The sequence below is a fragment of the Micromonospora sp. A3M-1-15 genome, assembly GCF_024213425.1.
Lineage (GTDB): Bacteria > Actinomycetota > Actinomycetes > Mycobacteriales > Micromonosporaceae > Micromonospora > Micromonospora chersina.
On sequence record NZ_JANAVK010000001.1, the window covers coordinates 968,448 to 1,071,841 of the forward strand.

The 103,394-nt window shown below is 74.2% G+C and carries 99 protein-coding genes and 4 pseudogenes (1 of these 103 only partly in view); 32 read left to right on the top strand and 71 right to left on the bottom strand.

The genetic code is table 11. From position 1 onward, the window contains the following. From ispG to NLX85_RS04370, 5 genes are all read right to left on the bottom strand, one after another. Positions 1-878: the 5' portion of a flavodoxin-dependent (E)-4-hydroxy-3-methylbut-2-enyl-diphosphate synthase gene (gene ispG, locus NLX85_RS04350; protein ID WP_254331742.1), read on the bottom strand. Its footprint begins 295 nt before the window's first position; only the first 878 of its 1,173 coding nucleotides appear in the window; its start codon is at positions 876-878; its stop codon lies off the left edge, out of view. A 9-nt stretch (positions 879-887) separates the two neighbouring features. Next, positions 888-2,135, bottom strand: a complete 1,248-nt coding sequence (locus NLX85_RS04355) for an RIP metalloprotease (RefSeq protein ID WP_254331743.1) — start codon at positions 2,133-2,135, stop codon at positions 888-890. Next, positions 2,135-3,346 (bottom strand): 1-deoxy-D-xylulose-5-phosphate reductoisomerase, encoded by a 1,212-nt coding sequence (gene dxr, locus NLX85_RS04360; protein ID WP_254331744.1) that lies wholly within the window; start codon positions 3,344-3,346, stop codon positions 2,135-2,137. Before dxr ends, NLX85_RS04355 begins: the two co-directional genes overlap by 1 nt. 144 nt (positions 3,347-3,490) lie before the next feature. Then, a complete protein-coding gene (locus tag NLX85_RS04365) occupies positions 3,491-3,961 on the bottom strand; it encodes a YcxB family protein (RefSeq protein ID WP_254331745.1) in 471 nt (156 codons plus the stop codon). Positions 3,962-4,013: 52 nt separating this feature from the next. Further along, positions 4,014-4,556 (bottom strand): GNAT family N-acetyltransferase, encoded by a 543-nt coding sequence (locus NLX85_RS04370; RefSeq protein WP_254331746.1) that lies wholly within the window; start codon positions 4,554-4,556, stop codon positions 4,014-4,016. A gap of 50 nt (positions 4,557-4,606) precedes the next feature. Here NLX85_RS04370 and NLX85_RS04375 point away from each other — a divergent pair, with 50 nt between their 5' ends. Both NLX85_RS04375 and NLX85_RS04380 read left to right on the top strand, forming a co-directional pair. After that, positions 4,607-5,449 carry a YhjD/YihY/BrkB family envelope integrity protein gene (locus tag NLX85_RS04375; RefSeq protein ID WP_254333629.1) on the top strand — a complete coding sequence of 281 codons (843 nt, stop codon included), beginning with the start codon at positions 4,607-4,609 and terminating at the stop codon, positions 5,447-5,449. A gap of 82 nt (positions 5,450-5,531) precedes the next feature. Next, on the top strand, positions 5,532-7,133 hold the full coding sequence (locus NLX85_RS04380) for an NAD(P)/FAD-dependent oxidoreductase (RefSeq protein ID WP_254331747.1): 1,602 nt from the start codon (positions 5,532-5,534) through the stop codon (positions 7,131-7,133). Here NLX85_RS04380 and NLX85_RS04385 read toward each other — a convergent pair. The 3 genes from NLX85_RS04385 to NLX85_RS04395 form a co-directional block, all read right to left on the bottom strand. Then, the gene (locus NLX85_RS04385; protein ID WP_254333631.1) at positions 7,114-7,767 is read right to left on the bottom strand and encodes a TMEM175 family protein; all 654 of its coding nucleotides are present in this window, start codon (positions 7,765-7,767) and stop codon (positions 7,114-7,116) included. The two genes, NLX85_RS04380 and NLX85_RS04385, sit on opposite strands and share 20 nt — an antisense overlap. A 107-nt stretch (positions 7,768-7,874) precedes the next feature. Further along, a complete protein-coding gene (locus NLX85_RS04390; protein WP_254331748.1) occupies positions 7,875-9,455 on the bottom strand; it encodes a Rieske 2Fe-2S domain-containing protein in 1,581 nt (526 codons plus the stop codon). Positions 9,456-9,582: 127 nt separating this feature from the next. After that, a complete protein-coding gene (locus tag NLX85_RS04395) occupies positions 9,583-10,440 on the bottom strand; it encodes a hypothetical protein (RefSeq protein WP_254331749.1) in 858 nt (285 codons plus the stop codon). An 89-nt stretch (positions 10,441-10,529) separates the two neighbouring features. Between NLX85_RS04395 and NLX85_RS04400 the strand changes: the two genes are divergently transcribed. Continuing rightward, positions 10,530-10,754 (top strand): DUF2631 domain-containing protein, encoded by a 225-nt coding sequence (locus NLX85_RS04400; protein WP_107074543.1) that lies wholly within the window; start codon positions 10,530-10,532, stop codon positions 10,752-10,754. Between the two features lie 75 nt (positions 10,755-10,829). Here the strand turns inward: NLX85_RS04400 and NLX85_RS04405 are convergent, their stop codons facing one another. From NLX85_RS04405 to NLX85_RS04440, 8 genes are all read right to left on the bottom strand, one after another. Then, positions 10,830-11,954, bottom strand: coding sequence for a DivIVA domain-containing protein (locus NLX85_RS04405; protein ID WP_254331750.1), 1,125 nt, complete (start codon positions 11,952-11,954; stop codon positions 10,830-10,832). A 21-nt stretch (positions 11,955-11,975) separates the two neighbouring features. Continuing rightward, positions 11,976-13,121 carry a 23S rRNA (adenine(2503)-C(2))-methyltransferase RlmN gene (gene rlmN / locus NLX85_RS04410; RefSeq protein WP_254331751.1) on the bottom strand — a complete coding sequence of 382 codons (1,146 nt, stop codon included), beginning with the start codon at positions 13,119-13,121 and terminating at the stop codon, positions 11,976-11,978. Positions 13,122-13,225: 104 nt separating this feature from the next. Continuing rightward, complete coding sequence (locus NLX85_RS04415; RefSeq protein ID WP_254331752.1) at positions 13,226-14,623, bottom strand: phosphatidate cytidylyltransferase; 1,398 nt, start codon at positions 14,621-14,623, stop codon at positions 13,226-13,228. A 257-nt stretch (positions 14,624-14,880) separates the two neighbouring features. After that, positions 14,881-15,438 carry a ribosome recycling factor gene (gene frr / locus NLX85_RS04420; RefSeq protein ID WP_091268662.1) on the bottom strand — a complete coding sequence of 186 codons (558 nt, stop codon included), beginning with the start codon at positions 15,436-15,438 and terminating at the stop codon, positions 14,881-14,883. 86 nt (positions 15,439-15,524) lie between these two features. Further along, positions 15,525-16,292: a UMP kinase gene (pyrH, locus tag NLX85_RS04425; RefSeq protein WP_130332947.1), complete on the bottom strand. Its 768-nt coding sequence runs from the start codon at positions 16,290-16,292 to the stop codon at positions 15,525-15,527. 164 nt (positions 16,293-16,456) lie between these two features. Further along, entirely contained in the window at positions 16,457-17,284 is an 828-nt protein-coding gene (tsf, locus tag NLX85_RS04430) for a translation elongation factor Ts (protein WP_254331753.1), read from the bottom strand. A gap of 134 nt (positions 17,285-17,418) precedes the next feature. After that, complete coding sequence (rpsB, locus tag NLX85_RS04435) at positions 17,419-18,306, bottom strand: 30S ribosomal protein S2 (RefSeq protein WP_254331754.1); 888 nt, start codon at positions 18,304-18,306, stop codon at positions 17,419-17,421. A gap of 463 nt (positions 18,307-18,769) precedes the next feature. Next, positions 18,770-19,828: a hypothetical protein gene (locus NLX85_RS04440; RefSeq protein WP_374628054.1), complete on the bottom strand. Its 1,059-nt coding sequence runs from the start codon at positions 19,826-19,828 to the stop codon at positions 18,770-18,772. 222 nt (positions 19,829-20,050) lie between these two features. Here NLX85_RS04440 and NLX85_RS04445 point away from each other — a divergent pair, with 222 nt between their 5' ends. Genes NLX85_RS04445 through NLX85_RS04455 form a run of 3 tightly spaced genes read left to right on the top strand, consistent with a single transcriptional unit; the run spans position 20,051 to position 23,168 of the window. After that, positions 20,051-20,410, top strand: a complete 360-nt coding sequence (locus NLX85_RS04445) for a YraN family protein (protein ID WP_254331756.1) — start codon at positions 20,051-20,053, stop codon at positions 20,408-20,410. A gap of 2 nt (positions 20,411-20,412) precedes the next feature. Beyond that, a complete protein-coding gene (locus tag NLX85_RS04450; RefSeq protein ID WP_254331757.1) occupies positions 20,413-21,933 on the top strand; it encodes a YifB family Mg chelatase-like AAA ATPase in 1,521 nt (506 codons plus the stop codon). Next, on the top strand, positions 21,930-23,168 hold the full coding sequence (locus NLX85_RS04455; RefSeq protein WP_254331758.1) for a DNA-processing protein DprA: 1,239 nt from the start codon (positions 21,930-21,932) through the stop codon (positions 23,166-23,168). The genes NLX85_RS04450 and NLX85_RS04455 overlap by 4 nt, the downstream gene beginning before the upstream one ends. A gap of 44 nt (positions 23,169-23,212) precedes the next feature. On the opposite strand, the gene NLX85_RS04460 is transcribed toward NLX85_RS04455, so the two are convergent. Further along, a complete protein-coding gene (locus NLX85_RS04460; protein WP_254331759.1) occupies positions 23,213-23,554 on the bottom strand; it encodes a hypothetical protein in 342 nt (113 codons plus the stop codon). A gap of 575 nt (positions 23,555-24,129) precedes the next feature. Between NLX85_RS04460 and NLX85_RS04465 the strand changes: the two genes are divergently transcribed. Continuing rightward, positions 24,130-25,131 carry a tyrosine-type recombinase/integrase gene (locus NLX85_RS04465; protein WP_254333634.1) on the top strand — a complete coding sequence of 334 codons (1,002 nt, stop codon included), beginning with the start codon at positions 24,130-24,132 and terminating at the stop codon, positions 25,129-25,131. 64 nt (positions 25,132-25,195) lie between these two features. Beyond that, positions 25,196-26,377, top strand: a complete 1,182-nt coding sequence (locus tag NLX85_RS04470) for an aminotransferase class V-fold PLP-dependent enzyme (RefSeq protein WP_254331760.1) — start codon at positions 25,196-25,198, stop codon at positions 26,375-26,377. A gap of 8 nt (positions 26,378-26,385) precedes the next feature. Here NLX85_RS04470 and NLX85_RS04475 read toward each other — a convergent pair whose 3' ends face one another. Next, positions 26,386-27,066, bottom strand: coding sequence for a peptidoglycan DD-metalloendopeptidase family protein (locus tag NLX85_RS04475; protein ID WP_254331761.1), 681 nt, complete (start codon positions 27,064-27,066; stop codon positions 26,386-26,388). 133 nt (positions 27,067-27,199) lie between these two features. On the opposite strand from NLX85_RS04475, the gene NLX85_RS04480 reads away from it, so the two are divergent. From NLX85_RS04480 to NLX85_RS04490, 3 genes and pseudogenes are all read left to right on the top strand, one after another. Next, complete coding sequence (locus NLX85_RS04480) at positions 27,200-27,850, top strand: methyltransferase domain-containing protein (RefSeq protein WP_254331762.1); 651 nt, start codon at positions 27,200-27,202, stop codon at positions 27,848-27,850. Between the two features lie 20 nt (positions 27,851-27,870). Beyond that, a pseudogene (locus NLX85_RS04485) lies at positions 27,871-28,533 on the top strand (molybdopterin-dependent oxidoreductase); the annotation flags it as partial. 120 nt (positions 28,534-28,653) lie between these two features. Next, the gene (locus tag NLX85_RS04490; protein ID WP_254333636.1) at positions 28,654-28,977 is read left to right on the top strand and encodes a hypothetical protein; all 324 of its coding nucleotides are present in this window, start codon (positions 28,654-28,656) and stop codon (positions 28,975-28,977) included. 40 nt (positions 28,978-29,017) lie between these two features. Here NLX85_RS04490 and NLX85_RS04495 read toward each other — a convergent pair whose 3' ends face one another. The 12 genes and pseudogenes from NLX85_RS04495 to proS all read right to left on the bottom strand — a co-directional run bounded on the left by NLX85_RS04495 (position 29,018) and on the right by proS (position 37,305). Further along, the gene (locus NLX85_RS04495; protein WP_007075222.1) at positions 29,018-29,341 is read right to left on the bottom strand and encodes a DUF2469 domain-containing protein; all 324 of its coding nucleotides are present in this window, start codon (positions 29,339-29,341) and stop codon (positions 29,018-29,020) included. Beyond that, positions 29,338-30,198, bottom strand: coding sequence for a ribonuclease HII (locus tag NLX85_RS04500; protein WP_254331763.1), 861 nt, complete (start codon positions 30,196-30,198; stop codon positions 29,338-29,340). The genes NLX85_RS04495 and NLX85_RS04500 overlap by 4 nt, the downstream gene beginning before the upstream one ends. Then, the gene (locus tag NLX85_RS04505) at positions 30,192-30,659 is read right to left on the bottom strand and encodes an NUDIX hydrolase (protein ID WP_254331764.1); all 468 of its coding nucleotides are present in this window, start codon (positions 30,657-30,659) and stop codon (positions 30,192-30,194) included. Before NLX85_RS04505 ends, NLX85_RS04500 begins: the two co-directional genes overlap by 7 nt. Positions 30,660-30,746: 87 nt before the next feature. Continuing rightward, a complete protein-coding gene (gene lepB / locus NLX85_RS04510) occupies positions 30,747-31,379 on the bottom strand; it encodes a signal peptidase I (protein ID WP_254331765.1) in 633 nt (210 codons plus the stop codon). A gap of 9 nt (positions 31,380-31,388) precedes the next feature. Then, positions 31,389-32,257, bottom strand: a pseudogene (lepB, locus tag NLX85_RS04515) (signal peptidase I). Positions 32,258-32,426: 169 nt separating this feature from the next. Continuing rightward, complete coding sequence (gene rplS / locus NLX85_RS04520) at positions 32,427-32,786, bottom strand: 50S ribosomal protein L19 (RefSeq protein ID WP_107077631.1); 360 nt, start codon at positions 32,784-32,786, stop codon at positions 32,427-32,429. A 143-nt stretch (positions 32,787-32,929) separates the two neighbouring features. After that, positions 32,930-33,718, bottom strand: a complete 789-nt coding sequence (gene trmD, locus NLX85_RS04525) for a tRNA (guanosine(37)-N1)-methyltransferase TrmD (RefSeq protein WP_254331767.1) — start codon at positions 33,716-33,718, stop codon at positions 32,930-32,932. A 17-nt stretch (positions 33,719-33,735) separates the two neighbouring features. Continuing rightward, a pseudogene (gene rimM, locus NLX85_RS04530) lies at positions 33,736-34,291 on the bottom strand (ribosome maturation factor RimM). Beyond that, complete coding sequence (locus NLX85_RS04535; RefSeq protein ID WP_030500803.1) at positions 34,291-34,551, bottom strand: RNA-binding protein; 261 nt, start codon at positions 34,549-34,551, stop codon at positions 34,291-34,293. Before NLX85_RS04535 ends, rimM begins: the two are co-directional and overlap by 1 nt. Continuing rightward, a complete protein-coding gene (gene rpsP / locus NLX85_RS04540) occupies positions 34,526-34,984 on the bottom strand; it encodes a 30S ribosomal protein S16 (protein ID WP_091312409.1) in 459 nt (152 codons plus the stop codon). Before rpsP ends, NLX85_RS04535 begins: the two co-directional genes overlap by 26 nt. Before the next feature lie 244 nt (positions 34,985-35,228). Next, the gene (locus NLX85_RS04545) at positions 35,229-35,849 is read right to left on the bottom strand and encodes a DUF402 domain-containing protein (RefSeq protein ID WP_254331768.1); all 621 of its coding nucleotides are present in this window, start codon (positions 35,847-35,849) and stop codon (positions 35,229-35,231) included. A gap of 49 nt (positions 35,850-35,898) precedes the next feature. Beyond that, positions 35,899-37,305 (bottom strand): proline--tRNA ligase, encoded by a 1,407-nt coding sequence (proS, locus tag NLX85_RS04550; protein WP_254331769.1) that lies wholly within the window; start codon positions 37,303-37,305, stop codon positions 35,899-35,901. Positions 37,306-37,397: 92 nt separating this feature from the next. Between proS and NLX85_RS04555 the strand changes: the two genes are divergently transcribed. Next, the gene (locus NLX85_RS04555; protein ID WP_254331770.1) at positions 37,398-38,033 is read left to right on the top strand and encodes a TetR family transcriptional regulator; all 636 of its coding nucleotides are present in this window, start codon (positions 37,398-37,400) and stop codon (positions 38,031-38,033) included. A gap of 73 nt (positions 38,034-38,106) precedes the next feature. Here NLX85_RS04555 and NLX85_RS04560 read toward each other — a convergent pair whose 3' ends face one another. The 11 genes from NLX85_RS04560 to ftsY form a co-directional block, all read right to left on the bottom strand. Further along, the gene (locus NLX85_RS04560) at positions 38,107-39,186 is read right to left on the bottom strand and encodes an amidohydrolase family protein (RefSeq protein ID WP_254331771.1); all 1,080 of its coding nucleotides are present in this window, start codon (positions 39,184-39,186) and stop codon (positions 38,107-38,109) included. Between the two features lie 104 nt (positions 39,187-39,290). Next, a complete protein-coding gene (gene ffh / locus NLX85_RS04565; protein ID WP_254331772.1) occupies positions 39,291-40,844 on the bottom strand; it encodes a signal recognition particle protein in 1,554 nt (517 codons plus the stop codon). 149 nt (positions 40,845-40,993) lie between these two features. Continuing rightward, on the bottom strand, positions 40,994-41,650 hold the full coding sequence (locus tag NLX85_RS04570; RefSeq protein WP_254331773.1) for a response regulator transcription factor: 657 nt from the start codon (positions 41,648-41,650) through the stop codon (positions 40,994-40,996). Next, on the bottom strand, positions 41,647-42,774 hold the full coding sequence (locus NLX85_RS04575; protein ID WP_254331774.1) for a sensor histidine kinase: 1,128 nt from the start codon (positions 42,772-42,774) through the stop codon (positions 41,647-41,649). The genes NLX85_RS04570 and NLX85_RS04575 overlap by 4 nt, the downstream gene beginning before the upstream one ends. 20 nt (positions 42,775-42,794) lie before the next feature. After that, positions 42,795-43,616, bottom strand: coding sequence for an ABC transporter permease subunit (locus NLX85_RS04580; RefSeq protein ID WP_254331775.1), 822 nt, complete (start codon positions 43,614-43,616; stop codon positions 42,795-42,797). Beyond that, positions 43,606-44,508, bottom strand: coding sequence for an ABC transporter ATP-binding protein (locus NLX85_RS04585; RefSeq protein ID WP_254331776.1), 903 nt, complete (start codon positions 44,506-44,508; stop codon positions 43,606-43,608). The genes NLX85_RS04580 and NLX85_RS04585 overlap by 11 nt, the downstream gene beginning before the upstream one ends. Before the next feature lie 76 nt (positions 44,509-44,584). Further along, a complete protein-coding gene (locus NLX85_RS04590) occupies positions 44,585-46,894 on the bottom strand; it encodes a [protein-PII] uridylyltransferase (protein WP_254331777.1) in 2,310 nt (769 codons plus the stop codon). A 16-nt stretch (positions 46,895-46,910) separates the two neighbouring features. Beyond that, positions 46,911-47,249 (bottom strand): P-II family nitrogen regulator, encoded by a 339-nt coding sequence (locus NLX85_RS04595; protein WP_013284578.1) that lies wholly within the window; start codon positions 47,247-47,249, stop codon positions 46,911-46,913. 25 nt (positions 47,250-47,274) lie between these two features. Further along, on the bottom strand, positions 47,275-48,633 hold the full coding sequence (locus NLX85_RS04600) for an ammonium transporter (RefSeq protein WP_308210663.1): 1,359 nt from the start codon (positions 48,631-48,633) through the stop codon (positions 47,275-47,277). A 251-nt stretch (positions 48,634-48,884) separates the two neighbouring features. After that, entirely contained in the window at positions 48,885-49,781 is an 897-nt protein-coding gene (locus tag NLX85_RS04605; protein ID WP_187399608.1) for an aminoglycoside phosphotransferase family protein, read from the bottom strand. Then, entirely contained in the window at positions 49,756-50,949 is a 1,194-nt protein-coding gene (gene ftsY, locus NLX85_RS04610) for a signal recognition particle-docking protein FtsY (protein WP_254331778.1), read from the bottom strand. Before ftsY ends, NLX85_RS04605 begins: the two co-directional genes overlap by 26 nt. Before the next feature lie 146 nt (positions 50,950-51,095). On the opposite strand from ftsY, the gene NLX85_RS04615 reads away from it, so the two are divergent. From NLX85_RS04615 to NLX85_RS04635, 5 genes are all read left to right on the top strand, one after another. Continuing rightward, a complete protein-coding gene (locus NLX85_RS04615) occupies positions 51,096-52,808 on the top strand; it encodes an alkaline phosphatase D family protein (protein ID WP_254331779.1) in 1,713 nt (570 codons plus the stop codon). Positions 52,809-52,821: 13 nt separating this feature from the next. Next, positions 52,822-53,247 carry a MarR family winged helix-turn-helix transcriptional regulator gene (locus tag NLX85_RS04620; protein ID WP_091312461.1) on the top strand — a complete coding sequence of 142 codons (426 nt, stop codon included), beginning with the start codon at positions 52,822-52,824 and terminating at the stop codon, positions 53,245-53,247. A 112-nt stretch (positions 53,248-53,359) separates the two neighbouring features. After that, positions 53,360-54,979 (top strand): MDR family MFS transporter, encoded by a 1,620-nt coding sequence (locus NLX85_RS04625; RefSeq protein WP_254331780.1) that lies wholly within the window; start codon positions 53,360-53,362, stop codon positions 54,977-54,979. A 4-nt stretch (positions 54,980-54,983) separates the two neighbouring features. Continuing rightward, positions 54,984-55,472, top strand: a complete 489-nt coding sequence (locus NLX85_RS04630) for a universal stress protein (RefSeq protein WP_254331781.1) — start codon at positions 54,984-54,986, stop codon at positions 55,470-55,472. A gap of 42 nt (positions 55,473-55,514) precedes the next feature. Further along, positions 55,515-56,051, top strand: a complete 537-nt coding sequence (locus NLX85_RS04635; RefSeq protein WP_254331782.1) for a DinB family protein — start codon at positions 55,515-55,517, stop codon at positions 56,049-56,051. A 61-nt stretch (positions 56,052-56,112) separates the two neighbouring features. Here the strand turns inward: NLX85_RS04635 and NLX85_RS04640 are convergent, their stop codons facing one another. From NLX85_RS04640 to NLX85_RS04650, 3 genes are all read right to left on the bottom strand, one after another. Then, positions 56,113-56,733, bottom strand: a complete 621-nt coding sequence (locus NLX85_RS04640) for an HAD-IA family hydrolase (RefSeq protein WP_254331783.1) — start codon at positions 56,731-56,733, stop codon at positions 56,113-56,115. Further along, positions 56,730-60,329, bottom strand: coding sequence for a chromosome segregation protein SMC (smc, locus tag NLX85_RS04645; protein ID WP_254331784.1), 3,600 nt, complete (start codon positions 60,327-60,329; stop codon positions 56,730-56,732). The genes NLX85_RS04640 and smc overlap by 4 nt, the downstream gene beginning before the upstream one ends. A gap of 301 nt (positions 60,330-60,630) precedes the next feature. Next, positions 60,631-60,825, bottom strand: a complete 195-nt coding sequence (locus tag NLX85_RS04650; protein ID WP_007456482.1) for a hypothetical protein — start codon at positions 60,823-60,825, stop codon at positions 60,631-60,633. A 373-nt stretch (positions 60,826-61,198) separates the two neighbouring features. On the opposite strand from NLX85_RS04650, the gene NLX85_RS04655 reads away from it, so the two are divergent. Then, a complete protein-coding gene (locus tag NLX85_RS04655; RefSeq protein WP_254331785.1) occupies positions 61,199-62,554 on the top strand; it encodes a CAP domain-containing protein in 1,356 nt (451 codons plus the stop codon). Positions 62,555-62,677: 123 nt separating this feature from the next. Further along, entirely contained in the window at positions 62,678-63,571 is an 894-nt protein-coding gene (locus NLX85_RS04660; protein WP_254331786.1) for an endo alpha-1,4 polygalactosaminidase, read from the top strand. Positions 63,572-63,588: 17 nt separating this feature from the next. Here NLX85_RS04660 and NLX85_RS04665 read toward each other — a convergent pair whose 3' ends face one another. The 11 genes from NLX85_RS04665 to rsmD all read right to left on the bottom strand — a co-directional run bounded on the left by NLX85_RS04665 (position 63,589) and on the right by rsmD (position 73,716). Further along, entirely contained in the window at positions 63,589-64,131 is a 543-nt protein-coding gene (locus NLX85_RS04665) for a GNAT family N-acetyltransferase (RefSeq protein WP_254331787.1), read from the bottom strand. 146 nt (positions 64,132-64,277) lie between these two features. Beyond that, entirely contained in the window at positions 64,278-65,783 is a 1,506-nt protein-coding gene (locus NLX85_RS04670; protein ID WP_254331788.1) for an MFS transporter, read from the bottom strand. Between the two features lie 168 nt (positions 65,784-65,951). Then, positions 65,952-68,171, bottom strand: a complete 2,220-nt coding sequence (locus tag NLX85_RS04675; protein WP_254331789.1) for an MMPL family transporter — start codon at positions 68,169-68,171, stop codon at positions 65,952-65,954. Positions 68,172-68,407: 236 nt separating this feature from the next. Beyond that, the gene (gene mutM, locus NLX85_RS04680; RefSeq protein WP_254331790.1) at positions 68,408-69,265 is read right to left on the bottom strand and encodes a bifunctional DNA-formamidopyrimidine glycosylase/DNA-(apurinic or apyrimidinic site) lyase; all 858 of its coding nucleotides are present in this window, start codon (positions 69,263-69,265) and stop codon (positions 68,408-68,410) included. Next, entirely contained in the window at positions 69,258-70,052 is a 795-nt protein-coding gene (gene rnc / locus NLX85_RS04685) for a ribonuclease III (protein WP_091312497.1), read from the bottom strand. Before rnc ends, mutM begins: the two co-directional genes overlap by 8 nt. Then, positions 70,049-71,008 carry a phosphate acyltransferase PlsX gene (locus NLX85_RS04690; protein ID WP_254333640.1) on the bottom strand — a complete coding sequence of 320 codons (960 nt, stop codon included), beginning with the start codon at positions 71,006-71,008 and terminating at the stop codon, positions 70,049-70,051. Before NLX85_RS04690 ends, rnc begins: the two co-directional genes overlap by 4 nt. Positions 71,009-71,138: 130 nt before the next feature. After that, positions 71,139-71,312, bottom strand: coding sequence for a 50S ribosomal protein L32 (gene rpmF / locus NLX85_RS04695; RefSeq protein WP_091312500.1), 174 nt, complete (start codon positions 71,310-71,312; stop codon positions 71,139-71,141). Positions 71,313-71,317: 5 nt separating this feature from the next. Further along, positions 71,318-71,881 carry a DUF177 domain-containing protein gene (locus tag NLX85_RS04700; RefSeq protein ID WP_254331791.1) on the bottom strand — a complete coding sequence of 188 codons (564 nt, stop codon included), beginning with the start codon at positions 71,879-71,881 and terminating at the stop codon, positions 71,318-71,320. 164 nt (positions 71,882-72,045) lie between these two features. Further along, the gene (locus NLX85_RS04705) at positions 72,046-72,543 is read right to left on the bottom strand and encodes a hypothetical protein (protein WP_091312510.1); all 498 of its coding nucleotides are present in this window, start codon (positions 72,541-72,543) and stop codon (positions 72,046-72,048) included. A gap of 136 nt (positions 72,544-72,679) precedes the next feature. Continuing rightward, positions 72,680-73,156 carry a pantetheine-phosphate adenylyltransferase gene (gene coaD / locus NLX85_RS04710; RefSeq protein WP_091312514.1) on the bottom strand — a complete coding sequence of 159 codons (477 nt, stop codon included), beginning with the start codon at positions 73,154-73,156 and terminating at the stop codon, positions 72,680-72,682. After that, a complete protein-coding gene (gene rsmD, locus NLX85_RS04715) occupies positions 73,153-73,716 on the bottom strand; it encodes a 16S rRNA (guanine(966)-N(2))-methyltransferase RsmD (protein WP_254331792.1) in 564 nt (187 codons plus the stop codon). The genes coaD and rsmD overlap by 4 nt, the downstream gene beginning before the upstream one ends. A 300-nt stretch (positions 73,717-74,016) precedes the next feature. Here rsmD and NLX85_RS04720 point away from each other — a divergent pair, with 300 nt between their 5' ends. Beyond that, on the top strand, positions 74,017-75,525 hold the full coding sequence (locus tag NLX85_RS04720; protein ID WP_254331793.1) for an LPXTG cell wall anchor domain-containing protein: 1,509 nt from the start codon (positions 74,017-74,019) through the stop codon (positions 75,523-75,525). A 51-nt stretch (positions 75,526-75,576) separates the two neighbouring features. Here the strand turns inward: NLX85_RS04720 and NLX85_RS04725 are convergent, their stop codons facing one another. The 3 genes from NLX85_RS04725 to NLX85_RS04735 are packed head-to-tail and all read right to left on the bottom strand — an operon-like array spanning position 75,577 to position 80,350. After that, positions 75,577-76,497 (bottom strand): serine hydrolase, encoded by a 921-nt coding sequence (locus tag NLX85_RS04725; RefSeq protein ID WP_254331794.1) that lies wholly within the window; start codon positions 76,495-76,497, stop codon positions 75,577-75,579. Positions 76,498-76,541: 44 nt separating this feature from the next. Continuing rightward, positions 76,542-78,743, bottom strand: a complete 2,202-nt coding sequence (gene recG, locus NLX85_RS04730) for an ATP-dependent DNA helicase RecG (RefSeq protein ID WP_254331795.1) — start codon at positions 78,741-78,743, stop codon at positions 76,542-76,544. Then, positions 78,740-80,350, bottom strand: coding sequence for a DAK2 domain-containing protein (locus NLX85_RS04735; protein ID WP_254331796.1), 1,611 nt, complete (start codon positions 80,348-80,350; stop codon positions 78,740-78,742). Before NLX85_RS04735 ends, recG begins: the two co-directional genes overlap by 4 nt. A 226-nt stretch (positions 80,351-80,576) precedes the next feature. Between NLX85_RS04735 and rpmB the strand changes: the two genes are divergently transcribed. Further along, positions 80,577-80,768, top strand: coding sequence for a 50S ribosomal protein L28 (rpmB, locus tag NLX85_RS04740; RefSeq protein WP_046569512.1), 192 nt, complete (start codon positions 80,577-80,579; stop codon positions 80,766-80,768). Between the two features lie 186 nt (positions 80,769-80,954). Beyond that, on the top strand, positions 80,955-82,211 hold the full coding sequence (locus NLX85_RS04745; protein ID WP_254331797.1) for an ATP-grasp domain-containing protein: 1,257 nt from the start codon (positions 80,955-80,957) through the stop codon (positions 82,209-82,211). A gap of 6 nt (positions 82,212-82,217) precedes the next feature. On the opposite strand, the gene NLX85_RS04750 is transcribed toward NLX85_RS04745, so the two are convergent. Beyond that, positions 82,218-82,685 carry a GNAT family N-acetyltransferase gene (locus NLX85_RS04750; protein WP_254331798.1) on the bottom strand — a complete coding sequence of 156 codons (468 nt, stop codon included), beginning with the start codon at positions 82,683-82,685 and terminating at the stop codon, positions 82,218-82,220. Between the two features lie 63 nt (positions 82,686-82,748). After that, entirely contained in the window at positions 82,749-83,696 is a 948-nt protein-coding gene (locus NLX85_RS04755; RefSeq protein WP_254331799.1) for a thiamine-phosphate kinase, read from the bottom strand. 164 nt (positions 83,697-83,860) lie between these two features. On the opposite strand from NLX85_RS04755, the gene NLX85_RS04760 reads away from it, so the two are divergent. Beyond that, positions 83,861-84,094 (top strand): Lrp/AsnC ligand binding domain-containing protein, encoded by a 234-nt coding sequence (locus tag NLX85_RS04760; RefSeq protein WP_013284547.1) that lies wholly within the window; start codon positions 83,861-83,863, stop codon positions 84,092-84,094. Then, the gene (locus tag NLX85_RS04765; protein WP_254331800.1) at positions 84,095-84,709 is read left to right on the top strand and encodes a DUF3515 family protein; all 615 of its coding nucleotides are present in this window, start codon (positions 84,095-84,097) and stop codon (positions 84,707-84,709) included. Between the two features lie 30 nt (positions 84,710-84,739). Here the strand turns inward: NLX85_RS04765 and NLX85_RS04770 are convergent, their stop codons facing one another. Further along, entirely contained in the window at positions 84,740-85,834 is a 1,095-nt protein-coding gene (locus NLX85_RS04770; RefSeq protein WP_254331801.1) for a D-alanine--D-alanine ligase family protein, read from the bottom strand. 290 nt (positions 85,835-86,124) lie between these two features. Further along, positions 86,125-86,355, bottom strand: coding sequence for a hypothetical protein (locus NLX85_RS04775; RefSeq protein ID WP_107078967.1), 231 nt, complete (start codon positions 86,353-86,355; stop codon positions 86,125-86,127). Between the two features lie 266 nt (positions 86,356-86,621). Here NLX85_RS04775 and NLX85_RS04780 point away from each other — a divergent pair, with 266 nt between their 5' ends. Continuing rightward, entirely contained in the window at positions 86,622-87,467 is an 846-nt protein-coding gene (locus NLX85_RS04780) for a helix-turn-helix transcriptional regulator (RefSeq protein WP_254331802.1), read from the top strand. A gap of 5 nt (positions 87,468-87,472) precedes the next feature. Continuing rightward, on the top strand, positions 87,473-87,670 hold the full coding sequence (locus NLX85_RS04785) for a DUF397 domain-containing protein (RefSeq protein WP_254331803.1): 198 nt from the start codon (positions 87,473-87,475) through the stop codon (positions 87,668-87,670). 25 nt (positions 87,671-87,695) lie between these two features. On the opposite strand, the gene NLX85_RS04790 is transcribed toward NLX85_RS04785, so the two are convergent. From NLX85_RS04790 to NLX85_RS04810, 5 genes are all read right to left on the bottom strand, one after another. Further along, complete coding sequence (locus tag NLX85_RS04790; RefSeq protein WP_254331804.1) at positions 87,696-88,748, bottom strand: ROK family protein; 1,053 nt, start codon at positions 88,746-88,748, stop codon at positions 87,696-87,698. Positions 88,749-88,859: 111 nt separating this feature from the next. Beyond that, a complete protein-coding gene (locus NLX85_RS04795) occupies positions 88,860-89,651 on the bottom strand; it encodes a putative protein N(5)-glutamine methyltransferase (RefSeq protein WP_254331805.1) in 792 nt (263 codons plus the stop codon). A gap of 170 nt (positions 89,652-89,821) precedes the next feature. Then, entirely contained in the window at positions 89,822-90,934 is a 1,113-nt protein-coding gene (locus NLX85_RS04800; RefSeq protein ID WP_254331806.1) for a cystathionine gamma-lyase, read from the bottom strand. A 7-nt stretch (positions 90,935-90,941) separates the two neighbouring features. Next, the gene (locus NLX85_RS04805; protein WP_091312560.1) at positions 90,942-91,949 is read right to left on the bottom strand and encodes an NAD(P)H-dependent glycerol-3-phosphate dehydrogenase; all 1,008 of its coding nucleotides are present in this window, start codon (positions 91,947-91,949) and stop codon (positions 90,942-90,944) included. Positions 91,950-92,025: 76 nt separating this feature from the next. Next, entirely contained in the window at positions 92,026-92,751 is a 726-nt protein-coding gene (locus tag NLX85_RS04810) for a 1-acyl-sn-glycerol-3-phosphate acyltransferase (RefSeq protein WP_254331807.1), read from the bottom strand. 109 nt (positions 92,752-92,860) lie between these two features. On the opposite strand from NLX85_RS04810, the pseudogene cofC reads away from it, so the two are divergent. The 4 genes and pseudogenes from cofC to NLX85_RS04830 form a co-directional block, all read left to right on the top strand. Beyond that, positions 92,861-93,493 (top strand): annotated as a pseudogene (gene cofC, locus NLX85_RS04815) (2-phospho-L-lactate guanylyltransferase); the annotation flags it as partial. Between the two features lie 12 nt (positions 93,494-93,505). Then, positions 93,506-93,703 (top strand): cold-shock protein, encoded by a 198-nt coding sequence (locus NLX85_RS04820; protein WP_212838810.1) that lies wholly within the window; start codon positions 93,506-93,508, stop codon positions 93,701-93,703. 54 nt (positions 93,704-93,757) lie between these two features. Continuing rightward, positions 93,758-96,046, top strand: coding sequence for an RNA degradosome polyphosphate kinase (locus NLX85_RS04825; RefSeq protein WP_254331808.1), 2,289 nt, complete (start codon positions 93,758-93,760; stop codon positions 96,044-96,046). Between the two features lie 40 nt (positions 96,047-96,086). Then, positions 96,087-96,968, top strand: a complete 882-nt coding sequence (locus tag NLX85_RS04830; RefSeq protein WP_254331809.1) for an NUDIX hydrolase — start codon at positions 96,087-96,089, stop codon at positions 96,966-96,968. 62 nt (positions 96,969-97,030) lie between these two features. Here NLX85_RS04830 and NLX85_RS04835 read toward each other — a convergent pair whose 3' ends face one another. The 4 genes from NLX85_RS04835 to leuC all read right to left on the bottom strand — a co-directional run bounded on the left by NLX85_RS04835 (position 97,031) and on the right by leuC (position 102,137). Then, positions 97,031-99,172 carry an endonuclease/exonuclease/phosphatase family protein gene (locus NLX85_RS04835; protein WP_254331810.1) on the bottom strand — a complete coding sequence of 714 codons (2,142 nt, stop codon included), beginning with the start codon at positions 99,170-99,172 and terminating at the stop codon, positions 97,031-97,033. A gap of 132 nt (positions 99,173-99,304) precedes the next feature. Beyond that, positions 99,305-99,931, bottom strand: a complete 627-nt coding sequence (locus NLX85_RS04840) for an HU family DNA-binding protein (RefSeq protein ID WP_254331811.1) — start codon at positions 99,929-99,931, stop codon at positions 99,305-99,307. 160 nt (positions 99,932-100,091) lie between these two features. Next, the gene (gene leuD, locus NLX85_RS04845) at positions 100,092-100,679 is read right to left on the bottom strand and encodes a 3-isopropylmalate dehydratase small subunit (protein WP_254331812.1); all 588 of its coding nucleotides are present in this window, start codon (positions 100,677-100,679) and stop codon (positions 100,092-100,094) included. 15 nt (positions 100,680-100,694) lie between these two features. Further along, positions 100,695-102,137, bottom strand: a complete 1,443-nt coding sequence (gene leuC / locus NLX85_RS04850) for a 3-isopropylmalate dehydratase large subunit (protein ID WP_254331813.1) — start codon at positions 102,135-102,137, stop codon at positions 100,695-100,697. Between the two features lie 49 nt (positions 102,138-102,186). On the opposite strand from leuC, the gene NLX85_RS04855 reads away from it, so the two are divergent. Further along, positions 102,187-102,873 (top strand): IclR family transcriptional regulator, encoded by a 687-nt coding sequence (locus tag NLX85_RS04855; protein WP_013284529.1) that lies wholly within the window; start codon positions 102,187-102,189, stop codon positions 102,871-102,873. Positions 102,874-103,006: 133 nt separating this feature from the next. Then, positions 103,007-103,336, top strand: coding sequence for a nucleoside triphosphate pyrophosphohydrolase family protein (locus NLX85_RS04860; protein ID WP_254331814.1), 330 nt, complete (start codon positions 103,007-103,009; stop codon positions 103,334-103,336). The last annotated feature ends 58 nt before the right edge of the window (positions 103,337-103,394 follow it).

Here is a 103,394-nt window from a genome sequence, read left to right on the forward strand (position 1 = left end):
TTGTAGACGTCGACCTGGGCGCGGCCGCACGACGGGCAGGAGACGATCTCCAGGCCCCGCTCACGCAGGCCCAGCGACTCCAGGATCGCGGCGCCGACCTTGATCTCCTCGACCGGCGGGGCGGACAGCGAGACCCGGATGGTGTCGCCGATCCCCTCGGCCAGCAGCGCGCCGAACGCCACCGCGGACTTGATGGTGCCCTGGAAGGCCGGGCCGGCCTCGGTCACGCCCAGGTGCAGCGGGTAGTCGCACTTCTCGGCGAGCTGCCGGTAGGCCCGGATCATCACCACCGGGTCGTTGTGCTTCACCGAGATCTTGATGTCCCGGAAGCCGTGCTCCTCGAACAGCGAGCACTCCCAGAGCGCCGACTCGACAAGCGCCTCGGCGGTGGCCTTGCCGTACTTGGCCAGCAGGCGCTTGTCGAGCGAACCGGCGTTCACGCCGATCCGGATCGGCACGCCCGCGTCGCCGGCCGCCTTGGCGATCTCCTTGACCTTGTCGTCGAACTGCCGGATGTTGCCCGGGTTCACCCGGACGGCGGCGCAGCCGGCGTCGATCGCCGCGAAGACGTACTTCGGCTGGAAGTGGATGTCGGCGATCACCGGGATCTGCGACTTCTTCGCGATCGCGGGCAGCGCCTCGACGTCGTCCTGGGACGGCACGGCCACCCGGACGATCTGGCAGCCGGACGCGGTCAGCTCGGCGATCTGCTGGAGGGTGGCGTTCACGTCGGCGGTCAGGGTGGTGGTCATGGACTGCACCGAGACCGGCGCGCCCCCACCGACCGGCACCGAACCGACCATGATCTGGCGGCTGGCCCGGCGCGGGGCGAGCGGCGGCGGCGGCACGGGGGGCATACCGAGACTGACAGCGGTCACTTCAGGCACTCACCTTGAGAAGAGCGTGATCGGGTTGACGACGTCCGCGGTGACGGTCAGCAGCGTGAACGCGCCACCGATGAGGATCACCGCGTACGTGAGGGGCATGAGCTTGAGGTAGTCGACGCGGCCGGGGTCGGCCCGGCCGATCCGGGCGTAGAGCCAGGAGCGGACCCGCTCGAACCAGGCGATGGCGATGTGGCCGCCGTCGAGCGGGAGCAGCGGCAGCAGGTTGAACACGCCGATGAAGAAGTTCAGCGAGACGAAGAGCATGAAGAACACCAGCCAGGCGTTGTTCTCCACGGCCTCGCCGCCGAGCCGGCTGGCGCCGACCACGCTGATCGGGGTGTCCACGTCCCGCTCGCCGCCGGTGACGGCGGTCCACAGGGCGGGGACCTTCTGCGGGATCCGCTGCATGGCGTGCAGGGTCTGCACCGCCATGTTGCCGGTGAAGTCGGCGGTCGCGCCGAACGCGGCGGCCGGACCGTACTGGACCCGGGTGGGGGTGGTCGGCTGGAGCGCGACGCCGAGGGCGGAGACCGCCGACGTGGTGCCCTTGGGGTCGCCCAGCGGCGGGCGCTGCACGGCGGCCAGGTCGACCGTGGCGGTGCCCGGCTTGTCGTCGCGGACGTACTCGACGGTGGCCGCGCCGGGCGGTGTGGCGCGGACCACGTCCAGCATGTCGCCCCAGGTGGCGACCGGGCGGCCGTTCACCGAGGTGATCCGGTCGCCGTCCTGGAGCTGGGCCTTGGCGGCCGGGCTGGCCGGGTCGCCGGTCTGGCAGGCCCGGGCGGCGTTCTCCACGACCACGCACGGGGCCAGGGCGATCACGGCCGGCTCGGCCTTGAAGCCGTCCTCCGTGTTCGGGAACTGCGGGTTGGGCAGGCCGGCGGAGACCGCGAGGATCCAGAGGGTCACCAGGGCCAGGGCGAAGTGGGTGATCGAGCCCGCGGACATCACGATCGTCCGCTTCCAGACCGGGTAGCGCCACATGACGCGCTTCTCGTCGCCCGGTTCGACGTCGTCGTCCTGCGGGGTCATCCCGACGATCTTGCAGAAGCCGCCGAGCGGGATGCCCTTGACGCCGTACTCGGTCTCGCCCCGCTTGAACGACCAGAGCGTCGGACCGAAGCCGACGAAGTAGCGGGTGACCTTCATCCCGAACGCCTTGGCGGTGAGCATGTGCCCCGCCTCGTGCAGGCTCACCGAGATGAGGATCGCCAGGGCAAACAGCGCCACCCCGAGCAGGTAACTCATCAGGCTCCTTCCACCGACCCGACGATGATCTCCTGGGCGTGCGCCCGTGCCCACGATTCGGCGGCGAGCACGTCCTCGACGGTACCTGGTTCGTCGAAGTCGGGAGCGTCCTCCAGCACGCGCTGGAGGGTGTCGACGATGCCGAGGAAGGGCAGCCGGCCGGCCACGAAGGCCGCCACGCACTCCTCGTTCGCCGCGTTGTAGATCGCCGGCCGGCAGCGCCCGGCCTCGCCGGCGGCCTTGGCCAGCGCGACCGCCGGGAACGCGGCATCGTCGAGCGGGAAGAACTCCCAGGTGTGGGCCGTGGTCCAGTCGACCGCGGCGGCGGCACCGGGCACCCGGTCCGGCCAGCCGAGGCCGAGGGCGATGGGCAGCCGCATGTCCGGCGGGCTGGCCTGGGCGAGGGTGGAGCCGTCGGTGAACTCGACCATCGAGTGGATCACCGACTGCGGGTGGACCATCACCTCGATGTCGGCGTAGGGCACGTCGAACAGCTCGTGCGCCTCGATCACCTCCAGCGCCTTGTTGACCATGGTGGCGGAGTTGATCGTCACCACCGGCCCCATGTTCCAGGTGGGGTGGGCCAGCGCCTGCTCCGGCGTGACCTCGGTCAACTCGTCGCGCCGGCGGCCCCGGAACGGCCCGCCGCTGGCGGTCACCACGAGCCGGCGCACCTCACCCCGGGTGCCGCCGCGCAGGCACTGCGCCAGCGCCGAGTGCTCGCTGTCGACCGGAACGATCTGCCCCGGCCGCGTCACCGCGGCCTTGACGAGCGGGCCGCCGGCGACGAGGGACTCCTTGTTGGCCAGGGCGAGGGTACGCCCGGCGCGCAGCGCCGCGAGGGTCGGCGCGAGCCCGAGCGAGCCCACCACCCCGTTGAGCACCACGTCGCACGGCCACCCGGCCAGCTCGGTCATCGCGTCCGGCCCGGCCACGATCTTGGGAAGCTTGAAGTCGCCGGTGGCCCAGCCGCGCCGGCTCGCCTCGGCGTAGAACGCGAGCTGGAGGTCCTGGGCGGCGGACGCCCGGGCCACCCCGACCGCCTCCACGCCCAGCTCCAACGCCTGCGCGGCGAGCAGCTCCACGTTGCCGCCGCCGGCCCCGAGGGCCACCACCCGGAACCGGTCCGGGTTGCGCCGGACGATGTCGATGGCCTGGGTGCCGATCGAGCCGGTCGAGCCGAGCAGAACGAGGGCGCGGGGAGACGTCACCCGCCCATTCTTCCCCAGCCCTCCTGAGCGCCCGCTGGGAGCCTCACTCCCCCGCGTCGTACCCGGTCGGGACAGCGGATCTTGGACACTTACCGTTCGCTGCGAACGATAAGTGTCCAAGATTCAGAGCGGGCGGGAAAACGATCACGCGAGCAGGTCGCGGGACCGGAGGAAGGTGAGCAGCTCCTGCTGCTTCTCGGCGGGAAGGGTGACAATCGGGACGAATATCGCCGTGCCCCCGTCGAGCTTCACGTACAGCTGGTCCCGGAACTGCTCGACCCGGGTCACCTCCGACCAGCGCGTCAGGCCGTATCCCCCCTCGTTCTCGGCCCGCAGGCCCTCCTCCGACAGAGTCCAGCACGTCAGCCCGCGGTTCCGGCGCCAGGCCTGTTCCACCACCCGGTGCAGCAGCAGGGCCGGGGAGAAGAAAAAGAAGAGAACGGCGCCGGCGGCGAGGAGCGTCGCGACCATCCGGGGAGCTGGGAGCAGGGCGACGACCGCCAGTACGCCCAGGGAGAGTCCCGTGCCGCGATAGGGCATGAAGGCGCGGCGCAGGTGCCGGCGGTAGGCGGCGGTGAGCCTGACCCGGTCCGGTGCGGCCTCGAACTCGATCATCACGACAGCGGACGATACGGTCCGCGCCCGCCGGATGATCTCCGCCGAACGGCTACGCCGGGCGGGCCAGGATGAAGGTTTCGAGTTCGGTGCCGCCGTACCAGTCGGTGCGGGTGCCGACGTGGGTCATGCCGAGGCGGCGGGCCACCGCCATCGACGGCTCGTTGCCGGCCATCACCACCGCGTGGACCTGCCGGGTGCCGGTCGCGAACTCGCGCTCCAGCACGGCCCGGGCCGACTCGGTGGCGTAGCCGTGCCCCTGGGCGTCGGGGTGCAGGTGCCAGCCGACCTCGATGTCGTCGGTGGGCGTGACCCCGTCCCGGCCGGGCAGCGGCTTGAGCAGGACGCTGCCGACCGCCCGGCCCGCCTCGCGGGGCTCGATCGCCCAGAGGCCCCAGCGGCCGGCGTACGGCGCGTAGCGCTCGCGCCACGAGTGCACCCGCTCGCGCGCCTCGGCCGGGTCGGTCATCCGCCCCGCACCGCCGCCCAGCCAGCGCATCACCTCGTCGCGGGAGTAGATGTCGTAGATCCGGGCCAGGTCGTCCGGCGACTCCGTCCAGTCCCGGACCACAAGCCGCTCCGTCGAGGCGATCACACGTCGGATCGTAATGCGTGCCGACCGGCCGTACGGGGAACCGGATGGCGATGGGTGAGCGGTGGCAGACGGCGAAACGGATCACCAGGGCGGCGTTCCGGCCGGTACGCGGGCGGGACCTCTCGCTGCACGCCGCCGCGATCACCTTCTACGGTGCGATCGCCGTGGTGCCGGTGGCGCTGCTGGCCATCTGGCTGACCGGGCTGGTGGCCGGGGACGGCCGGGTGCGCCGGCTCACCTCGTACGCGATCAACACGCTCCCCACCGACATCGGCGCCAACCGGGCGGTGGCCGCGCTCGTGGAGGCCGGGTTGGGGCTGACCCCGCTGCTGGCGCTGGCCTCGCTGCTGCCGGCGTCGCTCTACGGCGAGGGGCTGCGCCGGGCGTTCGTCTCGGTCGCCATCCCGCGCGGCCAGGCCGGGACCCTGGTCGGCTGGCGGGGCCGGCTGCTGCTGCTCCCGCTGCTCGCCCCGGCCCCTGCGCTGCTGCTGTCGGTCCTGCTGGCGCTGCCGCTCACCACCCACCTGGTCCGGCAGGGCGGCTGGCTGGGCGCGCTCGGTGTGGTGCTCTCCTTCCTGGCCACCTGGCTCGTGCTGACCCCGGTGCTGATGTGGGTGTTCCGGGTGGTCGGGCCGACCGCCCCGGACTGGCTCGCCACGCTCGTCCTGGGCTCGTTCACCGCGGCGAACCTCTCCGGTTTCCTGCACGGCTTCGTGCTGTTCTGCTCGCTGCCGCTGGACCTCGGGGCGCCGTTCGGCGGGTTCGACGAGATCGGCGGCGGGGTCGCGGTGCTGCTCTGGCTCTACCTGTTCCACGTGATCGTGCTGGCCGGCTACTCGGCCACCCTGGTGCTCTCCCGCTGGCGGGCCGGCCGCGCCGCCGCCGGCTCCTGACCGGCCGGAGCCGATCTTCCGGCTGCCCGGCTCCGGCCGACCCCTCCCCGGACCAGGCCCCGCGCCACTAGGCTGCCCGGGCATGAGTGAAGCGAGTGAGCTGCCGCCCCGCGCCGACGTCGTCGTGGTCGGCTCCGGGCACAACGGCCTGGTGTCGGCGATCCTGCTGGCCCGCGCCGGCCTCGACGTGCTGGTGCTGGAGGCGGCCGAGGTGATCGGCGGGGCGACCCGCACGGAGAACCCGTTCCCGAAGGTGCCGGGGCTGCGGCACTCCACCGGGTCGTACCTGCTCGGGCTGATGCCGCCGGAACTCCTCGCCACCCTCGACGTGGCGATCCCGGTGCTGCGCCGCGACCCGCACTACTTCCTGCCCACCCCGGGCGGGCTCGGCTCGCCGTACCTGCTCTTCGGCAGCGACACCGCGGCGACCCGGCGGCAGCTCACCGAGATGTTCTCGGCGGCGGACGTGGCCGCCGACGACGCGCTCCAGGCCGAGCTGGCCCAGTTGCGGGAGGACCTGGCGCCGGCCTGGCTGGCCGAGCCGCTGCCGGTGGCGGAGACCGCCGAACGGTACGTCCGGCCCGCCCTCCGGCAGGTCTTCGTCGACCTGGTGCAGGGCTCGGTCGCCGACTACCTGGCCCGCTTCGACTTCCGCTCCGAGCTGCTGGTCAGCATGTACGCGGTCACCGACGGCCTCTCCGGGCTGAACGCCGGCCCGGACGACCCGGGCACCGGGCACAACTTCCTGGTCCACAACATGTGCCGTCTGCCCGGCTCGGAGGGCACCTGGATGATCGCCCAGGGCGGGATGGGCACGGTCTCCCGGACCTTCGCCGACGCGGCCCGCGCGGCCGGCGCCCGCATCCTCACCGGCACGCCGGTCACCGCGGTCACCCTCGACGGCGGCGCGGCCGCCGGGGTGGTGCTGGCCGACGGGCGTGAGGTTGCCGCCTCCGTGGTGCTCGGGGCCTGCGACCCGTACCGGCTGATGGACCTGTTGCCCGGCGGCGCGCTCCCGGCGGAGCTGGGCGCGCGGATGGCGGCGGTCCGCCGGCCCGGCACCACGCTCAAGCTCAACCTGGCGCTCACCGGCCTGCCCCGCTTCTCCTGCCTGCCGGAGAACACGGCGAGCCCGTTCGGCTCCACCATCCACCTGCTCCCCGGCTCGGCCTCGCTGGTGGGCGCCGGCGGTGAGCCGCCGATGGCCGCGCTGCGCGCCATGTGGGCGGACGTGCAGGCCGGGCGGCTGCCCGAGGAGCCGACGATCGAGTGGTACCTGCACACCACCGTCGACCCGTCGCTCTCCGACGGCGCCGGGCACCACTCGTCGGCGCTCTTCGTCCAGTCGGTCCCCTACGAGCTGGCCGGCACCACCTGGGACGCGGCGCTGCCCGGCTACGTCGACCGCCTCATCGACATCTGCGAGCGGTACGCCCCGGGCACCCGCGACCTGATCGCCGACGCGGTGCCGCTGCCCCCGCCGGGCATCGAGGCGCATTTCGGCATCACGGGCGGGCACATCCACCACGTCGACAACACCGTCTCGTTCACCGACCGGATGCCCTACGCCACCGGGATCGACGGCGTCTACGCGGGCAGCGCCGGCTGCCACCCGGCCGGCAGCGTGATCGGCGCGGCCGGGCACAACGCCGCCCGGCGGATCCTCAGCGACCTCGGTCGCTGACCTCGCCGCCGGCCCCGGCGGAGCGGGGCAGGTCGCCGGGGCGGCGGACGAGGGAGAGACCGACGAGCAGCAGCAGGTAGAGGAGCAGGCTGAGGATCGGGTCGACGAAGACGAAGGCGAAGGCCACCGTGTAGAGCAGCGGGCGCACCACCAGCCGCCGCGAGACCGCCCGGGCCAGCGCCGGGTCCAGGTCGGGGTGGAGCAGCCGGCGCCGGCGGGCCCACCACCAGCTCAGGTTGAAGAAGAGCGACTCGCCCAGCACCGTGCCGAGGTACAGGGCGGCGGTCAGCCGCTGCTCGGCCTCGCTGCCGCGCAGGTTGTCCGACAGCAGGTCGGCGGTGAACGGGATCGCCGCCACGAAGAGCAGCACGAGCAGGTTGAACATGACCAGCGCCTGGTCGACGCGGACCACGTACCGCCACATGTTGTGGTGGCCGAGCCAGATCTGGCCGGCGATCCCGAAGGTGATCACGTACGCCAGGTAGGTCGGCCAGGCCTGGACGAGGGCGTCGGGGAGCTGCCGCCCGGGATCCCGGGCCGGCCCGTTCTGGAGCAGTTCGACGGCCATCACCGTCAGCACGACCGCGAAGACGCCGTCGCTGAACGTCTCCACCCGGGAGGCGTCCCGGGCCATCTCCCGGTCGCGCCCGAACCGGTAGCCGCCCCTGCCCGCGCCGTCCGCCACGCCGCCCCCTTCCCGACCTGATGGTCACCCGGCGGGGGCGGCGGGCGGAGGAAAACTCAGCTGATGGCCTCGCCGGCGGGGGCGGGGGTCTCCGCGTCGGCGCGGTGCGCGCGGATCTTGTGCCCGACACTGGTGAGGCAGCGGCCGCTGGACAGGTCGAACTTCCACCCGTGCAGCTGGCAGGTGAGCTGGTCGCCGTCCACGATCCCGAAGCGGCTCAGGTCCGCCTTCAGGTGCGGGCAGCGGCGCTGCACCACCCAGCCGTCGAGGGTGATGTCCTCGGCGTCGACGGCCCGCTCGTGCTCGTCGTACCAACCCTCGGCGTACTGGAGGCGCTCCTCCGAGAGGCACTTGAAGAACGCGTAGACGAACTCGTTGTACTGGCCGATCCGGGCCGCCGAGAACCGGCAGGAGAGGAAGAGCGAGTTGACCCAGTCCACCTCGCCGATGTGCAGCAGGTGCTCGATGAGCGCCCGCTCGGTGCGGAACCGGTAGCGGACCTTCTCGTCCGCGTACGGCCGGACCTCCTTGCCCGGGAAGTCCACCACGATCGACTCGACCGACTCCCCGTCGTAGCCGACGAGGTCGAAGCGGACCGGACCGCCGACGCCCTTGGCCAGGTAGATCGACTCGTCCAGCAGCGGCTCGATCCGGCGCTTCATCTCGCCCAGCACGTCGACCTCGGGGTGCCGCCAGGACGCCTTCTCCGCCTCGATGATCGGGCGCTTGCGCTCCCGCATCTCCTCCAGGTGGGCCCGCTTGTTCGCGAAGAACTCCTCCACCGGCACCGGGTGGGTGGTGGTCGCGCCCTCGGTGGTGACCTCGGCGACGCTGCCCGGCAGCAGCACGATGCCGTTGGTGCCGCCGACCTTGGCGTACTCCGACAGGAACACCGACTGGTCGGGGAAGATGTTCCCCTCGTCGCCGAAGATGTCGTTGAACTGGTACAGCTCGTCGTCGAGGAAGCAGGGCGGGCCGGCGATCGGGAAGACGTGGTCGGCCTTCAGGTCGTCGATGTAGCGCCAGGTGCGGTCGAACTGCCGCTCTCGCTTCTGCTTGCCGAACGCGGTCTTCGCCGCCTGCGGCAGCTCGTAGACCATCGGATACCAGATCGCGCCGGAGAACTGGAGCAGGTGGGCGTGCACGTGGCCCAGCTCGGCGAAGACCGTGAGGTCGGTGGGGCGGGCGTCGTTCTGGTTGAGCAGCCGGACCCCGTCGTACTCGACCCACAGCGACGAGTCGCCGATCGGGCCGTCGGTCGGGCTGGTCAGCGCCTGGATCATGATCTTCAGGCCGCCGGGCAGCTCCACGACCTGCTCGTTCGGGGCCTTGAGGAACTTGGTGAAGCCCAGCTCCCGCAGCTCGTCCTCCATCTCCGAGGTGGGGAACTCGGGAAGCAGGACTGTGGCGTCCTTGGAGATGTGGTCCCGCAGGTGCTTGGCGTCGAAGTGGTCCCGGTGCAGGTGCGACACGTACAGGTAGTCGCACTGGCCGAGGGTCGCCCAGTCGAGCTGGGAGTTGTCCGGGAAGGGGAACCAGGAGGCGAAGTAGGCGGGATTGACCCACGGGTCGCACAGGATGCTGCCCGCGGGCGTGTCGATCCGCATGCTGGCATGGCCCGTACCGGTCACTCGCACCGCAGTCCCCCTCAAAAAGACAATCAGGCGTACGTCAAGACGCTACCGGAGGCAGTGTGGTCACCGTCCCGCGACGCCGGTAGTGGCCTTCCGCCCCGACGGGGCGGGTCCAACGGCCCGGGCGGCGTCAGCTCTCGACAGCTCCGGTCCAGCTCCGCCGCCGCGGGGCCGATGCGGACCAGGCATCCATCAGCCCGGCGACGCGGTCCGCGGGCGCCGCGAGGTGCACCCGCTGCCCGCCGGCGACGTGGTGGTCGCGGTCCTGGCGGACGGTCCCCTCGCTGCAGCAGGCGCACAGGGCCCGGACACCGCTGGCCGGCTCCGCCGCGTACCCGTGCTCATCGAAGAGCGCGGCCAGCGCGCGGACGTCCTCCGGCGTCTCGGCGACCACCTCGACGGTGGTGGTCGGCAGCTCCGAGGCCCGGAACAGCAGCAGCCCGTCGAAGACCGGGTAGGTCCGGCCGTCCACCGTCCGCTCGCCGTTGGGCGCGCCGTCGTGCACCACGACCTCGCCGAACCGCCGGCCGGAACCCGGCGTCGGCACGTTCAGCACGCGGGCGCGGGTGGGACAGAGCCGCCGGGCCCAGACCACCTCGCCACCGCTCAGGCGGATCGGCGTGGTGCCGAAGTCCGCCTCGATCTCACCCTCGCCGTCCGGGACGTCCAGCCCGTACCCCGACCAGGCATGCCGCGCCGTCGCCCAGTCCTCCACGATCGTCGCGGCGATGCCCAGGTTCCAGAACGCCGGGTCCTCGCTGCCGGGCATCGACCGGGCGGCCGCCTCCCGCCCCAGGTCGTACGCCTTCGCCCAGTTCCGCAGGAACTTGTGCGCCAGCGCGGCGTTGTACCACCACGACTCGGCCGCGGGGATGTCCGGATACCGTCGCGCCAGGCGCTCCCACAGGTCCCCGGCGACCGGCCAGTCCTCGGCCTCCCATGCCTGCTGGGCCCGCTTGTACAGCTCGCGGTCGTCCTCGCGGGTCACGTGTCCCCCATCAGGTCGGACCCCGCACCGGGGCCGCCACGGGGCGTGCCAGACTAACCGGAGATCCGATCGCGAGGGAAGGACCGACAGTGGCAGGAAGCGAGCCGGTAACCGCGCCAGATCAGCACAAGCCCGGACACCGCAGGTCCGGACGGATCGGGGCGGTGCTGTCGGCGGCGGTGTTGGTGCTCATGGCGCTCTGTGGCAACCACGAGGGCAACGTGGAGAACATCTGGCTGTTCGGGCTCGCGGCGCTGCTGCTGGCCATCGTCATCGGCGACGCCGTGCTGCGCCGCAACGGCCTGCGGTCCTGACCGGCCCGCACTCGGCCGGTACGCGCGAGGGCCCGCCCCCGGTCGGGGGCGGGCCCTTCGGCGTCGTTGGCGGGCTCAGCGGCCGAGCAGGATGTCCTGCACGTCCTTGAGCGCGGCGTCGACCTCGGCCTCGAAGTAGCCGCCCTGCACCAGCCCGAAGCGCAGGGTGTCCAGGTCCTTCGGGTTCACCGGCATCGGGTTGCGGCCCTGCATCCCGCCGAGCAGGGTCTCGAAGAACCGGTCGACCTGGTCGGGGTCGTACCCGCTGCCGAACCGGCGGACCTGGAAGCTGCGGCGGATCTGGTCCACCCGGTAGAGGTCGCTGCCGGGCGGGCCGGCCATGGGCGGGCCCACCATCGGCGGACCGGCCATCGGCGGGCCGGGCATCCCGGGGCCACCGCCGTAGCCCTGGTCCGGGGCGCCGTAGCCCTGGTCCGGGCCGCCGTAGCCCTGGTCCGGAGCACCGTAGCCCTGGTCCGGGCCGTAGCCCTGCTGGGGCAGCGGCGGCGGGCCGGCCGGGCCACGGCCGCGCGGGTCACGCTGGTCCCGCTCGGGCATCCGGATCTCGGCGGTCATGTCGGTGCGGCCGTGCCGGCCGGCCTCGAAGCCGTCGAAGCGCGGCTCGTCCTGGCCGTAAGCGCCGGGGCCGGGGGGCAGGCCGCGGGAGGGCGGGCCGCCGTGCCCCATCGGGGCGCCCGGACCCATCGGGCCGGGGCCGCCCGGGCCGCGGGGGGCGTCGTAGCCGCCGCGCGGGCCGTCGTACCCGCCGGCGAAGGCGCCGGTCGGCTCGTCGTAGCGGTTGCCGTAGCGGTCGGCGGGCGGGCCGGCCTGCGCGGGCATGGGCCGCGGCGGCATCGGGGGCTGCGGCACCGGCGAGAGACCACGGTCGTCGCGCATCGGCGGGCCGAGCCGGTCGGCCATCCGGGGGTCGCCACCCCGCCCGCCGGGGGCGCCGGAGCGCTCCTCCAGCTCGGCGAGCTGCCGCTCCACCCGGTCGAGGTGCAGGTCGACCTGCCACTCGTCGTAGCCGTTGAAGCGGACCCGGAAGACGACGTCGTGGACCTCCTGGGAGGCCACGGGCGCGCCCACCGGCTGGCCGGCGAGTGTCGCCTCCACCCGGTCCAGGAAGGCGTCCACCTCGTCGACCTTGTATCCCCGGCGGAGCGCCTTACGCCGGAAACGCTGCCCCTGACTCGCCACTATGTCTCCTGGTCTCTACCGCTACGCCGTTGCGGCGCGTGGGTCGCTGTCCCTGTCCTCGGCGGCGGCGAGCTGCCCACACGCCCCGTCGATCTCGCGACCCCGGGTGTCCCGCACCGTGGTGGACACCCCGGCGTCGCGCAACCGCCGGACGAACTCCCGCTCGACCGGCTTCGGGCTGGCGTCCCAGCGGCTGCCCGGAGTCGGGTTGAGCGGGATCAGGTTCACGTGGGCCAGCTTGCCGGCCAGCAGCCGCCCGAGCAGATCGGCTCTCCACGGCTGGTCGTTCACGTCCTTGATCATCGCGTACTCGATGGACACGCGACGCCCCGTCGTGTCCGCGTAGTCCCACGCCGCGTCCAGCACCTCGGACACCTTCCAGCGCTGGTTGACCGGCACGAGTTCGTCGCGCAGCTCATCATCGGGGGCGTGCAGCGACAACGCAAGGGTCACTGAGAGGTCTTCGCTGGCCAGTCGGCGGATGGCCGGGACCAGGCCGACCGTGGAAACGGTGATGTGCCGCTGGGACAGGCCGAGCCCCTCCGGAGCCGGGGCGACCAGCCGGCGGATCGCCGCCACCACCCGCGAGTAGTTGGCCAGCGGCTCGCCCATGCCCATGAACACCACGTGCGACAGACGCGGCGGGGAACCGGCCACCGCCCCCGAGGCGGCCACCCCGGCCAGGTAGACGGCCTGGTCGACGATCTCGGCGGTGGACAGGTTGCGGGTCAGCCCGGCCTGGCCGGTCGCGCAGAACGGGCAGGCCATGCCGCAGCCCGCCTGGCTGGAGATGCAGACCGTCACCCGGTCCGGGTAGCCCATCAGCACGCTCTCCACCAGCGAGCCGTCGTGCAGCCGCCACAGCGCCTTGCGGGTGGCGCCGTCGTCGCAGGCCATCTCGCGGACCGGGTTGAGCAGGGTGGGCAGCAGCGTGCCCGCCAGCCGCTCCCGGGTGGCCGCCGGCAGGTCGGTCATCTGTGCCGGGTCGCGGACCAGCCGGCCGAAGTAGTGGTTCGAGACCTGCTTGGCGCGGAACGCGGGCTCACCCAGCTCGGTGACGAGCGCCTGCCGGCCCGGCAGGTCCAGGTCGGCGAGGTGACGGGGTGGCATCGCGGGCCGGCGGCCGCGGGCGTCGGGGTCTACGGAGATCAGCGGGAGGCTCGTCATGGCGCGTCCAGTCTGACACGCCGAACGGGGGACGCACCTGTCCGCGGGTGCCGAATCGGCACCGGGCGGCCGGCCGGTGCGACGCCAGCCGCGTGATTCACGCCTCAACCCGCCATCGGCACGAAGACGGCCAGCAGCAGGTACGCGGTCGGCACCGCGAAGAGGATCGAGTCGAGCCGGTCCATCAGCCCACCGTGCCCGGGGAGCAGGTTGCTCATGTCCTTGACCCCGAGATCACGCTTGATCATGGACTCGGCGAGGTCGCCGAGCACCGCCGCGACGGAGATCGCCATCCCGAACAGCGCGCCCCACCAGGGCGCCACGTCGAGCAGCAGCCAGAGCAGCAGGGCGCTGCCCGCGGCGGCCGCGGTCACCGAGCCGGCGAAGCCCTCCCAGGACTTCTTCGGGCTGATCGTGGGGGCCATCGGGTGCTTGCCGAAGGCCACACCGGCCGCGTAGCCGCCGGTGTCCGAGAGCACCACGGCGACCAGGGTGACCAGCACCCGCAGGTGGCCGTCGTCGGGGGCGGCCGCCAGCATCGCCACGAAGCCGCCGAGGAAGGGCACGTAGACCGCGATCAGGGTGGCCGCGGTGAGGTCGCGCTGGTAGTTGCCGGGGCCGTCGCCCAGCCGCCAGATCATCGTGCCCAGCACGGTGACCAGCAGGCCGAGGCAGAGCGCGTCCGGGCCGGCGAACCAGGCCAGGCCGATGGTGATGACGCCACCGGCGACCAGCGGCACCAGCGGCGGGTGGGCGCCGCTGCGGCGTACCGCGCGGGCCATCTCCCAGGAGCCGATCGCCACCGCGGCGGCGATCACGGCGAGGAACGCCGGCAGGTAGAAGAAGAGCGGCACCACGATCGCCGCACCGAGGGCCAGCCCGACGCCGATCGCGGCCGGCAGGTTGCGCCCCGCCCGGGAGGTCTTCGGCTGGACGGTCGGGGGACGGTCCGCGCTGGCCCGTCGCCGGCCCCGCGACCGGCGGGCCGCCGGCTGCTCCGGGTCCGGTCCGGGCTCGTCCCGCACCGGTGGGAGCTGAGTGGTCGGTTCGTCCCGTACCGGAGCGATCTGGGCGGTCGGGTACTCGTCGTCCCGCGGGGTCGCGTCGTACCGTTCCCGCGGGTCGGCGCCCCGGCCCCGGTCGCGCGGGTCGTGGTCCCACGGGTCCCGGTCCGCGGTCCGGAAACCGCCCGGACCGGCGTCCCGGCGGCCCCGCCCGGCGTCCGCGTGGCCCGGACCGCGGGGGGCCGGCTCGTCGCCCCAGCCCCGCTCGGGGACCGGCGGTCCGTCGTACGGCCGGCGGCCGCGCGGCGCGTCGTAGCCGTCCACCGGGCGGGCGTACGGGTCTGCGGCGGGGCGGCCGGGCGGACGCGCGTACGCCTCCGGCCCGGCGTCCGGCCGGCGCCAGGGCCCGGGCTCCAGGTCGGTCTCCGGCCAGGGCAGCGGGGCCGGGCGGTCCCAGCCGCGCGGCTCGACGTTGCCGTAGGGGTCGGGGTGGGACATCACGCACCGGCAGGCGGTACGGGAGCCACCACATGACGCAAGACCAAGACCATCCCCTACAGCCGCGAGCAGTTCCGGTTGACCGGCCCGACGGCCGGCCGATCCCCGCCGTTCACCCGGTGGTGGGGCGGGAATCGTGCCGAGCCTACTGCACCCGGGAAGCTCGCACGGCGGACGCCGCCCGGCACGACGACGGCACCGGGCCGCCACCCGTGTCGGGCGACGGCGCACCGGTGCCGTGGCGGGTACGCGGGTGCTCAGACCTCGAGCAGCTCGTTCTCCTTGTGCTTGACCAGCTCGTCGACGGTGGCCACGAAGCGCTGGGTCAGGTCGTCCAGCTCCTTCTCCGCGCGCCGGCCCTCGTCCTCGCCGACCTCGCCGTCCTTGACGAGGCGGTCCAGCTCTTCCTTGCCCTTGCGGCGGATGTTGCGGACGGCGACCTTCGCCTCCTCGCCCTTGTGCCGGGCGACCTTGATCATCTCGCGGCGCCGCTCCTCGGTCATCTGCGGGAGCACGATGCGCAGCTGGTTGCCCTCGTTGTTCGGGTTGACCCCGAGGTCCGAGTCGCGGATCGCCTTCTCCATGGCGTTGATCTGCGAGTTGTCGTACGGCTTGATGATCACCATGCGCGGCTCCGGCACGGCGATGGACGCCATCTGCGGCAGCGGGGTCGGGCTGCCGTAGTAGTCGATGACGATCCGGGAGAACATCGCGGCGTTGGCGCGACCGGTGCGGATCCCGCCGAACTCCTCTTTGGCGTGCTCGATGGCACGCTCCATCTTCTCCTCTGCCTCGAGGAGGGTGTCGTCGATCACCGGTCTCCTCGCCTCCTTCTGTCGCTCGTCGTGGGCTGTGCTGGTGCTGGTGTGTCGGAGGACCGTTGCCGGCTCGGCGGGGCCGCTCAGGCGGTGATCAGCGTGCCGATCTTCTCACCGCCGACGGCACGGACGATCGTGTCGTCGCCCTGGGCGCCGAAGACCAGCATCGGCAGGCCGTTCTCCATGCAGAGGCTGAACGCCGCGGCGTCGGCCACCCGCAGGTTGCGGCGCAGCACCTCGGAGAAGGTGATCGAGTCGAGCTTGCTCGCCGTCGGGTCGACCCGGGGGTCGGCCGTGTAGACGGCGTCCACGCCGTTCTTGCTCATCAGCACCACGTCGGCGCGGATCTCCAGCGCCCGCTGCGCGGCCACCGTGTCGGTGGAGAAGTACGGCATCCCGGCGCCCGCGCCGAAGATCACCACGCGGCCCTTCTCCAGGTGCCGGATCGCCCGCAGCGGGATGTACGGCTCGGCGACCTGGGCCATGGTGATCGCGCTCTGCACCCGGGTCTCGATGCCCTCCTTCTCCAGGAAGTCCTGGAGGGCCAGGCAGTTCATCACGGTGCCCAGCATGCCCATGTAGTCGGCGCGGGCCCGGTCCATGCCGCGCTTCTGCAGCTCGGCGCCGCGGAAGAAGTTGCCGCCGCCGACCACCACGGAGACCTGCACGCCGCGGCGCACCACGGTGGCGATCTGCCGGGCGATGGCCTGCACGACGTCGGGGTCGACGCCGATGGCGCCGCCGCCGAAGACCTCACCGGAGAGCTTCAGCACCACCCGGCGGGCCCGACCGGGCGGCGGAGCGGTGGGATCATCCGCCGCCAGGCTCCGGTCACTCACAACCTGCGTCATCCGACCCGCCCCTTCCATCGCGCACCTCGTGGGTGCCGCGTACCGCGTACCTGCCGCTGCCGACCCTATGTGACGAGGAGGCCGCGGTGCCTGTCACGTACACCGGCGGCCTCCTCGTCGAAGATTCCCTGCGCCCGGGCGCGTCATGCGCCCGGTGCGGCGGCTCAGGCCTGGCCGACCTCGAACCGCACGAAGCGGGTCACCTCGATGCCGGCGTCGGCCAGCAGCTGCTTCACCGTCTTCTTGTTGTCGGCGACCGCCGCCTGCTCCAGCAGGACGAAGTCCTTGAAGAAGGCGTTGACCCGACCCTCGACGATCTTCGGCAGCGCCGCCTCGGGCTTGTTCTCCTCGCGGGCGGTCTGCTCGGCGATGCGCCGCTCCGACTCGACGGTCTCGGCCGGAACCTCGTCGCGGGTCAGGTACTTCGGACGCATGGCGGCGATCTGCATGGCCACGCCGCGGGCGTCCGCGTCGCCGGCCTCGTCAGCCTTGCCCGAGTACTGCACCAGCACGCCGACCGCCGGGGGCAGGTCCTGGCTCTTGCGGTGCAGGTAGACGGCGGTGGTGCCGTCGAGCTTGGCGAAGCGGTTGAGCACCAGCTTCTCGCCGATCTTGGCGGACTGCTCCTGGATCAGGTCGGCCACGCTCTTGCCGTCGATGGTGCTGGCGAGCAGCTCCTCGGCGTTGGTCGCGCCGCTGGCCACGCCGTGCTCGACCAGCTGCTGGGCCAGCGCGATGAAGGCGTCGTTCTTGGCGACGAAGTCGGTCTCGCAGTTGAGCTCGAGCAGCGCCTGGCCGGCGTGGGCGATGAGGCCGTTGGCGGCGGTACGCCCGGCCCGCTTGCCGACGTCCTTGGCACCCTTGACGCGCAGGATCTCGATGGCCTTGTCGAAGTCGCCCTCGGCCTCGGTCAGCGCCTTCTTGGAGTCCATCATGCCGGCGCCGGTGAGGTCGCGGAGCTTCTTGACGTCCGCGGCGGTGAAGTTGGACATGACTCTCTCTTCGGTGTTTGAGACTGCGTGGGATGGTCTGGCTGCCGGTTACCCGGATCCGGCCCGGTTCTGCCCGGCGTACCCGTCGCGCCCCACCGGCCGGGAAATCGGACGGTGGGGACGCGACGGCGAGATCACTCCGCGGCGGCGGTCGCCGGCTGCTCGGCGGTCGCGGGCTGCTCGGCGGCGGCCGCGGGCTGCTCGGCGGCGGCCGCGGGCTGCTCGTCGGCCTTCTTCGGCTCCTCGAGCAGCTCGCGCTCCCACTCGGCCAGCGGCTCGTCGGCACCGACCTGGCCCGGCTCCGGCTTCTCGTCGCCGCCACGGCCACGGCCGGAGCGGGCGATCAGACCGTCGGCCACGGCGGCGGCGACGACCTTGGTCAGCAGCTCGGCCGAGCGGATGGCGTCATCGTTGCCCGGGATCGGGAAGTCGACCTCGTCCGGGTCGCAGTTGGTGTCGAGCACGGCGATCACCGGGATGCCCAGCTTGCGGGCCTCGTCGACGGCGATGTGCTCCTTCTTGGTGTCGACGATCCAGACCGCGGCCGGGAGCTTCTGCATGTCCCGCAGACCACCGAGGGTCTTGGTGAGCTTGATCTTCTCGCGGGAGAGCTGGAGCGTCTCCTTCTTGGTGTAACCGGCGGCGGTGCCGCTCAGGTCACCCAGGGCCTCCAGCTCCTTCATCCGCTGCAGCCGCTTGTACACGGTCTGGAAGTTGGTCAGCATGCCGCCGAGCCAGCGGTGGTTGACGTACGGCTGGCCGACCCGGGTCGCCTGCTCGGCGATGGCCTCCTGGGCCTGCTTCTTGGTGCCGACGAAGAGGATGCTGCCGCCCCCGGCCACCGTGGTGCGCACGAACTCGTACGCCTTCTCGATGTAGTCGAGGGTCTGGCGCAGGTCGATGATGTAGATACCGTTGCGCTCGGTGAAGATGAAGCGCTTCATCTTCGGGTTCCAGCGCCGGGTCTGGTGCCCGAAGTGGACACCGCTTTCCAGCAGCTGACGCATGGTCACGACGGCCATGGTGGGTACTCCCTGTTCATCCCTGGTTGTCCCGTCCGGCCGGCGGCCGGACGCCTGGCGCCCGGTCGTCGGCCAGGGTGGGCCCGATCATGATCGGGACCAGGGAGGCCGCCGCCCCACGAGAGGTCCGTGGAGAGGGCGCGCGAGGTCGACCGCGCGAGGCGGTCGCCAGTCGACCAGTGTACGCCCCTTCCCCGCCCCCCGGTCCCGGGGTTCGGGAACCCCCATCTCGCCCCATTCCGGACGACCGACGCCGCCACGCCGAGACCGGACACCCGGCACCGGCGGGGCGGGCCGCGCACCCGTCGGTTGACCGGGTCAGCAGGCGGCGAGGGCGGGACGGCGCGGGCACCCGCCGGCTCCACTCGGTCAGCGGGCGGCGGGTGCAGCGCGGCGCGTCCTGCCGCCTGACCGGGTCAGCGGGCGGCGGATGCAGCGCGGCGCGTCCTGCCGCCTGACGGGGTCAGCGGGCGGCGAGGGCGGCGGCGAGGAAGAGCACCAGTCCGACGGTCAGGTAGGCGGTCGGCGGGCGGAGCCAGCCGCGGCTGCCGTCGGCCAGGGCCAGCCCTCCGGTGCGCAGCCCGTACAGACCGGTCCCGAAGATCGGCAGCCCGACCACCAGGAACGTGCCCACCACGACGTGCGAGGTGGAGACCGGGTCACCGGTCAGGCCGCGCAGCAGCACGCGCAGCGCGGGGATCTCCAGGACGAGCACCATCACCGCCAGCAGGACCGCGAGCGCGGGACGGCGGGTCCGGTAGACGCCGTCCCCGGGCGGCGGACCGTCGAGTCGGGGCGCGACCGACGGCATCGGCCCGGTCGGCATCTCCAGCGGGTGCGGGGTCGGCCCGGCCGCCGGCTCCGGCCCGGTGACACCCGGCCGCTCCCCGACGACCAGCGGGGTCGCCGCGCCGGGACCCGGCCGGTCCCCCACGCTGATCGGCATCGCGCCGGCGTGGGCCGGCTCGCCCGTACGGCCCGACTCGACGATCGGGTAGCCGCCCAACGGGCCGGGGCGCAGCGGGTCGGCGGCGCGGTCCGCGCCGAACGGGTCGCCCGCGCCGTGCGGCCCCGCGCCGAGCGGGCCCGTGGTGCTGTGCGACGCCGGGCCGAGCGGGGCGCCAGTGCTGTGCGTCGCCGGGCCGAGCGGGTCACCGGTGCCGTGCGGGGCCGGGCCGAGCGGGCCGGCGGTGTTGTGCGCCGGCGGGCCGAGCGGGTCGGCGGCCTCGCGGGCCGCGCGCCGGCCGCCGCGCTCCCCCGGCAGCTCGCCGGAGGTCTCCACCGGATCGTCCAGCCGGTGCGGGCGCCAGCTGCCCGTGTCGTCGCCCAGCGGGTCGGCGGTCCCGAAGCGGCCCGGTTCGCCGTACCGGTTCTCCCCCGTGCGCTGCTCCGGGGCGCGGAAGTCGTCGTCGCGGTAGCGCGGTTCGCCGGCGGCGCGCCAGTCCTGCTCGTACCCGCGGTCGCCCCAGTGCGACCCCTGCTCATCCTCGGGAAAGCTCCGTCGTCCGTCCACGACCGGCACGGTATGCGACCGGCACCACGCGCGCCATCCGGGCCGGCCGCCCTGTCGTCGCTGGTCACGGCTTGCGTCGACGGGTCACCACGAACACACGCTGGGTGATCGGCCGGCCAGGGCCTAGCACGGGGAGCGCATGATCGTCCGCCCGTCCACAGGGCGCCCCGTCGTCCACAGGGCGCCCGGCTCGGCGCCCCGCCGCCGCTCCGACGCCGCACGCTCTCCGGCATGACGAAGCGGAACCAGGCCGTCGGGGCGTACGGCGAGCGGTGCGCGGTCCGGCACCTGATCGAGGCAGGGCTGCGCCCGGTCGTCCGGAACTGGCGGTGCCCCGAGGGGGAGATCGACATCATCGCCTGGGACGGGCCGGTGCTCGCCATCTGCGAGGTGAAGACCCGGCGTACGGAGGAGTACGGCAGCCCGGCCGAGGCGGTGGTGCGGGCCAAGGCGCGCCGGCTGCGCGGACTGGCCGCCCGCTGGCTCGCCGAGACGGGTACGACCGCCGAGGAGGTCCGCTTCGACGTTCTCGCGGTCCGGCTCCCGGTCACCGGGCCGGCCCGGGTCGAGCACCTGAGGGGCGCGTTCTGATCATGAGCTACGCCAAGGTGCTCTGTGTGGGCCTGGTCGGCATGGCCGGGCACGTGGTGGAGGTCGAGGCCGACCTGGCCCCCGGGCTGCCCGGCGTGGTGATCTCCGGGCTGCCCGACACCGCGCTGCACGAGGCCCGGGACCGGGTCCGCGCCGCCATCGTCAACTCGGGCCAGCGCTGGCCGAACCGCCGGATCACCCTCAACCTCCTCCCGGCCACCCTGCCGAAGTACGGCTCCGCCTTCGACCTGGCCATCGCCGTGGCGGTGCTCGGCGGCTCGGGCGAGCTGCCGCTGGTGCCGCTGGAGGCCACGGTGGTCCTCGGCGAGTTGGGCCTCGACGGCACGGTCCGCCCGGTGCGCGGCGTGCTGCCGATGGTCGCCGCCGCGGCCCGGGCCGGTTTCCCCCAGGTCGTGGTGCCCGCCGGCAACGCCGCCGAGGCGGCGGTGATCCCCGGCGTCCGGGTCCGCGCCGCCGACACCCTGCACCGGCTCGTCGCCTTCGTGCGGGACGGCACGCCGCTGCTCGCCCCGCCGGACGACGCGCCCACCGCCGAGGCCGGAGGACCGGATCTCGCCGACGTGGCCGGGCAGCGGCTCGGCCGCCGGGCGCTGGAGGTGGCGGCGGCCGGCGGGCACCACCTGGCGCTGCTCGGCCCGCCGGGCGCCGGCAAGACCATGCTCGCCGAGCGGCTGCCGTCGGTCCTGCCGGAACTCGACGACGACGCCGCCCTGGAGGTCACCGCCCTGCACTCGATCGCCGGCCTGCTGCCGCCCGGTGGCCGGCTGCTCCGCCGACCCCCGTTCCAGGCGCCCCACCACACGGCCACGGTGCCGGCGCTGGTGGGCGGCGGGTCCGGGCTGGCCCGGCCCGGGGCGGTGTCGCTGGCCCACCGGGGCGTGCTGTTCCTCGACGAGGCGGCCGAGTTCAGCAAGGGGGCGCTGGAGGCGCTGCGCCAGCCACTGGAGAACGGCCGGGTCCGGGTCGCCCGGACGCAGGGCTCCACCGAATACCCGGCCCGTACGCAACTGGTGCTGGCCGCGAACCCGTGTCCCTGCGCGAAGCCGTCCGGCGACGCCGCCTGCGAGTGCACGCCGCTGGCCCGGCGGCGCTACCTGGGCCGGCTCTCCGGGCCGCTGCTCGACCGGGTCGACGTGCAGGTGCGGCTGCCCCCGGTACGCGCCGCGGAGCTGTTGCAGACCGGCACGCCCAGCGAGTCGTCCGCGACGGTGGCGGCCCGGGTCGCCGAGGCGCGCCGGGCCGCGGCCGACCGCTGGGCCTCGACCGGTCGCCGGCTGAACGCCGAGATCCCGGGCCCGTACCTGCGCCGGCCGCCCTGGTGCCTGCCCGGGCGGGACACCCGGGAACTGCGGAAGCGGCTCGACAGCGGTTCGCTGTCGGCGCGCGGCTTCGACCGCGTCATCCGGCTCGCCTGGACCATCGCCGACCTGGACGGGCGGGCCCGCCCCGACGGCGGGGACATCGCGGAGGCCATCCAGCTGAGGACGGGAGAGGGCGCATGACGGGCAGGGCGGAACGCCTGCTGGCACGGGTGGCGTTGACCTGGCTCGCCGAGCCGGGCACCTGGTCGGTCCACCGGCTGGTCGACCAGCTCGGCCCGGTCGCCGCGCTCGACCTGCTCCTGGCAGGCGGGGCACCCGAGCGGACACTGCGGTCGGCCGTGGCGGCCCGCTCCGCCGAAGGTGAGGCGCGGGCGGTCGCCGAGCAGGCGCTGGCCCGGACCGAGCGGCTCGGCGCGCGGGTGGTGACCCCCGACGACGAGGAATGGCCGGCCCGGGTGGCGGACCTGCGCGGGCTGCTGCTGTCGGGGGCCGCCCGCCGGGTCGACCTGGAGACCGCGCCACCGCTCTGCTTCTGGGTACGCGGGGCGTGGCCGCTGGGCGATGCCCTGGCGCGATCGGTCGCCGTGGTCGGGGCCCGGGCGGCCACCCCGTACGGCACGCACGTCGCCACCGAGCTGGGCTACGGGCTCGCCGAGCGGGACTGGACGGTGGTCTCGGGCGGGGCGTTCGGCATCGACTCCGCCGCACACCGGGGCGCGCTGACCGCCGGCGGGCTCACGGTCGCCGTGCTGGCCTGCGGGCTGGACCGCCCGTACCCGATGGGCAACGCCGCGCTGTTCGACCGGATCGCCGAAACGGGCCTGCTGGTGAGCGAGTGGATGCCCGGTGCCGAGCCGCTGCGGCCCCGCTTCCTCATCCGCAACCGGGTGATCGCGGCGGCGACCGTGGGCACCGTGCTGGTGGAGGCGGCGGCCCGCAGCGGCGCGACCCAGACCCTCAACCGGGCGATCGGCGTGGGCCGGCCGGCGATGGTGGTGCCCGGGCCGGTCACCTCCGCCATGTCCGTGGGCGCGCACGAGGTGCTCCGCGAGCACGACAGGGCGCGGCTGGTGACCGGGACCGCCCACGTGCTGGAGGAGGTCGGGCGGATCGGCTACGACCTGGCGCCGCCCGCCCGCGCGCCGGAGCGCCCGCGGGACCTGCTCGACGACGAGGCGGCCCAGGTGCTGGAGGCGCTGCCCCGGCGGAAGGCGCTCGGCCTGGAGCGCGTCGCGGCGCGCGCCGGGGTGGACCTCCGCACGGCGATGCGCAAGCTCTCCATGTTGGAGGAACTGGCCATGGTGGTACGCCGCGACGACGGCTACGCCCTCGCGCCGCCGCCCGAGCGCGGAACCGGGGGTGGTCGGGCACCGACCGCCGCCGGTCCGGGCCCGTCGACGGCTCCACCGGGCTGAGACGGCTCGGCCGAGCGGACCTGCCGGCCCCCTCGGCTGTGCGCTCAGTCGCCCTCGAACCGGATCTCGGCGTCCCGGCTGTTCAGGCAGCGCCGGGCGAGGATGGCCAATCGTCGGATCTGGTCGACCTCCGCGGGCTCCCGCGCCACCTCGGCAAGGCAGGGCAGCTCGGCCAGCAGTTGCGGGACCGCCTCGGCGTCCACCACCAGCTCACCGAGCGGGTCGACCCGGTCCAGCAGCGGCGTACGACCACTGCCCCGCACCCGCTTCAGCAGGTCCAGCAGGACGTCGTGCGGGTCCGCCACGACCTCGGTCGAGACGTACGACGGCCGGCGCCGGGCGGGCCCGGCCCGCACCTGCCGGTAGAGGACGGCATCCACCCCCACGCTCGGTACCTCCTCCCACCGGCGTCGCCACCCCGGGGACGCCCGTTCCGATCGGTCTCGCGAATCACCCTTCCGCGCCGCCACCACGCCCGGTACGCCCCAGCGCCCGGTCGCCCGCCATGCGCGGGGTGTCGGCACCTGCCGGCAACGTCGGTGGATCGCCCGACGGCGAACCCGGGACGTTGCCACCGTCCTCTTCGTAGTAACAGTTTCCCCTGTCCAGGGCCGCGTCAGCCACCCCGAACGGCGTGCCGCGCCACCGTCGGGTCCCGAGGCGTCGCCCTTGGCCGCCAGTCCGGCCCCGGAAGCACCGCCCGGCGGGCCATCGGCACGAGCGGTGCCGTGGCGAGCGCTCAGTGAGCCGCTCGGGGTTCTGCCTGCCCGAAGGCACCCGTGGGCGTCAGGCCGGAGCGGCGGCCGGCAGCCACCTTCCCACGCCCTTAGGCTGAACCGGTGTCCCCCGCCCACCCCGCAGCGCGCCCCGGGCACCCTCCGCACCGACGCGGCAGCCGGAGCTCCCCGTGACTGACCAGCGGCGCGGCACGAGGGCGGCCCACGAGGCGCTGCCGGCGCCGATGCGGGAGGCGGTGGACGACTTCGCCGACCACCTGGCCCGGGTGCGCAACCGGTCGGCGCACACCGTGCGGGCGTACGTGACGGACCTCGTCTCGCTGCTCGACCACGCGGTGCGGATGGGGTGCGCGGACCTGTCGGAGCTGGACCTGACCGTGCTGCGGAGCTGGCTGGCGAAGCAGCGGACCATGGGCGCGGCCCGGACGTCCCTCGCCCGGCGGGCGGCCGCCGCCCGCACGTTCAGCGCCTGGGCGCACCGCGCCGGGCTGCTCGCCGGCGACGTGGCCGCTCCGCTGGCCAGCCCCAAGGCGCACCGGGAGCTGCCCACCGTCCTGCGGGCCGACCAGGCCGCCGCATTGATGGCCGCCCCGGACCGGACGGATCGGGACGGCCGCGACACAAGGCGCCCGGGTGACGACGTCGCGCCGGCCGACGGGAGGACCGTCGACACCGCGGGCCGGGGAGACGCACCGGCCGCGGGTGGGGACGACGAGCCCGAGGCCGTGCTGCTGCGGGACCGGCTGCTGCTCGAACTGCTCTACGCCACCGGCGTGCGGATCAGCGAGGCCTGCGGCCTGGACGTCACCGACGTCGACCAGGCCCGCCGGGTCGTACGCGTCCTCGGCAAGGGTGGGCGGGAGCGTGCCGTGCCCTACGGGGTGCCCGCACAGCGGGCGCTGGACGCGTGGCTCGCCCGCGGGCGGCCGGCGCTGGCGGCGCCCCGCTCGGGTGGCGCGCTGCTGCTCGGGGCCCGGGGCGGCCGGCTCAACCCCACCACCGCCCGCCGGATCGTCGCCGGATACGCCGAGGCCGCGGGCCTGCCCCGGGTGACCCCGCACGGCCTGCGGCACTCGGCGGCCACCCACCTGCTGGAGGGCGGCGCGGACCTGCGCGCCGTACAGGAACTGCTCGGGCACTCGTCGCTGGCCAGCACGCAGATCTACACGCACGTCTCCGTGGAGCGGCTGCGGGCGGCGTACCGGCAGGCGCACCCGCGGGCCTGACCATGGGGCCGCCGGACGGCTCAACAGCAGGGGTTGATGATCCACGGCGGGCTAGGATCAGCCGATGACGGTCCCGCAGCCGCCCGAGCCGATTCCCGGGGCTCGGCTGCTCTTCTCCCTCGACCCGTCGGTCAGCCACCTCAACCACGGATCGTTCGGCGCGGTCCCGATCGTCGTGCAGCGCGCCCAGCAGCGCCTGCGTGACGAGATGGAGGCCAACCCGCTGCGCTTCTTCACCCAGGGTCTGGTCGACCGGATCGCGCACACCCGGCGGCACCTGGCCACCTTCCTCGGCGCGGATCCGGACGGCACGGCCCTCGTCGGCAACGCCACCACGGGCGCCGCCGTCGTGCTCCAGTCGCTGGCGCTGGGTCCCGGCGACGAGGTGGTGACCACCGACCACGGGTACGGGGCGGTCGGCCTCTCGGTGGAACGGGAGTGCGCCCGGACCGGGGCGGTCTCCCGGACGCTGCCGGTGCCGCTGACCGCCACCGACGAGGAGGTCGTGGAGATCGTCCGGGCCGGGCTGCGTCCCGGGCGGACCAGGCTGCTGATCGTCGACCAGATCACCTCGCCGACGGCCCGGCTCTTCCCGACGGCGGCGATCGTCGGGGTGGCCCGGGAGCACGGGATACCGGTGCTGGTCGACGCCGCGCACGCCCCGGGCATGCTGCCGACCACCGTGGCCTCCGTGGGCGCCGACTTCTGGGTCGGCAACCTGCACAAGTGGGCGTACGCGCCGCGCGGCACCGCCGCGCTCGTGGTGGCCGAGCCGTGGCGGGAGCGGATCCAGCCGCTGGTCGTCTCCTGGGAGCAGGGCAGCGGCTACCCGACCCGGGTGGAGTGGCAGGCGACTCTCGACTACACCGGCTGGCTGGCCGCCCCGGTGGGCCTGTTCACCCTGCGCAGCCTCGGTGTGGACCGGGTGCGGGCGCACAACGCGGCGCTGGCCGCGTACGGGCAACGGGTGGTCGGGGACGCGCTCGGGGTGGCGCCGGCCGACCTGCCGAAGCCCGGCGGACCGGGGGTCGCCATGCGGCTGATCCCGCTGCCGCCCGGCGTCGCCACCACGATGGACGCGGCCCGGGAACTGCGGGCCCGGATCGCGGACCAGCTCTCGGTCGAGGTCTCGACCGCCGCCTGGAACGGTCGCGGCTACCTGCGCCTGTGCGGCCAGGTCTACAACACCCCCGACGAGTACGACCGGCTGGCCGTCCGGCTGCCCACGCTGCTCGCCCGCGGCTGAGCGGCGGGTCAGGCGGGCGCCGGGTCGAGCGGGGGGGGGGGCTGAGCGGCGGGTCCGGCGGGCGGCGGGTCGAGCGGGAGCAGCCGGACCGGGCCGAGTCCGAGCAGGGCGAGCGGATCCAGGTACTCGTCGCCGCGGCGCAGCCCCCAGTGCAGGCACGCCGGCGCGCCGCAGCCGGGGTGCCCGGCGATCAGCAGGCCGATCGGTGTGCCGGCGGCGACCCGGGCACCGGCGGCCGGCCCGGGACGGACCGGCTCGTAGGTGGTGCGCAGGCCGTCGGCGTGCCCGACGGTGACCACGGGCCGCCCGGCCACCGTGCCGGCGAAGAGGACCACCCCGGCGCCCGCCGACCGGACCTCGACGCCCGGGGTGGCGGCCAGGTCCACGCCCCGGTGCCCGGGCAGCCAGGGCTGCGGCGGCGGGTCGAACCGGCGCACGACGCGGGGCGTGCCGGCCAGCGGCCAGCGGAACCGCGCCGCCGGCGCGCCGGCGGACGGTGACCGGCCCGCCCGCAGACGGACGGGAACCGTTGCCCCGAGAACCGCGACGTCGGGCGACGACGCCGCGGAAGGCCGGGCCACGGACATCGCCCGGACGCCGGCCGGCACCGGACGGGCGACCGCCAGGGAGGGGGCGACGAGCAGCACCGTCACGAGGGCCGCCCCGGCCCGGTTCGACAGGATCCACACGCCCCGCACTCTGCCGGCCCCACCCCACCCCCGCGACCGCGCGACCGCTGCCACTGTGGACAGCCGCTCACCTGTGGACGCACCCCCGTCGACGGGGCGGATCTGCTACCGGCGCCCCGCCTATGCTGGCCGCGTGACGAAGGACTGGTACGCCTGGCACACCGACTACGACCAGCCGGACTCCGCCCTGTCCCGGCGGCTCGCCGAGGTGCGGGACCGCATCGCGGAGGCCCTCGACGGCGCGCCGCCCGGGCCGCTGCGGGCGATCAGCCTCTGCGCCGGCCAGGGGCGGGACCTGATCCCGGTGCTCGCCACCCACCCTCGCGGGCGCGACGTGACGGCGCGCCTGGTCGAGCTGGACCCGCGCAACGCCGAGGTGGCCCGGCGCGCCGCCGCCGAGGCCGGGCTGACCGGCGTGGAGGTGGTTGTCGGCGACGCGGCGCTGACCGACCGGTACGCCGACCTCGTGCCGGCGCACCTCGTGGTGGCCTGCGGGATCTTCGGCAACATCTCCGACGCCGACATCCGCGCCACCTTGCGGCACTGCGCCTCGCTCTGCGCCACCGGCGGCACGGTCTTCTGGACCCGGCACCGCCACGAACCGGACCTGGTGCCCGCGATCTGCGACTGGTTCGCCGAGGAGGGCTTCGCGCCGGTCGCGGTGGGCAGCCCGGCCGACGGGGTGGGCGTCGGCGTGCACCGCTTCACCGGCCCGCCCCGCCCGCTGGAGCCGGGCGCGACGATGTTCGAGTTCACCGGCCACGACCGCCTGACCCAATCCTGAGCCGGCCGAGGAGCAGCAACATGACCACTGTGGACGACGTCAGCGGGCCCTCCCGGGTCGCCGGGCCGGACGAGGCGATCAGTGCCGAGGAACTCCAGCTGGCCGCACGCAACCACGGCATCCCGCTGGAGGCGCTGCGCTACGACGTGACCCCGGCGGGGCTGCACTACCTGCTCATCCACTACGACATCCCGGACGTCGACCCGGCGGCCCACGCGCTGACCGTGGGCGGCGCCGTTGACCGGCCGCTCCGCCTCGACCTGGCGGCGCTGCGGGAGCGGCCCCGGGTCACCCACCGGGTCACCCTGGAGTGCGCGGGGAACGGCCGGGCGCTGCTGCACCCCCGCCCGGTCAGCTAGCCGTGGCTTGTGGAGGCGGTGGGCAACGCCGAGTGGACCGGCACCCCGCTGGCCCCGCTGCTGCGCGAGGCCGGGCTGGCCGCCGACGCGGTGGACGTGGTCTTCACCGGCGCCGACCACGGGGTGGAGCGCGGCGTCGAGCAGGACTACCAGCGGGCGCTGCCGGTGGCGGACGCGCTGCGCGAGGAGGTGCTGCTGGCGTACGAGATGAACGGCGCTCCCCTGCTGCCGCAGCACGGCGCGCCGCTGCGGCTGATCGTGCCCGGCTGGTACGGCATGGCGCACGTCAAGTGGCTGCGCGACATCCGCGTGCTGACCGAGCCGTTCGACGGCTACCAGAACGCGGTGGCGTACCGGCTTCGGCAGGACGCCGGCGACCCGGGCGTGCCGGTGACCCGGATCGAACCCCGCGCCCTGGTCCGCCCGCCGGGCTTCCCGGACTTCATGTCACGGACCCGGGTGCTGCGGCCGGGGCCGTGCACCGTGGACGGTCGGGCCTGGTCGGGTCACGCGCCCGTGACGGCCGTCGAGGTGACCTTCGACGGGGGTGCGACGTGGGTGCCGGCGACCCTGGACGAGCCCACCGGAAGCGCGTGGGCGTGGCGGCGGTGGCAGGTGTCCTGGCAGGCGACGGCGGGGCGGCACGTGCTGGGCGCCCGGGCGATCGACGCCTCCGGGCGGACCCAGCCGGTCGAGCAGCCGTGGAACCGGGGCGGGTTCGCGAACAACCTGGTGCAGCGGGTCGAGGTGGTCGTGCTGGCGGAGTGATCCGCCTCGGTCGGCGGGCCGGGCGGCGCGCCGACCCGGGTCAGCCGCCGAATCCGGAGTCTGCGGGAAGCGAGATGTCGGGCTTTTCGAGCTCTTCCACATTGACGTCCTTGAACGTCATTACCCGGACATTCTTGACGAACCGGGCGGGGCGGTACATGTCCCACACCCAGGCGTCGTGCATCTCGACCTCGAAGTAGACCTCGCCGTCCGAGTTGCGCACGTGCAGGTCGACCTGGTTCGCCAGGTAGAAGCGGCGCTCGGTCTCCACCACGTAGGAGAACTGGCGGACAATGTCGCGGTACTCCCGGTAGAGCTGCAGCTCCATCTCGGTCTCGTACTTCTCGAGATCTTCCGCGCTCATCGCACTCCGCCTTCCATGACCACATCTTCCCCCACCGGCGCTGGAGGTCGCGGCTGCTCGCCCAACGCCACGCCGACGGTACCCCCTGGCGCGCCGGAGCGCTCCATCGGCTCGTCCGGGCCACCGGCGAACGCCTCGTCGGGGACGCCGAACAGCGCCTCCTCGGGGCTGCCGGCGGCCGGCCGGCGCGAGCGGGGCGGCCGCCCGTCCCGTCCGGAGACGGTGGCCACGTTCACGTACGAGAAGCGGTGCTCCCGGCAGGGCCCCCGCTCGCGCAGCGCGGCGCTGTGCTCCGGGGTGATGTAGCCCTTGTGCTCGGCGAAGCCGTAGCCCGGGTACCGCTCGTCCAACTCCACCATCATCCGGTCCCGGGTGACCTTGGCCAGCACGCTCGCCGCCGCCACACAGGCGGCCACCCGGTCACCCTTCCAGACCGCCAGCCCGGGGACATCCAGCCCGTCCACGCCGAAGCCGTCGGTCAGCACGTATTCCGGACGGGTGCTCAGCGAGGCGAGCGCCCGGCGCATGGCGGCCAGGTTGCACACGTGCAGCCCTCGCGCGTCGACCTCGTCGGCGGGGATGACCACCACGGCGTACGCCAGGGCCCGCGCCACCACCTCGTCGTAGACCCGCTCCCGGGCCGCCGGGGTGAGCAGCTTGGAGTCGGCGAGCTCGTCGATCTCGCCGCGCCGCCCCTCGGGCAGCACCGCGGCGGCGGCCACCAGCGGCCCCGCGCAGGCGCCCCGGCCGGCCTCGTCGGCGCCGGCCACGTGCCGGAAGCCCCGCCGTTGCAGGGCCCGCTCCAGCGCGTAGAGGCCGCCGTCGCGGCGCACCACCGTGCGCGGCGGGGTCAGCACGGGCCACCTCCGGCGAGCGCCCGGGCGAGGCGGTCCGCCAGGTCCGGCGGGTAGTAGCGCTCGGCCGTCCCGGCCAGCTCGTCGACCGACCACCAGCGGTGGCCGTGCACGCTGGCCTGCTCGACGGCGTCGAAGCCCGCCGTGTCGACCTCCCAGCTCGGCACCCGGACCAGGAAGAACTCCTGATCCTGCCGGTACCAGACCCCGTCGAACGGGAACTCGACCGTCTCGGCCCAGACCGACGGGCCCAGCTCGGCCGGGGCGAGCCGCAGCCCGGTCTCCTCGGCCAGCTCGCGGGCCGCGCCCGCGGCCGGGGTCTCCCCCGGGTCGAGGCCGCCGCCGGGGGTGAACCAGTAGCGGTGGCCCGGCCGGGCCGGATCACTGCCCTGGAACAGCAGCACCCGGTCGGACGCGTCGACGAGCAGCACCCGGGCCGCGCGACGAGGGGTGTAGACGGTCACCGCACAAGCCTGCCAGACGCCTCCGACGAACGACCACGCCCTCCGGCTCCCGGAGGGCGGGCATCATCACGGAGCCGGGCCGACAAGTCAGGGATTGGGGACGCCGTCGAACTGCTCCGGCACGCTGAGCCAGGTCGCCCGGCCGACCGGCCAGAAGATCGTGAAGGCCCGCCCGACCACCTGGTCCTCGGGGATGGTGGCCTCGGTGATGTCCTCGCCGGACTGCTGCCAGTGCTCCAACGAGTCTCCGGAGGCTTCCCGGTGATCGCCCATCACCCAGAGCCGGCCCTTCGGCACCGTGATGTCGAAGTCCTGGTCGGCGGGCTTGTTGCCGGGGAAGATGAACGGCTCGTCGATCGCCTTGCCGTTGATGATCAGCCGTTCCTGGCCGCCGGTGCGGTCGCAGCAGACCACATGGTCGCCCCCGACCCCGATCACCCGCTTGATGAAGTCCTCGCCCTCCGGATTGCCACTCCACTCGGTGGGCGCCTTGAAGACGATCACCTCGCCCCGGTGCGGCGAGCGGAAGTCGTACACCAGCTTGTTGACCAGCACCCGATCGTCGATCTTGAGGGTGTTCTCCATGGACGGGGAGGGGATGAAGAAGGTCTGCAGCACGAAGGCACGAACCAGCACTGCGACCAGGATCGCCACACCCAGGAGGATGGGCAGCTCCTTCCAGAAAGAGCTGCGCGGCTTCTCGGTCTGCTCGTCAATCACGGGTGGAGCCTACGTTGCCGGTCGTGGCGCAGTCGCCCCGAACGCGCGAGAACGGAGAGCGCGGCCGTGACCGGGAGGATGAGGACGACGCCGCCCACCGGGTCGGGATCCACCGGGGCGGGCCGGGCCGGCGCGGCGTTGGGTCGCGGCAGGTCGGCGAAGGTCTCCGGGACCGGCAGGGTGGTCCACCGCTGGGACGGCCAGACGATCATGAAGGCCCGGCCGACCACGTTGTCGATCGGCACCGGACCCTGGCACCGGGCGTCCTGCGAGACCAGCCGGTGGTCACCCATCACGAAGATCTGCCCGGGCGGCACGACGATCTCGGTGAACTGCCGCGAGCGGCACTCCTTCGGGTTCGGCGGCAGCTCGACCGGCGAGTCCTCGGAGACGTATCCCTGCTCGTCCAGCGGCACGCCGTTGACCACGACGCGGCCCTTGTCGCAGCACCAGACCCGGTCGCCGGGCACGCCGATGACCCGCTTGATGAAGTCCTTCTCGCCGGGGCGGCTGATGCCGACCAGGTCACCGAGGGTGCGGCCCACCTTGCCGGCGAAGTTGGTCGGCGGCGCGGGGGCCTCCTGGGCGACCCACCTGTCGGTGCCCCGGAAGACCACCACCTCGCCGCGGACCGGGTCACGGACGTCGTAGACGACCTTGTTGACCAGCACCCGGTCGCCGATGAGCAGGGTGTTCTCCATCGACCCGGACGGGATGAAGAACGCCTGGAGCAGGAAGGTGCGGATCAGCACCGCGAGGCAGAAGGCCACGACGAGGAGCAGCGGCAGTTCCTGCCAGAGCGGCATCTGCCGGCGGGTGCGCCGGGCTCGCCGGCGCCACGGGTCGACGGTGCCGTCCTCGTCAAGCATCTGCACCATGCCACTCTCCGGTCCGCGGAAACGACACTACCGCCCGGGAGTCCCCTCGGAGACCCCACGGGCGGTAGTGGACCGCTTCGCGCCGTCCGGCTGCGCCCGTACCGAACAGGGTAATGCGATCCTGTCGATACGACATCCGCGCAGCTCGGGCGGCGTGGCGAACGAAAATTCAGCTCGCCGGCTGCTTCTCGCGCAGCTCCTTGATCTTGGCCTTCTTGCCCCGCAGCTCGCGCAGGTAGTAGAGCTTGGCGCGCCGCACGTCACCGCGGGTCACGACCTCGATCCGGTCGAGGGCCGGGCTGTTCAGCGGGTAGGTCCGCTCCACGCCCACACCGAAGCTGACCTTGCGGACCGAGAAGGTCTCGCGCAGACCGTCACCCTGGCGGCGGATGACGACGCCCTGGAAGATCTGGACCCGGGACCGGTTGCCCTCGACAACCCGCGCGTGCACCTTGACGGTGTCACCGGCGCGGAAGTCGGGCAGGTCAACGCGCTTCGACTGGGCGTCAAGGGCGTCCAGGATGTTCATCGCTGCGTCCTCGTGAGGCTCACGGCGCACCGTCAGTCGATGCGCGGATGGGTGATTCTGACCCCCGGGTGGTGGCCGGCGACGCCGACCCCGGTCGAGGGTCCTCGCAGCCGCCCACGGCGTGGACGGTTGCGGCAACCCCTCTACTTTGCCACATCCCCCGGCCGCGGCTGAAATCCACCCCGGTCCAGCGCCGCCCGGTCCCGCTTGTCCAGGCTCTCCGGGGGCAGCGCGGCGATCATGTCCGGGCGCCGGGACGCCGTCCGCAGCAGCGCCTCGTCGCGCCGCCAGCGGGCGATCCTGCCGTGGTCGCCGGAGCGCAGCACCTCGGGCACCTCGTGCCCGCGCCAGTTCGCCGGCTTGGTGTACATGGGGGCTTCCAGCAGCCCGTGGGCGTGCGACTCCTCGTCCAGCGAGCCGGCGTTGCCGAGCACCCCGGGCAGCAGCCGGGTGACCGCCTCCAGGATGACCAGCACGGCCACCTCGCCACCGAAGAGCACGTAGTCACCGAGGGAGACCTCGGTCACCCGCATCCGGCCGGCCGCGTCGTCGAGCACCCGCTGGTCGATGCCCTCGTAACGGCCGCAGGCGAAGAGCAGGTGCGACTCGGCGGCCAGCTCGTGCGCCATGGCCTGGGTGAACGGCACGCCGGCCGGCGACGGGACGAGCAGCCGGGGCAGGGTGTGCCCGTCCGGGCTCAGCTCGTGGGGGGCCAGGGCGTCGAGGGCCTCGCCCCACGGCTCCGGCCGCATCACCATGCCGGGGCCGCCGCCGTAGGGGGTGTCGTCGACCGTGCGGTGCACGTCGTGGGTCCAGGTCCGCAGATCGTGTACGGCCAGCCGCAGGGTGCCGCTCGCCCGCGCCTTGCCGATCAGCGAGAGGTCCAGCGGGGCGAAGTACTCGGGGAAGATCGACACGATGTCGACGCGCATGAGGGGTGGCTCTCCAGTCAGAGGTCGAGCAGCCCGGCGGGCAGGTCCACCACCACTCGGCCGCCCGGCAGGTCGACCTCGGGCACCATCGCCTTGACGAACGGGATGAGCGCGCTCCGCCCGTCGGGGCGGCGCAGCACCAGCAGGTCGGAGGCGGGGGCGTGGTCGATCCGGGCCACCTCGCCCAGCCGCTCGCCGGCCGGGGTCACCACGGCCAGGCCGACCAGCTGGTGGTCGAGGAACTCCTCCGGGTCCTCGGGCGCGGCGACGTCGGCGCTGTCCACGCCGAGCAGGGTGCCGCGCAGCGCCTCGGCGACGTCGCGGTCCAGCACGCCTTCGAAGGCGACCAGCAGCCGCCCCTGGTGCCAGCGGGCCGACTCGATGGTCAGCTTGTCCGGCACCCGGTAGGCCCCGGGCGCCGGAGGCGCGACCGCGCCGGGGTCGGTGACGAGCACGCGGTCCTGGGACTCAGCCCGGCGCGAAGCGTGCTTCGGGCTCATCGGTCCGCACCTCCACGGTGACCTCACCGCGGATGCCGTGCGGCTTGCCGATCCGGCCGACGATGAGAAGCATCAGTACGAGTCGACGATGTCGACGCGCACCCCGCGCCCACCGATGGAGCCGATCACCTGGCGCAGCGCCTTGGCGGTCCGGCCGGACCGCCCGATCACCGTGCCGAGGTCCTCCGGGTGCACGCGGACCTCGAGCCGCTTGCCCCGACGGGAGTCGACCATGCGCACCCGGACGTCGTCCGGGTGGTCGACGATCCCCTTGACCAGGTGCTCCAGGGCGGGACGCAGTGCCATGTCAGGCCTGCTCGCCGGACTCGGCACCGGTCTGCTCCTCGGCCTTCGGCGCCTCGGCCTCGGCAGCCGGGGCCTGGGCCTTGGCGGCCTTCTTGGCCGGCGCCGGGGTCTCCGCCACGCCGGCGGCGGCCTTCGCCTCGGCCTCGTACGCCGCCTTGCGGTCGGCCCGCTCCGGGGCGACCTTCAGCGGCGGCGGGGCCGGCAGGCCCTTGAACTTCTGCCAGTCACCGGTCAGCTCCAGCAGGCGCTGCACGGCCTCGCTCGGCTGCGCGCCGACCGACAGCCAGTACTGGACCCGCTCCGACTTGACCTCGATCACCGAAGGGTCTTCCTTCGGCTGGTACACACCGACGAACTCGATCGCGCGACCGTCACGCTTGGTGCGCGAGTCGGCGACGACGATGCGGTACTGCGGGTTGCGGATCTTGCCCATCCGCAGGAGCCGGATCTTTACGGCCACAGTTGTTTCGCTCCTGATGCGATCTCACCGGCCCGGTGCGGGCCGTGTTGGCGGGTGAGCGCCGACCGGCACAGTGGGGTTTGGGCCGGAGACTGCTCGGTTAACTGGCGACGCGCCCGGGTTAGAGGGCGCCGGACGCGCGCCGGATACCAGCGACCCATTCTGCCATGTCCGGCCCCGATCTCTCACACCGGACCCGGACAGGCCACCCGGGTCGCCCGCGACGGTGACGAACGACACCCGGTCAGCGCACCGGCGGGCGGTCCCAGCCGGGCGGCAGTTCGTCCGGTACGTCCCAGTCGGCGGGCGGGGTGAAGTCGCACCAGGTGCCGTCGAAGGGGAACTCGCCGGCCTCGGCGATCCGGATCACCCGCTCCCCCTCGGCCCGGACCGCCTTCTCGTCGGTGACCCAGTAGTGCTCCGGGAAGGCGAGCCGCTCGAGGAACTCGCCCTCGTCCTTCCACTCCCAGCTCAGGTCGGGGTGGACCACCACGTCGAGGTCCTGGTCGACCATGTCGACCCCGGCCACCGTGCCGTCGTCCCAGCGGACGCCGGGCTCCTCCAGGTTGACGTACCAGTTCTGGAAGCGACCGTGCGCGTCCCGGAACCACCAGACCGAGTGGGCGGCGCCGGTGGGCAGGAACTTCAGCACCGGCGGCCCGCTCCAGCGCCCCCGGGCCAGCCGGTAGGTGGAGGTGACCCACTCGGCGAAGGGCATCGCCCGCATGCCCAGCCCCGCCTCGGTCACCTCGTGCGCCACCGGCGTGTTCCGGGCCACCCAGAGCAGCAGGCCCCGGTCGTCGTCGCACACCACGCGGGCCGGCCGGACCCAGCCGATCCGGCCGTGCCGCACGTTCCGGTGCATGATCAGCCGGCCCGGCGTGAACCGGCCGGCCGGGCCGCCCGGCCGCACCTCAGTAGGCGCGGGCCAGGACGGCGACGAGGTCGGGCTCGTCCTCGGAGTCCGGCACCGAGCCGTCGGCCCGCAGCAGGCACCGGACGGTGACGCCCTGGCCGTTCGCCTCGGCCTCGCCCTGGACGCCGACCGCCGACCACGGCACCTTGGCCCAGCCGGTGGCGGCCGCCTCGATCGCCTCGGCCAGCGTGCCGACCTCGACGGTGCGGGACTGCCGGAACGCCAGCGCCTGGTCGTGCAGCGCCTGCTGGTCCGCATCCAGCGCGGCGAGCACCGCGCCCACCACGTCGGCGACCGCGACCGGCGCCTTCGAGCCGTCCGTACGCCGGACCACGACCGCGTTGCCGGCGGCCAGGTCCCGGGGGCCGACCTCGACGCGCACCGGGTAGCCGCGCAGCTCGGCGTCGACGGCGCGGCGGCCGAACGCGGTGTCGGTCCGGTCGTCCAGCGCGACCCGGACCCCGGCGTCGCGCAGCGCGTCGCGCAGCTTGGCCGCCGCCTCGCCCACGCCCTCGCCGTCCTTGACGATCATCACGTACGCCTGGATGGGCGCCAGCCTCGGCGGCACCCGCAGCCCGTTGTCGTCGCCGTGGCACATGATCAGGCCGCCGAGCATCCGGGTCGAGGTGCCCCAGGAGGTGGTCCACGCGTGCTCCCGGCCGCCCTCGGCCGAGGAGTAGCTGATGTCGAACGCCTTGGCGAAGTTCTGGCCCAGCTCGTGGCTGGTGCCCAGCTGGAGCGCCTTGCCGTCGCCCATCATGCCTTCGCAGGTATAGGTGGCGGTGGCACCGGCGAAGCGCTCGCGGGCCGTCTTGAGGCCGACCACCACCGGGATGCCGAGCACGTTGACCATGAGGTCCTCGTACGCCTCGTGCAGGATCCGGCGGGCGTAGGCCCGGGCGTCCTCGCGGGTCGCGTGCGCGGTGTGCCCCTCCTGCCACAGGAACTCGCTGGTGCGCAGGAAGATCCGGGGGCGCAGCTCCCAGCGGACCACGTTCGCCCACTGGTTGAGCAGCAGCGGCAGGTCCCGGTAGGAGTCGATCCACTTGGCCATGAACTCGCCGATCACCGTCTCGCTGGTGGGGCGCACCACCACCGGCTCGGCGAGCTGCTTGCCACCGCCGTGGGTGACCACGGCCAGCTCCGGCGAGAAGCCCTCGACGTGCTCCGCCTCGCGCTTGAGGTAGCTCTCCGGGATGAACAGCGGGAAGTACGCGTTCTCCGCGCCGGCCGCCTTGATCCGGGCGTCCATCTCGGCCTGCATCCGCTCCCAGATGGCGTAGCCGGCCGGTCGGATGACCATGGTGCCCCGCACCGGGCCGTTGTCGGCCAGCTTCGCCTTGGCGATCAGGTCCTGGTACCAGCGGGGAAAGTCCTCCGCACGGGGAGTGAGCACGCGTGCCATGACCGCACATCCTATGCGCCGGGCGGGCCGCCGCTGCGCCCGGGAGTCGGCGCACGCCGTGTCGCGCCGCCCGACCGTAGACTTCGACAGCGATGGGTGAGCTTCCGAACGACGGCGCCGGGCCGCCGCGCGGCGTGCCGGAGTCCAAACAACGGCTGCGGGACGCGATCGTGGACGCCGCCCGCGCGCAGGCGATCGCCGCCGGCTGGGACGGCGTGCGGATGGGCGGGGTGGCGCAGGCCGCCGGGGTGAGCCGGCAGACCGTCTACAACGAGTTCGGCAGCAAGGCCGGCCTGGCCGAGGCGCTCGCCCGGCGCGAGGTGGACCGGTTCGTCGGCGAGGTCCGCGCGGCCCTGGCGGCGCACGGCCCCGACGTGCGGCCGGCGGCGTACGCGGCCATCCGGCACACCCTCGCCGCGGCCGCGGACAACCCCCTGGTCAAGGCGATCCTGACCAGCGCCCGGGGCGGCTCCGACGAGCTGCTGCCCTACCTGACCACCCGGTCGGAGCTGGTGCTCGCCGAGTCGTCCGCGGCCCTGCTGGAGTGGGCCGGCCAACACCTGCCCGAGGGCGACCCGGCGGCCCTGGCCTTCGCCGCCGACACCGTCGTCCGCCTGGTGGTCAGCCACATCGTGCTCCCCCAGGCGCCGGTGGACGAGACCGCCGACCAACTGTCCGACCTGGCCGTGCACCTCTTCCACGCCGCCGCCACCCGGCCAGCGGGTTGATCAGGAAGTTCGCGTCAGGAAACGCCCGTCCGCTGACGCAAACTTCTTGATCAACCGGGGGGAGCGCAGGCGGTCAGCGCAGGACGCGGCCGCGCAGGATGATGCGGGACGGGGTGCGGACCACCCGCAGGTCGCGGCGGGGGTCCTCGGGGTAGACGGTCAGGTCGGCCAGGCCGCCCTCGACCAGGCCGGGGAAGCCGAGCCACTCCCGGGCCCGCCAGGAGGCGGCCGCCAGCACGTCCTCGGCGGACATGCCGGCCTGCTCGTGCAGGAGCAGCATCTCCTCGGCGGCCAGCCCGTGGTCGATGCCGCCACCCGCGTCGGTGCCCACGTAGATCGGCACCCCCGCCTCGTGCGCGGCGCGGACCACCCCGGGGAAGCGGTCACGCAGGGCGAGCATGTGGTCGGCGTACCCGGGGAACTTCGCGCGGGCCTGCTCGGCGATGTGGCCGAAGGTCCGGATGTTGATCATGGTGGGCACCAGCGCGGTGCCCTGCCGGGCCATCAGGTCGATCAGGTCGAGGCTCAGCCCGGTGCCGTGCTCCACCGAGTCCACCCCCGCCCGCACCATGATCTCCACGGCCGACTCGGAGAAGGTGTGCACGGCCGCGCGTGCCCCGGCGTCGTGCGCGGCGGCGACCGCCGCGGTCAGGGTGTCGGCGTCCCAGGCCGGCGCGAGGTCGCCCACGCCGCGGTCGATCCAGTCGCCGACCAGCTTGACCCAGCCGTTGCCGGCGGCGGCCTGCGCGGCGACCGTCGCGGCCACCTCCGCCGCGCCGACCTCCACCCCGATGTCGCGCAGGTAGCGCTTCGGCGGCGCGACGTGCCGGCCGGCGCGGGCCAGTCGCGGCAGGTCCGGCTCGTCGTCGAGTTCGGGGTACGGGTACGGCGAGCCGGCGTCGCGGATGGCCAGCACCCCGGCGTCCCGGTCGGTGCGGGCCAGCTCGCGGGCCTGGTCGAGGGAGGTGATCGGGGCGCCGCCGCGGGCGATGCCGATGTGGCAGTGGGCGTCGGTCAGGCCGGGCAGGACGAAGCCGCCCTCCACGACCGTCTCGGCGCCGGTCACCGGTTCGAAGGTGACCCGGTCGTCGACGAGCCAGATGTCCCGGACCTCGTCGTCGGGCAGGAGCACACCGCGCACATGCAGAGCCATGTGCACAGTCCTACCGGATCACGTCCGCGAACGTGTGACGAGCCCGCCCCGGTACGCCGACGGCCCCGCCCCCAGGGGTGGGGACGGGGCCGTCGGCAGGTGGGTCAGCGCGGGCCCTTGTCACCGCCCTTGCCGAGCTTGTTGAAGTCGATCTTCGGGAGCTTGAAGCCCGGCGGCAGGCCCTGGCCGCCGGCCAGGTCGCCCGGGTCGAGGCCCGGCGGGAGCTGCGGCATGCCGCCCGGGAAGCCGCCCGGCACCCCGGCGCCGGTGCGCGGCCGCCCGCCGCCCTTCGTGCCCTTGCGCTTGTTCTTCGGCGACTTGGTCGCCTTGCGCCGGCCCCCACCGGGGAGGCCCATCATGCCGCCCATCTGCTTCATCATCTTCTGCGCGTCGGCGAAGCGGTTGAGCAGCTGGTTGACGTCCATGACGGTGACCCCGGAGCCGCTCGCGATGCGGGCCCGCCGGGAGCCGTTGATGATCTTCGGGGTGGTGCGCTCGGCCGGGGTCATCGACCGGATGATCGCGGTGACCCGGTCGAAGTGCTTGTCGTCCAGCTCGGCGAGCTGGTCCTTCATCTGCCCCATGCCGGGCATCATGGCCAGCACGTTGGCGATCGGGCCCATCCGGCGGACCGCGATGAGCTGGTCGAGGAAGTCCTCCAGGGTGAACTGCTCGCCGCCCATCAGCTTGGCGGTCATCTTCTCCTTCTGATCGGCGTCGAAGGCCTGCTCGGCCTGCTCGATCAGAGTGAGGACGTCGCCCATGCCGAGGATCCGGCTGGCCATCCGGTCGGGGTGGAAGACGTCGAAGTCCTCCAGCTTCTCGCCGGTGGAGGCGAACAGGATCGGCTGCCCGGTGACCTCCCGGACCGACAGCGCGGCGCCACCGCGGGCGTCGCCGTCGAGCTTGGAGAGGACCACGCCGGTGATGCCGACGCCGTCGCGGAACGCCTCGGCGGTGCGGACCGCGTCCTGGCCGACCATCGCGTCGATGACGAAGATGACCTCGTCGGGCTGGACCGCGTCGCGGATGTCCGCGGCCTGCTGCATCATCTCGGCGTCGATGCCGAGCCGGCCGGCGGTGTCGACGATGACGATGTCCCGGGCGGCCCGCTTGGCGTGCTCGATCGAGTCGCGCGCGACCTGCACGGGGTTGCCGACGCCGTTGCCCGGCTCCGGGGCGTACACCTCGACGCCGGCCCGGCCACCGAGCACCTGGAGCTGCCCGACGGCGTTGGGGCGCTGGAGGTCGGCGGCGACCAGCAGCGGCTGGTGGCCCTGGGCCTTGAGCCAGCGGGCCAGCTTGCCGGCGAGGGTGGTCTTGCCGGAACCCTGGAGACCGGCCAGCATGATCACGGTCGGCGGGTGCTTGGCGAACTGGAGCCGCCGCCCCTCGCCACCGAGGACGTTGATCAGCTCCTCGTTGACGATCTTGATGATCTGCTGGGCCGGGTTGAGCGCCTCGGAGACCTCGGCGCTGCGCGCCCGCTCCTTGACGTTCGCGATGAAGCCCTTGACCACCGGCAGGGCGACGTCGGCCTCCAGCAGCGCCATGCGGATCTCGCGCGCGGTGGCGTCGATGTCGGCGTCGGTGAGCCGACCCTTGCCGCGGAGCTTGGTGAAGATCCCGGACAGGCGGTCACTCAAGGTGTCAAACACGCGAACATCCCGTTTGTCGGTTTGGCGAGCACAGTCGGCCGGCACGCACACGTCCGGCTACCCGCAAGGGTAACGGTCCCGCCTCCGCACTGCTTCCCGCCGGCCCGACCCCCGCCGGGAGATCACCACGGCCCCGGGCTGCCGGTCCATCACGACGCGACCAGCCCCGACTGGTACGCGAAGACCACGAGCTGGGCCCGGTCCCGGGCGCCCAGCTTGACCATGGCCCGGCTCACGTGGGTCCGCGCCGTGGCCGGGCTGACCACCAGCCGCTCGGCGATCTCGACGTTGCTCAGCCCCTCCCCGACCAGACCCACCACCTCGCGTTCCCGGTCGGTGAGGGCGCCGAGCCGGGGGTGCGGGCGGGGCACCCGGGCCGGCCGGGTGGCGAACTCCCGCACCACCCGCCGGGTCACCGACGGGGACAGCAGCGCCTCCCCCTCGGCGACCAGGCGGATGGCCCGCAGCAGCTCGGCCGGGCGGGTGTCCTTGGTGAGGAAGCCGCTGGCGCCGTGCCGGAGCGCGTCGAAGACGTACTCGTCCAGCTCGAAGGTGGTCAGCACGACCACCCGGGTGCCGGCCAGCGCGGGGTCGGCGACGATCCGGCGGGTCGCCTCGATGCCGTCGACGCCGGGCATCCGCACGTCCATGAGCACCACGTCGGGGCGTTCCCGGCGGGCCGCCTCGACCGCGGCCAGCCCGTCGGCGGCCTCGCCGACAACGGTGAGGTCGTCCTCGCTCTCCACGAGGGCGCGCAGCCCGATCCGGACCAGGTCCTGGTCGTCGGCGAGCAGCACCCGGATCATGTGACCTCCTCCAGAGGCAGTGTGGCGGACACGCGGAAGCCGCCGGCGGAGGCGGGGCCGGCGGCGAACGAACCGCCCAGCGCGGTGACCCGCTCCCGCATGCCGGCCAGCCCGTACCCGCCGGGCCGGCCCGCCGGGGCGGCCGCGCCGCGGCCGGTGTCGGTGACCTCCACGGCCACCTCGGTGGGCGCGTACTGCAGGCGGACCGTGGCGGTGGCCGGGCCGGCGTGCCGCAGCACGTTGGTCAGCGCCTCCTGCACCACCCGGTACGCGGCCAGGTCCACCGCGACCGGGAGCGGGCGCGGCGCACCCGCCACCTCGACGGCGACCGGGAGCCCGGCGCCGGCCAGCCGCTCGCGCAACTGCGGGAGCTGGGCCAGCCCGGGCGCGGGGGCGCGCTCGTCGGCGGCCTCGTCGCGGCGGACCACGGTCAGCGTCACCCGCAACTCGTCGAGCGCCTCCTTGCTGGTCCGGCTGATCGCGGTGAGCGCCGCCTCGGCCTGCTCGGGCTTGCGGGCCAGCAGGTGCAGGGCGATCTCGGCCTGGAGGTGGATGGCGGCGAGCCCGTGCCCGACCACGTCGTGCACCTCCCGCGCCACCCGCAGCCGCTCGGCGTCGGCCAGCCGGCGCGCCTCGTCGGTGCGGCTGCGCGCCGCGTTCTCCCGGCCCAGCCGCACGGTGACCCCCACGGCGAAGGGCACCACCACCCAGGCGGCGGCCGGCATGACCCCGACCAGGCCGGGCGGGCGCACCCCGACGAAGACGTGCGTGAGCAGCACGAGCAGCGCCACGCCGTTGGCCACCGCCGCGTCCCGCACCGGCCGGAACGCGGCCACCGTGTAGACCGCGACGAAGAACGACAGCAGGATCGGGCCGTACGGGAAGCCGAGCACCAGGTACGCGGTGCTCGCCGCGGTGACCACGGCCAGGGTGGCCACCGGCCAGCGCCGGCGGACGGCCACCGCGAGCGCGGCCACCACGACCAGCGGGTAGGCGGCCGGCCCGGCCTCCACGCCCTGGTTGAGGCCGGCCGGCGCGGTGCCGGCCAGCCCGATCGCCAGCAGGGCCAGGGCGACGAGGCCGTCCAGGAGCCGCCGGCCCCGGTCGCCACGCTCGCGGTCCACGTGCCCTCCCCCGCCCCGCCTCAGCCGATGTCCCGCCGGCGCAGCAGCACCGCGCCGACCGCCGCGAACCCGACCAGGTACGCGGCCACCACCACGGCCGCCTGCCCGCCGCCGACGGTGGCCGCCACCCCGGGGGTGTCCCCGGGCGCGCCGAGCGCGGCGGCCAGCGAACCGGCGTTCGGCCCGGGCAGCCCCTCCTGCGCCGTCGCCACCCAGTCGACAAGCGGCGCGGCGATCGCGGCGAGCAGGTTCTGCACCGCGAGCATCCACACCAGGCCCAGCCCGACCGGGAGCGCCACGGCGCGCAGCGCGACGGCGAGCACGGCACCGAGCATGGCCCACATCGTCGCGATGAGCCACCCCGCCCCGACCCCGGCGAGCAGGCCGCCGGCCGACGGCCAGGTCACCGGCTGCGCCTCGGCGGACGCGATGAGCACGCTGGCCACCGCGCCGACCACGAACACCGCCAGCACCACGGCCAGCGCGGCGGCGGCCAGGGCGAGCAGCTTGCCGGCGTACACCTCCAGCCGGGTCGGGCCCTGGGTGAGCACGGTCTTCCAGGTGCCCCAGCCGTACTCGCCGCCGACGGTGAGCACGCCGAGGATCAGCAGGATCGCGCCGAGGAAGACCGGCAGGCCGCCGAGGGAGTTCCCGACCAGCTGGTCCGGGAGCAGCGCGGGCAGCCCCCGGTCGGTGTTCGGCCCGTCGGTGCCGCCCGCGACGCCGGCGTACGGGAAGACGTAGGTGAAGATCAGCGAGAGCACCAGCGTGATGGCCAGCAGCAGCCAGGTGGCCGGCCGCCGGACCAGCTTGACGGTCTCGGCGCGGAAGCTACGCGACATCGGCCGTTCCCTTCTCCACGAGGTCGAAGAAGACCTGTTCCAGGTCCCGTTCCCGGGGGCGCAGCTCGCGCACGGCGAGCCCGGCCCCGACCAGTTCGGCGTTCAGCCAGGCGGCCCGGTCCGGGTCGACGGCCAGCTCCAGCCCGCCGTCGACCACCCGGACCCGCTCGGCGCCGACCAGTTCCCGCGCCCGTTCGGCCGCGTCGTCCAGCGGCTCGGCGAGCAGCCGCAGCCCGGCCGCCCCGCGCAGCTCGGCGACGCTGCCCTCGGCGACCAGCCGGCCCCGGGCGATCACCCCGACCCGGTCGCAGACCTGCTCGACCTCGCCGAGCAGGTGGCTGGAGACCAGCACCGTGCAGCCGGCCGCGCCGAGCCGGCGGATGAGGGTGCGCATGTCCGCCATGCCGGCCGGGTCGAGGCCGTTGGTCGGCTCGTCCAGGATCAGCAGGCGGGGGTCCTTCAGCAGGGCGGCGGCCACCCCGAGCCGCTGCTTCATGCCCAACGAGTAGCCGGCGTAGCGGTCGCCGGCCCGGTCGGCGAGGTCGACCAGGTCGAGCACGAGCGCGACCCGGTCGGCGCCGACCCCGGCGTAGCGGGCCAGCACCCGCAGGTTGTCCCGGCCGGAGAGGTACGGGTAGAAGGCCGGCCCCTCGATGAGCGCGCCGACCCCGGTGAGCCGGCCGGCGGCGGGCGGGCGGCCGAGCAGCCGGACCGTGCCGGCGGTCGGGCGGACCAGACCGAGCAGCATGCGCAGGGTGGTGGTCTTGCCGGCGCCGTTGGGGCCGAGGAAGCCGTACACCTCGCCGGCCCGGACGGTGAGCTGGAGGTCCTGCACGGCGGTCAGGCCGCCGTACCGTTTGGTGAGCCCTTCGGTCTGCACTGGCAGGTTCATGCCACCGAGCGTCCCGCCGCGCGGCCCCCGGCACGTCGTCCCGGCGGCGGCTTCCGGCCTACGTCCGGTGACGTAGTCAGACGGCGGCGAGCACCGCGGCCTCGATCCGGGCCCGGTCGGCGTCGGACGGCCAGCCGCCCACCAGGTAGAACGCGTCCACCACGTCGCCGCCGAGGGTGGAGATCCGGGCGGCCCGAACCTGGGCGCCGGCCTCGTCGAGGGCACAGGTGACCCGGTAGAGCAGCCCGGCCGCGTCGGCGGCGCGCAGCTCCAGCAGCACCGCGTCGGTGGCCGCCTCGCGGTGCCAGACCACCCGGGGCGCGGCGCCCCGGCCGCGCGCGGCCAGGGCCCGGCCGCGCAGCCGCTGGGTGACCGAGACGTCGCCGCCGACCGCGCGGCGCAGGTCGGCGCGGAGCGCGATCGGGTCGGGGGCCAGCCCGTAGCGTGGCTGCACCCGGCACTGCACCAGGGCCCGGCCGTCGACCGTGGCGGCGTCCGCGGAGATCACGTCCAGCCGGTGCAGGGCCAGGCAGCCGGCCACCGTGGCGAGCAGCCCCCGCCGGTCGGCCGCGGCCACCGACACCCGGTCCTCCCCGAGGTGTACGACGGGCAGCGGCCCGGCGACCAGCGCCGGGTCGGGGGCCGGCGGGGCGGGCACCACGCCGGTGTCCAGGGCGGTGCGCACCCGGGCGACGAGTTCGGCGACCAGCCGCCCCTTCCAGTCGGACCAGGCGGCCGGCCCGGTGGCCGCGGCGTCGGCCCGGACCAGGCCGTGCAGCAGGTCCAGGGTGGTGGTGTCGCCGACCCGCTCGGCGACACCGGCGACGGTCTTCGGGTCGGAGAGGTCCCGCCGGGTGGCCACGTCGGGCAGCAGCAGGTGCAGCCGGACCAGCTTGGCGATCAGCGCCGCCTCGTCCTCGGGCAGCCCGACCCGGGTGGCCACCGCCTCCGCCAGGGGCGCGCCCACGGTGCTGTGGTCGCCCGGCAGTCCCTTGCCGATGTCGTGCAGGAACGCGCCGAGCAGCAGCAGGTCGGGGCGTTCCACGTCGCGGGTGTGCCGGCTCGCCTCGTACGCGGCCTGGACCAGGTGCCGGTCGAGGGTGAACCGGTGCACCGGGTTGTGCTGGGGCAGGCTGCGCAGCCGGGTCCACTCGGGCAGCCAGCCGTCGATCAGGCCGTACCGGTCGCAGGTCTCCCACGCGGGTACCAGGCCGGGACCGGCCCCGAGCAGGGTGATCAGCGCGGCCCGGGCGGCCGGCGGCCAGGGCGCGGGCAGCGGCGGGCAGTACGCGGCCAGCCACTCGCAGGTGGCCCGGGCGATGGGCAGTCGGGTCGTGGCCGCGGCGGCGGCGACCCGCAGCGACAGGCTCGGGTCGGGGCGGGCGCCGATGGCGGCGCGGGCGAGCACCAGCTCGCCGTCCTGCTCGACCACGTCCCGGGCGACCGGGCGGCGCAGCGGCCGGCCGCCGGCGGTCCGGTGCCGGCCGGCCCGGAGCCGGTCGGCGGCCCGCCAGGCGTCGTCGAGGGCGTGGCTGACGGTCCGGGCGTCCCCGGCCACCCGGCGCAGCAGCGCGTCGCCGTCACCGACCGGCACGGCCTCGGCGTCCGCGTCCCCGCTGAGGGACGCGCGCAGCCCGAGCAGGGCGGCGACGCCGTCGCGTTCCTGGGCGACGAGCCGGTCGACCCGGCGGCCGACCTGCTGGTGCAGGGCGTCGCGGGTGTCGAGGAGCCGCCGGTGGGCGGCGTGCACGGCGGGGCGCAGCGCGTCGGTCACCCCCGCGGTGGCGATGGCCCGGAGGATGCCGGCGTCGCGCAGCCCGCCGGCGGCCTCCTTGAGGTCGCCTTCGAGGAGGAAGGCCAGCTCACCGTGGGCCTCCCACCGGGCCGCGGTGATCTCCCGCAGGCCCGGGAGCTGCCGGACGGCGGTGCGCCGCCAGTGGTCGGCCGCCGTGCGGACGAGCTGGTCGGCCAGGGCCGGGTCGCCCGCCACGTGGCGGGCGTCGAGCAGCCCGAGGGCGACCTTGACGTCGTCCTGGGCCACCGAGAGCGCCTCGGGGACGGTCCGCACCGAGTGGTCCAGCCGCAGGCCGGCGTCCCAGATCGGATACCAGAGCGAGGCGGCGAGCTCGTCGATGCCGGGCACCCCCGCGTGCAGCAGCACCAGGTCGAGGTCGCCGTAGGGCGCGCACTGCCGCCGCCCCAGCCCGCCGACCGCGACCAGGGCGACCCCCGCCCGCACGGGGAAGATGCCGCGCAGCCAGGCGTCCAGGGCGTCGGCCCGGGCCGCCCGGGCCGACGCGCCGATCCCCCCGGGTACGCCGACGACCTCGTTGACCACGAGCTGGCCGTCCCCGGTGGGGCCGGTCGTCGTGGTCAACGAGGTCATGTCGTCGGCTCCGGTGTCAGAGGGCGTCGAGCCCGCGCTCGCCGGTACGGACCCGGACGACCTCCTCGACACCGGTCACCCAGACCTTCCCGTCGCCGATCTTGCCGGTCCGGGCGGCCCCCACGATGGCGTCGACGATCTTGTCGACGTCCATCTCGTCGGTGAGCACCTCGACCCGGATCTTGGGCAGGAACTCGACCGTGTACTCGGCACCCCGGTAGACCTCGGTGTGCCCCTTCTGCCGGCCGTAGCCCTGGACCTCGCTGACGGTCAGGCCGGCCACGCCGAGGGCGTGCAGGGCCTCCTTCACCGCGTCCAGCTGGTACGGCTTGATGACCGCGGTCACCAGCTTCATGTCCAACCCCTCCATCCCAGGAACGTTAACCGGCGACCTTCTCGCTGACCGGCTCGGCGGGCTCCTCCGCCGGGTCGGTGGGTTCCGGGGCCGGCCTGGTCGCGCCGATCCCGGCCATCGCGAACGCGCCCCCGCTGCCGCCCGTGGTGGGCGACAGATCGTAGGCGCTCTCCGCGTGCTCGGCGACGTCGATGCCCTCGACCTCGGCCTCGGCGGAGATCCGGAACCCGATCGTCTTGTCGATCACGAAGCCGAGGGCGTACGCGACGACGAAGGAGTAGACCGTGACGATCAGCGCGCCCAGCGCCTGCTTGCCCAGCAGGGTGGCGTCACCGCCGACCAGCAGGCCGTCGCTGGCGACAAGCGAGCTGACCGAGGCGGTGCCGAACAGGCCGATCCACAGGCAGCCGATCCACCCGCCGACGAAGTGCACGCCGACCACGTCGAGGGAGTCGTCGTAGCCGAGCCGGTACTTCAGGCCCACGGCCAGGGCGCAGACCGCACCGGCGACCAGACCCAGCAGCACCGCCGCGGCCGGGGTGATGAAGGCGCACGCCGGAGTGATGGCGACCAGGCCGGCCACCGCACCCGAGGAAGCGCCCACCAGGGTCGGCCTGCCGTCGCGCACCCACTCCACCACGATCCAGCCGAGCAGCGCGGCGGCGGTGGCGACCTGGGTGTTCATGAAGGCCAGCGCGGTGACCCCGTCGGCGGTCAGCTCGGAACCGGCGTTGAAGCCGAACCAGCCGAACCAGAGCAGACCGGCGCCGAGTGCGACCAGCGGGATGTTGTGCGGCTTGGTGCTCTCCCGGGGCCAGCCGACCCGCTTCCCGAGGACCAGCACGAGGGCGAGCGCCGCGGCGCCGGCGTTGATGTGCACCGCCGTGCCACCGGCGAAGTCGAGGGCGCCGATGTCGCCGCCGATCAGGCCGCCGCCCCAGACCATGTGGGCGACCGGGAAGTAGACCAGGGTGGCCCAGCCGGCCGCGAACACCAGCCAGCCGGCGAACTTCGTCCGGTCGGACAGCGCCCCGCTGATCAGCGCGACGGTGATGACGGCGAACATCATCTGGAAGGCGATGAAGACGTAGAGCGGGATACCGGTCTCGCCCCACAGGTCGCTCTCACCGACGAACGTCTTGGTGCCCAGGTACTGGCCCAGGTCACCGATGAACTTGCCGCCCTCCCCGAAGGCGACGGTGAAGCCGTAGAAAAGCCACAGGATGCTGACGAGCCCGATGGACGAGAAGCTCATCATCATCATGTTCAGCATGCCCTTGGAACGGTTCAGCCCGCCGTAGAACAGGGCCAGACCGGGCGTCATGAGCAGCACGAGCGCAGTCGAAACAAGCAGCCAGGCAGTGTTCCCGGTATCGATCTCCACGCTGCCTCCTCTCGGTGTCGTAGTCCTCCCTCCGACTGAGACCTGGCAGCATCGCCCGTCAGCCGGTTGCGCGGAAGCTTGCTCGGCGGCTGTTTCCTTCACCGACACCGCTCGATTTCCGACGCGTGACGGGTTGTTTCCGGCGTGTGAAGAACGACGATCATGCCCGGGGAAAACGGGAAGAGTGGTCGTTCCGACGCGGAACCGGCCACTCTTCCTCGCCACGCGGTCAGCGCAGGGCGTACTCCAGGTCAGCGCAGGGCGTACTCCAGGGCGTGCCGCTCGTAGTCGAGCAGCCGCAGGTCGCGCATGGGCCGGCGCAGGTGGCCCTTGTGCACGATCCGGACGAACGCCGGCTCCCCCGCGGCGGCCATCCGCCGGATGCCCTCCACGTGGTCGACGATCCGCTTGCGGATGGTCCGGATCAGCCGGTGCCGGTCCCGCGGGATCAGCCCGTACGCGTCGGCGAAGAGGCGCAGCCGGCGCGGCCGGTCCGGGTGCTTCCAGCCGAGGGTGATCGAGTCCCGGTCGGAGAAGATCGGCACCCAGGTCCAGGCCGCGTACGCCACGTCGTAGATCCGGGCGCCCGGCGAGGCCAGGTCGAAGTCGATCAGGCCGAGGGTGCCGTCGGGCCGCCAGATCACGTTGTGCGGGGCGGCGTCGTGGTGGCAGATCACCTCGGTGTCCGGCGGGGGCGGGCCGAACGAGCGCCAGACCGCACCGGGCGGCGGGGTGAAGCCGTACTGGGCGTCGTGGAACATCCGCAGCATGGTCGCCACGGTGACCAGGGCCTCGTCGGTGACCCAGTGCGGGGCGAGGGGGTACTCCCCGCACTCCCCCTCCAGGTACGACAGGACCTCGCGGTTGCGCTCGTCCATGCCGAGGGCGCGGGGCGCGCCGGTGAAGCCCACGTACTCCAGGTGGCGCAGCAGCGCGTGCACCGAGGGGGTCCACGGGCCCGCGTTGCGCCGGACCGTGTCGCCCACCCGGACGACGGTGCTCACGTTCCCGCCGTGCAGCGGGATCTCCTGCGAAGTCACGTACGGTCTCCCGAGGCGCGGCGACGGGTGGCTGGGGTCGCGCCACCCCGCGTAGGCGCGATCGTCAGTCGTCACGTCGAGGCTACGCGTCCCGGGCGAGCGGCTCATTGCCGAGCAGCGCGTCGACGAACTGCGCGGGGTCGAACGGGGCCAGGTCGTCGGGGCCCTCGCCGAGGCCGACCAGCTTCACCGGGATGCCCAGCTTGCGCTGCACGGCGATCACGATGCCGCCCTTGGCGGTCCCGTCGAGCTTGGTCAGCACCACACCGGTCACGTTGACCACCTCGGTGAAGACCCGGGCCTGCTCCAGGCCGTTCTGCCCGGTGGTGGCGTCGAGCACCAGCAGGGTCTCGTCGATCGGGCCGTGCTTCTCCACGACCCGCTTGACCTTGCCCAGCTCGTCCATGAGGCCGACCTTGTTCTGGAGCCGGCCGGCGGTGTCCACCAGCACGGTGTCGACCGCCGTGTCGATGCCCCGCTTGACCGCGTCGAAGGCGACGCTGGCCGGGTCGGCGGCCTCGGGGCCGCGGACGGTCTCCGCGCCCACCCGGCCGCCCCAGGTCTCCAGCTGGTCGGCGGCGGCGGCCCGGAAGGTGTCGGCCGCGCCGAGCAGCACGGTCCGGCCGTCCGCGATGAGCACCCGGGCGATCTTGCCGCAGGTGGTGGTCTTGCCGGCGCCGTTGACCCCGACCACCAGCAGCACCGCCGGGACGCCCTCCTTGGGTGCGGTCCTCAGCGACCGGTCCAGGGTGGGGTCGAGCGCGTTGACCAGTTCGGCGGCGAGCAGCGTGCGCAGCTCGTCGACCGACCGGGTGCCGAGCACCCGGGTCTGCTCGCGCAGCCGGTCGACGATCTCGCGGGTGGAGTCGATGCCGACGTCGGCGGTGATCAGGCTGTCCTCGATCTCCTCCCAGGTGTCCTCGTCGAGGCGGTCCCGGCTGAGCAGGCCGAGCAGGCCCTTGCCGAAGACGTTCTGCGAGCGGGACAGCCGGGAGCGCAGCCGGACCAGCCGGCCGGCGGTGGGCTCGGGGACCTCGATGGTGGGCAGCGGCGGCGCCTCGACCACGGGCGGCGGCTCGACCAGCACGCCGGTGCGCAGGTCCGACTCCGCCGCTTCGACCGGCGGCCCGGCCAGGTCCTCCTCGGCCCTGGTGTCGACCTCCGTCTCCGGCAGCGGCGGCTCGGGGCGCCGGCGCAGCCGGGGCACCACGAGGCTGAGGCCGCCGAGGATCAGCGCCACGAGCAGGGCGAGTGCGACGAGGAGGTATTCCTTCATGCCCGAAATCCTGTCAGATGCCGGCGACGGCGTCCCACTCACCGCCTCGGCACGTGAACAAGCTGCGGGTACGCTCGCGGCTGGAAGGCGTGCCGCAACCGCCGGCCGGGTAGGAAAGGGCTAATGATCTTCGTCGGAGGTGCGCCGTGACCGGTCCCCGTCTGCTCATCGGCCCGCTGCTGCGCCGGGTCGTGGGCACGCGCGCCACCGTCTGGGTGGAGACCAGCGCCCCCGCGGTGGTCACCGTCCGCACGGCCGGCGGGGCCACCGGCAGCGCGCCCACCTTCTCGGCGTACGACCACCACTACGCGATCGTGGTGGTGTCGGGGCTGGCCCCGGACAGCAGCACCACCTACGAGGTGCTCATCGACGACGAGGTGGCCTGGCCGGTGCCGGAGAGCGGCTTCCCGGCCAGCGTGATCCGGACCCGGGCGGAGGACGACCTGGACCAGCCGGTGAACCTGCTCTTCGGCTCCTGCCGGGAGACCACCCAGCACGCCACGGCCCGCCGGCTGCCCCCGGACGCGCTGGACGCGTACGCCCGGCGGCAGATCGCCGCCCCCGACCCGGCCTCGCTGCCCGACCTGCTGGTGCTCCTCGGCGACCAGGTCTACGCCGACGAGACCTCGCCGACCGTGCGCCGACTGCTCAAGCGGCGGCGCCGCCGCCCGAAGGGCGCCCCGGCCACCCAGGTGGTCAGCTTCGACGAGTACACGAAGCTCTACCTGGAGTCCTGGCGGGACCCGGAGATCCGCTGGCTGCTCTCCACCGTACCGAGCGTGATGATCTTCGACGACCACGAGGTCATCGACGACTGGAACACCTCGGCGTCCTGGCGGGCGGACATGCGCACCCAGCCCTGGTGGGCGGAGCGGATCCGCAGCGGCCTGGCCTCCTACTGGGTCTACCAGCACCTGGGCAACCTGGCCCCGGACGAGATCGCCGCCGACCCCGTGTACGCCAAGGTGATGGCCGCCGAGGACGCCACCGGCGTGCTGCACGAGTTCGGCGAGCGGGTCGACCAGGAGGCCGACGTCGCGCACGACACCGAGCGCTGGCGGGCCGTGCAGTACCAGTGGAGCTACGCGCTGGACCTGGGGCGGACCCGCCTGGTCATGCTGGACAACCGCTCCAGCCGGGTGCTCGACTCCGGCAACCGGGCCATGCTGCCGCCCGGCGAGTGGTCCTGGTTCCTGGACCGGGCGCACGGCGTCTACGACCACCTGGTGGTCGGCGCCTCGCTGCCCTGGCTGCTCCCGCTCGGCATCCATCACGTCGAGTCCTGGAACGAGAAGCTGGCCGACTCCCGCCGGCCGTGGGTCGCGAAGCTGGCGGAGCAGATGCGGCGGGCCTGGGACCTGGAGCACTGGGCCTCGTTCCGGCGCTCCTTCGAGGCGCTGGGCGAACTGTTCGCCCGGCTGGGCAGCGGCACGGCGCCGCGCGAGGGGGCGCGGGTCGGCGCCGGCCCGGCGTACTCGCGGCCGGCCTCGATCAGCGTGCTCTCCGGGGACGTGCACCACTCGTACGTGGCCCGGGCCCGGTTCGCCGACCGGGGCGTACGCACCCCGGTGCACCAGCTCACCTGCTCGCCGATCCACAACCAGGTGCCGGCCGGGATGCGCCCGCTCATGAAGCTGGGCTGGAACCCGGGGCCGGCCGGCGCGGCCCGGGCGCTGGCCCGCTCGGCCGGGGTGCGCCGCCCGCTGGTGCGGTGGAAGAAGCTGGCCGGACCCTACTTCGGCAACGCGGTGGCCACGCTGACCCACGAGGGCCGGACGGCCGACGTGGTGATCGAGGGCACCACGAGCGACGGGCACCTCCGCACGGTGGCGCGGCAGCGGCTCAGCGACGGGGTGTGAGTACCCTCTCAGCGTGGACGAGAGCCTGCGCGCCGTGGAGCACGAACTGACCGCGCTGCTGCGGCGTGGGCGCGCCCTGTCCTGGGAGATCGCCCGCGAGGTCCATCCCAACCTGGAGCCCAACGCCTACGGGCTGCTGCTCTGGCTGCGCCGGTCCGGCTCGACCCGGCTCACCGACCTGGCCGGCAAGCTGGGCATCGGCAAGGGCACGCTGAGCCGGCAGATCGGCGGCCTGGAGGCGCTGGGGCTGGTCCGCCGCGACCCGGACCCGACCGACCGGCGGGCCGCCCAGCTCAGCCTCACCGAGGAGGGCACCCGCCGGTTCGACGCGGCACGGGCGGCCCGACTCGGGCAGATCCGGCGCTCGCTCGAATCGTGGCCGAAACAGGACGTCGAGGACTTCGCGCGGCTCATGCACCGGTTCAACGAGACCTTCTGACCGGGTCCGCCCGGAATAAGACCTGCGCCACGTGCGGTTGTTGCTTGGGGCAACCAAGCCATACGGTTGCCCGAGGCAACTCTTCCCCCGTCTTTCCCGGAGGCTTTCCACGATGACGCAGGCGACAGTGCCCACCCGGGCGACCGCCGTCGACATGTCCCACCGGCAGATCCTGGAGGCGCTCTCCGGCCTGCTGCTGGGCATGTTCGTCGCGATCCTCTCCTCCACGGTCGTCTCGAACGCGCTGCCGCGGATCATCACCGACCTCCACGGCGGCCAGTCCGCGTACACCTGGGTGGTCACCTCCACGCTGCTGGCCACCACCGCGACCACCCCGATCTGGGGCAAGCTCGCCGACCTGACCAGCAAGAAGATCCTCGTCCAGCTCGCCCTCGGCGTCTTCGTGCTGGGCTCGGTGCTGGCCGGGCAGTCGCACACCACCGGCGAGCTCATCGCCTGCCGGGTGGTGCAGGGCGTGGGCGCGGGCGGCCTGACCGCCCTGGCGCAGGTGATCATGGCGACGATGATCGCCCCGCGCGAGCGCGGCCGCTACAGCGGCTACCTCGGCGCGGTCATGGCCGTGGGCACCATCGGCGGCCCGCTGATCGGCGGCGTCATCGTCGACACCGACTGGCTGGGCTGGCGCTGGTGCTTCTACGTGGGCGTGCCGTTCGCCGTCCTCGCCCTGGTCGTGCTCCAGAAGACCCTGCACCTGCCGGTGGTCAAGCGCGAGGCGAAGATCGACTGGTGGGGGGCCACTCTCATCACCGCGGCCGTCTCCCTGCTGCTCATCTGGGTCACCCTGGCCGGCGACAAGTACGACTGGATGTCCTGGCAGAGCGCCGTCATGGTGGCCGGCGCCGTGCTGCTCGGCGCGCTCGCCCTCCGGGTGGAGAACCGGGCCGCCGAGCCGATGATCCCGCCGCGCCTGTTCCGCAACCGCACCATCACCCTCGCCGTGGTCGCCAGCATCGCGGTCGGCGTGGGCATGTTCGGCGCCTCGGTCTTCCTGGGCCAGTACTTCCAGATCAGCCGCGGCGAGAGCCCGACCATGTCCGGCCTCATGACCCTGCCGATGATCCTCGGCCTTCTGATCGCCTCCACCGTGGTCGGCCGGATCATCACCAACACCGGCCGCTGGAAGCGGTACCTGGTCGCCGGCTCGGCGCTGCTCACCGTCGGCTTCGCGCTGATGGGCACCATGCGGGCGGACACCCCCTACTGGCGACTCGCCGTGTTCATGGCGCTGATCGGCCTCGGCCTGGGCATGACCATGCAGAACCTCGTCCTCGCCGTGCAGAACACCGTCGGCCCGCACGAGCTCGGCGCGGCCAGCTCGGTGGTGGCCTTCTTCCGCAGCCTCGGCGGCGCCATCGGGGTGAGCGCGCTCGGCGCCATCCTCGGCCACAAGGTCAAGGACTACCTCGCCGAGGGACTCGCCGGACTCGGCATCCCGGCCTCCAGCTCGGGCAGCGGCGGTACCCTGCCCAACGTGCACACCCTGCCCGCACCGATCCGCGCGGTCGTCGAGGCCGCGTACGGGCACGGCGCCGGGGACATCTTCCTGGCCGCCGCCCCGTTCGGGCTGATCGCGCTGATCGCGGTCCTCTTCATCAAGGAGGTGCCGCTGCGCCGGACCAACGGCGACGCGATCTCCGCCGAGGTCGAGCGGGAGTCGACAGTCGCGGCCGGCGCGGCCGCCCCGGTGGTACGCACGGGCGGGCGGGACTGACCCGATGGACGCACCCGAGCGCGAGAGGTACGGCCCGCAGGCCCGGCCGCTGCCGTTCGAACGCGGCACGGACGGGCCCCGGGTGGTGCTGGTCGGCGTCGACGGCAGCCGCACCTCGCTGCGCGCCGCCGCGTACGCCGCCGGGCTGGCCCGCCGGCAGGGGGCCGGGCTGGTGGTGGTCTTCGTCAGCTCGCCGGCCCCGTACGCGGGGATCATGTCCGGGGTGGTGGCCGGGGCGGTCCAGCAGACCCACGACGAGCTGGCCGCCGAGCTGCGCGAGGAGTGCCGGCGCGGCGCCGAGGAGCTGGGCCTGCCGGTGACCTTCCTGTGCCGGCGCGGCGACGCGTACGCCGAGCTGTGCAAGGCGGCCGACGAGCACCGCGCGGACCTGGTGGTGGTCGGGTCGTCCGAGCAGGCCGGCCACAAGCTGGTCGGCTCGGTCGCCACCCGGCTGGTCCGCACCGGCCGCTGGCCGGTCGTGGTGGTGCCCTGAAATCGGGTCGCGGCCGTTGTCGGCGGGCCGGAGGATGGCCCGATGACCTGGAGAGCACCTGAGATCGACCGCAGTCACGAGCCCTACGTCGGCGACGAGCGCACCATGCTGGAAGGCTGGCTCGACTACCACCGCGACACCCTGCTGTACAAGTGCGCCGGCCTGACCGCCGAGCAGCTCCGGACGGCGAGCGTGGAGCCGTCCACCCTGACCCTGCTCGGGCTGGTCCGCCACATGGCCGACGTGGAGCGCTGGTGGTTCCGGATCCGCGCCGCCGGGGAGGACATCCCCGGCCTCTACGACGGCGACGAGGACCCGGACGCGGATTTGAACGCCGTCGCCGACGCCGACCCGGCGGAGGCCTTCGCCACCTTCCGCGCCGAGGTCGAGGCGGCCCGGAAGGCCGCCGCCGGCCTGTCGCTGGACCACACCTTCCAGCGCACCCGGCGTGACGGGAGCGCCGAGACCCGGACGATCAGCGTCCGCTGGGTCTACGTGCACATGATCGAGGAGTACGCCCGGCACAACGGCCACGCCGACCTGATCCGCGAGCGCATCGACGGCGTCACCGGCGACTGACCTCCCGCGGCACAGCGAGGTGGCGGCGTCCCGGCCGACCGGAACCCGCCACCCGGCCGGCTCAGTACGCCAGCGCCGCGCGCAGGTAGCGCAGGTCCGCCGGGCCGCTCCAGCGGTGCGCGGAGAGCCCGGCCACCCGGGCGCCGGCCACCGCCCGGTCCTCGTCGTCGACGAACAGCACCCGGGCCGGCGGGGTGCCGAGCGCCTCGCAGGCCGCCTGGAAGTACTCCTTCGCCGGCTTGTGCACCCCGATCACCGAGGAGTTGACCACCACGTCCAGCTCGTCGGTGAGGTCCAGCGCGGCCAGGTCGGCGTCGAGCACGTCGGTGGCGTTGGTGCCCAGCCCGACCCGGACACCGGCCGACCGGACCTCCCGGATGAAGGCGAGCACGTCGGGGTCGACCTCGCCCCGGTAGCGCTGCCACGCGTCCACCGCGGCCCGGGCCCGGCCCGGGTCGCCGACCGAGGGGGTGAGCGCCTCGGTGACGCTGTTCATCCACTCGGCGTGGCTCACCCTGCCGGTGAGCACCGGCTGGAGCAGCCCCCAGGACATGGCGATCTCGCCGAGGACGCCCTCGGTCAGCCCGTACTCCCGCTCGACCCGGGCGGCCACCGCCGGATCCCAGCGGCGCAGCACGCCGTCGAAGTCCACCAGGAGCGCCGTGGCGCGTTCCCGACTCACTCGCTGTTCCCCTGCCCCTCGTCGTCGGCCCGGTTGAGCCGCTGGCTGATCACCTGGGTGACCCCGCTGCGCATGGTCACGCCGTAGAGCGCGTCGGCGATCTCCATGGTCCGCTTCTGGTGCGTGATCACGATGAGCTGGCTCTTCTCCCGGAGCTGGGCCAGCAGCGTGATCAGGCGACCCAGGTTGACGTCGTCGAGGGCCGCCTCCACCTCGTCCATGATGTAGAACGGGCTGGGCCGCGCGCGGAAGATCGCCACGAGCATTGCCACCGCGGTGAGCGACCGCTCCCCGCCGGAGAGCAGGGAGAGCCGCTTGATCTTCTTGCCGGGCGGCCGGGCCTCGACCTCGACGCCTGTGGTGAGCAGGTCCTCCGGGTCGGTGAGCACCAGCCGCCCCTCGCCGCCGGGGAAGAGCACGGTGAACACCTGCTCGAACTCCCGCGCGGTGTCCTCGAACGCGCTGGCGAAGACCTCCAGGATGCGGTCGTCGACGTCCTTGACCACGGTGAGCAGGTCCCGGCGAGTGGCCTTGAGGTCCTCCAGCTGCTCGGAGAGGAACTTGAAGCGCTCCTCCAGCGCGGCGAACTCCTCCAGCGCGAGGGGGTTGACCTTGCCGAGCAGGGCCAGTTCCCGCTCCGCCTTGGCGGCCCGCTTCTCCTGCACCGGCCGCTCGTAGCGGACCGGCTCGGGCACCGGCGTGCCGTCCTTCTCCGCCGCGGCGACGTCGGCGTCGGTGGGCGGGACGAGCTGGTCCGGGCCGTACTCGGCGATCAGGGTGGCCACGTCGAGGCCGAAGTCCTCGGCCGCCTTGGCCTCCAGCTGCTCGATGCGCAGCCGCTGCTCGGCGCGGGCCACCTCGTCCCGGTGCACCTGGCTGGTCAGCCGCTCCAGCTCGGCGCCGAGCCGCTTGGCCGCGCCGCGTACCTCGGACAGCTCGGCCTCGCGGGCGGCGCGCTCGCGGGCCACCTCGTCGCGGTGCTCCTCGGCCCGGGCCAGGGAGACGGTGAGCCGGGTGAGCGCCTCGCGGGCGCCGCCGACCACGGCCCGGGCGATCTCCGCGCCGCGGGTGCGGGCCGCGCGCCGGGCGGCCGCGCGCTCCCGCGCGGCCCGCTCGGCGGTCGCCTGCCGGGCGAGGGAGTCGGCCCGGCCGGCGATCGAGGAGACCCGCTCCTCGGCGGTACGCACGGCGAGCCGGACCTCCATCTCGTTCTGCCGGGCCTGCGGCACCATGGCGGCGAGCTGGTCGCGTTCCTCGGTGGACGGTTCGGCGTCGAGCGGGGTGACCTCGGCCAGCCGGAGCCGCTCCTCCAGCTCGGCGAGGGCCTGAAGGTCTCGTTCCCGGGCCGCCTCGGCGCGGGCCCGGGACTCGCCGAGCCGGTCGGTCTCCGCCTTGGCGGACCGAGCGGCCGCGCCCAGCTCGGCGAGGCGGCGGGCGGCGGCGTTGCGGTGGCTCTCCGCCTCCCGCTTGGCGGCGGCGGCGTGCTGCACGGCCTCCTTGGCGGCGGCCACCTCGGCGCGCGCCTCGACCAGCTGCTCGCGCAGCTCGGCACTCGTCCGCTCGGCGGTGGCCCGGTTGGCCCGCGCCTCCTCCACGGCGGCCTGCACCTCGATGTAGCTGGGCGCCTTGGCCGACCCGCCGGCCGCCGCGTACGCCCCCACCACGTCGCCGTCGGGGGTGACCGCGCGCAGCTCCGGGTTGCCGGCGACCAGCTCGGCCGCGGCGGCGAGGTCGTCGACAAGCGCCACGTCGCGCAGCGCCCGGTGCACGGCCGGGCGCAGCTCGGCGGAGCACTCCACCAGGTCGGGGGCCCAGCGGGCGCCCTCGGGCAGCTTCGGGCGCAGCGCGTCGGCGGAGCCGGCCATGCCGGGGCCGGCGGGGCTGCCGACCAGCAGGCCGGCCCGGCCGGCGTCGGCAATCTTGAGCAGCCGCATGGCCTCGACGGCCTCGTCCACCCCGCTGACCGCGACGGCGTCGGCGAGCCCGCCGAGCGCGGCGGCGAGCGCCGCCTCGTTGCCCGGTGCGACGGTGAGCAGACCGGAGAGGCTGCCGAGCAGGCCGGGCACCTGGTCGGCGCGGGCCAGCAGGGCGCCCGCGCCGTCCTTGCGGCGCAGGCCGAGGGCGAGCGCCTCCTCGCGGGCCTTCCAGGTGGCGGCGTCCTTCTCGGCGGCACGCTCGGCGTCGGCGAGGCTGCGCACGGCGGCCTGGGCCTGCTCGTGCACGGCGACCGCCTCGGCGTGCCGGGCGTCCAGGTCGGCGTTGTCCCGGTCGGCCTCGGTGGACTGCTCGGCGACGGCGTCGAGTTCGGCCTGGGCCTTCTCGGCGCGGGTCAGGGCGTCGGTGTGCGCGGCGGCGAGGCGCTCGATCTCCTCGCCGGCGCTGGTGGTCCGGGCCCGGGCGGAGTTGACCTGGCCGGTCAGCCGGGCCAGCCCCTCCCGCCGGTCGGCGATGGCCTTGGCCGCGGCGACGAGTTCCCGCTCGGCGGCGGCGAGCTGCCGTTCCAGCTCCTGCCGGTGCTCGACCGCCTCGGCGAGCCGGACCTGGTCCTCGGTGAGCGCCGCGCGCAGCTCCTCCTCCTGCTCGCGGACCCGCCGGGACTCGGCCTCCAGCTGGTCCGGGTCGCGGCCGGGGCGCTCGTCGTCGCCGGTGGCGCTGAGGTGCCGCAGCCGTTCCCGGGCGAGCTGCTCGATGGAGCGGAACCGCTCCTGGAGCGCGGAGAGCTTGTACCAGGTGTCCTGGGCCGCGGCGAGCAGCGGGGCATCCTCGGCCAGCGCGGCCTCCAGCTCGCCGAGGCGGGCCTGCACCTCGCCGTGTTCGCCCTCGATCTGCTCGCGCCGCTCGCGCAGCGCGGTCTCGTCGGCGATCTCCCGGTCCAGCGTGGTGCGCAGGGTGTGCAGGTCGTCGGCGAGCAGCCGCAGCCTGGCGTCGCGCAGGTTGGCCTGGATGGCGGCGGCGCGGCGGGCCACCTCGGCCTGCCGGCCCAGCGGCTTGAGCTGGCGGCGCAGCTCGGCGGTGAGGTCGGTGAGCCGGTTGAGGTTGGTCTGCATCGCGTCGAGCTTCCGCAGCGCCTTCTCCTTGCGCTTGCGGTGCTTGAGGACGCCGGCCGCCTCCTCGATGAACGCCCGCCGGTCCTCCGGCTTGGCGTGCAGCATGCCGTCCAGCCGGCCCTGGCCGACGATGATGTGCATCTCCCGGCCGATGCCGGAGTCCGAGAGCAGCTCCTGGATGTCCAGCAGCCGGCAGGAGTCGCCGTTGATCTCGTACTCGCTCTCGCCGGAGCGGAACATCCGGCGGGTGATGGAGACCTCGGTGTACTCGATCGGCAGCGCGCCGTCTGTGTTGTCGATGGTGAGGGTGACCTCGGCCCGGCCGAGCGGCGCCCGGCCGGCGGTGCCGGCGAAGATGACGTCCTCCATCTTGCCGCCGCGCAGCGCCTTGGCGCCCTGCTCGCCGAGCACCCAGGCGATGGCGTCGACGACGTTGGACTTGCCGGAGCCGTTCGGGCCGACCACGCAGGTGATCCCGGGCTCCAGCTTCAGCGTCGTCGCGGAGGCGAAGGACTTGAAGCCCTTCACCGTCAGGCTCTTGAGATGCACCTTCTCGATCCTCGTCCGGTGGCCGCCGTACCGTCGCCGGCTGCGCGGACCTGGTGAACCCGCAGACTAACCCGCGGGCGGGGAGAGCCTGGTACGCGACCCACCCGGTGCCGGAGCTGTCCGGTTTCCGGCGATGTGGCGTACGCCACGGGAAAGTGCAAGATCAGAATTGCGGGACGCAATTCCGGGAGGCCCGCCAAGATCGCGAAATACGGCCCCGAAAACAAAAAGCTGCGCGCCGGCACTGGGTGTCGGCGCGCGTTTTCTGTGTGGTGCGATTCAGTTTTCCGACAACCGGAGATCAGGTCAGCGCGGGCTCGGCCAGTCGGAGGAGGTCGTCAGCCTCCGCCGCAGCCGCCGCAAGCCGATCGTTGTCGGCGCGCAGACGCGTGATCTCGAACTCCAGTGCCTGAACCCTGGCACGCAGTCGGGTGACCTCGTCGAGCAGACGCCGGTCGGGCGCTGCACCTACGTGGCCGTAGAGGGCCTTCGCCATGCTGACTCCTTGATATGCGCTGCCGGAAAGGCCGGCCAACGCGCGCCCATGATGTTCGCGGCTGCCATCCCCGCGAAATCCGGGCATGGCTGGGCGCGACTGGCGACACCTATATATTGAGCCGAACCCCCCTCCTTCGTCAAGTTCCCGCAGGCCGTAGATCATCTCCACGTCGCCCGGTCCACTTGTCGGGGGGTTGCCACAAGGCGCGGACACGCTCTGTCCGGACGCCTTTACTGTACGCCCGGGAATGTGTGAACACCTCACCCTTGCTGTCTGGTTCCCCTTAACTCTTTCTTAGCCACGTTGCCGCAGCTCGTGGCCCGCCCGTAGCGTCACTGCGGCCCGCAACCGACCCGTGGAGGGGACAGGCGTGTACCGCTGGACCGACCCGATCGAACCGGATGGCGCTCCTCGACGCCCCGAGCCGCCGACCGACGAGGGACCGGCCTGGCTCACCGACCGGCCCGAGCCGCGGTCGTCGTACCTCTTCGGGGACGAGCCGGAGCAGCCCGCCCCGCACCGCGCCGAGGCGCCCACCGGCGCCTGGCGGGCCGATGAACCGACCACCCCGTGGCGGGACGACCACACCACGGAGCGCACCGGCAACCTCCCCGCCGCCGGTGCCGCCGCGCACGGGTGGGCCGACGCCGGGCGGTACGCCGACGCCGACCGGACCGGGTACTCCCCGGCCGTCGAGCCGCCGGCGTACGGCCCGGCGGCCCACCCGGGCGCCCCGTACGAGCCGGCCGCCGGCTGGCACCCCGAGCAGCAGCCCGCCGACGCCTGGCGCCGCGAGGAGCAGCCCGCCGCCTGGCGCCCCGAGGAGCAGCCGACCGCTACCTGGCAGCCGGTCGCCGACGAGCAGCCCGCCTGGCGCCCTCAGGAGCAGCCGACCGCCGCCTGGCAGCCGGTCGCCGACGAGCGGCCCACGGCCGCGTGGCAGCCGGTCACCGACGATCCGGCGGACGACACCGGCCGGCACCGGCAGCGGCGCCGGCTGCCCCGTCCCCTCCTGATCGGTGGGGCCGCCGCCGCGGCGACCCTCGTGGTGAGCCTCGGCGTGGGTGCCGTGCTGCTGCCCGGCGACGACCAGCCGACCGAGCGGACCGCCGCCGACGGCCCGGTGGCCGCCGCCCCGCTCTCCTCCGACGGCGCCGAGGCGGGACCGGCCGACGCGCTCGCACCGGAGTCGACCAGCCCCAGCGCCGCGCCGACCAGCGCCAGGCCCAGCCCGACGAAGAAGCCGACCCCGACGCCGAGCCGGACCACCGCGCCGTCCCGGCAGCTGCCGCGGAGCACCGCGCCGAGCGGCACGGGCGCCACGACGACCTCGACCAAGGGGCTCACCGCCGAACTGCGGGAGGTCGTCGACCTGGTCAACCAGGAGCGGGCCAAGGCCGGCTGCAAGGCGCTGACCGTCGACGACAAGCTGACGCTCGCCGCCCAGCGGCACAGCCAGGACCAGGCCGACCACAAGACCATGTCGCACGACGGCAGCGACGGCAGCGACGTGGGCGACCGGCTCGACCGGGTCGGCTACGCCTGGCGGTCGTACGGCGAGAACGTGGCCTGGAACCAGCAGAGCCCGGCCGCGGTGATGGACGCCTGGATGAACTCCCCGGGTCACCGGGCGAACATCCTGAACTGCTCGTTCACCGAGATCGGCGTGGGCGTGGCGCGGAGCAACGGGCCGTACTGGACGCAGGACTTCGGCACGCCGCGCTGAGCGGTCGCGTCGTGACCGGGTCCGCGCTCGTTGACCGGGTGAGGTACGCCGGGGACGCCTGAGCGGTGCCGGCCCTGTCGCCGGCGCACCGGGGCCACCGGAGACGTACCGGCAGGGGGCGGGGTGCCGCCCGCGACCCGGGAGCTGTCCATGCGGATCCGGCCGGCGTGGGCCATGCTGCCCCGGCCGGTCCGCGTCCGCCGACGTGGACCGCGCCGGGGCGTTGCCGTGGTGCTGACGGCGCTGCTGCTCGCCCCGGTGCCGGCCTGCCGGGAGCCGATCGTCCCGCCCGGGGCGCCCACCCCGTGGCCGGTCGCGCAGGCCCGCCGCTGGCAGTGGCAGTGGCAGCTCACCGGCCCCGTGGACGTCACCGTCGACGCGGACGTCTTCCTGCTCGACGCGGTGCGGACCACCTCCGGCGAGACCGGCGCGCTACGCGCCCGCCACCGCCGCCTGGTGTGCCAGGTGCGGGTCGGCACGTACGCGGCCACCGACCCGGACGCCAGCCGCTTCCCGGCGGCGGTACGCGGCGCGGCGGTGCCCGGCCGGCCGGGCAGCCGGTGGCTGGACGTCCGCCGGTGGGACTCGCTGGAGCCGGTGCTGGCCGACCGGTTCCGGCTCTGCCGGGGCAAGGGCTTCGGCGCGGTGGCTCTCGACGACGCCGACGGCTACCTGCACCGCTCCGGCTTCCCGCTCACCTTCGACGACCAGCTGCTGTTCAACCGGCGGCTGGCCGCGCTGGCCCGGCGGCTGGAGCTCTCCCCCGGGCTCGTCGACGACCTGCCGCAGGTGGCGGCGCTGGCCCCCGACTTCGACTTCGCGGTCAACCAGGAGTGCGTCCGCCGGGGCGGGTGCGACAAGCTGCTCCCCTTCGCCGACGCGCACAAGCCGGTCTTCCACGTCGAGTTCACCGGCGACCCGGCCGACTTCTGCGTCACCACGGTCGGCTACGGCTTCGCCTCGATCCTCAAGGACCGCGAACTCGACGCCTGGCGCGAGCCCTGCGTGCTGCCCTGAGCGCCCCGGGGCGGAGGCTAAGCCGCCACGTCCGGCTTCCAGTCCTGAGCGAGGAGCCCGAGCACCACCTCGTCGAGGAACTCGCCCAGCACCCAGGCCGAGGAGCGCAGCACGCCCTCGCGGACGAAGCCGTTGCGCTCGGCGGAGCGCAGCATCGCGGCGTTGTCGGCAAGTGTCTCGATCTGGAGCCGCTGGAGGCCGCGCACGACGAATCCGTAGTGGCAGAGCACCGCCACCACGTCGGTGCCGAAGCCCTTTCCCCGCGCGGACGGGAGCAGTCCCAGGCCGATGTGCGCGGACCGGTTGTGGTTGTCGATGCCCCACAGCGTGGCGGTGCCGACCAGCGTGCCGCCGTCCAGCTCCACCACCGAGAACGAGACGCTTCCCTGCTCCTGGTCGTCCACCACGAGCCGCCGATCCTTCGAGCCGGGCGTGATCGGCCGCCACGGCCCGCCTTCGGACCGGGAGGAGTTGACCACGTCGTCGTAGAGCTCGGCCCGCAGGGTCGGGATGTCGTCCTCGTGCCGGGCCCTGAGCCCGACCGTGTTGCCCCTCAGCATGCGAGCTTCCTACCGGACCGGACCGGTCACCGACAAACCGGCAAGCGCGTCAGCCGGAATGTGCTCGTGCCCCGCGTACCCCTGGATGAAGCGGCACCGCCCCCGGCCTGGACGGACGGGGGCGGTGCCGGGGGGAGCGGCGGAGGTCAGCCGGGGGCGCCGCCGGTGACCGGGGCCGGGGTGCCGGCGCCGCGCTGGGACGGGATGTCGGCGTGCTCGGCGCTGAGCGGGGTGGCCAGTTCCTCCAGGGACTTGCCCTCGGCCTTGATGCCGAGGGTCAGCTCCACGAGGCCACCGATGATCATCACGGCGGCGCCGATGACGAAGGCGACCACGGTGTCGCCGACCTTGCCGGTGCCGACCAGCTTGGCGAAGAGCAGCGGGCCGGTGATGCCACCGGCGGCGGTGCCGATCGCGTAGAAGAACGCGATGGCCATGGCCCGGGTCTCCATGGGGAAGATCTCGCTGACCGTCAGATACGCGGCACTGGCGCCGGCCGAGGCGAAGAAGAGCACCGCGCACCAGCAGGCGGTCATGGTCACCGCGCTGAGCACGCCCGAGTGGAACAGCCAGGCGGTGCCGAGCAGCAGGATGCCCGAGCCGATGTACGAGCCGGCGATCATCGGGACGCGGCCGACGGTGTCGAAGAGCCGGCCCAGCAGCAGCGGGCCGAGCAGGTTGCCCACGGCGATCACCGCGAAGTAGTAGCCGCTGTTGCCCGGCGGGACGTCGAAGAACGTCTGGAGGATCTGGGCGAAGCCGAAGGTGATCGCGTTGTAGAGGAACGCCTGACCGATGAAGAGCGAGAAGCCCAGCGTGGCGCGCTTGGGGTAGCGGGCGAACAGGGTCTTCGCGATCTCCAGGAAGTTGGTGCTCTTCCGCTGCTTGATCTCGATGTAGTTGTCCGCCTCGGCGAGATCCTTGCCGGTCTCCCGCTTCACCTCGGCCTCGACCGAGTCGACGAGATGGTTCGCCTCCTCGGCCCGGCCGTGGATGAACAACCAGCGTGGACTCTCCGGGACGTGCCGGCGGACCAGCAGGATCACCACGCCGAGCACCGCGCCCAGGCCGAACGCGACCCGCCAGCCGAGGTTGGTCGGCAGGCCGTTGAGCAGCGGCACGGTCAGCAGCGCGCCCAGCGCCGCGCCGAGCCAGAAGGTGCCGTTGATGATGATGTCGATGCGGCCGCGGTGCCGCGCCGGGATCAGCTCGTCGATGGCCGAGTTGATGGCCGCGTACTCGCCGCCGATGCCCATGCCGGTGAGGAACCGGAACAGGAAGAACCACCAGGTGTCGAAGGACAGCGCGGTCAGCGCGGTCGCCACCAGGTAGAGCCCGAGGGTCAGCAGGAACAGCTTCTTGCGCCCGAACCGGTCGGTGAGCCAGCCGAAGAAGAGCGCGCCGGTGCAGGCGCCCGCCACGTAGAGCGCGGCGGCCAGGCCGGTGACCTGGCTCTGGGTGATGCTCAGGCCGCTGCCCGGCTCGGCAAGCTTGCCGGAGAGGTTGCCGACGATGGTCACCTCGAGGCCGTCGAGGATCCAGACCGTGCCGAGGCCGATCACGATCATCCAGTGCCAGCGGGACCACGGCAGCCGGTCCAGGCGGGCCGGGACGTTGGTCCGTACGGTGCCGGTCCGCACGTCGGTGCTCATGACGCGCTCCGGAGGGCTGCGGGGGCCGGGGCGCGGCGGGCCGCCGGCGTGAGCTGTTCGTCCATGGCGGCCCAGATGCCCCGCCGTCGCGGCCGTTAATCCTGCGGTGACACCCCCGTCACACGGGGAAGGGCGGACCGACCGGCCCGCCCTCCCCCGTGTCCGCGGTCAGCGCGCGCCGACCAACTCCGGTGCCGGCGCGGGCGGCTCGGCCGGCGGGGTCGCCGCCCGGCCGCGCAGGAACCGCGGCGCCCACCAGTTCGCGTCCCCGAGCAGCGTCATCAGCGAGGGCAGCACCACCGCCCGGATGATCGTGGCGTCCAGCAGGATGGCCGCGGCCAGCCCGATGCCGAGCTGCTTGAAGTCGATGGTGCTCAGCGTCGCGAAGATCGAGAAGACGCCGACCATGACGATCGCCGCGCTGGTCACCACGCCCGCCGAGGAGGTGATCCCGTACGCCACCGCGTCCTTGTTCGACATCCCCTGGCGGATCCCCTCGCGGATCCGGCTGACCACGAACACGTGGTAGTCCATGGAGAGCCCGAACAGCACCACGAACAGGAACATCGGCAGCCAGGTGACGATCGCGTCCATCGAGGTGAAGCCGAGCAGCCCCTCCGCCCAGGTGCCCTGGAAGACCAGCACGAGCAGCCCGTACGCGGCCCCGGCGGAGAGCAGGTTCAGCAGGATCGAGGTGACCGCGACCACCACCGACCGGAACGTCCAGGCCATCACGAGGAAGGTCAGCGCCAGCACGAAGGCCGCCACCAGGGGCAGCTTCGCCCAGATGTGGTCCGCGTAGTCCTCGCTGGCCGCCACGCCGCCGCCGACCGCGTACTCGACGCCCGGGATGCCGCCCAGCGCGGCCGGGACCAGGTCCTGGCGCAGCTCGTGCAGGGACCGGGACGCCTCGTCGGTGCGGCTGGCGTACGGCGTGGCGACCTCCAGCACCGACACCCGCCGGTCGGCCGACACCTTGATCTTCGGGCCGTCCCCCTCGGCCGGCGCGAAGAGCGGGTCGGCGGCGGCGCGGTCGGCCAGCCCGGTCAGCGCGGCCTTCACCCGGTCGGCCTGCTCGGCCGGCGCTTTCACCGCCACGGTGTGGCTGGTGCCGTTGCTCGGGAAGGCCGCGGTGAGCCGGTCGTACGCCTGCATGGCCGCCGTGGTGCGCGGCACGTCCTCCATGCCGGGGAACTTCAGCTTCATGCCCAGCGCCGGGGCGGCCAGGGCGAGCAGCAGCCCGACCGAGACCACCAGGGTGGCCAGCGGGGCGCGCAGCGCGGGCCTCAGCACGGCCGGCCAGAACCGCGGCCGGGACGTCTGGCCGTGCCGCCCGACGCGCGGGGCGGTGAGCCGCCACAGCAGCGGCACCCGGGGCCGGTCGACCCAGCGGCCCAGCTTGGCCAGGAGCGCCGGCAGGACGGTCAGCGAGCCGATCACCGCGACCGCGACCACCAGGATCGAGCCGACGGCGAGTGAGGAGAAGATGGCGTCCTGGGCGAGCAGCAGCCCGGCCATAGAGATGATCACGGCGGTGCCGGAGACCACGACGGCGTGCCCGGAGGTCTCCGCCGCGATCTCCACGGCGTCCAGCCCGGAACGCCCCTTGGCCCGCTCCTCGCGTTCCCGCCGGACGTAGAAGAGCGAGTAGTCCACGCCGACCGCCATGCCGATCAGCAGGATCACGCTGGCCGTGGTGTCGGTGGCCGGCACGAGGTGCGAGGCGAGGGTGGAGAGCCCCATGGCCGCGGCCACCGAGGAGAGCGCGAGCAGCACCGGCACGCCGGCCGCGATCAGCGCGCCGAACGCGATGATCAGGATGGCCAGGGTGACCGGAAGGCTGAGCAGCTCGGCCCGCTTGAAGTCCTTGCCGAGGGTGTCGTCGAGCGCCTTGCCGATCGACGGGCCGCCGACCTGCTCGACGCGCAGCGCCGGGTGCGCCTCCTGGACCTTCGCGGTGGTGTCGCGCAGCGGCTGCACCCGGTCCGAGGCGGTCTCCGGGTCGCCCGACATGGTGATCGGCACCAGCAGCGCGTTGCCGTCCCGGGACGGCATGGGCGCGCCCACCGAGGTCACCCCGTCGACCTGCCGCAGCCGGGCCGTCGCGTCCTCGGCGGCGGCCTTCGCGGCGGCCGCGTCGAGCGTGCCCGCGCGGGGAGTGATGAGCACGTTCTCCGTGGCCGGCTCGTGGAAGCCGCCACTGTCGACGATCAACTGCGCCCGCCCGAACTCGCCGATCGCCTGGTCGTCGTCGGTCGCCTCGTTCAGGCCGGCGGCGTTGCCGCCCACGAAGCACACCGCCACGAACACCACCCAGAGCGCGATGGCCCGCCACGGATGCTCCGCACTCCACCGTGCCAGCCGCACGGTCACCGGTCGCCTGCCCATACCCGGGATCCCCCTCCAGACGTCGGCCCAGTGCCGACCTCTGCTGACGCTAGGGAGCGGAGCGGTCCCGGACATCGGGGAAGGGCCCCCGCTCGTCCCCCATCCGGCCGGCTCCGTCCGGGCGGCCGGAATCGGGTCGGCCAACCGGCCAGAAAGGACTTTTCAGGGCACGACCGGGGGACCCGCCGGGCGGCGTCCGGCGAGGCACACCGGCGCAACCCCGAGCCGGCTCGGGGTCATCCCCGGAGGCCGCCCCGGGGGCGGGGCTGGCAGCGCGGGCAACTGTAGGACGAACGGTTCATGAACGCCTCGCGTCGGATCGGCGTGCCGCACCGGGGGCAGGGCTCGCCCTCCCGCCCGTACGCGTTCAGCAACCGGTCGAAGTAGCCGCTCTCGCCGTTGACGTTGACGTACAGCTCGTCGAAGCTGGTGCCGCCCTGCTTGATCGCCTCGCCGAGCACGTCCCGGACGTGGCCGAGCAGCCGGCCGGCCGCCGGGCCGGTCAGCGCGTCGGTCGGCCGGGCGCCGTGCAGCTTGGCCCGCCAGAGCGCCTCGTCGGCGTAGATGTTGCCGACACCGGAGATCAGCGTCTGGTCGAGCAGCGCCCGCTTCACCTCGGTCCGCCGCTTGCGCAGCGCGGCCACGAAGGCGGCGTCGGAGAACTCCGGGTCCATGGGATCCCGGGCGATGTGGGCGATCTCGGCCGGCAGCTCGGCCCCGCCCTCGGAGACCGACAGCCCGCCGAACGTGCGCTGGTCGACGAACCGCAGCTCCGGGCCGTCGTCGGCGAACCGGAACCGGACCCGCAGGTGCAGCTCGTCGGCCGCGCCGACCGGCTGGAGCAGGAGCTGGCCGGACATGCCGAGGTGGCCGATGAGGGCGTCCCCGCTGTCCAGCGGCAGCCACAGGTACTTGCCCCGGCGTCGGACGTCGGTGATCGTCCGGCCGGTCAGCACGTCGGCGAAGTGCTCGCCGCCCGGCTCGTGCCGGCGGACCGCCCGGGGGTGGCGCACCTCGACGGCGCTGATCCGCCGGCCGACGACCCACTGGGCCAGCCCCTGCCGGACGGTCTCGACCTCGGGCAGCTCAGGCACGGCCGGCGCCGGTCTCGGCGGGGTCGCCCGCCGGCTCCACCCCGTCGGCCGCGGCCTTCGCGGCGGCCTCCGCCTCGGCCTGCTCGGTCAGCATCCGCCAGGCCGACTCGGCGGCCCGCTGCTCGGCCTCCTTCTTGCTGCGCCCCTCCGCGCCGCCGTACCGGTTGCCGGCCACCACCACCCAGGCCGTGAAGGTCTTGAGGTGGTCCGGGCCGGTGCCCTCGATCCGGTACTCGGGCACCCCGAGCCCCAGCGCGGCGGTCAGCTCCTGGAGGCTCGTCTTCCAGTCGAGCGCCGCGCCCCGGCCGGCCGACTCCGCCATCAGCGGATCGAACAGCCGGTGGATCACGAGGGCCGCGGTGTCCAGGCCGTACTGGAGGTAGATGGCGCCGAGCAGCGCCTCCAGGGTGTCGGCCAGGATGCTGGCCTTGTCCCGGCCGCCGGTGGCCTCCTCGCCCTTGCCGAGCAGCAGGTACGCGCCCAGCCCGTCCGGGCCGAGGCCGCGCGCCACGTCCGCGAGGGCCCGCATGTTGACCACGCTGGCCCGCAGCTTGGCGAGCTGCCCCTCGGGCAGGTCCGGGTGGTTGTGGAAGAGCGCCGTGGTGATCACCACGCCGAGGACCGAGTCGCCGAGGAACTCCAGCCGCTCGTTGGTGGGCAGGCCACCGTTCTCGTACGCGTAGGAGCGGTGGGTCAGTGCGCGCTCCAGCAGTTCCGGGTCGAGCGACACCCCGAAGGCCGCCTCCAGGTGGCCGACGGGAGCACGCCGCCGCTTGTCGTTGGTCATGGCGCTACCTCGGTGTCGTTGCGGTCAGGTGCGGGATCGTGCGGAACGTCGTCGAGCAGGGTCGAGACGGTGTGGGTGGCGCCCCGGCGCCACAGGTGGGCGGCGAGGGCGATGCCGGAGGCGACGTCGTCGGGCCGGGCCGCGCCGTGGCAGACCACCACGGTGCCGGCCACCCCGAGCAGGGCCGCCGCGCGGGGCGCGCCACCGCCCGCCGGGGGCCCGCCGGCCATGGCGTACGCGCCCTCGATGGCTTTGAGCAGCACGTTGCCGGTGAAGCCGTCGGTCACCACCACGTCGGCGCGGGCGCCGAGGGAGAGGTCGTACCCCTCGACGAGGCCGACGTAGCGGGCGCCGCAGGGCAGCGGCACGGCGGCGAGGGCGCGGTCGGCGGAGCGGCGGAGCCGGTCGCCCTTGCCCGCCTCGACGCCGACGGAGAGCAGCCCGACCCGGGGCGCGGCGACGGCGTGCGCCACGGCCGCGTAGGCGGCGCCGAGGACGGCGTGCCGGGCCAGGGTGGCGGGTCCGGGTTCGAGCGTGCCGCCGACGTCCAGCAGCACCACCGGCCCTTCGACGGCGGGAAGGGTGGCGACCAGGGCGGGGCGGCGTACGCCCGCCCAGCGGCCGAGGCCGAGCGCGGCGGCGGTGACGGTGGCGCCGGTCGAGCCGGCGGAGACGAGCGCGTCGGCGAACCCGTCGCGGACGGCGTGCACGGCGGCGCGGACGGTGCTCTCCCCGCGCGCGGCGGTGGGATGGTCGGCCATGCCGACGGCGGTCCGCACCGGGCGGACGGTGACCCGGGTGCGCTGCTCCGGGTCGAGCGCACCGATCAGCCCGTCGGCGACCTCGGTCGGTCCGACGAGCAGCAGGTGCAGGTCAGGGTCGGTACGCACGGCCCGCAGAGCGCCGTCAACCACGACGGCGGGAGCATCGTCCCCGCCGAGGAGGTCGACGGCGATCCGCGCGGTGCCCGGCTCCGCGGGCGCGCCGGCCGGGGAACGGCCGGCGGCGGAGGGAGCCGGGGCACCGGGCGAGAGCCTTGGTGCGTGCGCCACCCGACCGGTGGTCGGGGACGTCACTCGGCGTCCGTCAGACCTCGAGGACCTGACGGCCGTTGTAGGTGCCGCAGACGGAGCAGGCGGCGTGCGGCAGCTTGGCCGACTTGCACTGCGGGCAAGGCACGGTCGCGACCGCCGTGGCCTTCCAGTTCGCCCGGCGGGCGCGGGTGTTGCTGCGCGACATCTTGCGCTTGGGGACGGCCACGGTTCCTACTCCTCTGTACTGGTCAGTTGCGTCAGGCCCGCCCAACGCGGGTCGATCTGCTGGTGACTGTGGTCGGCCGGCAGATCGTCCCAGTGCACCCCGCATTCGGGGCACAACCCTGGGCAGTCCTCCCGGCAGAGCGGGTTGGTCGGCAGTGCGAGCACCACCGCGTCCCGCAGCGCCGGCTCCAGGTCGATCAGATCGCCCTGCATCCGGCCCACCTCGTCCTCGTCGGTCGTGTCGTCCGTGGTGCTGTTCTCGTACGCGTACAGCTCCTGGATCGTCACGGCCACCGAGTCGTCGATCTCGCGCAGGCAGCGGCCGCACTCGCCCTTGACGGGACCGGTGACGGTCCCGGAGACGAGCACGCCCTCGGACACCGACTCCAACCTCAGGTCGAGGTCGAGGTCCGCGCCCTCCGGCACAGTGATCAACTCCACGCCGAGGTCCGCCGGTGCCGGCACGACGCGCCGATGCGTACGCAACGCGCCAGGCCGACGCGGCAGGTCCCTCGTGTCGAGGACCAGCGGCGACCTGGGGTCGAGTTGGCTTGGCGTGTGTTTGGGCATAGTTAGACTCCGGCCGGTGAGAGGCCGACAAAGAAGGTTACCTGGACGACCGGCGGACCGTCGAACCGGGGCGTCGTCCCTGGCCCGTCGGGTGCCGGCTGTCGGCCACCGGCCCGCGTGCCGCTGGCAAGCGTAGCGCGGCCCCCGGCTGCCGCCGGCGGCGCTCAGAAGGGCAGCGGGCGGTCCGCCTCGTCACCGGCGAAGGTGCCGATCTCCCGCAGCGCGTGCATCTTGTCCCGGCCGCGCTCTATCGAGGCGAGCGCCCGGGTGAGGAACTGCTCGAAGTTGGCCAGGGCGGTGTCGACGTAGTCGTCGACCTCCTCGCGCAGGCGCTGCGCCTCGGCCCGGGCCTCGGCGATGATCCGGGCGCCCTCGTGCTCGGCGGACACGGTGATCTCGTTCACCGAGACGAGGCGCGCGTGCTCCGCCTCACCCTCGCTGATGATCCGGTCGGCCTCGCGCTTGCCGGCCTCCATGATCTTGTCCCGCTCCTCCAGCAGCGCGGCGGCCCGGCGCAGGTCGGCGGGAAGCTCCACACGCAGCTCGTCCAGTGCGGCGATCATCTCGCCCCGGTCGACCATGCAGTTGTTGCGCGACATCGGAACGGAGCGGGCCTGCTCCACCATGGCGATCAGTTCGTCGATGCGATCGAGCGGGTCCACCGGTACCTCACTCCTGTCGTTCGTCGGCCGACCTTCATGATGCGGCCTGCGCCCGGGTTCGGCGCTGCACACATCATGTAACGCGCCCTCCACCCGCGCCGCTGCACCCCTGCCCGGCGCGTCGCCCGCGGGGCGGTCAGCGGCGCAGCCGGGCGACCAGCTCCTCGCGGACCACGTCGGGGACGTGCGCGGAGATGTCGCCGCCCCACTTGGCCACGTCCTTGACCAGGCTGGAGGAGAGGAAGGAGTAGAGCGGGTTGGTCGGCATGAAGAGCGTCTCCACGCCGGCCAGGCCGATGTTCATCTGGGCCATCTGGAGCTCGTAGTCGAAGTCGCTGACCGCGCGCAGGCCCTTGATCAGCACGCTCGCCTGCTGGGCGCGGCAGAAGTCGACAAGCAGGCCGCGGAACGACTCGACCCGCACGTTGTCGTACGAGGAGGTCACCTCGCGGAGCATGTCGATCCGCTCCTCGACCGTGAACAGCCCCTGCTTCGACTGGTTGACCAGCACGCCGACGATCACCTCGTCGAAGAGCCGGCTGGCCCGGCCGATGATGTCGAGGTGTCCGTTGGTGACCGGATCGAACGAGCCGGGACAGACAGCACGTCTCATGATCGGCGACCGTACCAAAGGGTGGTCTCGCCGTAGCGGCGGCTGCGCCCGGCAGTGATGCCCTCCACCCACCCCACCTCGCCGCTGCGGGTGGACCGCTCGACGACCACCAGGGCGTCCCGCGCCAGCCAGCCGCCGCCGACCAGCGCGGCCAGCATCGCGGTGATCTCCTCGCCGGGTACGGCGTAGGGCGGGTCGGCGAAGACCACGTCGTACGCCCCGCCGTCGGGGCCGGCGGCGAGCACGGTGGCGACCTTGCCGGTGACCAGGCGGGCGGCCGGGGCGGCCCGGAGCGCGGCGATGTTCTCCCGGATCACCCGGGCGGCCCGGGGGTCGGACTCGACGAGCAGCACGTGGGCCGCGCCGCGCGACAGCGCCTCCAGCCCGACCGCGCCGGAGCCGGCGTAGAGGTCGGCCACGCGGGCCCCGTCGAGATCGAGCTCGGCCTGCACGGCGCTGAACAGCGCCTCGCGGACCCGGTCCGAGGTCGGCCGGGTGCCGGCGCCGGGCGGCGCGGCGATCCGCCGGCCGCCGAGGGCCCCGGCCACGATCCGGGTCACCGCCTGCTCCCGCACATGCCCCAGACGCTACGCGACGGCGGGACCGGGCCGGGCGGACCACCCGGCGCGACGGCCGATCACCTGCCGTACATCAATGATCTCAAATCTATAACAGACCCTTTGCGAGCCGTCGATCGCGGTAACGCCCGCGGTGTCGATTTCGCTAGGGTCTGCCCGGTTGTCGGCTCGCCTCGCCGGCACCGGCGTCGGGACGGCGCCGTCGCGCGGATCCGCAAACCTCTCCGTGCCCGCTCCCCGCCCCACGCCAACACCCCGAACCCCCTCAATCCGGGAGTACCCGTGATCCGTACCAGGCTGTCGCCGCGGCGACCGCTCGCCGTGCTGGGCGCCGCCCTGCTCGGCCTCGCCGGGGCCGTGGCGGTCTCCGCCCCCGCCAGCGCCCACCACACCACCATCAGCGCCACCTCCGCCTGCGACCAGCTCACCGGCGAGCGGGTCCTCACCTGGACGGTGGAGAACAGCGAGCGGGACAAGGCCGCCACGCTCCAGCAGGTCACCCCGAACCCGAAGACCGACGTGACCGTCGCCGTCGACGGCGCGCCCGCCATCCCGCTGGAGGGCACGGTCGTCCCCGACGGCGGCTCGGTCCAGGCGGTCCAGCGGGTCCCCGGCGACACCCGGTCGGCCTCGCTGACCGTGTACGCGCTGTGGAAGAAGAACGGCCAGGACCACACCGACACCGGCACCGTCGACCTGACCCGGGACGCGCCGTGCGCCCCCGCGCCCAGGTGCGTGGACCTGGACAAGGCCACCTACAGCCACACCTTCGACGGGCCGAAGGGCACGGCCACCGTCAAGCTCGACGGTGACCTGCCGCTCTGCGGCGACGGCAGGCAGTGGTTCACCCTGGTCTCCTACTTCGCCCCGCGCCCGCGCTTCACCACCCCGCAGTACGTGCACGGCACGCCGGCCAGCGACTGGCTCGGCGGCACGAAGACCGCCGTCGAGCTGAAGGTCGACCTGCCCGACTGCAACACCCAGGTGGACCTGATCTGGGGCGACACCAGCCAGGTCATCGACCCGCTGACCGGGGACGGCAAGCGGTACGGCAACCTCAAGCTGGGCTCCCCCGGCGCGCCCGGCAACCGGTCGCACGGCCCGCGGGGCTGGTACAACGGCGGCGGCCGCAGCTGCACCAACCCCGCCTCGCTCTTCACCGCCAACTGCGACGGCACGGTCACCGTGGCGCTCAGCAACGACGGCAGCCTGAGCCGCTACCCGGTCGAGTTCGAGGTGCGCGGCGCCAACGGCTGGTCGAAGAAGGTGACCGTCGAGCCCGGCAAGGCGGACACCGACACCGTCGTCCCGGCCGCGAACGCCGGCACCGTCGAGGTGCTGGTCGACGGCAAGGTGCTCGACAAGGGCACCTACTCGTGGCAGCGCCCGGAGGACTGCCCACTGCCGACGGTGGCCGCCAAGGCCGACTGCGACACCTTCACCCTGACCGTCGCCAACCCGAAGGGTGGCCTGCCCGTGAGGGCCGAGCTGACCTACGGCGGGCGCACCGAGACCCGCACGGTCGCGCCGGGCAGGGCCGAGAAGGTGACCTTCAAGGCCGGCAAGGACGAGCAGGCCACCGTCACCCTGCCCGACCTCGACCTGGAGATGGAGGCCGTCTACGCCCCCGAGCGGAACTGCGGTGGCGGCGGTGGCGGGGGCGCCGAGCCGGGCCTGCCGGTGACCGGCGCGGCCGCGGGCGTCATGGCGGCCGTGGCCGGTGCCCTGGTGGCGGCCGGCGCGGTGCTCTTCGTGGTGACCCGACGGCGGCGGATCCGCTTCACCGCCTGACGTGAGCCTGCCCGAGGGCGCGCCGACCACCCCGGTCGGCGCGCCCTCGACTCATTCCAGCTGCGCCATCAGCAGCGCGCGGTCGATCTCGGCCTGGTTGGTCAGCACCACGAGGCGGCGGTCCGAGTCGGGGAACCAGGCCGCCAACGCCTTGTAGCCGCCGTTGTCCCCGGAGTGGTGGATCGCCCGTTCCCCGGCCAGCGGGCCGACGAACCAGCCGTAGCCGTACGCCTCGCCGGGGCGGCCGGTCGGCGCGTGCGGGGTGATCATGGCGGCCACCGCGGCGGGCCCGAGCAGCCGGCCCCGGCGCGGCACGTCGAGCCAGGTGAGCAGGTCGGCACCCGTGCACCAGACGTCCCCGGCGCCCATGCTCACCGTGTCCAGGTTCCAGGACGGCACCGGCCGGCCGCCCTCGTGCCCCGTCGCCACGTCGTCCCGCCCGGCGGCGTCGCCGGCGAAGCTGCCTGTCATGCCGAGCGGCGCGAAGACCTCTTCGGCGAGGAACTCGGCGTACGGGCGGCCGGAGGCGCGCTCGACGGCCCGGGCCAGCAGGACGTAGCCGGGGCTGCTGTAGTGCCAGCCGGCGCCCGGGGCGAACAGCGGCGGCAGGCCGGCGAAGACCCGTAGCAGCTTGTCCGGCTCGGCCGGCCCGGCCAGGTCGATCATCGGGTAGTCCTCCCAATGGCCCAGGCCGGAGGTGTGGGTGAGCAGGTGGTGCGGGGTGATCCCGGACCAGGCCGCCGGCGGGTCCGGCAGCCAGCGGTTGATCGGATCGTCCAGGCGCAGCGCGCCCCGCTCGGCGAGGAGCAGCACCGCGACGGCGGCCATCTGCTTGCTGATCGAGGCGATCTGAAAGCGGGTCGCGGGGGTGCAGGGCGATCCGGCGCCGGCGGAGCCGGTGACCCGCTCCACCTGGAGATCGTCGCCCCGCGCCAGCAGGAGCACACCGCGGTCGAGGGATGGGGTCGGCATCGCCCGAGCCTAGGCCCGGCCGGCCGGCCCGTGGGGGCGGCGGGTCAGCCTTTCTCCAGGTATTCGGCGCGCTCCTCGTCGACCAGGGCGGCGACCGAGGCGGCCAACGCCGGGTGGTTGGCCAGCTCCGGGTCCTCCTCGACCAGGGCGATCGCCTCGGCCCGGGCGTCCCGGATGAGGTCGGTGTCGCGCAGCAGCGACAGCAGCCGCAGGTGCGACCGGCGGCCGGACTGGGTGGCGCCCAGCACGTCGCCCTCCCGGCGCTGCTCCAGGTCCAGCTCGGCGAGCTTGAAACCGTCGGTGGTGGAGGCGACCGCGTCCAGCCGTTCCCGAGCCGGGGAACCCTCCATCGCCTCGGTCACCAGCAGGCAGAGGCCGGCGGCCGAGCCCCGGCCCACCCGGCCGCGGAGCTGGTGCAGCTGCGAGACGCCGAACCGGTCGGCGTCCAGCACGATCATCACGGTGGCGTTGGGCACGTTCACGCCCACCTCGACCACCGTGGTGGCCACCAGCACGTCCAGGTCGCCGGCCGCGAAGGAGCGCATCACGGCGTCCTTCTCGTCGGCCGGCAACCGCCCGTGCAGCACCCCGATCCGCAACCCGTGCAGCGGCCCCTCGGCGAGCAGCGGGGCCACCTCGGTGACGGCGACGGGCGGCCGACGGCCGTTGTCGTCCTCGCGGGGCGCCTCCTCGTCCGAGGCCGGCCCCTCCCCGATCCGCGGACACACCACGTACGCCTGGTGTCCCTTGCCGACCTCCTCGCGCAGCCGGCGCCAGGCCCGGTCGAGGAAGGCCGGCTTCTCGGCGGCCGGCACCACGTGCGAGGCGATCGGCGAGCGGCCCTGCGGCAGCTGGGACAGCGTCGAGGTCTCCAGGTCGCCGTAGACGGTCATGGCGACCGTACGCGGGATCGGGGTGGCGGTCATGACGAGCACGTGCGGCGGCTGGTCGGCCTTGGCCCGCAGCGCGTCCCGCTGCTCCACGCCGAACCGGTGCTGCTCGTCGACCACCACGAGCCCCAGGTCGTGGAAGTCGACCCCCTCGTAGAGCAGGGCGTGGGTGCCGAGCACGATGCCGGCGCGCCCCTCGGCCACCTCGGCGAGCGCCCGCCGCCGGGCCGCCGCGCCCAGCGAGCCGGTGACCAGCTCCACCCGGGTGGCGTCGTCGGCGGCGCCCAGCTCGCCCGCCTGCGCGAGCGGGCCGAGCAGGTCGAGCATGCCCCGGTGGTGCTGGGCGGCGAGCACCTCGGTCGGGGCGAGCAGCGCGGCCTGCCCGCCGGCGTCGACCACCTGGAGCATGGCCCGCAACGCCACGACGGTCTTGCCGCTGCCCACCTCGCCCTGGAGCAGCCGGTGCATCGGGTGCGCGGTGGCCAGGTCGGCGGCGATCTCCCGGCCGACGGCCTGCTGGCCGGAGGTCAGCTCGTACGGCAGCCGGGCGTCGAACGCGTCCAGCAGCCCGCCCGGCCTCGCGGGCCGCGCCTTCGCGGGCCAGGACGCCGCCCGGTGCTTGCGCTGCACCAGGGTGAGCTGCACGGCGAACGCCTCGTCCCACTTCAGCCGGCGGCGCGCCTTGTACAGCTCCTCCTTGCTGGACGGCCGGTGGATCTCGCGCAGCGCGGCGCCGATACCGACCAGGTTCCGGCTGGCCCGCACGGTGGCGGGCAGCGGGTCGTCCGGCGGGGTGAAGGTGTCCAGCACCACCCGCACGCAGCGGGCGATCACCCAGGTCGGCACGGCCGCCGCGGCCGGGTAGACCGGGATCAGCGCCCCGGCGAACTCCTCGACCTCCTCGTTGGCCGCCGCCTCGCCGTCGCCGCCCTCGCCGAGCAGCACGTATTCCGGGCCGTTGAGCTGCCGCTTGCCCCGGAACTCGGTGACCTTGCCGGCGAACAGCCCCCAGCGGCCGGGGCGCAGCTCCCGTTCCCGCCACGCCTGGTTGCCGAAGAAGGTGAGGGTGAGCACCCCGCCGGAGCCGTCGCCGACGGTGACCTCCAGCAGGTTGCCCCGGCGCTGCCGCATCGGCCGGACCGCGGTGCGCTGCACCTGGGCCAGCACGGTGACCTGCTCCCCCACGTCCAGCGAGCGGATGTCGGTGTGCTCGCCGCGCTCGTCGTAGCGGCGGGGGAAGTGGTAGATCAGGTCGCCGGCGGTGTGCAGGTCGAGGTGGCTCGCCAGGGCCTTGGCGGTGCGGTCACCGACCAGCTTCTTCAGCGGCGTGTCCACGGTGGCCGGTTCGCTCGTCATTCGACCCCCACGAGGAGCGGATAGTGCGGCTGCCCGCCCTCGTACGCCTGCACCTCGACGAACGGCCAGGACCGCTCGACGTGCTCGCGCACCCGGTCGGCCAGCCCGGCCGGGGCGTCGGCCCCGCAGAGCAGGGTGACCAGCTCGCCGCCGCCGCCCAGCATCCGGTCGACCATGGCGGTGCAGGTGTCGAGGAGGTCGGCGCCGATGAGGTGCACCTCCCCCTCGACCAGCGCCAGCACGTCGCCCGGCCGGCACGGCCCGGCCACCGTGAGCGCCTCCTTGCTCGCCTGGCAGACCTCGGCGTAGCGGCAGGCGCCGGCGGCCTCGGCCATGGCGATGACGTCGTCCTCGAAGCGCCGCTTCGGGTCCCGCACCGCGAGGGCGGCGAGGGCCTGCACCGGGGATCGGGTGGGCACCACGCTCACCTTCACCCCGAGCCGGTGCGCCTCCCGGGCGGCCGCGCTCGCCACCGACTGGGTGTTGGGGTCGTTGGGCAGCACCACCACCCGGGCCGCGCCGGTGGCCCGGATCGCGTCGAGCAGCTCGCCGGTGGACGGGTTGGCCGGCACCACGGTGGCGCCCTCGGCGCCGAACAGCTCGGCGATGCCGGCGCCGGTGGCCACCACCACGGCGGCCCGGCCGTCGGGCAGCGGCGCCGGCAGGGGCGCGGCCGGGGCCACCTGGTCGGCGAACCGGGTCACCGTGATCCGGTGCGGCCGGCCGGCCACCACGCCGGCCTCGACGGCCGCGCCGACGTCGTTGACGTGCACGTGCACGTTCCACGTGCCGCCGTCGCCCACGATCACCAGGGAGTCGCCGAGGCCGTCCAGCTCGCCGCGCAGCCGGGCCACGGCCTCGTCGGTGGCGTCGAGCAGGTACTGCACCTCGTAGGCGTACGCCGGGGAGCCGGTCTCCCGGACCGCGGTGGCGGGCGGGCGGGCCGCGGGCGGCGCGGGCGCCGGCCGGGCCGGGCTCTCCCCGGTGACCACCTCGACCAGCGCGTCGAGCAGCAGGCAGAGGCCGCGCCCGCCCGCGTCGACCACGCCGGCCCGGGCCAGCTCGGGCAACTGCTCGGGGGTACGCGCCAGCGCGCGGGCCGCCCCGCCGGCCGCCGCCCGGGCCACCGCCCTCAGGTCGTCGGTGTCCGCCTGCTCGGCGGCGCGGGCGGCGGCGGCGACCACGGTGAGCAGGGTGCCCTCGACGGGGTGGGCGACCGCGGCGTAGGCGGCGGTGGCGGCGTCGGCCAGCGCGGCGGTGAGCTGCCGGCCGCGGACCGCCGGGGCGGCGGCGAGCGCGTCGGCGAAGCCGCGCAGGATCTGCGAGAGGATCACGCCGGAGTTGCCCCGCGCCCCGAGCAGCGCGCCCCGGGCCATCAGCCGCAGGGCGTGCCCGTGCGGGGTGTGGCCGTCGTCGGGCAGGGTCTCCAGGTCCATGGCGAGGGCCTGCTGGGCCGAGGTGAGGGTGAGCACCAGGTTGGTGCCGGTGTCGCCGTCGGGGACCGGGTAGACGTTGAGGTCGTCGATCTCGCCCTGGTGCCGTTGGAGCGCGGCCAGCCCGCTCGCGCACCAGCGGCGCACCGCGGCGGCGTCGAGGGTCTCCAGCACGTCGGGAAGCCTACTGGCGCGCACCGACACGCGCCGGGCCCGGCCGCCTCCGGCCGGCGTGTCCGGCGTGCCCGGGCCGGCGCGGCCCCACCGGCGCCCCCGGTACGCTGGGCCGGTCCCCACCGGGCCGGTTGGGCGTCCCGGCGGGTCATCGGGTAACCTGACGAGGTTGCCCGGGCTGCGCCTGGCGGCGACCTCATGAACGTTTCAATCCCAGGAGTATCCCGTGGCTAGCGTGTGCGACGTCTGTGGCAAGGGGCCGGGCTTCGGCCACAACGTGCCCTGGTCCAAGAAGAAGACCAACCGCCGCTGGAACCCGAACATCCAGTCGGTGCGTACCCCGGCCGGTGGTGGCACCACCAAGAAGCTGCAGGTCTGCACCTCGTGCATCAAGGCCGGCAAGGTCACCCGCGCCTGACGCGGTAGCACCGCCTTCATCGCTTCGCCGGATGCCGGCGGACCCCTCGGGTCCGCCGGCTTCTGTCGTGTCCACGGTCCCGCGCTGACGGTTCCCCGACCGGTCGGCGGCCGGCCGGGCCGGCCCGGTTAGGGTGCTGCTGCGCCGGCCGTCCGTTCCGGCGCCAGGCGTGGGGAGGAACGACCGGTGGAGCTGGACCTGGGGCGGGAGCAGCTGGTGGTGGTCGGCGGGTCGTTCGGCTCGCTGCGCTGGTTCGACCAGGAGCTGCCGCCGGGCAGCGTGGTCCTGGTCGAGGAGCCGGACGTGATCCGCCGCCGGGGCCTGGAACGCCTCGCCGCCGAGCTGCCGATGATCGCCCGTCTCGTGCCGGCCGAGTACCAGACCGGCTTCGACGCGGACGCCCTGCTCGCCCGGGAGCCCGGCCTCGCCACGGCCCGGCTGGTCCTGCCCGGCCTGGAGTACGCCGTCGGCGCCGCCGCCCGGCTGGCCGACCGGCTCGGCCTGCCCGGCGCCGGGGTTGCCGCCGCGGACGTGTTTTCCGACAAGCACCGGATGCGGCTGCTCGCCGACGCCGCCGGCCTGGCCAACCCGGCGTACGAGCTGGTCGACGACCCGGCGCGGGCGGCGGAGTTCGCCCGGGCGCACGGTGGCCGGTGCGTGCTCAAGCCCACCCGTCGCTCGGGCAGCCTGGGCGTGCAGCTGGTCACCGACCCGGCGGAGATCGCCGTGCGCTGGGCGGCCAGCGCCACCCCGCCCGAGCCGGCCGAGGCCACCGAGCGCGGCCTGCCCACCGGGGTGCTCGTGGAGGAGCTGCTGGTCGGCTCGGAGCACAGCGTCGAGCTGCTGGTCGCCGAGGGCGAGACGATCTTCGCCAACGTCACGGACAAGCGGGTCGCCGGCGGCCGGTACCCGGTGGAGACCGGGCACACCGTGCCGTCCGCGCTGCCCGAGCCGCGGCGGCGGGCGCTGCGGGACGCGGCGGTCCGGCTCGCCGAGGCGGCCGGCTTCCGCAGCGGCATGCTGCACAGCGAGTGGATCCTGGTCGACGGCGTGCCGACGCTTGTCGAGTGTGCCGCCCGGATGCCCGGCGACATGATCACCGCGCTGGTCTCGATCGCCTACGAGGTCGACTTCATCGAGGCGTACCTGCGGGTGCTGCGCGGCGAGCGCCCCACGCCGCCGGCGCGGCCGACCGGCGCGGCGGCCGTCGAGTTCCTGGTCGCCCCGCCCGGCCGGGTCACCGCCGTGGACGGCCGGCGGGATGCCCTGCGGGTGCCCGGCGTGCTCGACGTGCAGGTCGAGGCGAAGGTCGGGGACCACGTGCCGGAACTGCTCTCGTCGGCGCACCGCAGCGGGCACCTGCTGGCCTGGGGCGCCACCCCCGCCGAGGCGGAGAGCGCCGCCCGCAAGGCCGCCGGCGAGATCCGGATCACCGTCGGCTGACCGGGGTCAGAGCGGGCGGCCGAAGGAGAGGCAGCCCGGGGCGTCCCGGTAGAAGCCGAAGTTCGGGATCCGCTCGTAGCCGGCCGAGGTGTACATGGCGATCGCCTCGGGCTGCTTGTCGCCGCACTCCAGGATGATCCGCTTGCGGCCCTGGTCCCGGGCGGAGTGCTCGACCGCCGCGAGCACCGCGCGGGCCACGCCCCGGCCACGGGCGGCCGGCGCCGTGTACATGCGCTTCAGCTCGGCCGTCTCGCCGTCGTCGCCGTGGCTGCGCCAGCCGCCGCAGCCCACCGGCTGCCCGTCGAGATAGGCGACCAGGAAGGTGCCGGCCGGCGGCTCGAACTCGTTCGCGTCGACCGGCGTCTCGTCGCCGCTGCCGCCGTACCGCGCCCCGAGGTCGGCCAGGGCCGCCCGGATCAACGCCTGCGACTCGGGCGCGTCGAAGCGCCGCACCCGGATCTCGATCTCGCTCACGGACCGAAGCGTACGACCGGGACCGGGGTCGACCGGGGCCCGATCCCCGGCATCGGACGCAGATCACTCCGCCCGGCGGAAGTGGTCCCAGCCGGCGGTGCCCGCGAAGGGCGCGCCGTCCACCGTCACCCCGGCGCCCTCGGTCACCCGGCCGACCGGCCGCCAGCCCTCGGGCAACGTCGCGGTCGCCGGGAAGGTCGCCGCCAGGGCGTGGTCGTCGCCCCCGGCCAGGATCCAGGTGTACGGGTCGACGCCGAGCGCCTGCGCCGCGTCGCGCATCTGCCGGGGAACCTCGAACGCCTCCCGGGTCAGGTCGACGGCCACCCCGCTGGCCTTCGCCACGTGTCCCAGGTCGGCCAGCAACCCGTCCGACACGTCGATCATGGCGGTGGCGCCGTGCCGGGCGGCCTCCGGGCCGGCCGCGTAGGGCACCTCGGGGCGGCGGAACGCCTCCACCAGCAGCCGGGGCGTGCGGAACCCCCGGGACAGCACGGTGTAGCCGGCGGCCGCCCAGCCGGTGCGCCCCGCGAGGGCCACCACATCGCCCGGGCGGGCCCCGGAGCGGACCACGGGTGCCCGGCCGGCCAGATCGCCGAGGGCGGTCACCGCGATGGTCAGCGTCGGGCTGGCCGACATGTCCCCGCCCACCACGCTCGCGCCCACCAGGGCCGCCTCGGCGCCCAGCCCGTCGGCCAGCTCCTCGGCCCAGGCCGGGTCGAGGTCGGCCGGCATGCAGAGGGCGACCAGCAGCGCGGTCGGGGTGGCCCCCATGGCCGCGATGTCGGCCAGGTTGGCCGCCGCCGCCCGGTGTCCCACGTCGCGGGCCCCCGACCAGTCCCGCCGGAAGTGCCGCCCCTCCACGAGCACGTCCGTGGAGGCCGCCACCCGCCGGTCCGGCGCCGCGACCACGGCCGCGTCGTCTCCGGGGCCGAGCAGGCAGCTCTCCCCCTGGGCCAACCGGGCGGTCACCCGGTCGATCAGCCCGAACTCACCGACATTCGCGACCGTCATGCCGTCCCCTCGTCGCGCTCTCACCGCTTGGCCGTCCCGTCACCACTACCCCGACGTGGGCTCGCTCACCGCGTCCCGCCGGCGACCGATACGGATCAGGGCCGCTCCGTAGGGTAGTTTCACCCTTCGGGCCGCCCCAGGCGGCGACGGACGGAGGTCGAGTCGTGGTACAGGCGTACATCCTCATCCAGACGGAGGTCGGTCGGGCGCGTGACGTGGCCGGTCTGATCGCGGACCTTGCCGGCGTGGTACGCGTCGACGCCGTCACCGGGCCCTACGACGTGGTCGTCCTCACGGAGGCGAACACCGTCGACGAGCTCGGCAAACTCATCGTCAGCAAGGTGCAGATGGTGCCCGGCATCACCCGCACCCTCACGTGTTCGGTGGTGCGGCTGTAAGTGGAAGAAGTCACGTCCTCCCCCACTTCCGACGAGTCGGGCCCGGCGCGTCGCGACCGGTCGAACCGCAGCGCGGCGCTCTGGGCCACGCTGGTCGCGCTGCCGGTCACCCTGGCGGTGGCCGGGTTCACCTTCGCGAAGCTCGCCCCCGACACCCCGGCCGCCGAGCCGAGCCCGTCGGCGAGCGCCGTGCGGCCGCAGTCGACCACGCCGGTCGAGCTGCCGGCGCCGGCCCTGGCCGAGCGCCCGGCCACGGTGTGCCGCGCCCTGGTGTCGCAGCTCCCGGCGACCGTCCGCGACCTGGCGCAGCGCCCGGTCACCGCGGGCGCGGAGCAGAACGCCGCGTACGGCGACCCGGCGCTCACCGTGGCCTGCGGCGGCACGCCGCCGGTGGTGCAGCCCACCGACGAGGTCTGGTCGGTGAACAAGGTCTGCTGGCACGCCGTGCAGGAGGCGGACGCCACCGTGCTGACCACCGTCGACCGGGAGACCCCGGTGCGGGTGCGCGTCCCGAAGCAGTACGAGCAGCCGCTCCAGTGGGTCACGCCGATCTCCGACGCGGTGGTCGCCTCGGTGCCGGCCGCGAAGACCGCCCCCTCCGGCTGCTCCGCCTGACCGTCGCCTGCCGGTCGCGACGCCCCGGCGTCAGCGGCCGGCGCGGCGCAGGGCCGTGCGGATGAGCCGGTTGACCAGCTTCGGATACTCCAGCCCGCTGGCCGCCCACATCCGGGGGAACATCGAGGTCGGGGTGAAGCCCGGCATGGTGTTGATCTCGTTGAGGTAGACGTCCAGCTCCGGGGTGACGAAGAAGTCGGCCCGGGCCAGGCCGGAGCAGTCCAGCGCGGTGAACGCGCGGGTCGCGTACTCCCGCACCTGCCGGGTCACCTGCTCGGACAGGTTCGCCGGGATGTCGTACTCGCAGGCGTCGTCGATGTACTTGGCCTCGAAGTCGTACCAGTCGTGGCCGGAGACCACCCGCACCTCGGCCAGCACCGACGCCTCCGGCGCGCCGCCGGCCTCGCCCTCCAGCACGCCGCACTCGATCTCGCGGCCCACGATCGCGCCCTCGACCAGCACCTTGGTGTCGATCTCCCGCGCGGTGGCGACCGCCGCGTCGAGCTGCGCCCAGTCGTCGACCTTCGTGATGCCGAACGAGGAACCCGCCCGGGACGGCTTCACGAAGACCGGCAGCCCGAGGCGCTCCTTGTCCTCCTCGGTCAGCGTCATTCCGGCGCGCAGCACCACGTACGGGCCGACCGGGATGCCCTCGGCGGCGCAGAGCTTCTTGGTGAACTCCTTGTCCATGGCAGCCGCCGAGGCGAACACGTTCGCCCCGACGTACGGGATGTCGGCCATCTCCAGCATCCCCTGGATGGTGCCGTCCTCGCCGTACGCGCCGTGCAGCACCGGGAATACCACGTCCACGTCGGCCAGCGCCACCGGGCCCTGGGTGGGGTCGAGCACCATGAGGCCGCCCACCGCCGGGTCGGCGCGCAGCACCAGCTCGGCGCCGGAGCCGGCGGTGATCTCCGGGAGCCTGCGGTCGGCGATGGCGAGCTGGCCGGGGTCGCCGCTGGCCAGCACCCACTGGCCCTGCCGGGTGATGCCGACCGGCACGACCTCGAACTCGTCGGGGTCGAGGGCGGCCAGCACGCTGCCGGCGCTCACGCAGGAGATGCCGTGCTCCGGGCTGCGGCCGCCGAAGACGATCGCCACGCGGGTCTTGCCTGGGGTGGTCACTGGAGTCACCTCTTCGTTCGCGACTGCGGCTGGCCGTGCTCGCCGGTGGCGCTCACCCGCTGACCTTACTGTGCGTGGCGAGCGCCGGTAGCCGATACCCGGGGAGACGACGCAGCGGCCGTCATCCGGTCAGTGACCCGTATACGCGGAGTAACCGGGCGGCTGCACGTGCGCAGAGGTGAATCGAAGGGGGTGCGAGCCGTGACGAGCCCGGGCGGCCGGTGGCGGGACCTGCCACCGGCCGCCCGGCTCCCCCGCCCCCGTCACCGCGTCCCGGGGGCGGGCCCGGTTCAGTTCAGGTGGTCCGGGGTCCGCGGCCGGCGCCCGACCGCGATGACCTTGACCCGTTGCCGGCCGGCGCGGACCATGCCCAGCGCCATGAAGGCGCCGGCGATCCGGTCCGCCGCCTCGCGGTTGTTCGCGCCGACGACCTGCCGGCGGCGCTCGGGGCTGGTCCGCTCGTTGCGCCAGACCCCGTCGAGGGGGCGCACGTCGGTGAGGACCACGAGGAACCGCGTCATCCCCGTCCACCCCCGGCGTGGCGGGCCGTCGCCGTCATCGCGTCTCCTCCCCGTCTGGTGCCGGTACGGGCACGCGACGATCGGGTCGTGGGGGAGTAAAACCCGATCGCCGCGCGCCCCATCCCCTCCGGTCGCTCACCACCACCGTCGCCACGACAACCGGCGGTGAGGACGCCGTCACAGATTGACAGGTGGACACGCGTGAATGCAACTCTCATCGGATTTCTCTCATGCCCATCCTCCCATTGATGTGCGACCATCGATGCATGGCGCCGAAGACCGCCCGGGCCCGACGGCTCGGCATCGCCCTGCGGACCCACCGGGAGGCCGCCGGCCTCACCCTGGAGTCCGCGGCCGACGAGATCAACAGCACCCGCAGCACCCTGTCCCGCTACGAGAACGCGCAGACGCTTGTCAACCCGGCCACCGTGCGGGCGCTGCTCACCCTCTACGGGGTCGGCCCCGACGAGATCGCCGCGGCCGTGCAGCTCGCCAAGGACGCCCGCAAGCCCGGCTGGTGGGTCTCCTACTCGTACCTGCTGGACCGCCGGACCATCGACTTCATCGCGCTGGAGGCGGAGGCGACCGGGATCGCCAACTTCGAGCCGTCGGTGGTGCCGGGCCTCCTCCAGACCGCCGACTACATCCGCGGGGTGATGCGCGGCGGCCCGCACACACTCAGCGACGAGCAGGTGGAGCAGCGGGTCAAGCTGCGGCTCGACCGCCAGCAACGGCTCACGGGTGACGATCCGCCGATCCTCGACGCCATCATCGACGAGGGGGCGTTACTGCGCCCCGTCGGCGACCGGACGGTGATGGGGGGTCAGCTGCAGCACCTGTTGAAGATGGCCGAGCTGCCCAACATCACCGTGCAGGTGATCCCCCTGGCGGCCGGATACCACCGGGGGACGCGGGGGTCGCTGCACATCCTGGAGTTCGCGGATCCGGAGGACCCGATCATCGCCTCGGTGGAGACGGTCGCCGGGCAGATGGTGCTGGACCGGCCGGGCGACCTGCGCACCTGCACCAAGATCATGGAGCACCTGCGGACCGTGGCGCTGAGCCCGGCGGCCAGCCGGGACGAGCTCCTCCGCCTGCTGAACGAGAGGTAGAAGCGATGAACGGCACGAACAGCGCCCCCGTGGCGACCGGTTGGCGCAAGAGCAGCCACAGCGGCGATGAGGGCGCGTGCGTCGAGATGGCCCTGCTGCCGGAGGCGGTCGCGGTCCGCGACTCCAAGGACCCGGCCGGCCCAGTGCTGGTCTTCCCCCCGGCGGCCTGGGCCACCTTCGCCGGCGCCCCGCCGCGCCCCTGACCGGTCGCGGCGGCGACGCCGCGGCTCAGCCGGCGACCAGCGGGCCGGCGGCGGCCCCGCCGCGGACCGCCTCCAGCGCCGCGATGGCCACCCCACGCGCCCCGGCCATGTCCCGGTCCGGCACCAGGGCGAAGGAGGCCACCGCGCGCTGCTCGGCGCGGAGCACGGTGTGCTCCCGCACGGTGGCCAGGAACCAGTCGCGGAACTCCGGCGCGGCCTCCACCACCCCGCCGCCGACGAAGTACGCGTGCGGGTCGGTGAAGTTGGCCGCGATGGTGAACAGCCGGCCCAGCGCCATGGCCTGCTGGGTGAACACCTCGCGGGCCAACGGGTCGCCCCGCTCGCCGTAGCCGCGGACCAGCTTCGCCGCCCGGGCCGGCTCCTCGGCGGCGAGGGGATGTCCCGGGAACCGGCCCAGCCAGTACGGCAGCAGGTTGTTCACGATGGCGGTGAGCGAGGCGACGCTCTCCGCGTCCCCCGCAAAGCCGCAGGCGCAGACCGGCACCGGCTGGCCGGGCGCGAGCAGCCCGTCGAGCGGGATGTGCACGTGCCCGAACTCGCCCGCCATGCCGGCCGCGCCGCCGACCACCCGGCCGCCCTCGACCACACCCCCACCGAGCCCGGTGCCGACGATCGCGGCGACCGAGGAGCGATCCATCGCGTCGGCGCCGAAGTGCACGTGGTGCGCGTAGAGGGCCGCCGCGTTGCCGTCGTTGGCGTAGACCACCGGCAGGCCGAGCCGGTGCTCCAGCGCGCCGCGCACGTCGTAGCCGCGCCAGGCCGGCTGGGAGAAGTTGGTCGAGCCGCGGGAGGAGATCACGCCGGTGGCGCTGGCCGGGCCGGGGGTGTCCAGCCCGACCGCGCGGACCAGCTCGCGGGGCACGCCGGTCAGCGCCAGCACGCCGTCCAGCGCCCGGGCCAGGGCCTCGATCGCCGCCTCCGGCCCGGCCTGCACCTCGCTCGGGATCTCCACGAGCCCGTCCACCAGGAACCGGCCGTCGACGGTCAGCACGGTGGCGTTGTTGCTCGTGCCGCCGTTGTCCAGACCCACCACCACCGGCACACCCGCGCTGCCCACCGCCACCGCCTCCCACCGAGCCTGATCCGAGGCTAGTGGGCGGCGCGGCGTCCCGCCACGGTCGCACCGACCCCGCCCGGTCCGGGACCGGGCGGGGGCCGGGCGCCCGGCTCAGCCGGGCCGGCGGGCGGTGACGGCGGTGGCCTCCAGCTCGTCGTCGCGCACCACGGTCGGGGTCAGGCCGGCGTCGGCCAGGACCGCGCAGAGCGCCGCGGCCTGGCCGGCGCTCACCTCCACGGCCAGGTGCCCGCCGGGGGCCAGCCACTCGGCCGCGCCGGCGGCCACCCGGCGCAGCACGGCCAGCCCGTCCACGCCGCCGTCCAGCGCCACCGGGGCCTCGTACAGCCGCGCCTCGGGCGGCAGCATCGCCACGGCGCCGCTCGGCACGTACGGCGCGTTCGCCACCACCAGGTCCAGCCGCCCCCGCCACCGCGAGGGGAGGGGCGTGAACAGGTCGCCCTCGTAGACCGGGACGCCCAGCGGGTCGAGGTTGCGCCGGGCGCACGCCACCGCGGCCGGGTCGAGGTCGGCGGCGGCCAGCCAGCGGGGCGCCAGCCGGCCGTGCAGCACCAGCGCGGCGGCGCCCGAGCCGCAGCAGAGGTCGAGCACGGCGGGCGCCGGACCGGCCACCGCCGCGGCGGCGGCGACCAGCAGGGCGGTCCGCCCGCGGGGCACGAACACCCCGGGATCCACGGCGACCCGCAGGCCGCAGAACTCGGCCCAGCCGAGCAGGTGCTCCAGCGGCAGGCCGGCGGCCCGGCGGTCGACGAGGTCGGCCAGCGCCTCGGCCGAGCCGGCGGCGGCGATCAGCAGCTCCGCCTCGTCCTCGGCGAAGACGCAGCCGGCGGCGCGCAGCCGCCCCACGACGGCGGGACGGTCGGGAGTGAACAGGGTGGGTGTCATGGCAGGCCTTTCGGGAACGCTCGTCGGCGCTCCCGGCGTCGCCTAACCCTGGGGCGAGGCGGACTCGGAGGGAACGCCGGTCCTCTGCTGGGGGATCGGTCTCACCTCCTCCGGTCGGGGCCCACGCGGGCCGTGCTGCCCGTCACCTTAGCCGAGCGGGCCGGCCCGCGTCAGGCCGCGTCCAGCGCGGCGGTCACGTCGGCGACCAGGTCGGCGGCGTCCTCGATGCCGCAGGAAAGCCGGACGAAGCCGGGCGGGGTGTCGTCGCCCCACTGGGCCCGCCGGTCGGCGGTGGTGTGCAGCCCGCCGAACGAGGTCGCGGCGGCCACCAGGCGGGACGCGTCGAGGAACCGGGCCACCCGGTCCGCGTCGCCCAGGTCGAAGGAGAGCACGCCGGGCATCCGTCGCATCTGGACCGAGGCCATGGCGTGGGCCGGGTCGGTCGGCAGCCCCGGCCAGCGCACGCCGGTGACGTCGGCGCGGCCGGCGAGCAACCGGGCCAGCGCCTCGGCGTTGGCGGTCTGCCGACCCAGCCGCAGGTCCACGGTCGCCAGCGAGCGGTGGGCCAGCCAGCAGTCGAACGGCCCCGGCACCCCACCCGTGGTGGTCCGCCAGGCGGTCACCACGTCGAGCAGTTCGGCCGAGCGGGTCGCCACGTAGCCGAGCAGCAGGTCGGAGTGGCCGGTCAGGGCCTTGGTGCCGGAGGCGACCACCACGTCGGCGCCGAGCTCCAGCGGGCGCTGACCGAGCGGGGTGGCGGTGGTGTTGTCGACCGCCACGAGGGCCCCGGCACCGTGGGCGGCGACGGCCAGCGCCGTCACGTCGGCCACGTCCAGCCCGGGGTTCGCCGGCGTCTCCAGCAGCACCAGCCGGACGCCCTCGAACGACGGGTACGGCCCGGCGGTCGGCACGAAGCCCACCCGCACGCCGATGCCCTCAAGGGTGGCGGTGGCGAAGGCGCGCACCGGGAAGTAGCCGTCGGCGGGCAGCAGCACGGTGTCACCGGGGCGCAGCACGGCCAGCAGCAGCCCGGTGATGGCCGCCTGACCGCTGGCGAAGACCCGGCAGTCGCCGCCCTCCAGCTCGCCGATCGCCGCCTCCAGCAGCCGCCGGGTGGGGTTGTCCGGCCGCCCGTACCCGTTGGGGGTCGCCTCCGGCCCCCGCCACGGGTCCAGGTGGTACGGCGCCGCGAAGACCGGCCCGGGCAGGAAGGGCTGGCCCGGTTCCGGCGCGGGCAGCCCGGCGTGCACGCTGCGCGTGCCGTCACCCCACTCGTCGGTCATCGCCACCTCACTCGTACGACTCGGGCTTCGCGGTCCGGCTCATCAGGGCGTCCACGGCGAGCCGCGGGTCCATCCCCTCGTGGCAGATCCGCTCGATCTGCTCGGTGATCGGCATCTCCACACCGTGCGCCCGGGCCAGGTCGCGGATGGCCAGGCAGCTCTTCACGCCCTCGGCGGTCTGCCGGGTGGCCGCCTGGGCCTGCTCCAGGGTCTCCCCCCGGCCCAGGTGCTCGCCGAAGGTGCGGTTGCGGGCCAGCGGCGACGAGCAGGAGGCGACCAGGTCGCCCATGCCGGCCAGCCCGGCGAAGGTGATCGGGTCGGCGCCCAGCGCCACGCCCAGCCGGGCGGTCTCGGCCAGGCCGCGGGTCATGAGCATGGCCCGGGTGTTGTCGCCGAAGCCCATGGCGGTGGCGATGCCGTACGACAGCGCGATCACGTTCTTCACCGCCCCGCCCAGCTCGCACCCGATCACGTCGTCGTTGGTGTACGGCCGGAAGTACGGCGTCCGGATCGACGACTGGACCAGCGCGGTCCGGCGGCTGTCGGTGCCGGCCACCACGGTCGCGGCCGGCTGCTCGGCGGCGATCTCCGGTGCCAGGTTGGGCCCGGAGACGACCACCACGCGGTCGGCCGGCACCCCGGCGGTCTCCATGATCACCTGGCTCATCCGCTTCGTGGTGCCCAGCTCGATGCCCTTCATGAGGGAGACCAGCGTGGCGTCGGCGTCCAGGTACGGGGTCCAGTCGGCGAGGTTGGCGCGCAGCGTCTGGGACGGCACGGACAGCACCACCACCTCGGCCCCGGCGATCGCCTCCTCGGCGTCACCGGTCGCGGTGACCCGGTCGGGCAGCCGCACGTCCGGCAGGTAGTCCGGATTGTGGCGCCCGGTCCGGATGGCCTCGGCCACCGAGGCGCGCCGGGCCAGGATGGTCACGTCCCGGCCGGCGTCGGCGAGGATCTTGGCGAACGCGGTGCCCCACGACCCGGCACCCAGCACGGCCACGTGCCCGCTCATGCCGTCGCCTCCCTTCGGTCGGCGACGGCATGAGGCTCCAGCGCACTGAGCTGGCTGATTCGCTCGCTACGCTCGCTCATTCGGTCACCTCGGGGGTACGCGTCCGGGCCGGCCGCTCCCACAGCGGCGGTGGCGTGCCACCGCGGATCTCGGCGACCAGGTCCCGGATCCGCAGCATGATCGTGTCGGTCATCTCCTCCAGGATCGCCCGGGTCGGCGTGGCGCCCGCCCACCGGCTCAGGTCGATCGGCGGACCGGCGACCACCGTCACCGGCGTACGCGGGCGCAGTCGGATCCGGGCGGTCCGCGGGTCGAACATCCGCTCCGGGCCGACCATGGCGACCGGGATCACCGGGGCGCCGGTGGCCAGCGCCAGCCGGGCCGCGCCGGTCTTGCCCTTCATCGGCCACAGGTCCGGCTCCCGGGTGGTGGTGCCCTCCGGGTAGATCACCACCGCGCCGCCCTCGTCCAGCGCCGCGACCAGCTTGTCCAGCGACTTGACGGCCTCGATGCTGCCGCGCTCGACCGGGATCTGCCTGCAGCGGTGCAGGATCCAACCGATCACCGGCACCTTGAACACGCTGGCCTTGCCGAGGAACTGCGGCCAGCGGCCCGAGTCGTAGATGAAGTGCGCGGACACCAGCGGGTCCGCGTGCGAGATGTGGTTGGGCACGATGATGATGCCGCCGTCGCGGCGCAGGTGTTCCATGCCCCGCCAGGTGCGCCGCGTCCAGACGGTCAACACCGGCTTCACCAGCACCACGGCGAACCGTGGCCAGAATCCCAGCCTCCGCGGTGCCACCCTGCCTCCTCGTTCCGCCCCATGCGCGCACGCCCCGGGACGAAATCATGCCTGCTCGCCCCCGGTCCGGCCAGTGAGGGTACCGCCGCCCGACTGGCAGGATTGTCACGTGCCCGAGCCGACCTGGACAGTGGTGGTGCCGGTGAAGCGCCTCGGGGTGGCGAAGAGCCGCCTGCGCGGCGCGCTGCCCGGCGTACCCCATGAGGAGCTGGCGCTGGCCCTCGCGGCCGACACGGTCGGCGCGGTGCGGGCCTGCCCGGCGGTGGCCCGGGTGCTCGTGGTGACCGACGACCCCCGGGTGGCGGCGGAGGCCACGGTGGCCGGCGCGGAGGTCGCGCCGGACCCGGCGGCCGGGCTGAACGGGGCCTTCCGGCACGGCGCGGCCGTGGCCGGCCCGCGCGTCCCGGTGGCCGGCCTGACCGCCGACCTGCCGGCGCTGCGCCCGGCCGAGCTGGCCGCGGCGCTGCGGGCCGTCCCCTCCGACGGGGTACGCGGCTTCGTGGCCGACGCCCCGGGCAGCGGAACCGTCCTGCTCGCCGCGCCGCCCGGGGTGCCGCTGGCGCCCCGCTTCGGCCCCGGCTCGGCGGCGGCGCACACGGCGAGCGGGGCGCTGCCGCTGGCCGGCGGCTGGCCCACCCTGCGCCGGGACGTGGACACCGCGGCCGACCTGGCCGCCGCCGTCCGGCTCGGCGCCGGCCCGCGCACGGCCGCGCTGCTGGCCCGGGCCGGCGGGGGCGTCGGGTACGGTGCTGGCATGCAGGGCACGGTGGCCACCTACGACGCGTCGACCCGCAGCGGGGTGCTGCTCCTCGACGACGGCACCGAGCTGGCGTTCCCGGCCCGCGCCTTCGACGCCTCCGGCCTGCGGCTGCTCCGGCTCGGGCAGCGGGTGCGCATCGAGCGGGACGCCGCCGGCGAGGTCGTCCGGGTGACATTGCCGACGATGGCGTGACCAACCTGCCCCGAGTTCATTTTCCGTTCACCGTTGTCGGGGAATCATGAGGTGGTGAGCACCCCTCGCGAGCACCCCGACGGTCCCCGGCACGTCCTCGACCCCGACGCGCCCCGCAACGGCACGTCCACGCGCGGCGTCGATGGCCGCTTCCGCCGCGTCCGCCCGCCCGAGGAGAGCGTCAGCCCCGAGCCCGCGGCGGCGGCCTCCGCCGGGCTGGAGGAGTCGCTGGACCCGGTCGAGGGTCCGGGCCCGCAGGCGGAGCCGACCGCGGCCCTGCCGCTGCCCGAGGACCGGTTCTTCAACCGGGAAATCTCCTGGCTCGACTTCAACGCCCGGGTGCTGGCGCTGGCCGAGGACCCCCGCACCCCGCTGCTGGAGCGGGCCAAGTTCCTGGCCATCTTCGCCAGCAACCTGGACGAGTTCTACATGGTGCGGGTGGCCGGCCTGAAGCGCCGGCTCTCCGCCGGCCTGCCGGTACGCGGCGGCGACCGGCTGCCGCTGCGGACCCAGCTGGAGCTGATCACCGAGAAGACCGCCGACCTGGTCTCCCGGCACGCCGCCTGCTTCGTCGACGACGTGCTGCCGAAGCTCGCCGACGAGGACATCCGGATCCTGCGCTGGAGCGACCTCGACGACGCCGAGCGGGAACGGCTGCGCACCTGGTTCCGGGAGCACATCTTCCCGGTGCTCACCCCGCTGGCCGTGGACCCGGCGCACCCGTTCCCGTACATCTCGGGGCGGTCGCTGAACCTGGCCGTCTCGGTGCGCGACCCGGACGGCGGCTCGGAGCTGTTCGCCCGGGTGAAGGTGCCGAACAACGTGCCCCGGTTCGTGCGGGTGGCGCGCGACCAGCCGGGGGTGCGCTTCCTGCCGGTGGAGGACGTCATCTCGGTGCACCTCGGGCAGCTCTTCTCCGGCATGCAGGTGGTCGAGTGCCACCTGTTCCGGGTGACCCGCAACGCCGAGGTGGAGGTGGACGAGGACCGCGACGAGGACCTGCTCCAGGCGCTGGAACGGGAGCTGGCCCGGCGCCGGTTCGGCCCGCCGGTGCGGCTGGAGGTGGCCGCCTCCATCTCCGACCACATGCTGGAGCTGCTCGTCCGCGAGCTGGACATGGACGGCCACGACGTGCTCCGGGTCCGCGGCCTGCTCGACCTCTCCGCGCTCTGGCAGGTGTACGGCGAGGCCGACCGACCGGACCTCAAGGACCCGCCGTTCGTGCCGGCCACCCATCCCCGACTGGCCGAGGGCGAGGTGCCGCGCAGCGTCTTCGCCACCCTGCGGGACGGGGACGTGCTGGTGCACCACCCGTACCACTCGTTCGCGACAAGCGTGCAGCGCTTCGTCGAGCAGGCCGCCGCCGACCCGAACGTGCTGGCCATCAAGCAGACGCTCTACCGCACCAGCGGCGACTCCCCCATCGTCGACGCGCTGGTCGACGCGGCCGCCGCCGGCAAGCAGGTGGTGGTGCTCGTCGAGTTGAAGGCGCGCTTCGACGAGGTGGCCAACATCGGCTGGGCGCGCACCCTGGAGCGGGCCGGCTGCCACGTGGTCTACGGCCTGGTGGGCCTGAAGACGCACTGCAAGACCGCGCTGGTGGTCCGCCAGGAGGGCAACCAGATCCGCCGCTACTGCCACATCGGCACCGGCAACTACCACCCGAAGACCGCCCGGCTCTACGAGGACTTCGGCATGCTCACCGCCGACCCGGAGATCGGCGCCGACCTCACCGACCTGTTCAACGTGCTGACCGGCTACAGCCGGCAGACCGCGTACCGGCGGCTGCTGGTGGCCCCGCAGGGCATCCGCAGCGGCCTGGTCGAGCGGATCGAGCGGGAGATCGAGCACGTCCGGCTGGGCATGCCGGGGCTCGTGCAGTTCAAGGTGAACGCGCTGGTCGACGAGGAGATCACCGACGCGCTCTACCGGGCGTCGCGGGCCGGGGTGCACGTGGACCTGCTGATCCGGGGCATGTGCACCCTGCGGCCCGGGGTGCCGGGGCTGTCGGAGAACATCCGGGTGCGCTCGATCCTCGGGCGGTTCCTGGAGCACTCGCGGATCTTCCGGTTCGGCAACAACGGCGACGCGGAGTTCTGGATGGGCTCGGCCGACCTGATGCACCGCAACCTGGACCGCCGGGTGGAGGCTCTCGTGCAGGTGAGCGACCCGGTGGCCCGGGCCGAGCTGGACCACGTGCTGACCGCCGCGTTCAGCCCCGAGGTGGACGCCTTCGAACTGGCCGCGGACGGCAGCTGGCAGCGGCGTACCGGCACCGACGACACGCCGCTGACCCACCTGCAGGACCTGCTGCTGCACCGGGTCGGCGGGAGGGCGGGCTGAGCGGACCACGGCACGCTCCGGGCGGGCATACGGTGAGCGGATGACGGACGACGAGCCGGTGCGGATCCGGGCGGCGGGCGGGGTCGTCTGGCGCCCGGCGGCCGACGGCGTCGAGGTCTGCCTGGTGCACCGCCCCCGCTACGGCGACTGGTCGCTGCCCAAGGGCAAGCTGGACGCCGGCGAGCACCCGCTGCGGGCCGCCGTCCGCGAGGTCGCCGAGGAGACCGACGTCCGTGCCGTGCCGCAGGTGCGCCTGCCCACCGCCCGCTACCGCAGCGAGGGCCGGCCCAAGGCGGTCGACTACTGGTCGATGCGGGCCGCCGCGCAGGGCGGCTTCCAGCCGGACACCGAGGTGGACGAGGTGGCCTGGTTCCCCGCCGACCGGGCGGTACGCCAGGTCAGCTACCCGCACGACGCCGAGGTGATCGCCGCGTTCGCGACGCTGCCGCCGGTCACCGCCACCCTGCTGCTGGTCCGGCACGCGCACGCCGGCAAGCGGGGCACCTGGACCGGCCCGGACACCGGCCGGCCGCTGGACGCCGAGGGGTGGGCCCAGGCGCAGGCCCTCGCCGCCCTGGTGGCGCTGGTCCGCCCCACCCGCCTCGTCTCCGCCTCGGCCCGGCGCTGCGTGCAGACCCTCGACCCGGCGGCCGCCCTGCTGGACCTGCCCATCGAGGTGGTCGGCGACCTCGACGAGCCGCGGCCCGGCCAGCAGCCGGACGAGTGCGCTCTGGCCGCCGCGGCCCGGCTCGCCGCACTGGCCGCCGACGGGGAACGGATCGCGGTGTGCAGCCAGGGCAAGGTGATCCCGGGCGCGCTGGAACACCTGGCCGGCACCGCCGACGACTTCACCACCCCGAAGGGCGGCGGCTGGCTGCTCGCCTTCAGCGGCGACCGGCTGCTCGCGGCCGACCGCCTCTGAGCCGGAGTTCTCCGTCGGCGGCCCGTCCGGTGGGACCACCGCCGCCGCGCGTGCCTGGTGGCTCAGGGCAGGGCGATGGTGACCGCGACCGGCAGGTGGTCGCTGGCCGTCGTGCGCGGGGCGGTCGCCCCGGACGCGGTGAGACCCGGCGAGACGAACACGTGGTCGATCTGGGTGCGCGGGTCGTCGGCCGGGCTGGTGCGCAGCGGGCGGGCCGCGGCCAGCGCGTCGACCAGGCCGGCCCGGGTGAACTCGGCGAAGGCCGGGTCGGCGGGCTCGGTGTTCAGGTCGCCGCCGAGCACCAGCGGGCGGCCGGCCGCGTACCGGGTGGCGAAGGCGGCGACCTCGCGGGCCTGGGCCACCGGGCCCTGCCCCGGAGGCGGTTGCAGGTGGGTGGCGACCACGGCGAGGTCCCGGCCGCCGAGGTCCAGCGTGACGCCGAGCGCCTGCGCCCCGGTCGGCGCGCCGTGCGCCGCGAGGGGCCGGGTTTCGCCGGCCCGCACGGGGAAGCGGCTCAGCACCGCGTCGCCCCACACCGGATCGGCGGCCGGCGCGAAGACGTACGGCATCCGCAGCCGCCCGGCGAGCAGGGCGAGGGTGTCGTGGCCGCCGTTGAGCAGCCAGCCCCGGTCCACCTCGCTGAGCAGCACCACGTCGGGCCGGCTGCCGTCCACCGCCCGGGCCAGCGCGTCGAGGTCGAGCCGCCCGTCCAGCCCGAACCCCATCCGGATGTTGTACGCCACCACCCGCACCGCGGCCGGCGGGTTCGCGGGCGCGTGCGGGGCCGGTGCCGGCCGGTGGATGCCGCCGCCGACGGCGGTCAGCAGCATCGCGCCGAGGACCACCGTCCACGCCGGCACCGGCGTGCGGAACAGGCGCGCGGCGCCCGGCGGGGCGGCCACGGCCGCGGCGGCGACGACGAGCGCCGCCAGCACCGGCACCCAGCCGTTCGGGTACCCGAGGTCGTAGGCGGCGTAGTAGGCCACCGCGCCGACCGCGAAGCCCAGCATCCCGCCGACGACGGCGAACCCGCGCCGCCGGCCACCGTCCCTGCCGCCCGGGTCCGGCTCGGCCGGCTCACCGGAACCCGCAGCCTCGGCCGGACCGGTCAACGAGGCAGCACCTGTGCCCGCGACGGAGCCGGAGGCCGTGGCGGACCCCGGGACCGTGGCGGAATCCAGGCCCGCGGCGCGATCAGGGGACGTTGCGGCGGTGACCAGCGCCGTGGCCGGGTCGCGGCCGCTGCCCGGGCTGGTCGTGGCGCGGACGGGAGCCTTGCCGGAGCGGCCATGCACCAGCGCGTTCGCGCGGTCGGCGGCGGTGTCGACGAGGGCGAGGCAGCCACCGAGGCCGGCAGCGGTCAGCAGGACCGCCGCCGCCAGCCAGCCGGCCCGGTCGGCGGCGAACAGTCCCGCGCCGGCCGCCAACGCCACCGGCCAGAGCAGCCGGGCCAGCGGCCGGGGCGGCCGCACGAGCAGCGTCACCAGGAACAGGCCGATCGCCAACTCGGGGACCGCCGCGAGGTGGGCCGGCGGCAGTCCCAGGCCGGACAGATCGGCCGAGTCGTGCCAGTACGTGGCCGCGGCGTCCCACACGGCCGGTGCGAGGGCCAGCTGACCGGCCAGCAGCAGCACCGGACCCACCAGCAGCCAGGCGACCCGGCCCGCCGCCCCGCGCCCGCGAAGCCCGGCCGCTGGACCGGTGGCCGACTGCGCGGCGACGAAGGCGCCGACCAGCAGGACGCTCACCGTCCACCCGAGCACGCCGCCCCGCCAGACGAGGTCCTCGGTGCCGAGCAGGGCGTGCCCGCCGGCGGCCCCGGCCAGGCCGGACGCCAGACCCGGCACCGGGCGGGCGACCGTCGCGGCGGTCGCGGCGAGCCAGACCAGGCCGGCGAGCAGGCCGGCGCAGGCCAGCCAGAGCTGGACCCGACCGCCGGGGGCGGCGGTCAGGGCGAGCCGGGTGGCGGCCAGGAGCCCGGCCGCGGCCAGGCGTGCCGGGCGCGCACCGACCCGGCGGACCAGGACGGGCGCGGCGAGCGCGAGCACGAACCAGCCGAGGGCGAAGGCGCCGAGGAGTTCGGCCGGCGTCTCGGCCGCCCGGCCGAAGATGGTGATGATCGACGGCAGCCACACCCGCAGCACGTCGAGCAGGACCACGACGCCCAGGGCGAGCGCCACGGTGGGGAGGTGACGGTGGCGCACGGGCGCCCCCTCTTCTCGTGACCGACGGGGTTTCGGCACGAGGATTCTGCGGGTCCGCGCGAGGGCCGGTCAACGCGTACCCACGAAAAGGGCGCCCACCGCGGACGGTGGGCGCCCTTTCCGGCCGTGCGGTCAGCGCCGGGTGGCGGCCTTCTTGGCCGGAGCCTTCTTCGCCGGCGCCTTCTTGGCGGCCGTGCTCTTGGCGGCCGTCGTCTTCTTGGCGGCGGTGGACTTCGTCGCCGCGGTGGTCTTCTTGGCCGCGGTCGTCTTGGTCGCGGCCTTCTTCGCCGGCGCGGCCTTCTTGGTCGCGGCGGTCGTCTTGGTGGCCTTCGCCGCCGTGGTCTTCTTGGCGGCGCCCGCCGCCGTGGTCTTCTTCGCGGCGGTCGCCTTCGCGCCGGTCGCCTTGGCCCCGGTGGCCTTCGCGCCCGTGGTCTTCGCGGCGGCTGTGGTGGTCTTCCTGGCGGCGGCCGTGGCCTTCGGCACCTTGCCGCTGGCCACCATCTCCTTGAAGCCCGCGCCCGCACGGAACGTCGGGACGGAGGTCTTCTTGACCTTCACCGCCTCGCCGGTCCGCGGGTTGCGCGCTGTTCGGGCGCCCCGGATGCGCTTTTCGAACGCTCCGAAACCGGTGATCGCCACCTTCTCGCCCTTGGTGACCGCCGCCTGGACCTCAGCGAGAACCGCGTCGAGCGCGGCCGTCGCCGTCTTCCGGTCCCCCAGGCGAACGGCGAGCGCCTCGATGAGCTCGGCCTTGTTCACGACTTCCTCCCGATTGTGCAACTGACTCGACGCGAGCCATTCTGCGCGCACGGTATGCCCTGTGCTGCCTGGACACAAACATTCGGTGGAAAAAAGCCCTTGTGTCGTAACGGATTCGCCCCCACCGGTCGGGCCGGTGGGGGCGAAAAGCTATCTGCGGTCAGGCGATCGAGGGCAGGAACGACGGCCGGGACCCCTCGTAGGCGCTGATCTCAGCCTCGTGCCGGAGGGTGAGTCCAATGTCGTCCAAGCCCTCCATCAGCCGCCAACGGCTGTGGTCGTCCAGCGGGAACGCCCAGGTGGCGTCACCGGCGTGGACCTGGCGGGCGGCGAGGTCGACAGTGATCGGCGTGGTCGGCTCGGATTCCACGAGATCCCACAGTTCTTCCACGGCTTTCAATTCCAGCTCGACCGGAAGGAGACCTTCCTTGAGCGCGTTGCCGCGGAAGATGTCGCCGAAGCGAGGCGAGATGACGGCCCGGAAGCCCCAGTCCCGCAGCGCCCAGACGGCGTGCTCCCGGGAGGATCCGGTGCCGAACTCGGGGCCGGCGATCAGAATCGACGCACCCGAATGGGCGGGATCGTTGAGGACGAATGACGGGTCCTCCCGCCACGCGTTGAACAGACCGTCCGCGAATCCGGTCCGGGTCACCCGCTTGAGGTACACGGCGGGGATGATCTGGTCGGTGTCCACGTTGGATCGGCGCAGCGGCACGGCCGTGCCGGTGTGGGTGGTGAACTTGTCCATCTCTCGGCTGCCCTTCTACAGGTCGGCGGGGGCGGCCAGCCGGCCGACCACGGCGGTGGCGGCGGCGACCGGCGGGGACACCAGGTGGGTACGCCCGCCCCGGCCCTGGCGGCCCTCGAAGTTGCGGTTGGAGGTCGAGGCGGAGCGCTCGCCCGGCTTCAGGGTGTCCGGGTTCATGCCCAGACACATGGAGCAGCCGGCGAAGCGCCACTCGGCGCCGGCGTCGGTGAACACCTTGTCCAGCCCCTCCGCCTCGGCCGCCTCGCGGACCGCGGCCGAGCCGGGCACCACCAGCATGCGTACGCCGTCGGCGACCTGGTGCCCGCGCAGCACGTCGGCGGCGGCCCGCAGGTCCTCCAGGCGGCCGTTGGTGCAGGAGCCGACGAAGACCACGTCCACGGCCAGGTCACGCAGCGCGGTGCCGGGCGTGAGGTCCATGTACTCCAGGGCGCGGCGGGCGGCGACCCGCTCCGGCTCGGTGACGAACTCCTCCGGGTCCGGCACGGCGGCGCCCAGCGGCAGGCCCTGGCCGGGGTTGGTGCCCCAGGTGACGAACGGGGTGATCCGGGCGGCGTCCAGGGTCACCTCGGTGTCGAAGGTCGCCCCCTCGTCGGTGGGCAGCGTCCGCCACCAGGCCACCGCCGCGTCCCAGTCGGCGCCCTGCGGCGCGTGGGGCCGCCCCTTGAGGTACGCGAAGGTGGTCTCGTCCGGCGCGATCATGCCGGCCTTGGCGCCCCACTCGATGGACATGTTGGCGATGGTCATCCGGCCCTCCATGGAGAGGTTCCGGATCGCCTCGCCGCGGTACTCCACGATGTGGCCGCGCCCGCCGCCGGTGCCCACCTGGGCGATCAGGGCGAGCACCAGGTCCTTGGCGGTGACGCCCGGGGCGAGCTGGCCGGTGACGTTCACGGCCATGGTCTTCGGGCGGGCCTGCGGCAGCGTCTGGGTGGCCAGCACGTGCTCGACCTCACTGGTGCCGATGCCGAAGGCGAGCGCACCGAACGCGCCGTGGGTGGCGGTGTGCGAGTCGCCGCAGACGATCGTCATGCCGGGCTGGGTGAGGCCGAGCTGCGGGCCGATGACGTGCACGATGCCCTGGTTCTCGTCGCCCAGCGGGTGCAGCCGTACGCCGAACTCGGCGCAGTTGCGGCGCAGCGTCTCGATCTGGGTGCGGGAGGTGGGGTCCGCGATCGTGAGCAGGTCGCCGCGCCGGGAGCGGAAGGCCGGGTCGTCGTACCCGGTCGGGGTGTTGTGGTCCTCGGTCGCGATCGTCAGGTCGGTGCGGCGGACCCGACGGCCGGCCAGGCGCAGCCCGTCGAACGCCTGCGGGCTCGTGACCTCGTGGAGCAGGTGCAGGTCGATGAAGAGCAGGTCCGGCTCGCCGGCGGCGGAGCGGACGACGTGCGCGTCCCAGACCTTCTCGGCCAGGGTCCTCGGTTGAGTGACTCCCACCATCTGGACATCCTAAATTCTGGGAGGTAAATTTCGGCTTGTGGGACACAGTATGAGCGGTGTCGGCGTTCTCGACAAGGCGGTGGTCATCCTGGCCGCCTGCGTCGACGGCGCCAGCCTTGCCGAACTCGTTGAACGGACCAAGCTGCCCCGGGCCACCGCGCACCGGCTGGCACAGGCGCTGGAGATCCACCGGATGCTGGTCCGGGACACCCAGGGCCGCTGGCGCCCCGGCCCCCGGCTCGGCGAGCTGGCCAACGCCGCACCCGACGTGCTGCTGACCGCGGCCGAGCCGCTGCTCGCCGCGCTGCGCGACGCCACCGGGGAGAGCGCCCAGCTCTACCTGCGCCGTGCGGACGAGCGGATCTGCGTGGCCGCGGCCGAGCGGGCCAGCGGCCTGCGGGACACCGTGCCGGTCGGCTCGGTGCTGCCCATGACGGCCGGTTCCGCGGCGCAGATCCTGCTGGCCTGGGAGCCGCCCGAGGCCGTCATGCCGCTGCTGCCCCGGTCGAAGTTCACCGGCCGCACCCTCGCCGAGGTACGCCGCCGCGGCTGGGCGCAGAGCGTCGCCGAGCGGGAGGCCGGTGTGGCGAGCGTCTCGGCCCCGATCCGCGACCGCACCGGCCGGGTCATCGCCGCCATCAGCATCAGCGGCCCCATCGAGCGCCTGGGCCGCCGCCCCGGCGAACGCCACGCCATGGCCGTGGTCCGCGCCGGCCAACGCCTCTCCGGCCTGTAACCCCTCCCCCTCACGCGTCGATCAAGAGGTTTGCGTCACGCTCCGGCCCGATCCGGACGCAAACTTCTTGGTCGACACCGCCGGGCGGGGCGGCGGGGTGAGGTGGGGTGGGGATTGGGCAGACTGGTCGGCCATGGAGTTGGACGAGTATCAGCGTGGTGCCCTTCGTACCGCCGCGCCGCGGGACCGACGGAACGAGCTGCTGCACCTGGTGCTCGGGCTGGTCGGCGAGGCGGGTGAGATCGCCGAGAAGTTCAAGAAGTGGGTCCGCGACCTCGACAGCGACGAGTCCCTGATCGACCGGGCCGACATCGCCAGGGAACTCGGTGACGTGCTCTGGTACGTGGCGGTGCTCGCCGACTACCTCGACCTGCCGCTCGACGACATCGCGACGGCCAACCTGGCCAAGCTGGCCAGCCGCCAGGGCCGGGGCGTGCTGGGCGGCAGCGGCGACGACCGTTGAGCCACCGCCAGACAGGCGAACGGCCCGTCTCGCGGGAGCGAGACGGGCCGTTCGGTGT

Excerpts from the sequence above, each read along its gene's own strand:
- NLX85_RS04385 (WP_254333631.1), bottom strand. The coding sequence starts at position 7,767 with ATGGCCCGGGACGCCTCCCGGGTGGAGACGTTCAGCGACGGCGTCTTC.
- NLX85_RS04415 (WP_254331752.1), bottom strand. The coding sequence starts at position 14,623 with ATGTCCCACCCCGACCCCTACGGCAACGTCGAGCCGCGCGGCTGGGAC.
- NLX85_RS04580 (WP_254331775.1), bottom strand. The coding sequence starts at position 43,616 with ATGTCGCGTAGCTTCCGCGCCGAGACCGTCAAGCTGGTCCGGCGGCCG.
- NLX85_RS04670 (WP_254331788.1), bottom strand. The coding sequence starts at position 65,783 with ATGAGCACCGACGTGCGGACCGGCACCGTACGGACCAACGTCCCGGCC.
- NLX85_RS04465 (WP_254333634.1), top strand. The coding sequence starts at position 24,130 with ATGCGGGAGGCGGTGGACGACTTCGCCGACCACCTGGCCCGGGTGCGC.
- recG (WP_254331795.1), bottom strand. The coding sequence starts at position 78,743 with ATGACGAGCGAACCGGCCACCGTGGACACGCCGCTGAAGAAGCTGGTC.
- NLX85_RS04490 (WP_254333636.1), top strand. The coding sequence starts at position 28,654 with ATGTCACGGACCCGGGTGCTGCGGCCGGGGCCGTGCACCGTGGACGGT.
- NLX85_RS04860 (WP_254331814.1), top strand. The coding sequence starts at position 103,007 with ATGGAGTTGGACGAGTATCAGCGTGGTGCCCTTCGTACCGCCGCGCCG.
- NLX85_RS04375 (WP_254333629.1), top strand. The coding sequence starts at position 4,607 with ATGGGTGAGCGGTGGCAGACGGCGAAACGGATCACCAGGGCGGCGTTC.
- rplS (WP_107077631.1), bottom strand. The coding sequence starts at position 32,786 with ATGAACATCCTGGACGCCCTTGACGCCCAGTCGAAGCGCGTTGACCTG.
- NLX85_RS04455 (WP_254331758.1), top strand. The coding sequence starts at position 21,930 with ATGACGGGCAGGGCGGAACGCCTGCTGGCACGGGTGGCGTTGACCTGG.
- trmD (WP_254331767.1), bottom strand. The coding sequence starts at position 33,718 with ATGCGCGTCGACATCGTGTCGATCTTCCCCGAGTACTTCGCCCCGCTG.
- leuC (WP_254331813.1), bottom strand. The coding sequence starts at position 102,137 with ATGGTGGGAGTCACTCAACCGAGGACCCTGGCCGAGAAGGTCTGGGAC.
- tsf (WP_254331753.1), bottom strand. The coding sequence starts at position 17,284 with ATGTCCAACTTCACCGCCGCGGACGTCAAGAAGCTCCGCGACCTCACC.
- NLX85_RS04555 (WP_254331770.1), top strand. The coding sequence starts at position 37,398 with ATGGGTGAGCTTCCGAACGACGGCGCCGGGCCGCCGCGCGGCGTGCCG.
- NLX85_RS04830 (WP_254331809.1), top strand. The coding sequence starts at position 96,087 with ATGACGGACGACGAGCCGGTGCGGATCCGGGCGGCGGGCGGGGTCGTC.
- NLX85_RS04665 (WP_254331787.1), bottom strand. The coding sequence starts at position 64,131 with ATGCTGAGGGGCAACACGGTCGGGCTCAGGGCCCGGCACGAGGACGAC.
- NLX85_RS04855 (WP_013284529.1), top strand. The coding sequence starts at position 102,187 with ATGAGCGGTGTCGGCGTTCTCGACAAGGCGGTGGTCATCCTGGCCGCC.
- NLX85_RS04355 (WP_254331743.1), bottom strand. The coding sequence starts at position 2,135 with ATGAGTTACCTGCTCGGGGTGGCGCTGTTTGCCCTGGCGATCCTCATC.
- leuD (WP_254331812.1), bottom strand. The coding sequence starts at position 100,679 with ATGGACAAGTTCACCACCCACACCGGCACGGCCGTGCCGCTGCGCCGA.
- NLX85_RS04470 (WP_254331760.1), top strand. The coding sequence starts at position 25,196 with ATGACGGTCCCGCAGCCGCCCGAGCCGATTCCCGGGGCTCGGCTGCTC.
- proS (WP_254331769.1), bottom strand. The coding sequence starts at position 37,305 with ATGGCACGCGTGCTCACTCCCCGTGCGGAGGACTTTCCCCGCTGGTAC.
- NLX85_RS04590 (WP_254331777.1), bottom strand. The coding sequence starts at position 46,894 with ATGACCTCGTTGACCACGACGACCGGCCCCACCGGGGACGGCCAGCTC.
- NLX85_RS04675 (WP_254331789.1), bottom strand. The coding sequence starts at position 68,171 with ATGGGCAGGCGACCGGTGACCGTGCGGCTGGCACGGTGGAGTGCGGAG.
- rlmN (WP_254331751.1), bottom strand. The coding sequence starts at position 13,121 with ATGACGAGCCTCCCGCTGATCTCCGTAGACCCCGACGCCCGCGGCCGC.
- NLX85_RS04775 (WP_107078967.1), bottom strand. The coding sequence starts at position 86,355 with ATGACGCGGTTCCTCGTGGTCCTCACCGACGTGCGCCCCCTCGACGGG.
- NLX85_RS04445 (WP_254331756.1), top strand. The coding sequence starts at position 20,051 with ATGACGAAGCGGAACCAGGCCGTCGGGGCGTACGGCGAGCGGTGCGCG.
- NLX85_RS04785 (WP_254331803.1), top strand. The coding sequence starts at position 87,473 with ATGAACGGCACGAACAGCGCCCCCGTGGCGACCGGTTGGCGCAAGAGC.
- NLX85_RS04630 (WP_254331781.1), top strand. The coding sequence starts at position 54,984 with ATGGACGCACCCGAGCGCGAGAGGTACGGCCCGCAGGCCCGGCCGCTG.
- NLX85_RS04495 (WP_007075222.1), bottom strand. The coding sequence starts at position 29,341 with ATGAGCGCGGAAGATCTCGAGAAGTACGAGACCGAGATGGAGCTGCAG.
- NLX85_RS04625 (WP_254331780.1), top strand. The coding sequence starts at position 53,360 with ATGACGCAGGCGACAGTGCCCACCCGGGCGACCGCCGTCGACATGTCC.
- NLX85_RS04545 (WP_254331768.1), bottom strand. The coding sequence starts at position 35,849 with ATGCACCGGAACGTGCGGCACGGCCGGATCGGCTGGGTCCGGCCGGCC.
- pyrH (WP_130332947.1), bottom strand. The coding sequence starts at position 16,292 with ATGACGCAGGTTGTGAGTGACCGGAGCCTGGCGGCGGATGATCCCACC.
- NLX85_RS04700 (WP_254331791.1), bottom strand. The coding sequence starts at position 71,881 with ATGCCCAAACACACGCCAAGCCAACTCGACCCCAGGTCGCCGCTGGTC.
- NLX85_RS04450 (WP_254331757.1), top strand. The coding sequence starts at position 20,413 with ATGAGCTACGCCAAGGTGCTCTGTGTGGGCCTGGTCGGCATGGCCGGG.
- NLX85_RS04380 (WP_254331747.1), top strand. The coding sequence starts at position 5,532 with ATGAGTGAAGCGAGTGAGCTGCCGCCCCGCGCCGACGTCGTCGTGGTC.
- rpsB (WP_254331754.1), bottom strand. The coding sequence starts at position 18,306 with ATGGCCGTCGTGACCATGCGTCAGCTGCTGGAAAGCGGTGTCCACTTC.
- NLX85_RS04595 (WP_013284578.1), bottom strand. The coding sequence starts at position 47,249 with ATGAAGCTGGTGACCGCGGTCATCAAGCCGTACCAGCTGGACGCGGTG.
- NLX85_RS04560 (WP_254331771.1), bottom strand. The coding sequence starts at position 39,186 with ATGGCTCTGCATGTGCGCGGTGTGCTCCTGCCCGACGACGAGGTCCGG.
- NLX85_RS04605 (WP_187399608.1), bottom strand. The coding sequence starts at position 49,781 with ATGAGCCGCTCGCCCGGGACGCGTAGCCTCGACGTGACGACTGACGAT.
- NLX85_RS04800 (WP_254331806.1), bottom strand. The coding sequence starts at position 90,934 with ATGACCGACGAGTGGGGTGACGGCACGCGCAGCGTGCACGCCGGGCTG.
- NLX85_RS04635 (WP_254331782.1), top strand. The coding sequence starts at position 55,515 with ATGACCTGGAGAGCACCTGAGATCGACCGCAGTCACGAGCCCTACGTC.
- NLX85_RS04570 (WP_254331773.1), bottom strand. The coding sequence starts at position 41,650 with ATGATCCGGGTGCTGCTCGCCGACGACCAGGACCTGGTCCGGATCGGG.
- NLX85_RS04725 (WP_254331794.1), bottom strand. The coding sequence starts at position 76,497 with ATGCCGACCCCATCCCTCGACCGCGGTGTGCTCCTGCTGGCGCGGGGC.
- NLX85_RS04755 (WP_254331799.1), bottom strand. The coding sequence starts at position 83,696 with ATGACGGTCGCGAATGTCGGTGAGTTCGGGCTGATCGACCGGGTGACC.
- NLX85_RS04795 (WP_254331805.1), bottom strand. The coding sequence starts at position 89,651 with ATGACACCCACCCTGTTCACTCCCGACCGTCCCGCCGTCGTGGGGCGG.
- NLX85_RS04780 (WP_254331802.1), top strand. The coding sequence starts at position 86,622 with ATGGCGCCGAAGACCGCCCGGGCCCGACGGCTCGGCATCGCCCTGCGG.
- NLX85_RS04650 (WP_007456482.1), bottom strand. The coding sequence starts at position 60,825 with ATGGCGAAGGCCCTCTACGGCCACGTAGGTGCAGCGCCCGACCGGCGT.
- NLX85_RS04805 (WP_091312560.1), bottom strand. The coding sequence starts at position 91,949 with ATGAGCGGGCACGTGGCCGTGCTGGGTGCCGGGTCGTGGGGCACCGCG.
- ftsY (WP_254331778.1), bottom strand. The coding sequence starts at position 50,949 with ATGAAGGAATACCTCCTCGTCGCACTCGCCCTGCTCGTGGCGCTGATC.
- NLX85_RS04365 (WP_254331745.1), bottom strand. The coding sequence starts at position 3,961 with ATGATCGAGTTCGAGGCCGCACCGGACCGGGTCAGGCTCACCGCCGCC.
- coaD (WP_091312514.1), bottom strand. The coding sequence starts at position 73,156 with ATGAGACGTGCTGTCTGTCCCGGCTCGTTCGATCCGGTCACCAACGGA.
- NLX85_RS04820 (WP_212838810.1), top strand. The coding sequence starts at position 93,506 with ATGCAGGGCACGGTGGCCACCTACGACGCGTCGACCCGCAGCGGGGTG.
- NLX85_RS04585 (WP_254331776.1), bottom strand. The coding sequence starts at position 44,508 with ATGAACCTGCCAGTGCAGACCGAAGGGCTCACCAAACGGTACGGCGGC.
- rnc (WP_091312497.1), bottom strand. The coding sequence starts at position 70,052 with ATGACCAACGACAAGCGGCGGCGTGCTCCCGTCGGCCACCTGGAGGCG.